The sequence below is a fragment of the Alicycliphilus denitrificans genome (genome assembly GCF_044792555.1).
GTDB lineage: Bacteria > Pseudomonadota > Gammaproteobacteria > Burkholderiales > Burkholderiaceae_C > Alicycliphilus > Alicycliphilus denitrificans_A.
On sequence record NZ_CP126238.1, the window covers coordinates 1011423 to 1123267 of the forward strand.

The following is a 111845-nucleotide window of genomic DNA, read 5'->3' on the forward strand; positions in this document are numbered from 1 at the left end:
ACCTGGTGCGCGCGCATGAGATCGACGTGCTGATCATGGACCTGGCCATGCCCGGGCAGAGTGGCCTGGATGCGCTCGCCATGCTGCGTGCCAAGGCGCCGGACATGGGCATACTGATCCTGAGCGGCTACCCCGAGGAGCACTACGCCATCAACCTGATCCGCCAGGGCGCGAGCGGCTACCTGAACAAGGAATGCGAGCCCAAGGAAATCGTCGAGGCGATTCGCACCATCGCCCTGGGGCGCCGTTACCTGACCCCTGCGGTGGCCGACCTGCTGGCCCAGCAGCTGCACCGCAAGGACGGCGCGCCGCCGCACGAGCAGCTGTCCGAGCGCGAGTTCCAGGTGTTCCTGAAGCTGGCACGGGGGGAGACGGCCGGGGACATCGCCAAGTCGCTTTCTCTCAGCGTCAAGACCGTGAGTACCTACCGCACGCGGCTCATGGAGAAGATGGGCTTGTCTTCCAACAGCGACCTGACCTATTACGCGCTCAAGAACCGGCTCATCGATTGACCGTTCAAAGCGGGCCTGGGCCGATGGCGGCATGGACGGCGGACGCGCGTTGCGCGCCATGGACGATGCAGTAGTCCACCAGCGCGTCGATTTCATTGGACTTGTCGAACACCGCATCCACGCCGAGCTGCGCGCAGCGCATGCGCACGTCGGGCGTGGCGTAGTTGCTCAGCACCACCAGCTTCTGCGCGCTCATGCGCTCGCGGCATGCGGCCAGCACGCCCAGGCCGCTGCCCTCGCGCAGGAACAGATCGACGATGGCCAGATCCCACTGTGCGGGGTGTGCGGTGAGCCAGGCTTTGCCCTCCTCCTCGGTCTCGGCGCTGCCCACGGCCTGCACCTCGGCCAGCTCCTCCAGCGTGCCTATCAGGTTCTCGCGGATGGTGGCGTTGTCTTCGACGATGTAGGTGCGCAGTTTCACGGGTGTTCCAGTTCGGCCCTGCGGCAAAAGAAAGAACCAGGGGGCTACTTTAGAGCCATGGGCGTGGCGACGCTGCCAGCAGCTGCGCGCAGCCACCGTAGGTGTGTTCCTACTCGGGCTGTGCGTGCCGCGCCCCGCACACCGTGCAGGCGGGGTCGCGCTGTATACGCATTTCGGTCCATTGCATGTCGCGGCCGTCGAGCATCAGCAGGCGCCCGGCCAACGAGGTGCCCACCCCGGCGATGAGCTTGAGCGCCTCGGCCGCCTGCATGGTGCCGATGATGCCCACCATGGGGGCGAACACGCCCATGGTGGCGCAGGCCACCTCCTCAAATTGGGCGTCGGGCGGAAACAGGCAGGCATAGCAGGGCGTGTCGCCGCGGCGTGGGTCGTACACCGAGACTTGGCCGTCAAAGCGGATCGCGGCGCCGGCCACCAGCGGCCTGGCGTGGTGCACGCAGGCGGCGTTGATGGCCTGGCGCGTGCGGTAGTTGTCGCTGCAGTCCAGCACCACGTCGGCCTGCGCCACCAGCGCGTCCAGCGCCGCTGCGTCCACGCGCTGGCGCACGGTCTGCACGCTGACCTGCGGGTTGATGGCGCGCACGGCCTGGGCCGCGGAGTCCACCTTCGCAAGCCCCACGCGTCCGCTGGTGTGGGCGATCTGGCGCTGCAGGTTGGTCAGGTCCACCACGTCGTCGTCCACCAGCGTCAGGCAGCCCACGCCGGCCGAGCCCAGGAACAGCGCCACCGGCGAACCCAGGCCGCCGGCGCCCACGATCAGCACCCGCGCCGCCAGGATGCACTCCTGGCCCTCAATGCCGATCTCGTCGAGCAGGATGTGGCGTGAATAGCGCAGAAGTTGATCGTCATTCATGGCGTGAGGGGCGTGAAAAAGGCCGGGCCCCGCGGGAAACCCGGCCTGGTGGCGAGAACGAGTATTTCGTCTCGGTTCAATTGTCCTTCTTCTCTTCCTTGCGCTCGGTCAGCGTCTTGCTGGCGACCACCGTGCGCCCCTTGAGCTGGTTCAGCGCCTGGATGAGCTGGAAGTCCTTGTCCGAGCCGAATTCGGGCAGCTTGCGCTCGGCAATCGGCTTCTTGGCCTCTTCCTCCAGGCGCTTCTTGGCCTCCTCGCGCGCCTTTTCGCGCGCTGCATCCTTGACCTCCTCGCCTTGGCCGCTGGTCAGGTGCTTCTCCAGGTCGGCCTCGCGCATGCGCAGCGAGGCGTAGATGTCGCCCTCGGCCGTCTCGTCGAGCATCACGTCGGGCACGATGCCCTTGGCCTGTATCGACTTGCCGCTGGGCGTGTAGTAGCGCGCCGTGGTCAGCTTGATGCCGGTGTCGGGGCCGAGCGGGCGCACCGTCTGCACCGAGCCCTTGCCGAAGGTCTGGCTGCCCATGACGGTGGCGCGCCTGTGGTCCTGCAGCGCGCCGGCGACGATCTCGCTGGCCGAGGCCGAGCCCTCGTTGACCAGCACCACCAGGGGCACGGTCTTGATGGCGGCGGGCAGGCGCTTGAGCGGGTCGCCGCTGCCGCGGCGCTGGTAGAACTCGGGCGCGGCCTTGAACGTGGCCTTGCTTTCGGCCAGCTGGCCGTTGGTGGAGACCACGGTCACGTTCTCGGGCAGGAAGGCGGCCGACACGGCCACGGCGGCGTCGAGCAGGCCGCCCGGGTCATTGCGCAGGTCCAGCACCAGGCCCTTGAGGCGAGGGTCCTGCTTGTAGATCTCTTCCACCTTGCGCACGAAGTCGTCCACCGTGCGCTCCTGGAATTGCGACAGGCGGATCCAGGCGTAGCCGGGCTCCACGAGCTTGGCCTTGACCGACTGGGTCTTGATCTCCTCGCGCGTGATGGTCACGGGGAAGCTGCGGCTTTCTTCCTTGCGCAGGATGGTCAGCGTGACCTTGGTGTTGGGCTCGCCGCGCATGCGCTTGACGGCCTCGTTGAGCGTCAGGCCCTTGACGGCCGTGTCGTCGATTTTGGTGATCAGGTCGTTGGTCTTCAGGCCCGCGCGGTCGGCGGGCGAGCCCTCGATGGGCGAGACGATCTTGATCAGGCCGTCTTCCTGGGTGATCTCGATGCCCACGCCGACGAAGCGGCCGGTCGTGCCCTCGCGGAATTCCTTGAAGGACTTCTTGTCGAAATACTGCGAATGCGGGTCCAGGCTGGAGACCATGCCGGAGATGGCGTCGGTGATGAGCTTCTTGTCATCGACCGGCTCCACGTAGTCGGTCTTGATCAGGCCGAACACCGCCGACAGCTGCTGGATTTCTTCCAGCGGCAGCGGTGTCATGGCGCCGCGCGCCACCGTCTGCAGCGATACCGTGGTGAGTGCCCCGGCCACTATGCCGACCGATACCCATCCCGCAATTTTCAGTTTGTGGCCCATAGAACACCTCTACCGCATCGGATCAATATACACCTTGGAAGGGCGCGGCCCGGGGCAGTTCCCGCGCCCTTGCCTATTTTTGAGGTTCGGCCTCTCAGGCCTTGCCCTGCGCGGCCACGGCCGCGGCGGCCCGGGCGGCGGCCTCGGCGTCGCCCAGGTAGTAGTGGCGCAGGGGCTTGAGGTCTGCGTCCAGCTCATACACCAGCGGGATACCGTTGGGGATGTTCAGACCCACGATGTCCTGGTCGGAAATGCCGTCCAGGTACTTGACCAGTGCGCGGATGGAGTTGCCATGGGCGGCGATCAGCACGCGTTTGCCCGACCGGATGGTCGGCGCGATGGTGTCGTTCCAGTAGGGCAGCACGCGCTGCACCGTGTCCTTGAGGCACTCGGTCAGCGGCACCTGATCGGGCGCCAGGCCCGCATAGCGCAGGTCGCCGCGCTCGCTGCGCGGGTCGTTGGCCGCGAGGGCCGGCGGCGGCGTGTCGTAGCTGCGGCGCCAGACCAGCACCTGCGCGTCGCCGTACTGCTTGGCCGTCTCGGCCTTGTTCAGGCCCTGCAGCGCGCCATAGTGGCGCTCGTTCAGACGCCAGCTGTGCTCCACCGGCAGCCAGGTGCGGTCCATCTCGTCCAGGCAGTGCCACAGCGTGCGCGTGGCGCGCTTCAAGACGCTGGTGTAGGCCAGGTCAAACTCGTAGCCCTCGGCCTTGAGCAGGCGGCCCGCGTTCTTGGCCTGCTCTATGCCGGTGGCGGTGAGATCCACGTCGGTCCAGCCGGTGAAGCGGTTTTCCAGATTCCACGTGGATTCGCCGTGGCGGATCAGAACGAGTTTGTGCATGGTGTCCCTTGGGCGTTCAGGTCAAAACTCGCCATTTTAGAATCACGTACTTTGCATTCGCCTAAGGACCTCCGTGAACTTCATCGTCGACAACTGGTATTTGATCTTTCTCGCGCTGGCCTCGGGCGTCATGTTGCTGTTGCCCGTCGTCAAGGGCGCGGGCGGCGGACTGAGCGCCGCACAGGCGGTGCAGCTCATCAACCGCGAGAAGGCCCTGGTGATCGATGTGTGCGAGCCTGCGGAATTTGCCGCAGGCCACGTGGGCGGCGCCAAGAACATTCCCCTGGCGCAGCTGCAGGAGCGCCTGCCGCAGGTGGCCAAGAACAAGGCCGTGCCGGTCATCATGGTCTGCGCCAAGGGCGGGCGTGCCGCGCGCGCCGTGGGCATTGCCAAGGGCCTGGGCTATGACAAAGCGCAAACCCTGTCGGGCGGCCTGGCGGCCTGGCGCGAAGCCAATATGCCGATTGAGAAGGCCTGAACGGCCTGCACCTGCGGTTATGTATCGTTAATTTTGCTGAAAGGTTGCAGCCATGCAAGCCGTGAAGATGTACACCACCGCCGTGTGTCCCTACTGCATACGCGCCAAGCAGTTGCTGAAAATGAAGGGCGTGGAGCAAATCGAGGAGATCCGCGTGGACACCGACCCGGCCGCGCGCCAGCACATGATGGAGATCACGGGCCGGCGCACCGTGCCGCAGATCTTCATCGGCGAGACCCATGTGGGCGGGTATGACGACCTCGCGGCGTTGGATGGCCGTGGCGGCCTGATCCCCCTGCTGGGCGCATGATTGTCCCGATCGAGGTTGCATAATGCAGCCCCAAGTGCCCGCTGCGGGAGCGTCTCCCCGGCGGGCTTTGTTTTGACTGACGGACCAAAGCCATGTCTACCGAAGAAACCCCCGTGTTCCAGATTCAGCGCGTGTACCTGAAGGACCTGTCGCTGGAGCAGCCCAATTCTCCCGCCATCCTGCTGGAGCAGGAGCAGCCCAGCGTGGACATCCAGCTTGGCGTGCAGGCCGCGACCGTGGCTGAAGGCATTTTTGAAGTGGCCGTGACGGCCACGGTGCAGACCAAGATCCAGGACAAGACCGTGTTCCTGGTCGAGGCCAAGCAGGCCGGCATCTTCGAGATCCGCAACGTGCCCGAAGAACAGTTGGGCGCCATCATCGGCATCGCCTGCCCGCAGATCGTCTACCCCTACCTGCGCGGCAACGTGGCCGACACCATCACGCGCGCTGGCTTTCCGCCCGTGCACCTGGCGGAAATCAACTTCCAGGCCATGTACGAGCAGCAACAGGCCGCCGCGGCCGAGGCCGGCAACGGCTCGGTGCAGTAAGAGAGTGCATCGGGCGGTTTGAGGTTTTTTTGGCCTCTAAGGCCCGTGTGATAAGCGCTATAAGCTATGAAAATAGTAGTTCTTGGCGCGGGCGCCTGGGGCACAGCCATCGCCATCAGCGGCGCCTCCCATGCGGCAGGCCATGCGGTGACGCTGTGGGCGCGCGACGCGCAGCAGGCCGCAGCCATGCAGGCGGCGCGCCACAACCAGCGCTACCTGCCCGGCCTGGCGTTTCCGCCAGCGCTGCAGGTGCTGGCCGGTGATGCGTGTGCGCTCGCGGCCGATGCTGATCTGGTCATCATCGGCACGCCCATGGCGGCGCTGCGCGGCATGCTGCAGCGGCTCAAGGACTGCGGCGCACCCATCGCCTGGCTGTGCAAGGGCTTCGAGGCCGGCACCGGCCTGATGGCCCACGAGGTCTGCGCCGAGGTCGCGCCGCAGCTGGTCAGCGGCGCCTTCAGCGGCCCGAGCTTTGCCCAGGAGGTGGCGCGCGCCCAGCCCACCGCCCTGGTGGCCGCAAGCCGCCACGCCCGGGTGCGCGAGGCGCTGGTGGCGGGTTTCCATGGCCCGGCGCTGCGCGTCTATGCCAGCGAGGACATCGTGGGCGTGGAGGTGGGCGGCGCCGTGAAGAACGTGCTGGCCATTGCCACCGGCCTGTGCGACGGCCTGCAGCTGGGGCTGAACGCGCGCGCCGCGCTCATCACGCGCGGTCTGGCCGAGATGACGCGCCTGGGCCTGGCCCTGGGCGCACGCACCGACACCTTCATGGGCCTGTCCGGCCTGGGCGACCTGGTGCTGACGGCCACGGGCGAGCTCTCGCGCAACCGCCGTGTCGGGCTGCTGCTGGCTGAGGGCCAGAGCCTGCAGCAGGCGGTCGATTCGCTGGGCCATGTGGCCGAGGGCGTGTACAGCGCGCGCACCGTGGTGCAGCGCGCGCGCGCGGCGGGCGTGGAGATGCCGATCGCCGAATGCGTGCTGGCGCTGCTCGATGGCCGGCTGCGTGCGGCCGAAGCCGTGGTCCGGCTCATGGAGCGCGAGCCTACGGTGGAGTAAGTTACCTTTTCACACCCCCAGCGCGCCCATGGGCCGGGGCGGCGCTTGAATCCGTCCGTTTCCTGGCGTAGCCTGCCTGCCTCGCAATGTCCAAGGAGACGGGCCATGCCGCATCGCATCCTGCCGGTCGTGCTGTCTGCCGCCGCCATGCTGGCGGCCTGTGCGCCCATGTCTGCCCAGGCGCCCGCCGGGTCACAGGCCATGGGTTTTTTTGTCACCAGTGGTAATCCAGGGCGTGGCGCTGATTTGGGTGGGCTCGAGGGGGCCGACCGCTATTGCCAGTCACTGGCCAATGGCGTGGGCGCCGGCGCGCGCACCTGGCGCGCCTACCTGAGCACGGTGGCGACCCCCGCCGGTCCGGCGGTCCATGCGCGCGAGCGCATCGGCAGCGGCCCCTGGTACAACGCCCGGGGCGTGCTGATCGCACGCGATGTGCAGGAGCTGCACGAGGCCAACCACATCGACAAGCAGACCGCACTGACCGAGAAGGGCGAGCTGCTCAGCGGCCGGGGCGATGCGGTCAACATGCACGACATACTGACCGGCTCGCTGCCCGATGGCCGTGCCTCCACGGCAGCCAATGACACCACCTGCGGCAACTGGAGCCATGACGGTGCCGGATCGGCCCTGCTGGGCCACCATGACCGCATGGGGCTGGATGACAGCGCCGCGGCCAAGTCATGGAATTCCTCGCACGGCTCGCGCGGCTGCGGCATGGAGGCCCTCAAGGCCACGGGTGGGGCGGGGCGGTTTTACTGCTTTGCCGCCGATGCGCCGGTATCCGACAGCGGGCGTTCGGGATATTGACGCAACACCTGTCGCTGTCAGCCCGCCGAGGAATCTGCAGGCCGCAGATCAGCTTGCGCTGCATCTGGGCCGATACCCGGCGCCCAAGGCCGCCCAGCAGCACCACGGCGGCCGGGTAGAACATCTGCTGCTGGCGTGCGCGTCCCGGCTCAGGCGCTGGCGGGCAGCCAGCTTGCGCCATCGGCCGGGGTGGCGTCGGCATCCAGCGGGTAGATGGGGCGGCTCAGGTGTTTGAACGGGAACAGGCCATAGTCCGAGCTGCACACGCCCGGCCCGCTGACGAGCACGACATGCCTGGCGAAGGGGCCGAAACCGGCGCGGAAATGCTGGCGCGACTTGAGCAGCACATAGTGGGCCTTTGCCGGGTCCACGTCCGCATGGGTGAACACGCCCGTGTCGTACGGCTCCTGCGGGCGCTCGCAGATGAAGATGCGCACCGTGCCCACGCGCAGCACGGCGGTGCGGCCCAGGCTCTGGCGCACGCCGGTGAACATGGGGCCGGTGACGGTGTATTCGCCATCGGTCAGGCGTTCGACCACGCCCGTCAGGCGCAGCGGCCGGCCCTTCAGCCCCAGGGCCGGCATGTCGGTCTTGCCGCCCACGTCCACCGTCACCTCGGCGCCCATGCCGCGCTCGAACAGTGTGGCCACCGTGGCCGGGTCCCAGAAGGGACCGGCGACCACGTCCTCCAGGCCTTGCTTCAGCACCTCTTCCAGCACCTCCATGACGTCGGTCACGCCGCCGGCGCCGCAGTTGTCGCCATGGTCGATCAGCAGCACCGGGCCTTCCTGGAGGGTCTTGGCATGGGCGATCGATTCCGTGACGGAGCCCGATTCGAAGACAAAGTCCGCGCGGCGCGACCAGGCCAGGCCGCACAGCTCGTCGAGCAGCTTCTGGCCCTCCTGCATGCGCTCGCGCTCGGCGGCGATGACCACCGACAGGCCGGCGCAGGGAATGTCGGACAGCGGAAAGCCGCCGAAGACCGAGGCGTTGCACACCTCGCCAGCCTGCTCGGCCTGCATGGCCCGGTCCATGATGTCCTTCATCGGCTGCTGGGCGGGAGTCTGGCGCAGCATGTGCGTGAGCATGGGCAGGCGGCGCCACAGCAGCACGGGATCGCTGCGCCCCTCCAGCCGTGCGCGGATGCTGTGGGCCACGCGCGCGCCGGTCTCGTAGATGTCCACATGCGGGTAGGTGCAGTAGCCGGCGATCACCGTGGCATGGCGGATCAGTTCGCTGCTGAAGTTGGCGTGGAAGTCCAGCGCCACGCCTATCGGCAGGCCCGCCGGGGTGCTGGCGCGCAGGCGGCGCAGCAGCTCGCCCTCGGCGTCCGGGTAGCCCTCGGCGACCATGGCGCCGTGCAGGTCCAGCAGCACCGCGTCGCAGCCCTGGGAGGCGCTGCGCACCACGGTGTCGCACAGGCTCTCGAAGGCCTCGCGCGCCACCACGCCGCTGGGCACGGCGTTGGCATAGACCGCGAAGTCCACCTCGGCCCCCAGCTCGCGCGCCATGTCCAGGTAGGCGCTGGCGGCATTCTTCGTGCCCTCGCAGGCTTGGCGTGCCGCCTCGCCATAAGCCGGCCCGGCGCCGGTGCCACGGCGGAAGTCGCCGAGCACGGTGGGAATGGGCGAGAAGGTATTCGTCTCGTGGCGGATCAGGGCGATGACAAATTTCATGGCGCTGCTTTCTTATTGCTTTTCCAGGCCCGACTTCTCGAGCAGCACGCCGTAGCGCTGGGTTTCCTGCAGCAGGAAGGTCTTGGCCTTGGCCGGCTCCAGCAGCACGGGGTCCAGGCTCAGCAGGGACAGGGTGTTGGCGAAGTCTTCTTCCTTGACGCCCGCCTGCAGCACGGCATAGATCTTGTCCAGCACCGCCTGCGGCGTGCCGGTGCGCATCACCACCGACAGGTTGGACTGCACGACCAGGGCCTTGGAGTCCTTGGGGTCCTGCGTGACGGCCTTGGGGAACTCCTTGACCGGCGTGCCCTGCAGCACGGCCACGGGCAGCACGCGTCCGCTGCGGGCATGGGCGATGGAGGAGCCCACCACGTCCATATGCGCGTCGGTGTGGCCGCCAATCAGGTCGGTGACGGCCGGGGGCGAGCCGCGATAGGGCACGATCTCGAAGTTCAGGCCGTTCTGCCGGCGCCAGTTGTCCAGCGCCAGATGGGCCGCGCCGCCGATGGTGTTGACGCTGATGGACACCTTGCCCGGATTCGCCCGCATCGCCTTCACCAGGTCGTCCAGGCTCTTGTACGGTCCCTGGGGATTGACGATCAGCCAGTGCGGGTAGGAGTTCAGCACGGTCACCGGCGTGAAGTCCTTGTCGCCGTCGTAGCGCACATCCTTGAGCAGCCAGCGGTTGATGTTCAGCGTGCCGTCGCTGGCCATGAACAGGGTGTGGCCGTCCGCGGGCTCGCGCAGCACGGCCAGCGCGCCCGGCACGGTGGCCCCGCCGGGGACGTTCTCCACCACCACGCTGGCCTTGAGCGCCTTGCCGAGCTTGTTGGCCACCATGCGCCCCATGGCGTCGGCAGAGCCGCCGGCCGGATATGGGACGACGACCTTGATGGTGCGCTTCGGCCAGTCCGTCTGGGCGTGGGCGGTGCTCATGCCCAATACGGGCGCAAGGCAGGACAGCAGGGCCAGGCCCGTGATTTGGCGGCGGATGCGTTGCATTTTGATGTCTCCAATCGATCTGTGACTGACGGCCGATGGCCGGGATGGCCGCAGTGTAGGAAGACATAGAACCAATGTCTAATATATATTTGGTTTATTTTTATATAAAAATTATATGGACGAACACCGCTTGAAATGCTTTGTCGCCGTCTATGAGCAGGGCAGCGTGTCCGCCGCCGCCACGCGCCTGCACATGACCCAGCCGCCGCTGAGCATCCTGCTGCGCAAGCTGGAGGATGAGCTGGGGGTCACGCTGTTTGACCGCAGCGGCCACCGGCTGGCGCCCACGGCCACGGGCGAGCTGTTCTACCTGCGTGCCAAGGCGCTGCTGGCCAACCTGCAGACCATGCGCCGCGAGCTGCGCGAGGCCGAGCAGGGGGCGCGCGGCACGGCGCACATTGGCTGCGCCACGGCGGCCAGCCTGTTCGTCATGCCCTGTGTGCTGGAGGAGCTGGGCGCCAGCGGCCTGGACATCGCGGTCCATGTGCACGAGGGCGAGGCGGGCTACATGCTGCAGCGCCTGCGCGAGCGCGGCCTGGACCTGATCATCTCGCGCAGCGAGTACATGGCCCCCGAGCTGGAGATGCGCATCATCATGGACGAACCCCTGCGGGTGGCGCTGCCGCCGGGCCATTCCCTGGCAGGCAGCGACCGGGTACGGCTGGCGGACCTGCGCCACGACCGCTTTCTGCTGCACCGCTCGCCGCTGGGCACGGGCATCTCGGACATGGTGCTGCGCGCCTGCCAGAAGGCCGGGTTCGTGCCCAACGTGGTGTACTGGGGCGGTGAGACCTTGCCCATGCTGCTGATGGCGCAGCGCGGCCTGGGGGTGGCGTTTGCGCCGCAGAGCTTTGGGCAGCTGGTGGCGCCGGTGCTGCCGCCCCTGCTGCCCCTGGAGGGCGCGGACCTGCGCACCCATTTAAACCTGGTCTGGCCGCGCCAGTTTCCTCTGACGCCGGCGGCGGGGAGGGTGCGGGATTTGATTCTGGAGCGGTTTGGGTAGGGAGGCGCGCTCGTTTAGCGTTGCTGGCCGGGTCTCGCCCCGGCGGGCGAGGCACTTTTCTTGGCTTCGAGACAAGAGAAAGTTACTGCGCCGCCGGGCGCATATCCCGGACAGCCACATCCAAACACAAGACAATGACTCAAAAAAGATAGCTGCTAACGCAATATGAAAGAGCGATAGAGCCACTTTTCACCCTAAAACTCCAGGTTGTCAATCAACCGCGTCCCCCCCAGCCGCGCCGCGCCCAGCGCCACCAGGGTGCCGGGTGCGGCAGGACCCTGCGGCGCCTGCAGATCATCGCGCTGGCGCACGGTGAGGTAGTTCGGCGCCCAGCCCTGCTGCGCCAGCTGCTCCATGGCCTGCTGCTCCAGCGCGGCCAGTGGTGCCGCATCCGGGGCCGACGCCGCCTGGGCCAGGGCGTGCAGCGCCTGGGACAGTTGCACGGCCGCGGCGCGCTGCTCGGGGCTGAGGTAGCCGTTGCGCGAACTCAGCGCCAGGCCGTCGGCAGCACGCTCGGTGTTGCCGGCGACGATGTCCACGGGCAGCGCAAACTGCTGCACCATGCGGCGTATCACCATCAGCTGCTGGTAGTCCTTCTTGCCGAACACGGCCGTGCCGCCGCCGCTGGCGAAGAACACGGCGGAAAACAGCTTCATCACCACGGTGCATACGCCGGTGAAGAAACCCGGGCGGAAGTGACCCTCCAGGATGTCGGCCAGTGCCGGGTCGGGCTGGATCTTGAAGGTCTGCGGCTCGGGGTACAGGTCGCCCTCGCGCGGGGCAAAGACGATGTCGCAGCCAGCGGCCTCAAGCTTGGCGCAATCCGCGTCCCAGGTGCGTGGGTAGCTATCAAAATCTTCGTGTGGCAGAAACTGCAGGCGGTTCACGAAGATGCTGCTGACCAGCACGTCGCCCAGCGGCCTGGCCTGGCGCACCAGGGCGATGTGGCCGTCGTGCAGGTTGCCCATGGTGGGCACGAAGGCGGGGCGGCCGCGGCCGGCGAGGGCGGCGCGCAGCTCGGGGAGGGTGCGAACGATTTGCATGGGAGATAGGTCTATTGAGGTGTCGGTCACCAGGCGTGCAGGGCGTCGTCGGGGAAGCTGCCATTCTTCACGGCGCGCACATAGGCCTGCATGGCGCCCCTGACGCTGCCCGCCTCCTGCATGAAGTCGTGCACAAACTTCGGGTTCTTGCCCAGGTTCACGCCCAGCATGTCGTGCATCACCAGCACCTGGCCGGCCGTGCCCTTGCCCGCGCCGATGCCGATGGTGTGGCAATGGGGCAGCTCCTGCGTCAGGCTGGCGGACAGGGCGGCGGGCACCATCTCCAGCACCAGCATGGCGGCGCCCGCGTCCTGCAGCTCCAGCGCGTGGCGGCGCAGCTCGGCGGCGGCGGCGTCGCCCTTGCCCTGTACGCGGTAGCCGCCCAGGGCGTGCACGGTCTGCGGCGTCAGGCCCAGGTGGGCGCACACGGGAATGCCGCGCTCCACCAGAAACTGCACCGTGGGCGCGGTCCAGCCGCCGCCCTCCAGCTTCACCATGTGCGCGCCGGCCTGCATCAGCCGGCAGGCACTGCGCAGCGCCTGCTCGCGGCTCTCGTGGTAGCTGCCGAAGGGCAGGTCGGCCACCACCCAGGCCGTGCCCTGCACCCGGTGCAGGCCGCGCGTCACGCTTTCGGTGTGGTAGGCCATGGTGTCCAGCGACACGCCCACGGTGCTGGGCAGGCCCTGGCAGACCATGCCCAGCGAGTCTCCGATGAGTATGGCCTCCACGCCCGCCGCGTCGGCCACGGCGGCAAAGGTGGCGTCGTAGGCCGTGAGCATGGTGATCTTTTCGCCGGCCTCGCGCATCTGCGCCAGGCGCGGCAGGCTGATCGGGCGGCGCTGGGGCAGGGGCGATGCGGGCGGAATCGTGCCGTAGGGCGTGCCCGGGGCGGAATTGGCACTGGTCATGAGCAGTCTTTCGTGGGGCGGGATGGGAAATCCCGCGAGTCTAGGCGCATTCGTTTGCCATCGCGGCGGGCGGCCATGCGCGCGGCAGCCGTCATGGCTTCATGGTGCTTTAATTTTGATAGCTGATGGCGCTTTGTGGATGAGTGCTGGTGCCATTTTTCTCTTAAATCAAGGCGTAACCAGGACCGGGCCGGTGCCAGCGGCGTGACCGTGTTTCGGGAGGCCGCTGCGCTTTTGCCCACACGCCAAGGGCTTGCCCTGCCATGCGGCTATCCTTGTGCCCCCCGTAAAAAACGACTGTGACCCCGTGATGACTCCCGACTCCATCGCCGCGCAGGTGCGCGAAGACGTACAACGCGCGCTGCAAGAAGATGTGGGCAGCGGCGACCTGACCGCCGCCCTGGTGCCCGCCGGGCGCCGCGCGCGCGCGCGCATCCTGGCGCGCGAGGCCGCCGTGATCTGCGGCGCCCCCTGGGCCGAGGCCGCGCTGCGTGCGCTGGATCCCGGCGTGCGGCTGACCTGGCATGTGGCCGAGGGCCAGCGCTGCGCCCCCGACCAGGTGGTGCTGGAGGCCGAGGGCGACGCCCGCGCGCTGCTCTCGGCCGAGCGCACGGCCATCAACTTCCTGCAGCTGCTCTCAGGCGTGGCCAGCAAGACCCGCATCTACGTGGATGCCGTGGCCGGCACGCGCGCGCAGATCGTGGACACACGCAAGACCATCCCCGGCCTGCGCCTGGCGCAGAAATACGCGGTGCGCGTGGGCGGCGGGGTGAACCACCGCATCGGCCTGCACGACGCCGTGCTGATCAAGGAGAACCACATTGCCGCCGCCGGCGGCGTGACGGCCGTGCTGCGCGCCACCGAGGCCGTGGCGGCGCGCGCCGCCTTCATCGAGATCGAGGTCGAGACTTTGGCGCAGCTGCACGAGGCGCTGGCCGCCGGCGCGAAGATGGTGCTGCTGGACAACATGCCGCTGCCCATGCTGCGCGAGGCCGTGGCCATCAACGCCGGGCGCGCGATTCTGGAAATCTCGGGCGGCGTGACCCTGGAGGGCGTGCGCACTCTTGCAGAAACCGGGGTGGACCGCATCTCCATTGGTGCGCTGACCAAGGACGTGAAGGCCACGGACTTTTCCATGCGCCTGCAGGAGCTGGCATGAACACCACCATCACTTTGAAGGAAGTCGAATACGAGCAGCCCGAGGAGGGCGCCGTCTGCTCGACCAAGCACGCCTGGGCGCGCGTGCCGCCCGAGCCCACGCCGGCCGAGCGCGTGCAGCTCAAGGACAAGATCCGCCGCCTGCTGAAAGAGAAAAACGCGGTCATGGTCTCGCACTACTACGTGCACCCGGACCTGCAGGACCTGGCCGAGGAGACCGGCGGCATCGTCAGCGACTCGCTGGAAATGGCGCGTTTCGGCCGCGACCATGCGGCGCAGACGCTGGTCGTTTCGGGCGTGAAGTTCATGGGCGAGACGGCCAAGATCCTCTCGCCCGAGAAGACCGTGCTCATGCCCGACCTGGACGCCACCTGCTCGCTGGACCTGGGCTGCCCGATCGACGAATTCAGCGCCTTCTGCGACCAGCACCCGGACCGCACCGTGGTGGTGTATGCCAACACCAGCGCCGCCGTGAAGGCGCGCGCCGACTGGCTGGTCACGTCCAGCTGCGCGCTGGACATCGTGCGCGCCCTGAAGGACGCCGGCCACAAGATCCTGTGGGCGCCCGACCGGCACCTGGGCGACTACATCCGCCGCGAGACCGGCGCCGACATGGTGTTCTGGAATGGCGCCTGCATCGTGCATGACGAATTCAAGGCGTTGGAGCTGGAGCTGCTGAAGAAAGAGCACCCCCAGGCCAAGGTGCTGGTGCACCCCGAGAGCCCGGCCGACGTCATCGCCCTGGCCGACGCCGTGGGCTCGACCAGCGCCATCCTCAAGGCCGCGCGCGAGCTGGACGCCCGCGAGTTCATCGTCGCCACCGACAAGGGCATGATGCACAAGCTGCGCCAGCTCAACCCGGGCAAGACCTTCTACGAGGCGCCCACCGCCGGCAACAGCGCCACCTGCAAGAGCTGCGCGCACTGCCCCTGGATGGCCATGAACGGCCTGGCCGACGTGGCGCGCGTGCTGGAGACCGGCGCCAACGCCATCCACGTGGATCCCGCGCTGATCCCGCGCGCGCGCCAGCCCATAGACCGCATGCTGGCTTTCACCGCCGCGCTCAGGAGCGGCCAGGCGCCGGGCGCGCTGGTGCCGCATCTGGGTGCCGCGTGACGCTTTTATTTTGATAGCTATCAATGCATGATGGCCGTGCGAAAAGGCGTATTAGACGGGTCGGCTGTCGGATCCGGGAGGCATTCTTGATACATGTCATGACCGGTTACGCCAATTGCACCGACGAGCGCATAAAGGGCGCGACGATGCCCTGATACAGGCGCATATTCATCCGTTGGAGATTCCGAGAGAAATTTGTCAATCGGTATTTCCTTTGTCATCCAAGAAGAAAGGATGTGATATGCGCAATCTATCCGCATTGTTGACGGCTACGCTGCTAGGTATGGCCGGCCCGGTGTGGGCCCAGAGTGGCGATGCCACCGCACTCCCTCAGTCGCAGACGGCCAGCACCGGCCTGAGCCGCGCCGAGGTGTTGGCCGACCTTGAATCATGGCACCGCGCCGGCATGACCTATTGGCCACACCCACCGGCCGAGATGGATCTGCAGTTCATGGGCGACTACCAGGCGGCCCTGGCCCGCTATCAGCAGCTGCGCGTCGGCCAGGCCTTCCAGGCGACCACGGCCAAGTACCAGGAGGTGCTCGGCAAATGAACGCGCGCCCCAGTTTCTCCCACAGGCGCCCGCAGATGCGGGCGTTTTTTGGTTTGTGAGGCGGGGGCGTCGGGCGCTGTGGTGTCGTCTAGACTTGGCCGCTTGCCGCAGGCACCTGTGTACTATTAATAAAATAGCTCAATGCGCAGGTTGGACGGGCGATAAACGCTGTTTTCACTTGAATTCCATCATTGATTTCCCCGCCCCCCGCGACCAGGCCGCCGCGCGCCTGCGCCATGCGTTCGGCACTCCGCTGCGCACGCTGGCGGCCCGGAGGCCCGGCGAGGTGCGTGCCGTGCTCGACGCCGTGCAGCAGGCCGCCCAGGCCGGCCTGTGGTGCCTGGGCTGGCTGCGCTACGAGGCCGCGTCGGCCTTCGATGCCGCCTATGCCGACGCTCTGCATGCCCAGCCCGAGGACCGGCCGCTGGCCTGGTTCGCCGTGCACGAGCCGCCCTGCAGTGCCGAGGAAAACCCGGCGGCCGACGCTGGCGGTGGGGCGGCCCGTGCGCCGCAGGTGCTGTGGCAGCCGGGCCTGGAGCGCGCCGCCTTCGATGCCGCCATCGCGCGCATCCATGCGGCGATCGCCGCTGGCGACTGCTACCAGGTCAACTACACGGCGCAGTTCCTGGGGCGCCTGGCCGGCGATGTGCCCGCGCTGTGCGCGGCGCTGCGGCGCGCACAGCCCGGCGGCTATGTGGCCTGCCTGGACAGTGGCGACGAGCAGGTGCTGTCGGTCTCGCCCGAGCTGTTCTTCGACTGGGACGGCGAGCACATCCTCACGCGCCCCATGAAGGGCACGGCCCCGCGCGGCGCCACGCCGGCGCAGGACGCGGCCCATATGCAGGCCATGCGCGCCTCGCCCAAGGAGCGCGCCGAGAACGTGATGATCGTGGACCTGCTGCGCAACGACCTGTCGCGCATCGCGCTGGCGCACAGCGTCAAGGTGCCGCGGCTGTTCCATGCCGAGGCTCTGCCCAGCGTGTGGCAGATGACCTCCGACGTTGAGGCGCGCACGCGGCCCGGCACGGGCCTGGCCGATGTCTTTGCGGCGCTGTTTCCCTGCGGCTCCATCACCGGCGCGCCCAAGCGCCAGGCCATGCGGCTGATCCGCGAGCTCGAGCCCGGGCCGCGCGGCATCTACTGCGGCGCCCTTGGCGTGGTGCGGCCCGGCGGCGCACCCGGGCGCATGCACGCGACCTTCAACGTGCCCATACGCACCGTGGTCGTGCGCGGTGACGAGGTGCGCTGCGGCATAGGCAGCGGCATCACGGCCAGTGCCCAGGCCGAGGCCGAGTGGCAGGAATGGCAGCACAAGCGCGCCTTCCTGCGGCAAATTTGAAGGAGCGGCCATGGACTTCGAAATCCTGGAAACCCTGGCGCTGGAGGAGGGCCGCCCGCGCCACCTCGACCGGCACCTGGCGCGCATGGCGGCCAGTTGCGCGCACTTTGCCTACGCCTGGGACGAGGCCCGCGTGCGCGCCTGCCTGGCCGACGTGGCGGCCGCCCATGGCCGGGGCCTGTGGCGCGTGCGCCTGCTGCTCGATGCCGAAGGAGTGCCGCGCGCCGAGGCCTTTGCCCTGCAGCCCACGGTCACGCCGGTGCGCCTGCGGCTCGCCGACCGGCCTTTGGCACAGGCGCATGGCGAATGGGTGCGGCACAAGACCACGCGGCGTGCGCATTACGCGGCCTTTGCGCCGGCTGCGGGCAGCGGCTGGTTCGACACCGTGCTCTACAACGAGGCCGGCGAGATCACCGAAACCACCTTTGGCAACCTGGCCCTGCGGCTCGATGGGCGCTGGGTCACGCCGGCGCTCTCCTGTGGCCTGCTGCCCGGCGTGGGCCGGGGCGTGGCGCTGGAGCAGGGCCGGCTGATGGAGCAGGTGGTGCGCCTGCAGGATCTGCCGCGCGTGCAGGTCTGGGCCTTCATCAACAGCCTGCGCGGCTGGCTGGAGGCCACGCTGGAGCCCTCCTCGCCGTGATCTGCCGCGGCGCAGCGTGCCCTGCGCCCGCGCGTAGTCGTAAGCACCCAATCCTCACTTGAAATCAGGGGTTACCCTGATTTGTCACATTCCGTGTGTTCAATAGGCCCGGCCCCACAGCAGGGGCTGGCCGAGTTTTGAGGATGCGCGCCGCGCGTACCACGACGACCGGCTGTTCTCTTTCACTCCAACCCATGAACAGCATGAACAAAACATTTCTTGCCCTTGCGGCACTGACGGCGACTGCAGGTGCGGCGGCGCAAAGCTCCAGCGTGAGCCTTTTCGGCGTGATGGATGCGTCCGTCGCCCGTATCACCACGACGGGCAAAAGCGTGACCGGCCTGGCCAGCGGCGGCAACTCCAGCAGCCGCCTGGGCTTTCGCGGGGGGGAAGACCTTGGCGGCGGCCTCAAGGCGGGCTTCTGGCTGGAAGGCGGCGTGAACGTCGACGATGGCACGAGCACCGGCTTCAAATTCGACCGCCGCTCCACGGTGAGCCTGCTGGGCAACTTCGGCGAGGTGCGCCTGGGCCGCGACAAGACGCCCACCTACCTGAACCTGGAAACCTTCCACGCCTTTGGCGACACGGGCATGGGCGGCATCAATGCCCACAACCTGGTCAGCGGCTCCGCCGCCGGCACGGCCGAGGGCAGCGCGCCCAAGCGTTTCTCCAACAGCATCACCTACCTGCTGCCCAAGCTGGGTGGCGTCTATGGCCAGGTGGCGCACAGCTTCGGCGAGGACGCGGCCGACAGCAGCCTCAAGAGCGCCACGGGCCTGCGCCTGGGCTATGCCAACGGCCCCCTGAACCTGGCCGCCGCCTATGGCGTCGCGCGCGGCGGCACGGCGGCCGTGGGCGTGGACTACAAGGCCATGAACCTGGGCGCGTCCTACAAGATCGGTGACTTCACGCCCATGGTGCTGATCGGCTCCGAGCGTGGCGCCGGCAAGCGTGTGGACATCTACAGCGTGGGCGTGAAGATGAAGCTGGGCGCCGGCGAACTGCGAGCGGCCTACACCGACTACAGCGACAAGAAGGGCGCGAACGATTCCCAGCGCCTGGCACTGGGCTATGGCTACCAGCTTTCCAAGCGCACCGAGCTCTACGGCGCCGTGGCGCGTCTGAACAACGATGGCACGGCCACGCGCAAGCTGGCCTCGTCCCTGAGCCCGACGCCTGCCGCCGGCAAGTCTTTGACAGGCTACGAAATCGGCATTCGCCACAATTTCTGAGTGAGGAGCGGAGCGCGCGGGGCCGTGTAGGCAACCCGCCCGCGCCGTGCGCCTTGCCCTGGCCTGATCCACCTGGTGGGGAACGCGAGCAGACCGGGCAGGCAAACGAACCGCTTCGGCCGTTTGGCCGGAGCGGTTTTTTGCGCCCGCACGGGTGCGCTCCTGCAGGTGAAGGCCCTCCCGCAAGTTGATCACAGCCAGCGCAGCTGGAGTGCAACTGCATCAGGCCGGCTGCAGGCGCGGCTGGGGTAGTGGCCGGTGTTTCACGGTGGGGGCTGCCGGGCATGGCACGATAGCGGTTTTGGGGCCGTCACCTGTCAACGCACTCATGGCGCAAGAACACACCACCATCCGCTTTGCCGACCTGATCGCCTCGTCGGCCCATGACATGAAGAATGCGCTCAGCGTGCAGGTTGGTGTGCTGGAGCGGGTGGCCCAGCAGCGCAGGGCCGCGGGTGACCAGGAGAGCTACCAGGTGCTGGGCGGAGCGATCCATGAATCCCAGCGCATGCATGCCTCTCTGGTGCAGCTGCTCGGCCTGTACAAGCTGGGCCAGGCCATTTATCCGCTGGATATTGCGGAATGCGCCATGGCCGAGTTGCTGGGCGACTTGCTGGTGCAGCAGCAATTCATGCTGGAGGTTAGGAACATCGCCGTACAGCTCGACTGCGAGCCCGATTGCCAGTGGTATGTGGACCGGGACCTGGTCAGCGGCGCCTTGCTGAACGCACTCCACAACGCCTGCGCGCACAGTCGCGGCAAGATCCGCATCGCGGCGCGCACAGACCAGGGCCGCCTGGAGCTGCGCGTGGAGGACGACGGCCCCGGCTTTCCCGCGCACCTGCTGCAGGCCGACGCCGTGACTGCCCGCATGGGGGTGGATTTCGCCGGCGGCAGCACCGGTTTGGGCCTGCATTTTGCGTTGCAGGTGGCGCGCGTGCATAAGAATGGCACGCGTGTGGGCGGCATCAGCCTGGAAAACGGTGGCGCCTATGGCGGCGCCTGTTTTGTGCTGTGCCTGCCTTGATGGGATTTGCGAGGAATTTTTTTGCCTATGTTTGTCAAGCTTGCCCAGGCCAAGGTCCTGGTCGTGGACGATTTTCAGGGGATGCGCACCGTGCTGCGCGATCTGGTGCGCACCATGGGTGTGCAGCATGTGGACACGGCGGCCAATGGCAAGGATGCCTTGCAGAAACTCGGCGCCAGCCGCTATGACGTGGTGGTGTGCGACTTCAATCTGGGCCAGGGCCTCAATGGCCAGCAGGTGCTCGACGAAGCGCGTCTGCATGACTACATCGGCCTGTCCACCATCTGGATCATGGTGACGGCGGAAAAGACCGCTGAAATGGTCACCGGCGTGGCCGAGGCCAGGCCCGACGAGTACCTGCTCAAGCCCATCAATCAGGGCATGCTGCAAGGGCGGCTGGAGCGGCTTCTGGCCAAGAAGCAGGTGCTGCACGGAGTGCAGGAGGCCATGCGCGCCAAGGACTACGTCGCTGCCTTGCAGCACTGCGAAGCCTTGCTGGCCGGTGCGGGGCCCAAGCCAGCCGATCTGCTGCGCATCAAGAGCGAGCTGCTGCTCACGCTGGGCCATTACCCCGCGGCCCAGGCCCTGTTTGATTCGGTGCTGGCCGAACGTGAGGTGCCCTGGGCGCGTACGGGCCTGGGCAGGCTGCACTTCTACCAGGGGCAGTACGAGCTGGCGCGCGGCATGTTCGGGCAGGTGCTGAAGGACAATCCCATGTTCATCGAGGCCAGCGACTGGCAGGCCAGGACCTTGCAGGCCCTGGGCGAGCCGCACGAGGCGCAGCAGGTGCTGATGGAGGCCGCGCGGCGCTCACCCAATGTGGTGCGCCGGCAAGTAGAGCTGGGCGAGATCGCCTACCGCAATGGTGCGCTGGAGGTGGCGCGTGCGGCGTTTGAGAAGACCGTGAAGATCAGCGAGTTTTCCACCGACAGGCAGCCCGATGCCTACGTCTCGCTGGCGCGCGTGCTCTCCGACAGCCAGCAGGACGATGCCGCGTTGAAGTGGTTGCAGCACACGCTCAAGGTGTTCAAGGACAACACCGACGTCGCCATCCAGGTGGCGGCGGTGCAGAGCGTGGTGCATCAGCAGGCCGGCCAGCCAGAGGCGGCCGGGCAGGCGCTGGAGCAGGCCCTGGCCCTGCAAGGCCGCAGGCAGGGGCACGCCAGCCCGCGCACCACGCTGGAGCTGGCGCAGGGCCTGCTGGCCATGGGGCGCAGCAGCGAGGCCGTGGACTTGCTGCGCAAGCTGGTGAAGAACCACCACGAGGACAGCCAGCTGGGCCAGCAGGTCCAGCAGCTGTTTGAGCGCGCGGGCATGGGTGAGCAGGGGCAGGTCCTGATGCGCGAGGCGCGCGAGGAGCTGATCAACATCAACAACCAGGGTGTGATGCTGGGCCGCCGGGGGCAGTTTGCCGAAGGCGCGCGCCTGCTGCGCGTGGCCTTGGAGGACTTGCCGGGCAACGAGGTGATGCTGCTGAACCTGTGTGGGCTGCTGCTGGCCCAGATGCGTACCGAGGGCCGCAGCGAAGCCTTGCTGGCTGAAACCCTGGACCTGCTGCGGCGCGTGCACGAGCTCAACCCGGACAGCGCCAAATACAGCGTCTACATGAATGCGCTGAAGGCGGCGCGAGCCGCCTGAAGGTTTAGAGCCGTTCCTTCACATAGGACGGCCGGTCCATATCCACGATCTCCACGCTCAGCTGCACCATGACTCCCGCCGGGCGCGGCGTGAGGCGGCGCAGCACCTCGGCCACGCGGCCGGCCAGGTCCTGCTTGGCCTCGGGGCTGCGGCCCGAGAGCAGGCGCAACTGCGCATGCACGAAGGCGCGGTCCGCCGGGACGGTGCCGACCTGGAAGCTGCCACTGCGCACGAAGCGGCTCTTGACGTCGGCCTCGTCCAGCACTTCGGGGCTGGCGCAGACGGCGGCGTTGAGCTCAGCCAGCGCCTGGGCCTCGGGGTAGGCGGGCAGGTTGCTCGAATATTCGATAGTAAGGTGGGGCATGGCGTGGACTCAGGGGTGATGGGCAAAGAGGATCAGAGGGCCTGCACGGGCACGGCGTGGCGCAGCGCGGTCTGGCGGTTGCGCTCGCCCACGAACACCAACTGCGGCTGGTGCTTGGCAACCTGGTCCTCGTGCACCTGGGCGAAGGCGGCAATGATGAGCAGGTCACCGACGCAGGCGCGCCGGGCCGCAGAGCCGTTCACCGAGATCATGCCGCTGCCGCGCTCGCCCTTGATGGCGTAGGTGGTGAAGCGTTCGCCGTTGTCCACGTTCCAGATATGGATCTGCTCGTTTTCACAGATGTTGGCGGCTTCCAGCAGGTCTTCGTCTATGGCGCAGGAGCCTTCGTAGTGCAGCTCGCAATGGGTGACGGCCGCGCGGTGGATCTTGGACTTGAGCAGGGTGCGGAACATGGGAAGGGGTCTCCTGTAGTGTGAAATAGGGGGCAGGCTCTCAGCGCAGGGGCGGCACCAGGATGGTGGGCGCCGCGGGCGCGGCCATGTCGGGCCAGTCGCGGCTGTAGTGCAGGCCGCGGCTCTCGTGGCGCATCTGGGCGCTTTGCACGATCAGGTCGGCCACCTGTACCAGGTTGCGCAGCTCCAGCAGGTCGCGCGTGACGTGGAAGTGCGCGTAGAACTCCTGGATCTCGCCCTTGAGCAGGTCGATGCGGTGCGCCGCGCGCTCCAGGCGCTTGTCGGTGCGCACAATGCCCACGTAGTCCCACATGAAGCGGCGCAGCTCGTCCCAGTTGTGCGAGATGACGACGGACTCGTCGGCGTCGCCCACGCGGCTGTCGTCCCAGGCCGGCAGTGCGGGTGACTTGGCCGGCGGTGTCTGGGTGATGTGGGCACAGGCGGCGCGCGCGAATACCAGGCATTCGAGCAGCGAGTTGCTGGCCAGGCGATTCGCGCCGTGCAGGCCGGTGTAGGCTACCTCGCCCACGGCCAGCAGGCCCGCCAGGTCGGTGCGCCCCGTCAGGTCGGTGAGCACGCCGCCGCAGGTGAAATGCGCCGTGGGCACGACGGGGATGGGCTCGCGCGTAATGTCTATGCCCAGACCCGCGCAATGCGCCAGGATGTTGGGGAAATGCTCGCGCAGAAACTCCGGGCTCTGGTGCGAGATGTCCAGGTGTACGCAATCGAGGCCGTGCTTCTTCATCTCGAAGTCGATGGCGCGCGCCACCACGTCGCGCGGGGCCAGCTCGGCGCGCGCATCGTGCGCGGGCATGAAGCGCGTGCCGTCGGGCAGCAAGAGCCGCCCGCCTTCGCCGCGCACGGCCTCGCTGATCAAGAAAGACTTCTCGTGCGGGTGGTACAGGCCCGTGGGGTGGAACTGCACGAACTCCATGTTGCCCACGCGGCAGCCCGCGCGCCAGGCGGCGGCAATGCCGTCGCCCGTGGCCGTGTCGGGGTTGGTGGTGTACAGGTAGACCTTGCCCGCGCCGCCCGTGGCCAGGATGGTGTGCGGCGCGCGAAAGGTCACCACGCTGTCGCTGGCCTCATCCAGCGCATACAGGCCCACGCAGCGCGGCTGTCCGGCCAGTCCCAGCTTGCGCGTGGTGATCAGGTCGACCAGCGTGTGCTGCTCGAACACCGTGATGCCGGGGGTGGCGCGCACCACCTCGATCAGCGTCTTTTGCACGGCGGCGCCAGTGGCGTCGGTGGCGTGCACGATGCGCCTGGCGCTGTGCCCGCCCTCGCGCGTGAGGTGCAGGTCCTGGCCCTCCAGCGTGAAGGGCACGCCCAGGGCCTGCAGCCAGCCAATGGCCGCGGGAGCGTTTTCCACCACGAAGCGCGTGGTGGCCAGGTCGCACAGGCCGGCGCCGGCCACCAGGGTGTCCTGGATATGTGCGGCAAAGCTGTCGTCATCGGCCAGCACGGCGGCAATGCCGCCCTGGGCCCAGCCGCTGGAGCCGTCCTGCAGCTGGCGCTTGGTGATCACGGCCACGCGGTGCGTGGGCGCAAGCTGCAGGGCCGCGGACAGGCCGGCGAGGCCGCTGCCTACGATGAGTACGTCGAAATCATGCGATGCCATGGTGATCGGCCACAACCGGGCGGACAAAAGGGAGCGAGCATTGTAGGGAGGCCCGGGAATCCTGCGCCGCGCTTCGCGCATCCATTCCCATTGCGCGGCCAGCGCGCGGGGCTGGCATGAACTAGGCCGGCGTATAGGCCAGGCGCACGTAGATGGGCGCGAAGGCCTCGGCCTGGGTGATCTCGATCAGTGTCTCCTTGGCCAGCTCCAGCAGGGCGATGAAGGTCACCACCAGCACGGTGCCGCCCTTCTCCGGCTGGAACAGGTCTTCGAAGGGGACGAAGCGCCGGCCCTGCAGCGCCTTGAGCACCTGGCTCATGTATTCGCGCACCGAGAGCTCCTCGCGCGTGATGCGGTGGTGCTGCACCAGCCTGGCACGGCGCATGATGTCCGCCCAAGCCTGCTGCAGTTCGGCCAGGTGCATCTCGGGAAAGCGCGGCTGCAGGCTTTGCTCGATGTACACCTGTGCGCGGATGAAGTCGCGCCCGTACTGCGGCACCTGGTTCAGGCGCATCGCGGCCAGCTTGATCCGCTCGTATTCCAGCAGGCGGCGCACCAGCTCGGCGCGCGGGTCCTCGGGCTCGGCGCTGCCCTCCTGCCTGCGCGGCGGCAGCAACATGCGCGACTTGATCTCGATGAGCATGGCCGCCATCAGCAGGTACTCGGCCGCCAGTTCCAGGTTGCGGCTGCGCACCTCGTCCACATAGCCGAGGTACTGGCGCGTGACATCCAGCATGGGGATGTCCAGGATGTTGAAGTTCTGCTTGCGTATCAGGTACAGCAGCAGATCCAGCGGGCCCTCGAAGGCCTCCAGGAAGACCTCCAGCGCGTCGGGCGGTATGTACAGGTCCTGGGGCAAGGCGAACAGCGGTTCGCCGTACAGGCGGGCCAGGGCCACCTGATCCACCACCTCGGGAAGGTCGGCACCGGGCGCCGGCGCTGCCGGTTGCTCGGAGGTGGCGCGATGCATTGATTGGCTATATTATTAATAGCTACTTGCGCTTGATGCGCAAGCGTTGCAAGTCATTTTTATCAAGAATCCGTCGTGCGGAAATTCTGAAAATAGACATAGGGCTTCTGCGCCACGCGCCCGGCCCTGTACTCTGTCCAGAGGTCACGATCGACCTCTTTGTCCCACAGCAGGGCGCGCCCGGCCTGTTGCTGGGCCTCCAGCCCGGGCTTCTGATCCTTGAGCTGGTTGATGAACTGCGTAACTTCGGACTGGTAGTCGGGGCGGCGGAAAATATGCATGGACGGTAAACCTCTCAGAATCGGCAATTTTAGCGACACCTACCCATGAGCCCTTTGACCCGTATCACCAGTGTTCTGGCCGCTGGCGCCTTGAGCCTGCTGTCACTGGCGGGCTGCGACGAGCAGCGCATCCGCGAGCTGGAAGAAGATGTCTCCACGGAGGCCGACGTGCGCACGCGCTTTGGCGAGCCCGAGAGGGTCTGGCCCGAGCAGGACGGCGGCCACACGCTGGAGTACAACCGCCAGCCCGCTGGCCACCAGAACTACATGATCACCATAGGCCCGGGCGGCAAGATGACGGCGCTGCGCCAGGTGCTGGCGCCGCATTACTTCGAGCAGGTGCGGCCCGGCATGGAACAGGAGGCCGTGCGGCGCATGCTTGGCAAGCCTGCCAAGCGGATGACTTACGAGCTCAAGCAGGAGACGGACTGGGACTGGAACTGGATCGATCCGCCCAGCCGCGCCATGATCTTCACCGTGACCTTTGGCGCCGACGGGCGCGTGAAGCGCTCGGGCAGCGTGGAAAAGCTGCACGACGGGCCGTGATCAGTGCGCAATCCTGCGCTTGAGCGCCCGCTCCATGGCCGAGATCGGCCCTGGGCTTTGCCGGCCCCAGCGGGTTCCGGCGCGCTTGCAAGCGCTGGACGCGCACACCGGGGCTTACGGTGTCGTGGTCTGGATGCCGGCAGGCGCTGGCGCCGGGTCGTCGGCCAGCGCATCTGCCGCCTTGCCCACCCCCTTGCCGACGATTTTTGCCGTGCCCACGACCGCGTCGGCGGCCAGGCCCACGGCCGATGCCGTGACGCTGACGGCCGTGGTCGCCACGGCCACCACGGTGCAGCCCGGCAGCAGCGGCGCCAGGCACAAAAAAGCCCCCAGGGCCAGCGGGCGCGGGGACTTGTGGCGCATGGCCGGCATCAGTGGATGCGCATGCCCGGCTGCGCACCGGGGAAGGGTTCGAGCACGTAGATGCCGGGCTGCGCCTTTTCGTCGGCGTGGCTGGCGGCCAGCACCATGCCCTCCGACACACCGAACTTCATCTTGCGCGGCGCGAGGTTGGCCACCATCACGGTGAGCTTGCCTTCGAGCTGCTCGGGGCGATACATGCTGGCGATGCCTGAGAACACATTGCGCGTCTTGCCCTCGCCCAGGTCCAGCGTCAGCTGCAGCAGCTTGGTGGAGCCCTCCACGGCCTTGCACTCCACGATCTTTGCGATGCGCAGATCCACCTTGGCGAAATCGTCGATGGCTATGGTGGGCGCGATCTCCTCGCCGCCGGGCAGGGCTTTCTCCTCCACCGGGGGGGCGGGCAGTTCGAACAGCGCATCGAGCTGCTTTTCCTCCACGCGCTGCATCAGGTGCTGGTACTGGCCGATCTGGTGGCCGGTGCCCAGCGGGCGGTCCACGCCCTCAAACTGCTCGGGCGGCACGATGAGGAAGCTGGCGACATCGGCTGCCAGCTGGGGCAGCATGGGCTTGAGGTAAATGGTTAGGATGCGGAAGGCCTCGATGCAGGTTGTGCACACGTCGTGCAGGCGCGCCTGCAGGCCTTCCTTCTTGGCCAGCTCCCAGGGCTTGTTGGCGTCCACGTATTCGTTCACGCGGTCGCACAGCTGCATCACCTCGCGTGCCACGCGGGCCGTGTCACGCGCCTCATAGGCGGCGACGATGGTGTCCTTGTGCGTGCGCAGTGCCGCCAGCAGGGCCTGGCCGTCCTCGCTCACCTGGCCCAGCTTGCCGTCAAAGCGCTTGAAGATGAAACCGGCCGCGCGTGACGCAATGTTCACGTACTTGCCGATCAGGTCGGCGTTCACGCGCAGCATGAAGTCGCCCGCGTTGAAGTCGATGTCCTCGTTCTTGCCGTTGAGCTTGGCGCCCAGGTAGTAGCGCAGCCATTCGGGGTTCATGCCGAGCGCCAGGTACTTGAGCGGGTCCAGGCCCGTGCCGCGGCTCTTGCTCATCTTCTCGCCGTTGTTCACGGTCATGAAGCCGTGCACGCAGATCTTCGTGGGCGTCTTGCGGCCGCTGAACTTGAGCATGGCCGGCCAGAACAGCGTGTGGAAGGTGATGATGTCCTTGCCGATGAAGTGGTACTGCTCCAGAGCCGGGTCGGCCATGTAGGCCTCGTAATCCTCGCCGCGCCTGTCCAAAAGGTTTTTCAGCGAGGCCAGGTAGCCGATGGGGGCATCCAGCCAGACGTAGAAGTATTTGCCCGGCGCGTCCGGGATGGCGATGCCGAAGTAGGGCGCGTCGCGCGAGATGTCCCAGTCGTCCAGCCCTTCGCTGGTGCTGCCGTCGGGGTTGGTGCGCGTGCCGAACCACTCCTTGATCTTGGCGGCGACCTCGGGCTGCACATGAAAGCCGTCCTGCGTCCACTCCTGCAGGAACTCCACGCAGCGCGGGTCGGAGAGCTTGAAGAAGAAATGCTCCGAGGTCTTCAGCTCGGGCCTGGCGCCGGACAGCGCGGAATAGGGGTTGATGAGTTCGGTGGGCGCATACACCGCGCCGCAGCTCTCGCAGTTGTCGCCGTACTGGTCCTTGGCGTGGCAGCGCGGGCATTCGCCCTTGATGAAGCGGTCGGGCAGGAACATGTTCTTCTCGGGGTCGAAGAACTGCTCGATGCTGCGCGTCTCGATCAGGCCGGCGGCCTTCAGGTCCAGGTAGATCTGCTGGGCGAGCTGGTGGTTCTCGGGGGCGTCGGTGCTGTGCCAGTTGTCAAAGGCGATGTGAAAGCCGTCCAGGTACTGCTTGCGCCCGGCGGCGATGTCGGCCACGAACTGCTGGGGCGTCTTGCCGGCCTTTTCGGCCGCGATCATGATGGGCGCGCCATGGGCGTCGTCCGCGCCCACGAAGTTGACCGCATGCCCCTGCATGCGCTGCGCCCGCACCCAGGTGTCGGCCTGGATGTATTCCATGATGTGGCCGATGTGAAAGTTGCCATTGGCATATGGCAGGGCGGTGGTGACGAAGAGCTTGCGTGGGGACATGGGCTGTGACTCGGGCTGGCCGAAGCAGGGTGTCCTGCTTCGGCGTGGACGAAACCCGCGATTTTAGGTTGCTGGTGCCCAGCACCAGCGGTTGCGGCCTTGGGCCTTGGCCTGGTAGAGGGCGTCGTCGGCACCTTCAAAGAAATCGGGGGTGAGCTCGTTGCCGCCGGGGATGGTGGTGATGCCGCCCAGGCTCAGGGTGATGCAGGGCGCGGAAGGGGAGGTGGGGTGCGCGATGTGGCGCGCCACCACCCGCTGGCGTACATCCTCGGCCAGTTGCCGGGCTTGCTGGGGGCTGGTCTCGGGCAGCAGCAGCACGAATTCTTCGCCGCCGTAACGGGCCACCAGGTCCCCCGGGCGGCGTGCGCTGTGGCGCAACACCGCGGCAACCTCCTGCAGCACGCGGTCGCCTGCAGCATGGCCCTGGGTGTCGTTGTAGCGCTTGAAATGATCCACGTCGGCAATGATGAGCGACAGCGGCTGCCCCGAACGCTGGCAGCGGCTCCATTCCTGCGCCAGGGCCTCGTCGAAGCGGCGGCGGTTGGGGATGCCGGTCAGGCCATCGAGCGCGGCGATCTGTTCCAGCAGGCGGCGCTGGTGCGCGATTTGCAAATGGTTGTGCACGCGCACGCGGACGATCGAGGGGTGGAATGGCTTGGTGATGTAGTCCGCGGCCCCCAGGAGCAGCCCCCATTCTTCCTCTGACGGCGAATTGAGCGCGGTGATGAAGATCACCGGGATCTGGCGCGTGGCGTCGTTGCGCTTGAGTTCGCGCAGCACGGTCATGCCGTCCAGCTCGGGCATGAGCACATCCAGCAGGATCAGGTCGGGCGTATGGGTTTGTGCGCGCTCGAGCGCCTGCATGCCGCTTTTGGCCTGGATGATTTTGTATTCGTCCTGGAACAGCTCGGTTAGCAGCAGACGGTTTTGCTTTTCGTCGTCAACAATGAGCAGGGTGAATTGGCGTTCCGTATCGATCATGCAGGCGCTTGCTCCAGTTGGGCGCGCAAGGAGGCGAGTTGCTCCAAGGCGCTTTCGTATTCGATGTCCTCGACCAGCTCGCGCAGCCTTGGCAGTGCGGCATGCAGGGCCGGATGGACGCTGGTGTGTGCTTGCAGCTCCTGCAGCACGCGCAGGGCAGCGGCGTCGTCGTTCTCCAGCCGGGTTTGCAGGTGCTGGAACAAGGGAGCTAGATCATCGACGCTGGTGCTGCCGTGGGGTGCTGTGGCGGGCGTTGCCGTGATCCATGGGGTGAGCAGGGCGCACACGCGTGCCAGTTCGGCGCGGCTGCTGGCCAGCTGCTCGTCGGTGGCAGCGTGGCGCTGCATGAAACTGTCCTCCAGGCCCTTGGCCTGCTGCGCCAGGGCGGTGGCGCCAATGGTGGCGCTGGCGGACTTGAGCGAGTGCGCCAGGCGCCGCGCCAGAGGCCAGTCGCGCGCGGCCTGGGCGTCGGCCATGGCCTGGATGCTGCCGGCAAATTCCTGCACGAAGTTGGCCAGGAGGCGCTGGTACAGCTCGGGCCGTCCCAGGGCCTGCGCCAGGCCGCGCTCCGTGTCCATGCCGGCAAGCGCTGGAATGCCGAGAGTGGGCGTGGGCGCTGCAGTCGCTGCCATGCGGCCCGCCTGGCGCGGCGCAATCCAGCGCAGCAGTGCCGCGTACAGCGCATCGGGGGCGAGGGGCTTGGTCAGGTGGTCCTGCATGCCCGCCTGCAGGCTGCGCTCGCGGTCGCCCACCATGGCGTGGGCGGTCATGGCAATGATGGGCAGGCCGTGCAGGTGCGGCTGCTTGCGAATTTCGCGCGTGGCCGTCAGGCCGTCCATCTCCGGCATCTGTATGTCCATGAGCACCAGGTCGTAGGGTGCGCCGAGCACCTTGTCCAGCGCCTCGCGGCCATGCACGGCGACATCCACCTGCACCCCGGTGTCGGCCAGGAAGGCCAGGGCCACGGTGCGGTTGAGCTCCACGTCGTCCACCAGCAGCACGCGCGCGTGGGCAATGCCGCTGAAGTCCGGGCGCGGGCCTTGCCGCAGGCGGGAATGGCCGCGCGCGGCCGCGCCATTCTGCCTGTCCGTGCGGGTGGGCTCGGGTTCGGGTTCGGCCAGCGCCAGTGGCAGGGTGAAGTAAAAGCGGCTGCCCGCGCCCACGCGGCTTTGCGCGGCAATCGAGCCGCCCATCAGCTCCACGAGCTGGCGGCAAATGGCCAGGCCCAGGCCCGAGCCGCCAAAGCGGCGCGTGATTGAGCCGTCCACCTGCGTGAAGGGAGTGAACAGCTGCGCCAGGCGTTCCTCGGGAATGCCCATGCCGGTGTCGCGCACGGAGAATTCCAGCTGCACATGCTCGCCGTGGCGCTGCTGCACCCGGGTGTGCACCACGATCTTGCCAAATGCGGTGAATTTGACGGCGTTGTTGCACAGGTTGACCAGGATCTGGGACAGGCGCAGGGGATCGCCGCGCAGCCGCCGGGGCACGTCGGCATTGGTGCGAAACAGCAGCTCCAGCCCCTTTTGCCGGGCGTGCAGCCCGAGTTGGCTGGACACGCCGCGCAGCACCTGCTCCAGGTCGAAGGTGATGGCCTCGATCTGCAGCTTGCCGGCCTCGATGCGCGAATAGTCCAGGATGTCGTTGATCAGGGCCAGCAGCATGTCCGAGGCGGCGATCACCTGCTCCTGATAGTCGCGCTGGTGCGCCGTGAGCTCGGTTCTCAACAGCAGCTGGCCCAGGCCGACGATGGCGTTCATCGGGGTGCGGATCTCGTGGCTCATGCGCGCCAGGAAGTCCGACTTGGCGCGGCTGGCCTGCTGCGCCTGCTCGGTGGCCGCGAGCAGGGCATGGGTGCGCTGCTCCACCAGCTGCTCCAGGTTCTGGCGGTACTGCGCCAGCTCCTGGTCACGCGTCTGCAGCTTGTCGATCATCTGGTTCAGGCTGCGCCCGAGCTGGGCCAGCTCGTCCGCACCGCGGGTGGCGACACGCTCGCTCAGGCCGGGGTTGTCGGCCACGCGTGCCATGAGCTGGTTGAGGCTTTGCAGCGGCACGGCCAGGCGCCGGGCGGCGCGGCTGGAGAGCCACAGGAACGCCAGCAGCAGGGCCGAGAGTCCGGCGCCCGTCTCCAGCGCCGTGCGCCACAGCACATGGCGCATCTCTTGCAGCGTGGCCACCAGTTCGATGTGGGCCTGGCCATCGCTGCCCGGGATCGGGGCCCAGACGACGACCAGGTCGCTGCCGAAATGCGCGTCCTGGCCATCGCGCAGGGGTGCCGGGAGGGAGGCCGGCGCATCATCCGTGCGCGCAAACTCGGCAAAGGGCTGGGTCTTGCCGGCCACCAGCAGGCGCGCGCGCAGCACCGAAGGGGTGGACTGCACGGCCTGCAGCAGCCGCGCCGCCTCCTGGCGATCCCGGAAGTCCAGTGCTGCCTGGCTGTTGGTGGCGATCAGGCGCGCCTGGGCACGCAGGCCGTCGCTCCATTCGCTGCGGATCAGGCGCTGCTGCTGCACCAGCATCAGCACGAAGACCAGGCTCACCGCCAGCACGATGGCCGCGGTGAACCACCAGGCCAGCTTGCCCCGGATGCTGTGCGGGCGCAGGCGCTCGATGATGCGGCTCATGGCTCGACGATCCTGGCCAGGCGCAGCAATTGCGCGTTGAAGTGGATGCGGTGCGCCTGCGCGGCCCTGCGGTTGATGAGGATGTTCAGGGAGTCGCCGCCATCGGGATGCAGGGCCATCTCCACCATGCCGCCGGCGCGGGCGAAGCCGTCGATGTCGGAGATGGTGACCACGGGCGCCTCACCGAGCCTGCCCAGTATGGACTTGAGTTGATCCGCTTCGCTGCGCGCGATGAAGACGAAGTCGCAGTCCAGTGCCTGGGCTGCATCCTCGGGCTGGCGCAGTTGCACGCTGCGCCCGTCGATGGGCGTTTGCGCCAGCTTTGCCAGCGCACCGCCAAAGGGGTTCTTGCCCAGCAGGCACAGGCTGATGCGGGTGCCGCCCTCCAGGCGCGGCAGATAGACGAAGCGCGGCAGCTTGAACAGCAGGGCGGACTTGACGGCGTATTCCGGCGCGGGTGCCGGCTGGGCCCGTGCGCCGCCGGCCGGCAGCACCAGCACCATGGCCGCCAAGGATAGCTGGATAATCACTTTTTGATAGCTTATAGCGCTTAACCAATAAGGGTTTAAAGGCTTTTTTAATAAAAGAAATGGCGTGCTGCACGCTTGCCTTGTCGGGTGCCTGCGGGATCCTGGTGTGCGCATCTGTGCCGCCGCGCTCAGAACCGGTAGTCCAGCGTCACCATCCAGGTGCGCGGCTGCTGGGGCATGTCCAGGAAGGTGCGGCTGCCCGCGCCGCCAGCGGCGTAGTAGCGCCTGTCCAGCAGGTTGTACAGGTCCAGCCACAGCGTGGCGCGGCCGCCCAGCAGCCTGTGCCAGCCCAGGTGCAGGTCCACCAGCGTATAGCCGGGCGTGCTGCAGCGCGCGGGGGCCGTCATTGCTCCTTGGCATGCGCCCTGGGGCAGCAGCGGATCGGCCGGGGCCTGCTTGCGCCCGTTGGTCACGTCGCCGGTCCAGTAGATCCTGGGCGTGATGCTGAACTGGTCGCGCCAGCGCAGTGTGGCTCCGAGCTTGAGCTTGTGGCGGGCCACGTAGGGGATGTCCCAGTCCACGCCGGTGCCCTCGTCGATGCGGCCATGGATCCAGCTGGCACTGCCCCACAGGTCGCCGGCCCAGTCGCCGCTGATGCGAAAGCGCCACTGCGCCGACAGGTCCAGCCCCTGCTGCTGCTGGCGCCCGGCATTGCCCTTGGTCTCGGGCCCGACCAGGATGGCGCCGGGCAGGGCGTTGACATTGTCCGAGCCCTGCGTGACCACCAGGTTGGTGATGCGGCTGAGGTAGACATGGGTGACCAGGTTCAGGCTGGGCCTGGGGCGCCAGTCCCAGGCGGCGCTCACGGTGCGCGCCTTTTCCGGGTTCAGGTTGAAATTCGGTACGCGGAAATTGGTGCCGATGTAGTTGCCCTGGGCGTCCTGGGCCCCGCTGAAGGAGCCAAAGGCGCTCAGGCTTTCCTCGGGCGAGGGGGCGCGGAAGGCCTCGCCGTACAGCAGTTTGAACACATGCCGCTCCTGCGGCTTGTAGACGGCACCCAGGCGCGGATTGACGGCATTGCCGTAGTGGCTGTGGCGGTCCAGGCGCACCCCGGCGCTGGTGCTGAAAGCCTCGCTCCACTGCGACTGCAGCTGCGCATAGGCCGAGAGATTGCGAAACGCGGCGTCGTGGATCTGCACCGGCAGCGTCGTGTTGGGGTAGAGCAGCCCCTGGCCATGCGCGGGTTTGCCGGTGTCATAGGGCGCGGGCAGGCCGGCGGTTTCGACCGCATAGTATTTTTGCCAGCCCAGGCCGGCCTGCAGCTGCTGCTGGCCGTTGATGCGCCACTGGAGGCTTTGCTCTATGCCGCTGCGCTTGCCCAGCACGTAGGAAAAACTGTCCCGGTAGTTGCTGAAGGTGTTGTTGTAGCGCGCCCTCGGATCGACCTGCATGCGCGAATGGTCCACCAGCAGCTGCGCCTGCATCTGCGGCGCCGGCTGGAAGCGCCAGCGGCCATAGAGGGTGTCGGAGCGGGGCTGCCACTCGGAGCTGGTTTGGTAGCGCGCCATGGCCGGCGGATCGCCGGTGCTGGTCAGGCTGGTGAAGCTGTGGCGCAGGAATCCCACGGTGAACTGCTCGGCCCAGTCGGCGCGCGCATACAGGCTGTGGCTGGCGGTACTGCCCACATAGGGCTCGCGCAGGTCCGCGGGGATGAGGGTCTGGCCGTTGCCGACGGCCGGCACCTTGGCGAATTCGCGCGGGTAGTAGCGATCCAGCGGCGCACGGTCGGCGCTCTGCCAATGCCCGCCCAGCGACAGGTGCAGGCCTTGCACGGTGTCCAGCCCGGTGAGAAAGGCCCCCTTCTCGGCGCCAAAGCGCCCGGCCCCGAGCGCGGCCCAGGAGCCCCGCGGCCCCTTGCCGGCCTCGGTGATGATGTTGATCACGCCGGCCACGGCATCGGCGCCATAGAGCGCGGCCGCGGGGCCGTAGAGCACCTCGACCTGCTTGGCCATGTACAGCGCCAGATTGCTCGCCACGGGGAAGTTGCCGCCCGCCGGCTGGCCTATGCGCACCCCGTCCATCAGGATCAAGAGCTTGCTCGGCCCCACATGGCCCTGCACGGCAAACTGGTTGAACTGCGACGACTTGGTGCCGCCTTGCCAGTCCATGCCGGGCAGGTCCTGCATCAGGTCGGCCAGGCTCTGGTAGCGCCGCTCGCGGATCTGCTCGCGCGTGATGACCAGGATCTGGGCCGGCGTCTGGTCGCGCCTTTCCTCCTGGCGCGAGGCCGTGACCACCGGGGTGGCGATCAAATCCTGCAGGGACAGGCTCATCAAGCGCTGGGCATCGGCCTCCAGTGAGCCCCGGGCCCAGAGCGGCTGGGCCGCCATGCCCGCCAGGGCCAGGGCCGCCGCCAGGCAATCCTTCATGTGCATGGGCATGATGCTTTTAGCTACATTTTGATAAACCTGTAATCGTAGCAGCGGGATTTTTGGCCCCGTGCCGTCCGGCCGGCACAGGCGTCACGCGTAGCAGGCCAGGCGCAGCGGATTGCCGGCGTCGCACCAGCCGAAGAAGGCGCAGAGCTCGCCGCGCCGCGCCAGCGCGTCGCTGCGCCCCAGGGCCATGAGCTCGCGCGTGTAGCCGCGCTCGAACAGCAGGTAGCTGACCAGAGCGCCGTTGCCGCCATTGCCTGCGCCGGGCTGGCCGGCCTCCACCCCCAGGGCGCCCAGCAGCGCGCGCATGCTGCGCGGTAGGTCGCACAGGTGGCGCGCAGCGATGTCGTCCAGGCTTTGCGAGGGCACGAACACCAGCAGCTGCAGCGGGCGCAGCGGGCTGCGCGCGCGCTCCTCGGGCGTGAGCAGGGCCAGCAGCTGGTTGATGTGCTGCAGGTGCTCTATGTCGGCCGACAGCGCATCCAGGAAGATGTTGGACAGCGCATGGCCCGCGACCTGGGCCAGGGCCGGGTAGGGCTGCCGCGTGCCCGCCGGGCACGGCGCCGGTGGCTCATGGGCGCGGCTGGTGCCCACCACCAGCAGCCGCTCGGCGCCCAGGTGGATGGCGGGCGCCAGCGGCGCCGTCTGGCGCATGGAGCCGTCGCCAAAGTATTCGGTATGCCCGTCGATGGGCAGCGGTGCGGCCGGGAACACCAGCGGAATGGCGGACGAGGCCAGCAGGTGCTGGTGCGTGATCGGCCCGCGCGCCGACTTGCGCAGCGAGCGCGACCAGGGCGCCTGCGCGTCGCCGGCGTCGATAAAGGCCACATGCTGGCCCGAGTTGTAGCTGGACGCCGTCACCGCCAGCGCGCGCAGATGGCCCGTGCGGATCAGCTGCGGCACGCGCTGCACCGGCACCAGCCGCTGCAGCAGCTGCGCCAGCGGTGCGTTGTTGAGCAGCGAATGCGGGTGCACGTGGCGCCAGCGCGCCAGCGCCCAGCCCAGCGACAGCAGCGTGAGCCAGTGCGCGCCGCGGCGCATCAAATGCAGCGAGTCGGCGTGGTAGACCTGCTGGGCATGGAAATGCGCCCATGCGCGCGCCATGCGCCGCACCGCGTGGTCGAAGTGGTCGGCCCCGCTGGCCAGGGCCGCGGCGTTGATGGCGCCGGCCGAGGTGCCGCTGAAGATGCCAAACGGCGCCGCAGCATGACCATGGCCACAGGCCGCGCGCAGGCCCGCAATGGCCTGCAGTACACCCACCTGATAGGCCGCGCGCGCGCCGCCGCCGGTGAGCACCAGGGCCGTGGTGGCGGTCATGGCAGCGGCGTCCCTTGTGCCTGCGTCGCGTGCCTATGTCTTGGCCGCCGGCGCCTTGAGCAGCAGCGCAGCCAGCGCGCCACCCTCCAGCAGCGCCAGGCCGTTGCCCTGCGCGAAGCTGCGCGCTTGCTCGCTCACCGTGCCCTGCAGCACCACGTAGACGCCGGCGCGTGCGCCCTGGCGCTGCACCTCGGCCTGCAGCTCGCGCAGCGGCTCCACGCCGTGGCTGGCGGCCTTGTAGCGGCGCGCGGCCACCAGCAGGGACTGCTCGCCCTTGGTGATGCGCAGGTCGCTGGCCGTGCCGCCGGTGCGCTGCACCTCATGGCCTTCTGCGCGCCAGGCGCGCTCCAGCAGGTCGGCAAATTCGCGCCAGGGCATGGCGCCCGCGGCCTCCAGCACGGCCTGCACGCGCGCCGCGCTGGGCGCACGCCACTGGCGCCAGGCGGCGATGCAGCCGATGACCGCCACGGGCAAGGCGCCCACGGCGGCAAACGGTGCCAGGTGGGCCGGTAGCAGCGCGCCGCAGAGCAGCACGATGACGGTGGCGATGGCAAAGCTGACCCACCAGGGCGAGCGCAGCAGGATTGCGAAACCCGAGTTCGGGGCCATCTTCAGTTTCACGGGGGGCTTCCTTGTGAGGGGGTTGGTATGGGGCGAGACTAACTGAGGTTTCTGGGGCGGGGTTATTCGTTTTGAGGGGGGCTGGCCGGGACTCGCCCCGGCGGGCGACCTCCTTTCTTGCTCGTGCAAGAAAGGAGGCAAAGAACACGCCCCCAAGTCTGCGACGGGTTTTTGGGGTCAGAGCCCCATTTCACCGAGCCTTCGGCTCGCCCGTAGGGTGCGGTGCTGTGCACCGCAGTGAAATGGGGCTCTGACCCCAATAACCCGCAAACCTGTGTCGGGGCGCTTGCGGGGTGTGCCGCGGAACTCACTACGCGCCTTCGGCGCTGCGTTCAGACAACCGCGGCAAGTCAGATCACGAAGCATGCGCGCTGCGACGCGCATGCCACCCCGCAAGCGCCCCGCCACAGGCGCAGCCCCAGGGGGTGAACAGCCCGGCACGGGCCATCGCTGCGCTCGGCCTGGTCTGGCGCGGCGCGTAGCGCCTGCGCCGTGCGAGGCCGAGCGCAGCGATGGCCCGTCTCGCGGGTGCCCTTCTGGCCGTGCCGAGAAGCGCAGGGCGCGGGGCGGGCGTGTGCCGCAGGACACACGCCTTCGTGGTCTGACTTGCCGCGGTTGTTTGAGCGAAGCGCGAAGCGCGCAGCGAGTTCCGCGGCACGCCCCGCGAACGAGCATCGCAGGTTGCCCCGTAGCGCAGCGAAGGGGTCACGGACAGTAGGGTCGCCTTCTCTTTGGTGACTTTCTCTTGGCGAGACTGCGCCGCCGGGCGCATATCCCGGCCAGCCACCCTTAAAAAGAATAGCTACCAGCGTTTACCCATCAAGCGAAAAAGCCAAAAATCACCCCAGCGCCAAAACCGCCCCCGCCACCCCCACGATGCCATCGGCCGACAGATCCGGCGCGCTCACACACTGGCGCGCATCCCAATGTGCAAAGTTGCGCGCCTGCGAGCGCCCGTAGTGCGGGTCGTAGTGCAGCCGCATCAGCTCATCGAACAGGGGGCCCAGATCGCGCGCGCGCGCCCAGACCTGCCAGCGCTGCACCGTCTCCTTGCCATGCAGTTCGACGAGCGCCCCCAGGCGCTGCGCCAGGGCCTCGGGGTCGTCACCCAGATAGGCGTAGTCGCGCAGCAGGTAGGCCAGGCGCTCTTCGGGCGTGGCCGCTATCTCGATGCAGGCCGCGGCGCGCAGGCGCTGCACCAGCGGCACGGGGAGGGACAGGCGGCCTATGCGTGCGCTCTCGCCCTCCACGTACACGGGGCGCGACAGGTCCATGCCTTCGAGCGCGGTGGCGATCTGCGTCTCGAAATTTTTTTGCGAGGGCTGGGGCACGCCGGGCAGGGCGCCGAGCAGCGAGCCCTTGTGACGCGCGCAATGCTCCAGGTCCAGCACCTGCGCGCCTTGGCTTTCCAAGGCCTGTAGCACACGCGTCTTGGCGCTGCCCGTGGCGCCGACCAGCACGCGCAGCTCGAGCCGCGGCACCAGCGCCGCGATCTGCTCGATCACATGGCGGCGAAAGGCCTTGTAGCCGCCCGCGAGCTGCTGCGCGTCCCAGCCCACCAGGCGCAGCCACTGCACCATGGAGCCGCTCCTCATGCCGCCGCGCCAGCAGTACACCAGCGGGCGCCAGCCCTGGGGCTTGTCGGCGAACTGCTCGCGCAGGTGGCGCGCCAGGTTCGCGGCAACAAAAGCGCCGCCCACACGCCGCGCCTCGAACGCGCCCTGCTGCACGTAAAGGGTGCCGACGATGGCGCGCTCCTCGTCGTCGAGCGCCGGGCAGTTGATGGCGCCGGGGATATGGTCCTCGGCGAACTCGGCGGGCGAGCGCGCGTCGATGAGGGCGTCGAAGGCGTGGCGGTCTGCCGGGCGTATGGGGCGGTGGTGGGACACGGGCGGTGAATCTGGGATGATGCGACGATTTTTCCCCGATTGTCCGCCACCGCCATGAACGTCAGCCCCGTCCCCGCCTCGCCCCGTCTCACCTCTCTATCCCATGGCGGCGGCTGCGGCTGCAAGATCGCGCCGGGCGTGCTGTCGCAGATCCTGCAGCAGAGCGGCGCGGGGGCGGTCATTCCGCCGGAGCTGCTGGTGGGCATAGAGACGGCGGACGACGCCGCCGTGTATCGCCTGAACGAGAGCCAAGCGCTGGTGGCGACCACCGACTTCTTCATGCCCATCGTGGACGATCCGTACGAGTTCGGCCGCATCGCCGCCACCAATGCGCTCTCCGACGTGTACGCCATGGGCGGGCGGCCCATCATGGCGCTGGCGCTGGTGGCCATGCCGGTGAACCAGCTGCCGCTGGAGGTGATCGGCGCCATCATCCGCGGCGGGCAGGACGTATGCCGCGCGGCCGGCATACCGATCGCGGGCGGCCACACCATCGACTCGGTCGAGCCCATCTACGGCCTGGTGGCCATGGGCCTGGTGCATCCGGACCGCGTGCGCCGCAACGCCGACGCGCGGCCGGGCGATGTGCTGGTGCTGGGCAAACCGCTGGGCGTGGGCGTGTATTCGGCGGCGCTGAAGAAAGAGCAACTGGCCGATGGGCATTACCGCGAGATGCTCGCCAGCACCACGCGCCTGAACACGCCCGGCCCGCTGCTGGCCGAGCTGTCCGGCGTGCACGCCATCACCGATGTGACGGGCTTCGGCCTGGCCGGCCACGCGCTGGAGATGGCGCGCGGCGCCGGCCTCGCGGTGCAGATCGACTGGGCGCGCGTGCCGCTGCTGCCCGGCGTGGCCGAGCTGGCCGCCGCCGGCTTCGTGACCGGCGCCAGCGGCCGCAACTGGGCCGGCTACGGGGCCGATGTGCTGCTGGCCGATGGCCTGCCCACCACCGCCCAGGCGCTGGCGACCGATCCGCAGACCTCGGGCGGCCTGCTCGTGGCCTGCGCGCCGGACAGCGTGCAGGCGGTGCTGGAGGTGTTTGCACGCGAAGGTTTTGCGCAGGCCGCGGTCATTGGCGGCGTGCAGGCCGGACCGGTGCGGCTTGAAATACGCCCATGATGCTTCGTTATTTATAGCTTTCGGCGTTTGTCCATAAAGCGCCGAACCCTATTTTTTCTTGTAATACCCCAACCCCGCGAGTGGCACCTGGCGTTGGCTAGACTCACCAGCTTCCATACGCAAACAACACAGCCATGGCACTAACAGAGCAAGATCTGCTGGCGGCAATCGCCGGCGTCCAGGATCCGCACACGGGCAAGGATTTCGTGAGCACGCGCGCCGTGCGCAACGTGCAGATCAACGGCGGCGACGTCGCCTTCGACGTGGAGCTGGGTTACCCCGCCAAGAGCCTGGTGCCGGCGCTGCGCCAGCAGTTCATCGCCGCGGCCAAGGGCGTGGCGGGCGTGGCCAACGTCTCTGTGAACATCGTCACCAAGGTCACGGCCCATGCCGTGCAGCGCGGCGTACAACTGCTGCCGGGCGTGAAGAACATCATCGCCGTGGCCTCGGGCAAGGGTGGCGTGGGCAAGAGCACCACGGCCGCCAACCTGGCCCTGGCCCTGGCCGCCGAGGGCGCGCGCGTGGGCGTGCTGGATGCCGACATCTACGGCCCCAGCCAGCCCATGATGCTGGGCATCCAGCGCCGCCCCGATAGCCTGGACGGCAAGAACATGGAGCCGCTGGAAAACTACGGCGTGCAGGTTATGTCCATAGGCTTTCTGGTAGACCAGGACCAGGCCATGATCTGGCGCGGCCCCATGGCCACCCAGGCGCTGGAGCAGCTCTTGCGCCAGACCAACTGGAAGGACCTGGACTACCTTCTCGTGGACCTGCCGCCGGGCACGGGCGACATCCAGCTGACCCTCTCCCAGCGCGTGCCCATGACCGGCGCGGTGATCGTCACCACGCCCCAGGACATCGCGCTGCTGGACGCCAGGAAGGGCATCAAGATGTTCGAGAAGGTGGGTGTGCCCATCCTCGGCATCGTGGAGAACATGGCCGTGCATGTGTGCAGCAACTGCGGCCATGTGGAGCACATCTTCGGCGCCGACGGCGGCAAGAAGATGGCCCAGGAATACGGCATGGACTATCTTGGAGCGCTGCCGCTGCACATCGACATCCGCCTGCAGGCCGACTCTGGCCGCCCCACCGTGGTGGCCGACCCGGACGGCGAGGTGGCGCAGATCTACAAGCAGATGGCGCGTGACGTGGCCGTGAAGGTCGCCCAGCAGGCCAAGGACTTCTCGGCCAAGTTCCCGACCATCTCCATCAGCAAGCGAACCTAGGCCCTGATGCCGGCCATGTCCACTTCTGCACGCGCTGCCGGCGGTGCCGGCAATCCCTCTTTCCTGCACCTGGGCTGGCGCACGCTGTGGCGCGACCTGCGCGCGGGCGAGCTGCGGCTGCTCATGGTCGCCGTCACGCTGGCCGTGGCCGCGCTCACCTCGGTGGGCTTTTTTGCCGACCGGCTGCACGGGGGGCTGGCGCGCGACGCGCTGCAGCTGCTCGGCGGCGACGCCGTCGTGGCCAGCGACAACCCCACGCCGGCGGCGGTGCAGGAGCGCGCGCGCGCGCTGGGCCTGGCCAGCGTGACCACCCTGGGCTTTCCCACCATGGGGCGCGCCAGCGACGCACAGGGCGGCGCCAGCCGGCTGGTGGCGCTCAAGAGCGTGGAGCCGGGCTACCCGCTGCGCGGCCGCCTGCAGGTCAGCGACGATGCCGAGCGCGCAGGCAGCCCCACGCAGGACATCCCCGCGCCGGGCCAGGTCTGGGTGGACGCGCCGCTGCTCAATACCCTGTCCCTCAAGCTCGGCGATCCGCTGCTGCTGGGCGACACGGCGCTGCGCATCACGCGCATCATCACGCTGGAGCCCGACCGCGGCGCCGGCTTCATGAGCTTTGCGCCGCGCGTGATGATCAACGCGCTGGACCTGCCCGCCACGGGCCTGGTGCAGCCCGCCAGCCGCATCACCTACCGCTTTGCCGTGGCCGGCCCGCCCGATGCCGTCGGGCGCTTCACCGCCTGGGCCGAAGAGGCCGTGACCGAGCCCGGCATGCGCGGCGTGCGCGTGGAGTCGCTGGACAGCGGCCGCCCCGAGATGCGCCAGACGCTGGACCGGGCGCAGAAATTCCTCAACCTCGTGGCGCTGCTGGCCGCGCTGCTGTCGGCCGTGGCCGTGGCCCTGGCCGCGCGCGGCTTTGCCAACGACCACCTGGACGCCGCCGCGCTCTTGCGCGTGCTGGGCCAGAGCCAGCGCACCATCGCCGGCGCCTATGTGCTGGAGTTCCTGCTCGTGGGCCTGTGCGCCAGCGCCGTGGGCGTGCTGCTGGGCTTTGCCGTGCACCATGTGTTCGTGCTGCTGCTGGCCGGGCTGGTGGAGTCGGCCCTGCCCGCGGCCAGCCTCTGGCCCGTGCTGCTCGGCGTGGGCGTGGGCCTGACGCTGATGTGCGCCTTCGGCCTGCCGCCCGTGCTGCAGCTGGCGCAGGTGCCGCCGCTGCGCGTCATGCGCCGTGACCTGGGTGCCGTGCGCCCCACGTCCATGGCCGTGCTCGGACTGGGGCTGGCCGGCTTTGCGGCGCTGCTGCTGGTGATCAGCCGCGACTGGAAGCTGGGCTCCATCGCCGTGGGCGGCTTTGCCGCCGCCGTGCTGCTGTTTGCCGCCCTGGCCTGGGTGGCGGTGTGGCTGCTGCGCAAGGCCGTCAGCGAGAGCACCGCGCCGCGCTGGATGGTGCTGGCCACGCGCCAGATCGCGGCGCGTCCGGCCTATGCCGTGGTGCAGGTGGCCAGCCTGGCCGTGGGCCTGCTGGCCCTGGTGCTGCTGGTGCTGCTGCGCACCGACCTCATCTCCAGCTGGCAGAACGCCACGCCGGCCCATGCGCCCAACCGTTTCGTGATCAACATCATGCCGGACCAGGCCGATGACTTTCGCGCGCGGCTGCAGCAGGCCGGCGTGGCGCAGTACGACTGGTACCCCATGTTCCGCGGCCGCCTGGTGGCCATCAACGACCGCGCGGTGAGCCTTCAAGATTACGCCGACGACCGCGCCAAGGGCCTGGTGGACCGCGAGTTCAACCTCTCCAACGCAGCCCAGGCGCCCGCGCACAACAGCATCTCCGCTGGCCGCTGGACGGCCGAGGAGGCGGGCGCCGTCAGCGTGGAAGAGGGCATCGCCAAGACCCTGGGCCTCAAGCTCGGCGACCGCCTGCGCTTTGACATTGGCGGCGTGCCCAGCGAGGTGCGCATCACCAGCCTGCGCCATGTGGACTGGAGCTCGATGCGCGCCAACTTCTTCGTGATGTACCCGGTGGCGCATATGGCCGACGTGCCCATGACCTACCTGGCCGCCTACCGCGCGCCAGAAGCCCGCCCGGGTGGGCCGGACTTCGACAACGCCCTGGTGCACGCCTTCCCCAACGTCACCAACGTGGACATGAGCGCCACCCTGGCCCAGGTGCAGGGCGTGCTGGCCCAGGTGATACGCGCCGTGGAATTCCTCTTCGCCTTCACGCTGGCCGCGGGCCTGGTGGTGCTGTTTGCCGCCGTCACCGCCACGCGCGAGGAGCGCGCGCGCGAGTTCGCCATCATGCGCGCCGTGGGCGCGCGCGCCAGCCTGCTGCGCCAGGTGCAGCGCGCCGAGCTGGCCGGCGTGGGCCTGCTGGCGGGCCTGTTGGCCAGCTGCGTGGCCGTGGCCGTGGGCTGGGCCCTGGCGCGCTATGTGTTCGACTTCAGCTGGACGGTCAGGCCTTGGGTGCCGCTGGCGGGCAGCCTGGTGGGCGCGCTGCTGGCGCTGGCCGCCGGCTGGTGGGGGCTGCGCGAGGTGCTGCAGCGCCCCGTGGTGGACACCCTGCGCCGCGCGGCAGAGTAGCGCGGGACGGGAAATGTGAGCCGATCAGCGGCGACCGCCCCGGCCATGGAAGCCCCCTCCACGCCCTCCACCATGCCAGCCGCTCCGGCCACCACCGCCGCGCCAATAGCCGAAGCCAAGGCTCAGGCCTATCGGCGGCCCCACGTATGTCGGGCCGTAGTAATACGGCGCGGCATACACCGGCGCGGCGGGATAGACGACGGGCGGCGCCGCATAGACGGTCTGGCCATCGACGTCGGTGCCGTAGTAGGTGTAGGGGCCGGGAGCCGGCCCGTAGACCGCGCACCCGCCCAGGGTGGACAGCGCCAGCAGCGAAAACATCAGCCGTGCCGCCGCAGCCTTGAAGCTCTTGGTCATGATGGAACCCTTCGGTCGTGAACCATGGTGGCTGTTAGAACGCAAGTGCTCCTCGGTGGTTCAGTGGAGTTGGGCGCGATGGGCCGGCGCGGTGTGTAAAGTTTTCGTCAACGGCCACCCTGCACCGGGTGGCGCAGCAATGAGAGGAGTCAGGCCAAGTGAATGAAGCCGCAGACTGGGCGCCCGACTGGGCGCAGGCCCCCGCGGGCTGGGACTGGCTGGCGCAGGACGAGGACGGGCGCTGGTTCTGGTACCGCACCGAGCCCATCGCCGGCTTTGGCGGCGGCGTGTGGCGCTCCAACTCGCGCAACCAGCAGTACGCCGGCCAGGGGCAGTCCAACCCGGCCTGGGCCGAGTCGCTGTGCCGCCGGGATCAATGAAAATTGATAGCTGCTATCGCTTATGGGTAGTGCGCTGGAGCCATATTTTCCTATGAATCAAGACGACGGCGCCGAACTGGCCAAGGCCCTGTGCCAGGCCTTGGGTGCGGCCGAGGGCGGGCCGGTGCAGCACCTGCAGACGCATTTGTCGCACCTGCTGCTCACGCCCACCCATGCCTACAAGCTCAAAAAACCGCTGCGCCTGCCGTTCGCCGACTTCTCCACGCTGGCCGCGCGCCAGTATTTCTGCGCCGAGGAGCTGCGCCTGAACCAGCGCCTGGCGCCCTCGCTGTACCTGGACATGCTGCCCGTGCTGGGCAGCGTGCAGCAGCCGCGCATTGGCATGGCAGACCAGGCGGACGCCGCCATCGACTGGGTGCTGCGCATGCGCCGCTTTCCCGCCGGCAGCGAGCTGGATGGGCTGGTGCGCGCCGGCACGTTCATGGCCGAGGAAGTGGACGCCTTCGCCGAACGCATGGCGCGCTTTCATGCCGATGCGCCCGTGGCGCCAGCGGGCAGCGACTGGGGCGGTGCCGCGCAGGTGGGCCGGGCGATTGGCGCGGTGCTCGATCAGCTGGCCGCGCTGCTTGAGGGCCCCGAGGCCGCCCGCCTGGCCCTGCTGCGCGCCTGGTTCGACGCGCGCCAGCCGGCTCTGGCCGGCCACTGGGCCGCACGCCGCGCCGCGGGCCAGGTGCGCGAATGCCATGGCGACCTGCACCTGGGCAATGTGGTGCGCCTCGATGGCGTGGTCACGGCCTTCGACTGCCTGGAGTTCAGCCCCGCGCTGCGCTGGATCGACACGCTGGCCGACGCCGGCTTCTTCACCATGGACCTGCACGCCCATGGCCGCAGCGACCTGGCCTGGCGCTTTCTCGACGGCTACCTGGCCGCATCCGGCGACTACGCCGGCCTGGCCGTGCTGCGGCCCTACGAGGTCTACCGCGCCCTGGTGCGCGCCATGGCTGCGCGGCTGCGTGCCGCGCAAGGCGTGGCGCCCGCGCCCGGGCCGGACTACCTGGCCTGCGCCGAGCGGCTTGCCATACCCATGGGTGCGCGCCTGCTCATCACCTATGGCCTGTCGGGCGCGGGCAAGTCCACCGTCGCCGCGCAGCTGCTGCTGCAGGGGGCGGTGCGCCTGCGCTCGGACGTGGAGCGCAAGCGCCTGCATGGCCTGGCGCCGCTGGCCGATTCCGCCGCGCAGGGCCTGGACATCTACACCGCCGAGGCCTCGCGGCGCACCTTTGCCCACCTTGCGCAGCAGGCGCGCGCCTTGCTGCTGGCCGGCTACCCGGTGATCGTGGACGCGGCCTTCCTGCGCCGCGGCGAGCGTGACGCCTTCCATGCGCTGGCACGCGCGCTGGGCCTGCCGTTCACCATCCTGCACTGCCATGCCGCGCCGGACAGCCTGCGCGAGCGCGTGCAGCGGCGCCAGGCGACGGGCGCCGACCCCTCCGAGGCCGACCTGGCCGTGCTCGCGCGCCAGCAGCAGCATGCCGAGCCACTGGCGCCCGAGGAGCTGGCGCATACGCTGGACCTGGCCACCGACCAGGCCTGGGATGCGCCCGGGCTCTACCAGCGCTGGCTGGCAACCACGGTGGCACAGGGGGCTTGATAAGCATCAACACAGCCAGCGCCGCCAGTGGCATGCTGGCCGCATGAACACCACCACCCTGACCGACTCCCAACGCCAGCAGCTGCGCGCCCAGTTGGAGCAGCGCAAGGAGCAGCTGTTGCAAGAACTCGATGCCATCCAGCGCGACACGCTGGGCGTGGCCGAGGCCGCCGGCCGGGGCGACGCCGAGCCGGCCGGCAGCTCGCGCGACCAGGCCAATAGCATGGCCGCCGGCATGGTGCGCGACGCCGAGGCCGCGCGCGACCATGCCGAGCTGGTGGCCGTGCGCGCGGCGCTCGAGCGCATCGCCGCGGGCAGCTACGGCGAATGCACGGACTGCGGCCAGAGCGTGGGCGTGCCCCGCCTGCTGGCCCAGCCCGCGGCCGCGCGCTGCATCGCCTGCCAGTCCAAGGCCGAGGCGCAGGGGCACCGCTGAGACTTTGGTGCAGGGCGGGCCCGAGGACCTGCGCACCCGGCTCAAGCAGAGCTGCATGAACCAGGCGGACTGGACGCACAACCGTGCGGGTTGAGCAATTCACTATTAATTAAATAGCTGTAAGCGCTTTGCAGGAAAGCGCTGTAGGCCAATTTGTCTATGCGCCCCGTTGGCTGGGCGCCAGCAGCACCACCAGCGCGCCCGCACCGCCGTCGGCAGGCCGCGCCTGCACGAAGGCCAGCACCTCCTTCTTCTGCACCAGCCAGCCCTGTACGCGGCCCTTGAGCACGGGCGTCTTGCCCGGCGAGCCCAGGCCCTTGCCATGCACGATGCGTACGCAGCGCAGGCCCGTGCGGTGCGCCAGGCGGATGAATTCGCCCAGGGCCTCGCGGGCCTCGTCGGTGCGCAGGCCGTGCAGGTCCAGCTGGCGCTGCAGGCTCCAGTGCCCGGCGCGCAGCCTGCGCGTCACGTCCTGGCCGATGCCGGGACGGCGAAAGCTCAGCTGGTCGTCCACGTCCAGCAGCGTGCTCACGTCGAACTCGTCGCTCAGCGATTCGCGCAGCACGCGCGCCTCGTCCAGCGTGCGCTGCACGGGCTGGGGCTCGGGCGGCACGGGCGCGGGCCAGTGGCGCTCGGGCCGGGCCCTGAGCGGCTGCACGGCGCCCACCGCGTCCTGGAACAGATGGCGCTCGGCGCGGGCGCGGCGCTCGGCCTCGCGCCGCTGCCGCTCGCGCTCGGCCTGCTGCGCGGCGGCCTCCTGCAGGGCGCGGCGCAAGGGCTTCAAGTCGGCGAAGGAGCGGGCCTTGAGTACGGTGTTCATGGGGCAGCGCCGGTTGTAGCGCATCGCTCATGTCCGCCGCGCAGCGGCAGGTATTCGGCGGCGATGAACTGCGTGACCTGGGCGGGGTTGAAGTTGTCGTCGCTCACGAAGACCAGTACGCAGCCGCTGCCCCGGGCCCCGTCCTGCAGCGGTGGGCCCCAGGTCATGCCCTCGATGTTGTCCACCGCCGTGCCCAGCGCCGCCAGGTCGGCCACCAGGGTCTTGGGAGACGGCCGGTGGTTCGCGGGCCTGAGAGCATTGAGGGCCAGCGTGTCGCTGCCCTGGCGCGTGTCGATGCGGTACAGGCGCGCGCCAAAGCCGGCGCCGGCGCTGTAGGCGCGCTCGAGCACCAGCAGGTGGTGCGGCCCGTCGGCCAGGATCTCGCTGACGCCGTTGATCTGCGGGCCGGGCAGGGCGCGCGTGCGCGGCACGGCGTCGGGTTGGTAGGCAATCTGGCGCAGCGGGCGGCCGCTGGCGATGTCGATTTGCGTGATGCGCACCGGGGCGCCGCCGCTCGTGGGCGTGGCCTGCTTGCCGTCCTGGCGCCAGGGCAGCTCCATGGCCAGCCAGGCGCTGTGGCCGTCGGGCGACAGTGTCAGGCCCTCCAGCGTGCCATTGGGGCGTGGGCCGCGCCTTGGCCGGGGCGTGAAGCCGGCCGGCAGGGGGATGTCGCGCACATGCGTGCCATCCAGGCGGCTCTCGCGCAGCTGCGGGCCGAAGCCGCGCGAGAAGTCGCCCTCGCTGGTCCACAGAAAGCCGGCCGTGCCGGGCAGCCAGCGCAGGGCCTCGGCATCGGGACGGTCCATGCCGGGCTGCAGGCGCCACCAGGGCGCAAAGGGCTGGCCGCTGGCGTGCCGCAGTGCATGCACGCTGCTGAACTGCGGTGCCGAGAGCCCGTGCGCGTCATAGCGCAGGCGGGCGGTGTAGACATGCGTCTGCCGCGTGTCGCTGATGAGTAGGTAGGCGTCCTGCTGCGCGTCGTAGTCGATGCCTGAGAACCCGCCTATGGTCGTGCCGCCGTACTCGCTGCCGGAGGAAAGCTCGGCCACGCCGATCAGGCGCAGGTGCGGCGCCAGCAGCGGCTCGGGTGCCGGCGGCGCGAGCGGCAGGGCGCAGCCGGCCAGGGCCAGCAGGGCGATGCAGGCCCAGCGCACAGACCGGGTGCCTGTGCTCACACCAGCCCCTGCTCGGCCATCGACAGGGCGGCGCCCGGCGCCACGATCACATGGTCCAGCACGCGCACGTCCACCAGGGCCAGCGCGGCCTTCAGGGTCTGGGTCAGGGCCTCGTCGGCGCGGCTCGGCTGCACGCTGCCGCTGGGGTGGTTGTGCGCCAGCACCATGGCCGCGGCCTGGTGGTGCAGGGCGCGCAGCACCACCTCGCGCGGGTAGACGCTGGTCTGCGTGAGCGTGCCGCGAAACAGCTCCTCCATCGCGATCAGGCGGTTCTGGCTGTCCAGGAACAGCACGGCAAACACCTCGTGCGCGCGCGCCGCCAGGTGCAGCTGCAGGTATTGCTTGACGGCGCCGGGGCTGCCGAACACCTCGCGCTCGCGCAGCTGCTGGGCCAGGGCGCGGCGCGCCAACTCCAGCACGGCCACCAGCTCGGCGCGCTTGGCCGGCCCCAGGCCCTTGATGCGCGCCAGGTCGGCCGCGCCCGCGTGCAGCAGGCCGGCCATGCCGCCAAAGCCGCCGCCCGTGATGCGGCCGGTGCTGTCGCGCACGGGGTCATCGAGCAGCTCCTGCGCCAGCTGCAGCACGCCCTTGCCGGCCAGGCCGGTGCGCAGCAAGATGGCCAGCAGCTCGGCGTCGGACAGGGCGGCGGGGCCGCGTGCGAGCAGCTTCTCGCGCGGCTGGGCGTCGGCAGGCAGGTCTTTGAGGGGCATGGCGGGAGGCGGTGCGGGGCCGTGGGGGTATACCCGGTTTTCTACAATGGCGGCAGTTTATCGAGAGCCTTCATGACCACAGACACCACCACCGCCACCACCGGCCTGCCTACCGTGCAGCAAGGATCGTTTCTCACGCTGCACTATCGCCTGGCCGGTCCGGCGGGCAATGTGATCAACACCTTCGACGACAAGCCGGCCACGCTGTCGGTGGGCACGGGCGAGCTGTCGCCCGCGCTGGAGCAGCGCCTGATCGGCCTGGCCGAGGGAGCACGCGTGAGCTTCGCGCTGGCCGCCGGCGAGGCCTTTGGCGAGCGCAACCCCGAGATGCAGCAGTGGGTGTCCAGAAAGCTGCTGAGCGAGATGGGCGACCCCGCCGAGGAATACACCGTGGGCGAGGTGGTGGAGTTCCCCACGCCCGACGGCATGGGCCAGTACGCCGGCGTGGTGCTGGAGGTGCGCGAAGACGGCGCCGTGCGCTTTGACTTCAACCACCCGCTGGCGGGCGTGCCCGTGACCTTCGAGGTGCAGCTGATCGGCGTGCTCTGACGATGAACAAGCCCCAGGAAATCGTTCTGGCCGAGCCACGCGGCTTCTGCGCCGGCGTGGACCGCGCCATCGAGATCGTCGAGCGCGCGCTGGCCAAGTTCGGCGCGCCGATCTACGTGCGCCACGAGATCGTGCACAACACCTATGTGGTGAACGACCTCAAGGCCAAGGGCGCGATCTTCATCGAGGATCTGGCCGAGGTGCCGCCCGGCGCCACGCTGATCTTCTCCGCCCATGGCGTGAGCCGTGCCGTGCAGGACGAGGCGCGCGCGCGCGGCTTCACCATTTTCGACGCCACCTGCCCGCTGGTGACCAAGGTGCATGTCGAGGTCGCCAAGCTCGCCAAGGAGGGCTACGAGTTCATCATGATCGGCCACAAGGGCCACCCCGAGGTCGAGGGCACGATGGGCCAGCTGAACGAAGGCATCCACCTGGTCGAAGGCGTGGCCGACGTGGCGCGCGTGCAGCCGTCGCAGACCGAAAAACTCGCCGTGGTCACGCAGACCACGCTCAGCGTGGACGATGCGGCCGAGATCACCGCCGCCGTGCGCGCGCGCTTTCCCACGATCCGCGAGCCCAAGCAGCAGGACATCTGCTACGCCACGCAGAACCGCCAGGACGCAGTGAAGCTGCTCAGCCCCCAGGTGGACCTGGTGATCGTGGTCGGCAGCCCCACCAGCTCCAACAGCAACCGCCTGCGCGAGCTGGCCGAGCGCCTGGGCACCAAGGCCTACATGGTGGACAGTGCCGACGAGCTGCGCCATGAGTGGTTCGACGGCATCGCCCGTGTCGGCCTGACGGCCGGCGCCTCGGCGCCCGAGGTGCTGGTGCAGGCCGTCATCACGCGCATCAAGGAGCTGGGCGCGGTCTCGGTGCGCAAGCTGGCCGGCATCGAGGAAACGCTCAAGTTTCCCCTGCCCAAGGGCCTGAAGCTGGATGCCGCCACGCATCTTGCGCGCGAATGATGAGTGCTGCCGAGGCACGCCCACCCCATTGATGTGCTTCATTATTGATAGCTGTTTGCGCTTGCTGTGTGGGTGATGAGGGCGGTTTTTGTTTATTGATGCAATGCCGGCACCCGGCTGGGGCATGTGACCGGCGGCGGCCAAAGTCCCGCACAATGCAAGACTTCTTACAATTTCCGCCTCTTCACACCCTGGGAGCGCCTCGGGCTCCCTGCATATGGAAATAGCAATACTGTTCGCCCTCATCCTGCTCAATGGCGTGTTCGCCATGTCCGAGCTGGCCCTGGTCTCCGCGCGCAAGACGCGCCTGCAGAAGCTGATCGATGAGGGCGATAGCGGTGCCATTGCGGCCGCCAAGCTGGGCGAAGACCCGACGCGCTTCCTTTCCACCATCCAGATCGGCATCACCTCGATCGGCGTGCTCAACGGCATCGTGGGCGAGGCGGCGCTGGCCAAGCCCCTGGGCGAATGGCTGGTCGGGCTGGGCCTGCAGGCGCAATACGCCAGCTACATCGCCACCGGCCTGGTGGTGCTGTTGATCACCTACTTCTCCATCGTCGTGGGCGAGCTCGTGCCCAAGCGCCTGGGCCAGAGCCACCCCGAGGCCCTGGCGCGCATCGTGGCGCGGCCCATCAACTGGCTGGCGCTGGCCACCAAGCCCTTCGTGCGCCTGCTGTCGATCTCCACCGAGGCCCTGCTGCGCGCGCTGGGCGTGAAGCAGGGCCAGGGCAACGCCGTGACCGAGGACGAGATCCACGCCGTGCTGGCCGAGGGCACGAGCGCCGGCGTGATCGAATCGCACGAGCACCAGATGGTGCGCAACGTGTTCCGCCTGGACGACCGGCAGATCGGCTCGCTCATGGTGCCGCGCGCCGACGTGGTGTTCCTGGACGAGCAGGAGCCGTTCGAGGAAAACCTGCGGCGCATCGAGGAGTCCGACCATGCGCGCTTCCCGGTGGTGCGCGGCGGCATGGAGAACATCCTGGGCGTGCTCAGCGCGCGCCAGTGGATGTCACGCGCCGTGCGCGACGCGGCCGCACGCGACCTGGCCGCGCAGCCGCTGCAGGCGGCGCTGTACGTGCCCGAGACCATCAATGCCCGGGAGCTGCTGGACAACTTCCGCCAGTCCGACATGCACATGGCCTTCGTCATCGACGAATACGGCGAGGTGCAGGGCATCGTCACCCTGCAGGACCTGATTGAGGCCATCACCGGCGAGTTCCAGTCGCTCGACCCGGACGATTCCTGGGCCGTGCAGCGCGAGGACGGCAGCTGGCTGCTCGATGGCCATATCCCCGTGCCCGAGCTCAAGGACCGCCTGCAGCTGACCACCGTGCCGCAGGAAGATCGCGGGCGCTACCAGACGCTCAGCGGCATGATGATGCTGCTCACCGGCAAGCTGCCCGGCGTCACGGATGCCGTGCAGTGGGAGAGCTGGCGCTTCGAGGTGGTGGACATGGACGGCAAGACCATCGACAAGGTGCTGGCCACTCGCCTGCCCGAGGCGCAGCCGCACATGGGCGACCAGGGCCTGAGCGGGGATTGATCCCTCCCTTTAACTCCAGAGGTCCAGCGGCGGATCGGCCACCACGGCGCGCAGCATGTCGGTGCGCGAAACAAAACCCACCAGCAGGCCGAGCTCGTCGGTCACGGGCAGGCCCGGCAGACCCGTGTCCAGCAGCACCGGGGCCACGCGGCGCAGCTCGGTATCGGCGGCCACCGTGGGCACGGGGCTGAGCATGACCTCGGACACTGCGCGGCGCGCCCGCGCAATCGCCAGCGGCACCGCGGCGGGCAGGGGCAGCAGATCCAGCGGCGCCATGTCGGCGCGTAGCAGCAGGCCCACCACCTGCCCCTGGGCGTTCACCACGGGCGCCTGGGCCACGCGCTGCTGCGCCAGCGTCTGCCAGGCCTCGTGCGCCGGCATGTCGGGCGGCACGCTCACGGCGCCCACGGTCATGATGTCGGCCACGCGCAGCACCGGCCGTGGCGGCCCCGGGCCCTGCTCGGTTTGCACATAGGCCGCCGCGGCCTCCTGCAGGCGCTGCTGCTGTGCCGTCTGGCTGGGCTTGGCAATGGGCGGGGCGGCGGCCGCGTCCGGCTCCATGGCGCGCGTGCCCAGCGCCTGGGGGCGTTGCACGCGCTGCACGGGCGCCAGCTGCGCCAGCTTGGTAGGACCGCCGCGGTAAATCTGCCCCGATGGGCCAAACACGAAGAACATCGCCTTGCCTCCTCATCCCATGTTATCGGCGCCCGGCCACTAAAATCGAGGACTATGCTAGACATCCTCCTCCTTCGCAAAGACCTCGCATCGGCCGTCGCCCGGCTGGAAACCCGCAAAAATCCCCAGGCCTTCCTGAACGTGGAGGCGTTCCAGGCGCTGGAAGCCGAGCGCAAGAGGCTGCAGACGCGCACCGAGGAGCTGCAGTCGCAGCGCAACCAGCTGTCCAAGCAAATTGGTGTTTTGATGGGTCAAATTCCTCGTCTCAATGCGACGGAGGAATTCGATCAAGCCGACTTCAACAAGCAGCAAGCAGATGCTTTCAAGCTGAAAGTAGCCCAAATAAATCAAGAGCGCGAGACTTTTGACGCACGTCTGGAGCAAATCCAGGCCGAACTGCACGCCATGCTGGCGGCCGTGCCCAACCTGCCGCACGAGAGCGTGCCCGTGGGCGCCGACGAAGCCGCGAATGTGGAGCTGCGCCGCTGGGGCAGTCCGAAGGCGTTTGACTTCGAGGTCAAGGACCATGTGGATCTGGGCGCGCCGCTGGGGCTGGATTTCGACCTGGGCGCCAAGCTTTCGGGCTCGCGTTTCACCGTGATGCAGGGCCCCATGGCGCGGCTGCACCGGGCGCTGGCGCAGTTCATGCTGGATGTGCAGACCGGCGAGCATGGCTACACCGAATGCTATGTGCCCTACATCGTGAATGCCGACTCGCTCAAGGGCACGGGCCAGCTGCCGAAGTTCGAGGGCGACCTGTTTGCCGCGAAAAAGGGCGGCCAGGAGGGCGAGCCCGCCCCCGACAACGCGCAGCTATACCTCATCCCCACCAGCGAGGTCCCGCTCACCAACATCGTGCGCGACGAGGTGCTGGCCGAGGGTGAGCTGCCCATCAGGCTCACGGCCCACTCGCCATGCTTTCGCTCCGAGGCCGGCAGCTACGGCCGGGACACGCGCGGCATGATCCGCCAGCACCAGTTCGACAAGGTCGAGATGGTGCAGATCGTGCACCCCGACAAGAGCTACGAGGCGCTGGAAGAAATGACGCGCCACGCCGAGGCCATCCTGCAAAAGCTGGGCCTGCCCTACCGGGTGGTCTGCCTGTGCACGGGCGACATGGGCTTCGGCAGCGCCAAGACCTACGATCTGGAGGTCTGGCTGCCCGCGCAGGGCACTTACCGCGAGATCAGCTCGGTGAGCAACTGCGAGGCCTTCCAGGCGCGCCGCATGCAGGCCCGCTTCAAGAACGCCCAGGGCAAGAACGAGCTGGTGCACACCCTGAACGGCTCGGGCCTGGCCGTGGGCCGCGCATTGGTGGCGGTTCTGGAGAACTACCAGAACGCCGACGGCAGCATCACCATCCCCGAGGCGTTGCGGCCGTATATGGGTGGGCAGGCGCAGCTGCAGGCTTGAAAACCCGCCGTGCCCTGAGCCGCTGGCCGCCAGAGCGACGCCCCGCGCACTGCCGGCTGCGCAGGCGATGCCGGGCAGAAGGGCGCTTCAGGCGGCGGCTAACGCGGGCGCTATCGAGAAATCCACCCGTGCCTGCGCCAGTTGCAGCATCGCGGGAATCAATGCCCGAGAGTCACCGCGCCGCCATTGCAGCGCGTAATGCAGCGGCATGAGCGGCGTTCGGCTGCCGATGCTGCGCAGGCCCAGCGTGCCTGGCCAGCCTGTAGGCAGAAATCCCACGCCGACGCCGGTGCGCAGCATGCCAGCCACTGCTCCCCAGCTGTTGCACAGAATGCGCTCGTGCACGGTGGCGCGCTGCGCGAGCAGCCAATCGTCGAGCAGCCGTGTGGTGCCAGCATTGGGCGGCAGCGTGACCAGTGGGTGGCGCTGCAGCAGCGCCGCGGCGCCGAGATGGCTGGCGCCCGTCAGCGCGGGGGCCGCGGCCCAGGTGAAACGGGCCGCCCCCACGGGTTGGGAGAGCAGGGTGCTGCGTGATGAGCGGCCCGCGATGACCGCGAAATCGAGCTCGCCATCATCCAGGCGGCGCTCCAGTACGCCGCCCACGTCCACATACGGCTCCAGGACCAGTTGTGGATATGCCTGCCGCACCGCTGCCACGAAGCCGGGCAGCCAGGTGAGCGCCGAGAGATCGCCCACGCCAAAGCGGCAGTAGCCCGTGAGCGCCTGGTGCGCGTCTACTGCCTGCCCCAGCGCCGCGATGGCGTTGAGCACGTTGAGCGCTGCCGGCAGCAGGCGTTCGCCAGCATCGGTGAGCACGGCACGGTGGCCGCTGCGGTCGAACAATGACTGGCCCAGCACCGATTCCAGCTCGGTGATGCGCTTGGACAGCGACGACACCGACAGGTGCACGCGCTGCGCGGCCGTGGCGAAGTTGCTGCAGGTTGCCGCCCACCAGAAGGCCTCGAGCTGCTTGATGGATGGCGTGGCCATAGAGTTTGTTCTATTTGAGCGAATGAATCTATTCTAAATATTTCGCTTTTATTCCATTCCGTGCTTGCCTACAGTGACATCTGTTTTGAAGTCCGTCGAAGTCCGCACATGGCCACCATCCTCTCCTCGCTACCAGATGCCCAGTCCCCAGCCGCCTTGGCGGCGCTCGCGCCGCGACCGCCTGCCGTGCTGCGCCGCATGCTGTCGCTGGGCGATTTCGAGGAGGCCGCACGCCGGCGTCTGCCGCGCCCCATCTTTGGCTACATCGCCGGCGCGGCAGAGGACAACGTCTCGCTGCGCGACAACCGCAAGGTGTTCGATGAATATGGTTTCACCACGCGCGTGCTGTGCGATGTATCGCAGCGCTCGCAGGCCGTGGAGCTGTTTGGCGAGCGCTACAGCAGCCCTTTCGGCATAGCGCCCATGGGCATCAACGCCCTGTCCACCTACCGGGGCGACCTGGTGCTGGCGCGCGCGGCGCAGCGTGCGGGCATTGCTTCGGTCTTGAGCGCAACCTCGCTGATCCCGCTGGAGGAGGTGGCACGCGAAAGCCCCGGCACCTGGTTCCAGGCCTACCTGCCGGGAGACCAGGCGCGTATCGACGCGCTGATCGACCGCGTGGCGCACGCGGGGTTTCGCACGCTCGTGGTCACGGTGGACATTCCCATCTCGGCCAACCGCGAGAACAACATCCGTACGGGCTTCTCGACGCCGCTCAAGCCCAGCCTGCGCCTTGCCTGGGATGGCATGGTGCGGCCGCGCTGGGTGGCAGGTACTTTGCTGCGCACGCTGCTGCACCATGGCATGCCGCACTTCGAGAACTCGTTTGCCACGCGTGGCGCGCCCATCGTGTCGTCCAGCGTGTTGCGCGACTTCTCGGCGCGCGACCACCTGAGCTGGCGCCATATCGAGGCCATCCGCCGGCGCTGGAAGGGGCCGCTGGTCGTCAAAGGCATCCTCAGCGTGGAGGATGCGCTGAAGGCGCGGCATGCGGGCGCCGATGGCGTCGTGCTGTCCAACCACGGCGGCCGCCAGCTCGACGGCGCCGTGTCGGCCATGCGCATCCTTGAGGCCGTGGTGGCCGCCCTGGGACCCTGCTACCCCGTGCTCATCGATGGGGGATTCCGGCGTGGCTCCGATGTGCTCAAAGCGCTCGCACTGGGCGCGCGCATGGTGCTCGTGGGGCGGCCTTTCAACTATGCCGCCGCCGTGGCTGGGGAGGCCGGGGTGCTGCATGCCATCGCGCTGCTGCGTGATGAGATCGACCGCAATCTGGCCATGCTGGGCGCCAAGAGGTGCCAGGAGATCGGCCCGCAGCACATCGTGCGCCGCTGAGCCCGATGCGGCGACGGCGTTCGTTCTTTGCAACCCAGGTCACTATTTCTGTTGGAATCGCGAGTCTGGCTCCAGGTTCATACCTCGTTGGACAAGACGCAGATTGGAAAAATAAGAGAAAAGTCCTGCTAGAATCGTCGGCTTCGACACACAGGAGAGGTGGCAGAGTGGTCGAATGTACCTGACTCGAAATCAGGCGTACGTGCAAGCGTACCGTGGGTTCGAATCCCACCCTCTCCGCCAAATAAAAAGCCTAAGTGATTGATTCACTTGGGCTTTTTTCTTGTGCGTGTGAATAGCGTTGACACCAAGGACTTGCAAAAAGGGCAAGCAAGATGTCATCAAGGATCAAACGCACGCAACGCGACTACCCGCTGGTTTTTAAACTGGCTGTAGTCGCTCAGGTAGAAAAAGGCGAGCTGACGTACAGGCAGGCCCAGGAGCGCTACGGCATCCAGGGCCGCTCGACGGTGCTGGTGTGGCTGCGCAAGCACGGGCGGCTGGGCTGGAGCACTGCGGCATCATCGGCCGCCATGCCCCTTGATAAAACACCTGCCGAGCTCACCCCGGAGCAGCGCATAAAGCAGCTGGAAGTCCAGCTCAAGGACGTCCAGCAAAAGGCACAGTTGTTCGAGGCCATGATCGACGTGCTGCGCAAGGACTACGGGGTGGCTGACAAGCCCCTGCGGAACTTCAAGGCCCGAGTCCGGCAACTCACGCGCCGCTCAGGCGGGCGCAGCCTGGAGCAGGCGGTGGAGAAACTTAGGCCCTACTTGCTGGGCTGGAAGGGCTACTTCGGGATGGCGCAAACGCCCAGGGTCTGGCGAGTGCTGGACGAGTGGCTGCGCCACCGACTGCGGGCAGTCCAGCTCAAACACTGGAAGCGATCCAGGACGATCTACCGGGAACTCAAGGCATTGGATGCATCCGATGAGGTAGCCAAGCAGGTGGCGGGCAACTGCCACCGCTGGTGGCGCAACAGTGGCATGCTACTCAACAAGGTGCTGACCCTTGCGTACTTCGACCGGTTGGGAGTGCCCAGGCTGTCCTGACCTCAAACCTTCGAACCGCCCGGTGCGGATCTGCATGCCGGGTGGTGTGGCAGGGGCGCCTCCGACAATGGAGGCCCCCTATGCCGATTTGTGGCTGTATTGGTATGCCATAGCATGCTGGCTTTGTTCGGATGAACTTGGCGCCCCCCGTCAAGCGGATGCCCGCCGGAGCAGGCATTGCGCAGTGTGCAAGCCGAGAGTGCGGACGGCGTGGCCGATAGAATGGCTCTCCTTAACTTTCAGCCTATTTTCTGGCGTTCCCACATATGGACTGGCATACCTGGATGGCTTTTTTTGCGGCTTCATGGGTGATTGCCATCTCGCCAGGCTCGGGGGCCGTGCTGTCCATGAGCCATGGCCTGTCCTACGGCGTGCGCAAGACGGGAGCCACTATCCTGGGGCTGGAGCTGGGCCTGCTGTTCATCCTCATCGTCGCGGGTGCGGGCGTGGGCTCGCTGCTCATCGCATCGGAGCTGGCCTTCACCGTGGTCAAGGTGTTGGGCGCCTGTTATCTGATCTACCTGGGCTTCAGCCAGTGGCGCGCGGGCTCTGCCGGCACTCTGGGCGGTGATCTGCTGGCCGCGCCTGCAAGCTGGCGCCGGCGCGTGCTCACCGGCGTGCTGACCAACGCCACCAATCCCAAGGGCATCCTGTTCATGGTGGCCGTGCTTCCGCAGTTCATGTCCGAATCGCGCCCGCTGTGGAGTCAGCTGCTGGTCATGGCTGTGACCCTGGTGTCGGTGGACCTGATCGTCATGAACGGCTATGCCGCCAGTGCCAGTGTGTTGCGCCGCTGGATGCGGAACGCCAGCGCCATGCGCGCGCAAAACCGCATCTTCGGTGGCCTGTTGATGCTGGTGGGCGCGGGTCTGTTCTTCGTCAAGCGCGGCACACAGCACCAATGATGCATTTGAATTGATAGCTGTTTGCGCTTTGTGGGTGGGCGTTTAAGGTCAATTTCATCCAAATCATAGAGGGAGCTCACATGCCGGTCATCGCAGTTGCCAGCCCCAAGGGCGGGGTGGGCAAGTCCACGCTGTCCACCAACATCGCCGGCTACTTCGCCAGCCACGGTCACCAGGTCGCGCTGGGCGATGCCGACCGCCAGCAGTCCGCGCGGCTGTGGCTCAAGCAGCGCCCCGCCACGGCGCGCTCCATAGGTGTCTGGGAGGTGGACGCCGACTGGATCAGCGCTCCGCCATCGCAGGTCACGCACGCCGTGCTGGACACGCCCGCGGGCTTGGGCGGCTGGCGCCTGAAGGATGCGCTGAACCTGGCCGACCGCATCATCGTGCCGCTGCAGCCCAGCCTGTTCGACATCTTTGCCACCGGCCAGTATCTGGACGAGCTGGCGGCGCAGCGCAAAGGGGGGCTGGCGCAGGTGGCCATCGTCGGCATGCGTGTCGATCCGCGCACCATCGTCGCCGAGAAGCTGCGCAACTTCGTGGACAGCCTGGGCCTGCCGGTGCTGGGCTATCTGCGCAACACGCAAAACTATGTCCAACTGGCGGCCCAGGGTCAGTCGGTGTTTGACGTGACGCCCTCGCGCGTGGCGCGCGACCTGGAGCAGTGGCAGGGCATCTGCAGCTGGCTGGACGCGGCCTGAGGCATGAAAAGGCCGCTGCGCCCCGGCAGGGGCGAGCGGCCCGAGGAGCCTTGTGGGGAGGGATCGATGAATGGCTTTTCGCCCCTCCCGCCGCCAGGTGCGCGTTAGCGTACTCGTCGTGGTAACGAACAGGTGTTACCACTCGCCATAGCTGGGCAGGGTGCCGTTGGTACGTGCGGCCATGAATTCGGCAATCACCGCTTCGCGGGTGAGCGAGCTGGGCTGCGATTGCATGCTGTCTGCCGGGTAGTTGCCCTCATATTGGATGGCCGCGTCGGCATGCGCGGCGGTGATGGCGCCCAGCGTGATTACGGCGGCGATCAGGGCGCGTGCATTCTTGCGCATGGTTGTAGTCCTTTCATTGCTGGGTTGTCGACTTCTTGGTCTAGGGCCGCAGCGGGTGGGCCAGGGGCCAAGGGCGGTTGTTGCCAGAGGAGTAATGGCGTCCACGGCGCACACTTTATTAAGTATTAACCCGTGGAAAAAGCCGTTTCCCTGCAATGATTGCGTCGTGAAATTGAAATAATCCCACCCAATGCAAGCGTGGGGGCTGGGTATGGACAGATTGATGACGATGCGCGTATTCCAGACCGTGGCCGATCAGGGCGGCTTCGCGGCCGCGGCGCGCGTTCTGGACATGTCGCCCGCGACGGTGACGCGGTTTGTGGCCGACCTGGAGCGCGATGTAGGCGCGCGCCTGCTGCAGCGCACCACGCGCCGGGTGTCGCTGACCGAGGCCGGCCTGGTCTATCTGGCGCGCGTGCGCGCGATCCTGGCCGATGTGGAGGAGGCGCGGGCCATGGCGCAGGAAGACACCGTGGGCATGGGCGGCGTGCTGCGTGTGTGTGCCGGCCCGGTGCTGGCCACGCATATCTTGGCGCCACTAGTGGCCGAGTTTCGAGCCCGAAATCCGGCCGTGTTGCTCGATATCCATGTGCGGCTTGGAGGCGCCGCCCTGATCGCCGACCATGACATCACGCTGCTCAGTGCGCCCTCGGACTTCGACGCGGATGTGATCGCGCGGCCCTTTGCGTCCACGGTAGGCGTGCTGTGTGCTGCGCCCGCCTATCTGCAGCGTCGCCCCGCGCCGCGCACGCCGCAGGACTTGCCAGCACATGATTGCCTGCTGGCCCACAACATGGATATCCGCGGCGGCGTAATGCGGCTCAGCCATCCAGAGCACGCGGATCGTGTGGCCGAGGTGGCATTGCGGCCGGTGTGCGTGGTCAATCATGCCGATACGCTGATGGCGGCCACGCTCGGCGGCGCCGGTATTGCCGTCCTGTCAGTGGACCTGATCGCAGAGCATTTGCGCGCGGGCCGGCTGGTGCGCGTGCTCGCGCCATGGATCTGCGGCAACTACACGCTGTATGCCGCCTTGCCCAGCCGCAAGTTCATGCCGGCGCGCACCCGGGCCTTTCTGGATTTCCTGACCGAGCGCACGCGCAGTCGCATCCGTGATGCGCTGAGCGAATAGGCCTTCAGGAAGGTGCCGTGGTGGGTGCGAGAAAGCTGTTTTGCCGCCAGGCCTCGAACACCGTTACGGCCACCGCGTTCGACAGGTTCAGGCTGCGCTGGCCGGCCCGCATGGGCAGGCGCAGGCGCTGTGCGGGGGCAAAGGTCGCGCGCAGCTCGGGGGGCAGGCCGCGTGATTCGGGACCGAACACCAGCCAGTCGCCGGGCAGAAAGCCCGTGTCGTATACCGAGCGCGTGCCATGCGTGGTGAGGGCGAACATGCGCGCCGGGTCGGGCTGCATCTCACGCAAGAGGGCCGTCCAGTCGCCGTGGCGATGCACCTCGGCGTACTCGTGATAGTCCAGGCCCGCGCGGCGCATGAGCCGGTCTTCCATCGAGAACCCCAGTGGTTCCACCAGGTGCAGTGTGCAGCCGGTGTTGGCCGCCAGCCGGATCACGTTGCCGGTATTGGGGGGGATTTCGGGCTCTACCAGGACGATGTGAAACATGGCGCTATTGTCAACCGGGACGGCGCTGTGCTCTGGCTCCCATCGCGGCGCTTCGTCACGATGTGCGCGCCAGCACCATGGCCGTGATGTGCTTTGCGCCCGCCTCGCGCAAGGGGGCGGCGGCGGCGTGCAGCGTGGCGCCGGTGGTCATTACGTCATCCACCAGCAGCACGCGCCGGCCCATCACCTGCGCCGCCTGAAGCGGATCAAGCGCAAAGGCGCCGCGCAGGTTGTGCAGGCGCTCGGCGCGCGTGAGGTGGCTCTGTGCCTCGGAGTCGCGCGTGCGCAGCAGCAGTTGCGCCTGCACGCGCGTGCTACCCAGCTGGCGCGCGAGCAACAGGGCCTGGTTGTAGCCGCGCTGCCGTAGCCGTGCGGGCGCCAGCGGCACGGGCAGCACCAGGTCGGCCTGGGCCAGCGCAGTCGGCGCGCCCGGCATCTGGTGCATGAGCGCTGCGAGCGCGGCTGCCCAGCCTGGATCGCCCTGGAACTTGAATTGCGCCAGCAGATGCGCCCAGGGATAGGCGTAGTTCACCGCGGCCAGGCAGGCGTCCAGCGGTGGCGGGTGCCGCAGGCATTGACCGCATTGCGCCACCCCGTCCGGCACGGTGCAGGCGCATGTCGCGCAGCGTGCAAGTTGCGGCGCAAACCGCGCGCGGCACGCGTTGCACACGCGCCGCGTGGGCCAAGAGTGGCAGACGGCGCACTGGCTGGGCAGCCGGTTTGCCAAGGCGCTCAAGGCCCGCAGGCCCTGGCGCCATATCCCTGCAGGGTGCGCGTCAAGCATGGGCTCAATATACTCGCCGCCTTCTATTGCCGCCATTCTTCGCCGCCATTTGCGGCTCGCCATGTCCGCACAACTGCCTCCCACCATTGACCCGGTTGCCGCCGCACGCTGGCATGCGCGGCTGAGCGATGACTCGCCCTGGCTGCACGAGGAGGTGGCGCGGCGCATGCAGGAACGCTTGCAGTGGATCGTCAACGCGCCCGCGTCCTGGTGCGACTGGGATCCGCTGCGCGGTGGTGTGCAGGGCCATGCACTGGTGAGGGAGCGCTTTGCGCAGGCCGTGTGTCAGGTTGCGGAAACTTCTTCACCCCTTGGGGAAGTGGCTGCGCGTGCGCGTTTTGCCCAGCCCTGGTGGAGCCCGGCGCGCTGGTCCGCGGCCGCGCCGCGCTTTGGCCTGCCGCAGGCGGGCAGCCAGCAGATGCTGTGGGCCAACATGGCGCTGCACATGGCGGCCGACCCGCAGGCGCTGATTGCCCAGTGGCACCGGGCGCTGGCGGTGGACGGCTACCTGATGTTCTCCTGTCTGGGGCCGGACACGCTGCGCGAGCTGCGTGACCTGTATGCCGAGTTGGGCTGGCCCGCGCCCGGCCACGCCCTGACCGACATGCACGACTGGGGCGACATGCTGGTGCAGGCAGGTTTTGCCGAGCCCATCATGGACATGGAGCGCATCACACTGACCTTTGCCACGCCCCAGCGCCTGCTGCAGGAGCTCCGCGGCCTGGGGCGCAATCTGCACCCGCAGCGTTTTGCTGCGTTGCGCGGACGCAACTGGCGCGCGCGGCTGGAGCAAATGCTGGCCCAGCGCCTGGCCGATCCGCGCCACGAAGGCCAGCTGGTCCTGACCTTCGAAATCGTCTACGGCCATGCCTTCAAACCCGCGCCGCGCGTACGCGTCGAGGGCAGCAGCGCCGTGTCGCTGCAGGACATGCGCGCCATGCTGCATGCGGGCCGTACAACAGGACGTTGAGCGAGTAATAGCGTGGTTTACGCTGTCAATGATTCTCGTCAAGGCACGCTAGAATAATTTTCGATCACGTAATCGGAACTCTCTTGGCGTGGTGAAACCTGGCAACTGCCAGGCCTTGCTTGTCGCATCCTCCGGGGTCCTGGGGCGCCATGGCGGCCTTAGTTCTCCTTATGTGCGGTACTTCCTGATGTTCTTTTCCTGGGACTAACGCGTATTGCCGTCGGTTTCAGGGCTGGGCATGCTGAAAGCGATCGAGAGAGCCTGTGCGGGGCGCGCACCGGGCCGGGTCACGGAGACAACAGGCTGCCAGGAGAGCGGTCTGGACTGATTCAAGAAGCGACAGCCATGCTGCCGCAAGACTTTGCGCACCGCCGGTTAGCGGGTGGGGCCGCAAGGGATTGGTCAACTGGAGCTGAGACACAAGAGAGAACCATGACAAGCATTTCCAACAAGCTGGCTTCCCTGTTGCTGGTATCGCTCGCATCCCTGGGTACGGCCGCACATGCGGTACAGGATCTGCCCGGTGGGCCGGCGGTCAGGCAGCTCAACCTGCACCCGCCCGTCACCCGGATCGCCGCGGCGCAGCATGACCTGCACTGGATGCTGCTGATCATCTGCACAGTCATCTTCGTTGGTGTGTTCGGCGTCATGTTCTATTCCATCTGGCATCACCGCAAGTCGCGTGGTGCCAAGGCGGCGCATTTTCATGAATCAACGGCCATCGAAGTCACCTGGACGGTGATCCCATTCCTGATCGTGATCGCCATGGCCGCGCCTGCCACCAAGGTCATCGTCGCGCAAAAGGACACGAGCAACGCCGAACTCACCATCAAGGTCACGGGTTACCAATGGAAGTGGGGCTACGACTACCTCACCGGAGAAGGGGAGGGCATAGGCTTTCTCTCCACGCTTGACTCATCGCAGCGCGCGCTCTCCAGCGCCGGCACGCCACAGGGCGACGACTATCTGCTGAAAGTGGACAACCCGCTGGTCGTTCCGGTGAACAAGAAGGTGCGCATCATCACCACCGCCAATGATGTGATCCATTCATGGATGGTGCCGTCTTTCGGCGTCAAGCAGGACGCCATACCGGGCTTTGTGCGCGACACCTGGTTTCGCGCCGAGAAGCCGGGCGACTACTACGGGCAGTGCGTGGAGCTGTGCGGTAAGGAGCATGCCTACATGCCCATCCACGTGAGGGTGCTGCCCCAGGCCGAGTACGCGGCCTGGGTCGATGCCGAGCAGAAGAAGGCTGCCGCCAAGCGTGACGACCCGAACAAGGTCTGGACCCTGGAGGCGCTGCTGCCACGCGGTGATAAGGTCTATGCAGCCCATTGCGCGGCCTGCCACCAGGCCAATGGCAAGGGGGCGGGGCCGATCAAGCCGCTCGATGGCTCGGCCATCGTCAAGGACGCTGATCATGCACGGCAGATCCAGGTGGTTCTCAAGGGCGCGGCCAATGGCGCCATGCCCTCCTGGGCAGCCCTGAGCGATACCGATCTGGCGGCCGTGGTTACCTATACCAAGAATGCCTGGTCGAACAAGACCGGTCAGCTGGTGCAGCCGGCGGAAATCGTGGCCCAGCGCGGCAAGTGAAACCCCAAGGCCCAACGCAACGTATTGAGGATTCGACCATGAGCGCAGTTCTGGACAACCATGGGCATGCCGCCGGCCACGATGCTCACCACCAGCCCACGGGCTGGAGGCGTTGGGTGTTCGCCACCAACCACAAGGACATCGGCACCCTGTACCTGCTGTTTTCCTTCACCATGCTGATGGTGGGCGGCCTGCTGGCGATGCTGATCCGTGCCGAGCTGTTCCAGCCCGGCCTGCAGATCGTGAACCCGGAGATGTTCAACCAGTTCACCACCATGCACGGCCTGATCATGGTGTTCGGCGCCATCATGCCGGCCTTTGTGGGCTTTGCGAACTGGATGATTCCGCTGCAGATCGGCGCCTCCGATATGGCGTTTGCGCGCATGAACAACCTGAGCTTCTGGCTCCTGGTGCCGGCGGGCATCATGTTGTCGGCATCGTTCTTCATGGCCGGCGGGGCGCCCGCCGGTGGCTGGACGCTGTATGCGCCGTTGTCGGCGCAGATGCCCAAGTCGCTGGACTTCGCCATCTTCTCTCTGCACATCATGGGTGCCTCGTCCATCATGGGCGCCATCAACATCATCGTCACCATCCTGAACATGCGCGCGCCGGGCATGACGCTGATGAAAATGCCAATCTTTTGCTGGGCCTGGCTGATCACCGCCTATCTGCTGATCGCCGTGATGCCGGTGTTTGCCGGTGCCATCACCATGACGCTGACCGACCGCCACTTCGGCACCAGCTTCTTCAACCCGGCCGGTGGTGGCGACCCCGTCATGTACCAGCACATCTTCTGGTTCTTCGGCCACCCCGAGGTCTACATCATGATCCTGCCGGCCTTCGGCATGATCAGTCAGATCGTGCCCACCTTTGCGCGCAAGAAGCTGTTTGGCTATACCTCCATGGTGTATGCGATTGCCGCCATCGCAACGCTGTCGATGATTGTCTGGGCGCACCACATGTTCACCACCGGCATGCCGGTCACGGGCCAGCTGTTCTTTATGTACGGCACCATGCTGATTGCCATTCCGACGGGTGTGAAGGTGTTCAACTGGGTTGCCACCATGTGGCGCGGTTCCATGTCCTTTGAAACCCCGATGTTGTGGGCCGTGGGCTTCATCTTCGTCTTCACCATTGGTGGCTTCACGGGCGTGATCCCGGCCGTGGTGCCGGTGGACACCCAGATCCAGGACACCTACTACATCATTGCCCATTTCCACTACGTGCTCGTGGCCGGCTCATTGTTTGCGATCTATGGCGCGTTCTACTACTGGTCGCCCAAGTGGAGTGGCGTCATGTACAACGAGACGCGCGGCAAGATTCATTTTTGGTGGTCGATGATTTCCTTCAACGTCACCTTTTTTCCCATGCACTTTTTGGGGCTGGCCGGCATGCCGCGGCGCTATGCCGACTACCCGATGCAGTTTGCCGACTTCAACATGATTGCATCGATCGGCGGCTTCTTCTTTGGCGCAGCCCAGGTGTATTTCTTCTTCGCCGTGGTGTTGCCGATGCTGCGGGGCAAGGGTGAAAAGGCGCCCCAACGGCCCTGGGAAGCCGCCGATGGCCTGGAATGGGAGGTCCCGTCGCCAGCGCCGTTCCACACGTTTGAGACTCCACCCAAGCTTGACGCCACGGCGACGCGGGTGGTGGGCTGAGCGTGGACTTTTGACAGGAGTGACTGCAGCATCATGACGACTAAAGAGCAACGCCGACGCAATGTTCGCCTGGGATTGAGGCTGGCATCCGTGGTGCTGGCCTTGTTTGTCGGTTTCATTGTTCAGCGGTATTTCCTGCTGACGCACTGAGAGGCTGAGAAAAAATTCCCCATGCCCGCTTTGCACGCCAAAACACCCTCACTCATCGTTGCAAATACTCGCCATAGCCCGAGCTATGGCTGCGTTTTGCGCCTCGATTGGGTGCGTTTTGACGCGCCTCTCGGGTGCGGCCAATTTATTCTCAACCTCTGAGAGGAGATGGGCATGGCACGGCGCGGAGACAACCTCAGGATGCTTGGCAAACTGGTGGTCGTGACTGTCGGCATGTTCTCCTTCGGCTATCTGCTGATTCCCGTTTACAAGGCGATTTGTGACGCCACGGGCGTCAACATCCTGTCGCTCACCGAGCGCCAGGTACCCGGTAACGGAGTGGCCGCAGACGACGCTCGGGCGCTGGCGAAGAACACGCAGGTTGACACCAGCCGCACCATCATCGTCGAGTTTGATGCCAATGCCCGTGGTCCCTGGCAATTCAAGCCGGCGCGACGCAGCATGCAGGTGCATCCTGGTGAGATGGCAACGGTGCTGTACGAGTTTGAGAACGTACAGGACCGGCGCATGTCCGCCCAGGCCATCCCCAGCTATGCACCACGCCAGGCGGCGCCGCATTTCAACAAGCTCGAATGCTTTTGCTTCAGCCAGTACACCCTTGACCCCGGGGAAAAGAAGGAATGGCCCGTGGTGTTCGTGATTGATCCGCGCCTGCCCAAGGATGTGACGACGATCACGCTGTCCTATACCTTCTTTGAAGTGGGAGGCAAGATTCCTGCGGCGCCGCAATCGACGGCGGGGGGTATGCAGGCGCAGAGGGCGGATTCGTCATGACCGACCAGCCTGCACGCGCCAAGGCATCGCTATGGCGTACCGTGCGGGCCGTTGCCTGGGCCATGCTGGGTGTGCGCAATGGTGACGAATACCGCAAGGATCAGGAATCGCTGCGGCCACTGCAGGTCGTGGGCATAGGGCTGGTGGCGCTTTTTCTTATCGTGCTGCTGCTCATGGGCGTGGTGAGCTGGGTGGTTTGAATCACCTGACTCAACCAAAGATGCATCAACAGGAGACCGAGGAGTTGACATGAGTACACCGACCCCAGGCGCAACACAGCCGTACTACTATGTCCCCGCACCTTCGCGCCACCCCGTGATGGTGGCGGCAGGGCTGTTTTTCGTGATCCTTGGCGCCAGTCAATGGATCAACGGCCAGCATTGGGGCCAGTATGCCTTCTGGTTTGGCATTGTCTGGTGGCTGATCGTGCTGTTCCAGTGGTTCCGCGACGCCGCCCAGGAGAGCGAATCGGGCCTGTATGGACGCAAGGTCGATATCTCCTACCGCTGGAGCATGAGCTGGTTCATCTTTTCGGAAGTGATGTTCTTCGGCGCCTTTTTCACGGCGCTGTGGTGGGCGCGCGCGCATTCCGTACCGGCCTTGGGTAGCTTGGACAACGCCTTGCTGTGGCCCGACTTCAAGGCCGCCTGGCCCAGCGTGGTAGCAGGTGCCACGGGCTCTCCGGCCAATGTGGTCGAGCCCTTCCAGACGGTGGGGCCGTTCTGGCTGCCCACCATCAATACGGCCCTGCTGCTCAGCTCGGGCGTGACGCTGACCATCGCCCACCACGCGTTGCGCGCGGATCAGCGCGGCAAGGCCATTGGCTTCATGTGGATCACCGTGCTGCTGGGGCTTAGCTTTTTGTGCGTCCAGGGCTATGAATACTTTCACCTCTATACCGACCTGAACCTCAAGCTCAACTCGGGTGTGTACGGTTCGACCTTCTTCATGCTCACTGGTTTTCACGGCTTTCACGTGTTTTTGGGCATGCTGATGCTGTTGTTCATCACCTTGCGCCTGCAAAACGGGCACTTCACGGCCGAGCGGCATTTCGGCTTTGAGGGTGCGAGTTGGTACTGGCATTTCGTGGATGTGGTTTGGCTCGGCCTGTATGTTCTGGTGTACTGGATGTGATGTGAAGAGCTGCAAACGACTTTCGGGGCAGTCGGGGGATTGCATATGCATCCAGGATCCCCTGACTGCGTATATGCCGCAGGCGCTCCTCGCCTGCTGCCCCGCACCAAAGGCATGAGGCAGGGCAGTTGGAGTGCCAGGCAAATGGCGCCTGCCGTACCGTTGGGCGTGCGGGTAAACACCGTGCACCACTGGGCCTGATCGTGGGAGCCTCCCATCATGGCCGGACTGGTGATAAACACCCTTGAAATTCCGCGCATCTCTATTATGCTGTGATTGTTGTTCGCTGTATTATTTTGTATACAAGAGATTGGTGGGAAATGATGCGGCGGCCGTGAGGAATGCAGGCTGGATCCATGTGGAAATGGATTTTGATATTTCCCGTGGCTTATTTTGATTTTTCTGAGTTGTAGAAAGTGTTTTGTACTGGTTTTGTGGTTTTCATATTTTGCTGTTGATGATTGGTTTTTGAGGGGGGGTTAATGATTAAGATATTTAATCACTATTTCCGTCAACGAACTATTTTGCAGGCCATGGTTTACATGGTCTTGATCGTGGGCACGCTGGTTGCGTCAATGGCTTGGCAGATGGGGGGGGGTATTTTCAATGGCGCAACTATATCTTCCGGCGTCGTTCGTGGAGGGCTGATAGCCATCGGAATATTGGGTGTTAACTTCGCTCTTGGAATTTATGAATGGCCAAATCACCTGACGATGGGGCAGGTGCGTGTACGTATCATATTGTCTTTTTTTTTGGCTGTGGTTATCGTTGGAGGTATATTTCTTCTCTTGCCGCTTGATCCGCCTTATGATAACGATCAGATTCTGCTGGTTTTGCTGCTGATGGTGAGTGCAATGTTGATCATGCGCTTGCTGGGTAATGAGATATTGCCTGCCTCTTATAGACGCCAGCGGGTGTTGATATATGGTACTGGGTCTCGTGCATATATTGCGGGTCAATCATTGCTCGAAAATGACCCCGGCATCGAGTTGGTGGGGTATTTTCGTGGGCCGCAAGAAAAAGAGCCGCCGGCGGTCGGGTTGGACATCGTGTCTGCCAAGGGTACTCTAACGGAGGTCGTGGAGCATTATGGCGTGAATGAAATTGTGGTGGCGGTGAATGAACGCCGGGGCGGAAGCATGCCGCTGCGAGAGTTACTGGACTGCAAGCTTCATGGCGTGCAGGTGATCGATTTGGCAACTCATTTCGAGCAACTACTTGGGCAAATCCACCTGGAGGCAGTATCGGCAGGATGGTTGATTTTTGGAGACGGTTTCAAGCAGGGTTTTGTTCGGTCCGTGGTCAAGCGTTTGTTTGATATTTTTGGCTCTGCAGTTCTGTTGCTGTTGGCATCTCCTGTAATGTTTGTCACTGCATTGATGATAATAATTGAAGGTGGTTTGCCTATTTTTTATCGTCAAGAGCGGGTTGGTCTTAATGGGCGGAATTTTAATGTCATAAAATTCCGCAGCATGCGGAAGGATGCTGAAAAAGATGGCACGCCGCGCTGGGCCGGAGCAGGGGATGCACGGGTCACGCGCGTGGGGAAAATTATTCGAAAAATGCGTATAGATGAGCTTCCGCAGCTGTTTTGCGTGCTTAAGGGGGATATGAGTCTGGTGGGGCCAAGGCCGGAGCGCCCATATTTTGTTGAGCGTCTTACGAAAGATATACCTTATTATGCATTGCGGCATGGCATAAAGCCAGGATTGACTGGCTGGGCGCAGGTGCGATATCATTATGGCGCATCTATTAAAGATGCTGAGCAAAAATTGCAATATGATTTATACTACGTTAAAAACCATTCGTGGCTTCTGGATTTGATAATTTTGTTTGAAACGGTGGGCGTGGTATTGACGGGTAAGGGAGCGCAGTAGCGCAGGTATGTTGATGGCTTTGTTTTTCTGTCTTGCCGAGTTTGAAGATTTCAAGTTGAAGTTAATTTGAGTCCAATCTGCCCGTGGGGTGAGGGCAATTAAATAGCGTGTTGGATCACTAATCTGGACTTGTGTGTAACGAGATGCCCGCAAGAGGCATGGTTGCAGACATGGGGCCGCCATCAGATGCGACTCGGTGTCACTAGAAACGCATGCAGTCCATATACGCCTGCTGCAGTTCGCGCACGCCCGCTTCAATCGACGCGCTGGGGATGGCCGAATAACCCATGCGAAAGCAGCGGCTCCGCGCGGCGGTGGGGTGTGCGAAAAACACGCTGCCCGGCTCGATCAGCACGCCGCGCGCCTGAGCCGCCTCTGCCAGCACTGTGGCGTCCAGCCCGATGGGGCCTTGCACCCAGGCGCCCGAGCCACCGTGGGCCTGGCTCACGGTGCAGTCGGGCAGCCAGCGCGACAGCGCTTCCAGTAGTATTCGGCGGCGTTCGCGGTAGGTGACGTTGAGCTTGCGAATGAAGGCGTCGTGGTGGCCCTGGGCGATGAACAGGCTGGTGATGTGGGCGTTGTTCGACGGCACGTGCCGCATCAACAGGCGCCGTAGCGCCCGCAGTTCGCGGATCAGCTCGGGCGCAGCCACGATATAGCCCAGGCGCAGACCATGGGCCAAGGTCTTGGACAGACTGCCGAGGTAGATCACACGCCCGTCCGAATCCAGGCTCTTGAGTGCGGGCAGGGGTCTTCCCGAAAAATTGAGCTCACTCTCGTGGTCGTCTTCAAACAGCACCACGTTCTTCTTGCGCGCCATGTCCAGCAAGGCCTGGCGCCTCGTCAGTGGCATGGTGACGCTGGTGGGGCACTGGTGGCTGGGCGTGACGTAGGCGTAGTCGCACTGCCCCAGTTTGCGCGAGGGCAGCAGCCCCTGCTCATCCACCGCCAACAACAGCATGCGGCTGCTGCGCAGCGCGAAGTTGTTGCGGGCATCGGGATAGCCGGGATCCTCCATTCCCACCACCGTCTCTGGGCCCATCAGCACCTGGGCGAGCAGATAGCACGCCATCTGCGCACCGGCCGTGACCAGGATCTGATCGCGCTGCGCCACGATACCGCGCGCGGGCAGCAGTCGGTGCTGGATCTGGCTGACCAGGCCCGGGTGGTCGCGGTCCACATGGTCCTGTGACCATTGGCGCACCGCAGGGGCCAGCAACGACTGCTGCGAACACGCGCGCCAGTCGGCCAGAGGCATGAGCGTTGCGTCGAACTGGCCGTACACAAAGGGGTAGGCGAAGTCTTGCCATTGGGCAGGCTTGGCGATGTTGCGCTGCTGGCTGACGGCGGTCTTCAAACGCGCGCGCCAACCCAGGTCGTCACCCGAATTTTCATCGGGCTCTTTGCGACCGGCCTGACCCAGCACGATGTCGGGGTTCACGAACAGGCCGCTGCGCTCGCGCGAGACCAGAAACCCCTTGTCCACCAGCCGTTGCAGCGCGAGCGAGACGGTGTTGCGCGAGACACCCAGGGCCTGCGCCAGGCTGCGGCTGGGTGGCATGGCGGCATCGCTGGGCACCAAGCCATCCAGAATGCTGCGCACCATCATTTCCTTGATGCGGCCTTGCAAGGTGGCGCTGCTGCCCTCGAAGCGGGGCAGCAGCTTGACCCAGATGTCGGTAACGGATTGGGCGGGACGCATGGGGCGGCTGGCGATGGAATTCTGGCACCAAAGAAAACCCATTATGGATCTAACACGGCATCGCGCACAGGCCTAGCATTCCAACACCTCTTCACCGCCACCCCCACCCAACGCACCCACAGGCACACCATGACCACCGAATACCTGAAAAAAGCCACACCACCCCAGGCCACCATCGACGCGGCCACGGGTGAGACCGTGCAGCGCATGCTGGCCACCATCAAGAGCGAAGGTCGCGAAGCGGTGGAGCGTTACGCCAGCGATCTGGACGGCTATCGCGGCAAGATCGTGCTCGATGAGGCCGACATCGCCGCGGCGGTCAAGGCCGTGCCGCTGATGGTGCGCGAAGACATCGCATTCGCCCACCAGCGGGTGCGCGACTTCGCCCAGCGCCAGCGCGACTCGCTGGCCGAATTTGAAGTCGAGCTGATGAGCGGACTGGTGGCCGGCCAGAAGCTGATTCCAGTCAACACGGCAGGTTGCTATGTGCCGGGCGGGCGCTACGCCCACGCGGCGTCTGCCATCATGAGCGTGTGCACCGCGCGCGTCGCCGGTGTGCCCAACATCGTCGCCACCTCCCCCGCGCACAAAGAGGCGGGCGTCAACCCGGCCATCCTCTATGCCATGCAACTGTGCGGTGCCCACACTGTGCTAGCGCTCGGCGGCGTGCAGGCCATCGCGGCCCTGGCGTACGGCTTGTATGCCAAGGCTCCGGCTGACATCATCGTCGGCCCCGGCAACCGTTTCGTGGCCGAAGCCAAGCGCACGCTGTTCGGCAGCATCGGCATCGACGTAGTCGCCGGGCCCACAGAGTCGGCCATCATTGCCGACGAGAGCGCCGACGCAGAAATCGTGGCCGCCGATCTGGCCGGCCAGGCGGAGCACGGGCCGGACTCGCCGGTGTGGCTGTACACCACCTCGCGCGCGCTCGGCGAGCAGGTGATCGCCATCATGCCGCGCGTGATCGCTGCGCTGCCGGAACCGGCCCGCTCCTCGGCCACCGCTGCCTGGCGCGATTACGGCGAGGTGGTGTTCGCACCCACCCGCGAAGAGATTTGCGAAATCAGCGACCGCTATGCGCCGGAACACCTGCAGGTGATGGCATCCGACCTGGACTGGTGGCTGCAGCGGCTGACCAACTACGGCTCGCTGTTCCTGGGCGAAGAAACCACCGTGGCCTACGGCGACAAATGCGCCGGCCCCAACCACATCCTTCCGACCCGGGGCGCGGCGCGGTATTCGGGCGGACTGAGCGTGGGCAAGTTCATCAAGACCGTGACCTACCAGCGACTGAACCGCGCAGCCAGCCGCGAGGTTGGCCAGGTGGCGGCACGCATTTCCCGGCTGGAAGGCATGGAAGGCCACGCCCGCACCGGCGACATCCGCCTGCAAAAGTACTTTCCGCAAGAGCAGTTCGAACTCGGTACCCTGCAAGGCCACCAGCACTGACATGGACACCACCAACGCCCCCGCCCGCGCCGCCGACGGTTTGTGGTTCGGCAAGGATCTGAGCGCGTCCGAGCCCATTCCGGAAACCGCCATCGCGCAAGCCTTGGCGCTGATGCGCAGCGGCCGCCTGCACCGCTACGGCGAACAGGGCGCCGGCACGCCCGAGCCCTCTTTGCTGGAACAGGAATATGCGGCTTATGTAGGCACCAAATACTGCGTGGCCGTCAACTCCTGCGGCGCGGCCATGTTCCTGGCGCTCAAGGCCCTGGGCGTGCAGCCCGGTGACAAGGTGCTCACCAGCAGCTTCACGCTCGCGCCGGTGCCCGGCGCGATTGCGCACGCCGGTGCTTCGGCGGTGCTGGTCGAGACGCAAGACGACTACACCACCGTCCTGGCCGATCTGGAGCACAAGGCGGCCAGCAGCGGAGCGCGCGTGTTTTTGCTATCGCACATGCGTGGCCACATCACTGACCTGCGCGCCGTGCAGGCTATCTGCGAACGCCACCACATCGCCCTGGTCGAAGACTGCGCCCACACCATGGGCGCGCGCTGGGACGGCCAGCACACCGGTACGTTTGGTCGCATCGGCTGCTACAGCAGCCAGACCTACAAACACATCAACTCCGGCGAAGGCGGCTTGCTGGTCACCGACGACGATGACATCGCTGCGCAGGTCATTCTGATGTCGGGCTGCTACATGATGTACGACCAGCATATGCTGCGCCCACCGGCCGAGGTGTTCGAGCGCTGGCGCTACGTCACGCCCAACTTCAGCATGCGCATGTCCAATCTGGCTGCGGCCCTGCTGCGTCCGCAAATCGCGCTGCTGCCCGAGCGGCGTCAGCGCTGGCGGCGCATCTACGACGACCTGGCCCAGGCGTTTACCAGCGTGCCCCAGATCTCGCTGCCGGTGCGCGATGCACGCGAAGATTTCGTGCCCAGTTCGATCCAGTTCTCGCTCGATTTGTCGCCCGCCCAGATCGAACATTTCCTGAACGAATGCGCGGCGCGCGGTCTGTACATCAAGTGGTTTGGCCTGCGCGTGCCCACGGCATTCACCAGCCACTTCGGTCACTGGCACTACTTGCCGGAACAAGCGCCGCTCAAGCAGTCACAGCGCGTTCTGCGCCAGTTGCTCGATCTGCGTACTCCGCTCTCGCTCACGTCCGATGACTGCCGCCTGATCGGCCAAATCGTGCAAGTGGCCGCCGCCGCTGCTGCCGCCCACCCGCCTGGCGGGTGAACACTAGAAAGACCTGCCATGAAACCTTACCCAAACCCGACCTTTGCGCCCGAGCAGACGCTGGATCCCGCCGACTGGAACGCCTTTCGCGCCCAGGCCCACCGCCTGCTGGACGCTGCGGTGGACCGCATGGAGCGCTACCGAGAAGGCCCGGTCTGGACCGCGCTGCCACAGGCGCTGCAAGCGGACTACCAGGCGCCTTTGCCCAGCATGGGCATCGGGCCAGAAGCCACCCAGGCCCACATGGAGGCCTTGCTGCCCTACGGCGTAGGCAACACCCACCCCCGCTTTTTTGGCTGGGTGCATGGCTCGGGAACGCCGTGCAACCTCATGGCAGACATCACTGCCGCAGCCATCAATGCCAACCTCGGCGGGCGCGACCACGGCGCGATGTATGTGGAAAAGCAGGTGGTGAACTGGTGCCGCGAGCTGTTTCAGTTTCCAGCGACGTCCAGCGGCCTGATCGTGAGCGGCACATCGATCGCCACCGTCATTGCCCTGAAAGCGGCGCGCGACCGCTGCTTTGACTTCGGCAGCCGCAAAGCCGGGCTGCAAAATACCGCGCGAGGCCGGCTGGTAGGTTACACCTCGGAGCAAACCCACTCCTGCGTGGCCCGGGCCTTCGACATCCTGGGCCTGGGCACCGAAGCATTGCGCAAGATCGCTGTCAACGGGCGCTTCGAGATCGACACCGAGGCACTTAAGGCGGCCATCGCGCAAGACCGGGCGGCCAACCTCACGCCCTTTCTCATCGTCGGCACAGCAGGCGCTGTGAACGTCGGTGCCATCGACGATCTGGAGACCTTGGCCGATATCGCGCAGGCAGAACAGCTCTGGCTGCACATCGATGGCGCGTTCGGAGCCCTGGGTGTTCTGAGCGAGCGCCTGCGCCCACGCCTGACCGGATTGCAGCGCGCCGACTCGATAGCGTTTGATTTCCACAAGTGGCTGCACGTGAACTACGACGCTGGCTTCATCCTGATGCGCTCCGAAGAATCGCACCGCCGCGCTTTCTCAGAGCGCCCGGAATACCTCAAAGGCGCATCGCGCGGGCTGGCTGCCGGCAACCCCTGGCCGGTGGAATACGGACCGGAACTCTCGCGCGGCTTCCGCGCGCTCAAGGTCTGGGCCCAACTGGCCGAGCACGGCACCGCCAAGCTCGGGGCGCTGATCACACAGAACTGCGAGCAGGCGGCCTACCTCGCCGAGTTGGTGAATGCATGCCCGCAGATGACGCTGGTGGCACCGGTGGCCATGAACATTTGCTGCTTCCGCTACCAGATCGAGGGCCAAGACGCAAAAACCACCGACGTGCTGAACGACGAGATCGTGGTGCAACTGCAGACCCAGGGCATCGCCGCGCCGTCCACCACGCTGGTCAATGGGCGCAACGCCATCCGCGTGAACATCACCAACCACCGCACCACGCGCGCCGATCTGGAGCTGCTGGTGCGCGAGGTGCACCGCATCGGACAGGAGCTGCTGAACACTGGTCTTGCACCGGAAAAATGGAATTTCTAAGCCCAGGCCTGTTCAGAAACACTGCTGTCCGCTTCCGCCCCCACGTCGGATCGCTTACCCGGCGGTGGCGATCAAGCTCACGCCGGCCATGAGCAACAGACCGGCAGCCACGCGCGACACCGCCACCGGAGAGAGCTTCAGCGGATAGTGCCGGTTGCCCCAGGTGACTCCGAACAGCAACGGCACGGCCAGCACCGCGTAAAGGGCTGAGGCCGGCGTAAACTGCCCGGTGATCAACACCGTCGCCAGCCGCACCAGCTGGCTCAGGCCAAACATCACCAACAGCGCTTGGCGAATCACCGCCAGACTGAGAGGCTGGCGATAGAGCTTGTAGACCAGCGGAGGCCCAGCGGTGGAAAACATACCACCCATCAAGCCTGCTAGCACACCGGTCCACGCAAACGAGGCCGCTGTATCCATCTCGGTTTTGGGCTGAAACCGCATCACGAGCAAGGCAGCGGAACCCACCACCGACACCCCCAACGCGATCTTGAGCAGGAAAAGAGCGCTGTCACCGAGCCAATACAGCAAAGCCAGTCCTCCAATCACACCGATCAAGCTAGGCCAGATCGCCGGCTGGATGACCCGCCACTCGGGTGTGATCGGAAATTCGCGGAAATGGATCAGGGTCTGGCTCAACGTGATCAGCGTCACGGCATTGGCCGCGGTCGCGATCGGGATCAAGTCGAACATGCCCACCAGCGCCAAAAAAATGAGGCCAAAGGCAAAACCCGTCAGACCTTGCACATAGGCTGCCAAAGCAACACAGAGCAATATCCAGAGCGTATTGAGAGTCAGCAAAGCATCCAGCGACATGGCGAAGAGATTTTTTCAGAGAACGCAATCGACCGCAGAACGCCAGCCGCCGATGGGCCGATGCAAAACGCACCGCAAAGCCACGGCCGGGCTGCGCCACCATCAGGTGGCGCGGCACTCACTGTTTCAAAAGTAACCTTGCTGGCGCGCGATGATGGCGGCCAACACCAAGACAGCCATCCAGACCGTCTCCACCAGCAACAGGGAAAACGGCCGCCAGCCTGCTTTGGCCAGTTGCTGGAACGAGGTCTTGATGCCCAGTGCGGCAATCGCCACCACCAAACACAGGCGCGAGATATCACTCAATCCCTTGCCGACTTCGGCCGGCACAAATCCCAGTGAGTTGATCGCTACCAGGATCACAAACACCCAGAGAAACCAGGGCACCAGGGGTTGCTTCTTGGCTGCGGCGTGGCCGCCATTGGCCGCAATTTCGTGCTCTGCGCGCTCGCGCTCGGTCTTGAACATGGCCGAAACCACCACCACCACCACCGCGAGCATGGAGACGCGGAATAGTTTGACGATGGTGGCGTAGTCACCGGTTGGATGGTCAATCATGTACCCTGCGCCGACCACCTGGGCTACGTCGTGGATGGTGCCACCCAGGAACAGGCCAGCCAGTTCGGGGGGTAGGTTGAGCGCACGCGCGATCAGCGGGTATACCACCATGGCCACGGTGGACAACACAGTCACAGTGACCACCACCATCAGCGTGAAACGCTCGCTTTCCTTAGTGCGCGGCAGCACCGACGAGATCGCCAGCGCGGCTGAGGCGCCGCAGATCGCCACAGAACCACCGGAGAGCACACCCTGGGCGCGATCCAGCCCCAGACGCTTGCCCAGCAGATAGCCGACCAGCAAGGTGGTGACCACCGCAACGATCACGATTGCAGCGGTCGACCAGCCCAGACCGGCGATCTGCGCGGCGGTGATGCGTGCACCCAGCAAGCCCACGCCCAGGCGCAGCACATTGCGCGAACAGAACTCGATGCCGGGCTTGGCCTTGGGGTCCGAGCTGAGGTAGTGGAACGCGACGCCGAAAAACAGTGCATAAAGCAGCTGCGGACCACCGTGGAGGGTGGAGACCAGGGTTGCGGCCATAGCCACCACAGCGGCCAGCAGTGTGCCGGGCAGCACATGCAGCACGAACTTCACTGGCTGCAGCCCGCTGGAGACGGCCGCGCTCATGCTCGAGCTCCAACGCCCGATGCACGGGTAGCTACCAGCACCGCAAGCGCACACGAGGTGATGCGTGCGGTGATCGAGTCGGAGCGGCTGGTCAGGATGATCGGTACCTTCATGCCCAGTACCAGACCCGCGCACTCGGCACCGGCCATGTAGACCAGTTGCTTGTAGATCATGTTGCCAGCCTCAAGGTCGGGCAGCAACAAAATGTCGGGGCGACCTGCGACCTCGGAAACAATGCCTTTATTGATCGCTGAAGCACTGGAGACGGCGTTGTCGTAGGCCAGCGGACCGTCGAGCACTGCGCCGGTGATCTGGCCGCGGTCGGCCATTTTGCACAGGATCGCAGCGTCCAGCGTGCTGGCGATCGCGGGGTTGATGCTCTCCACGGCGGAGAGGATGGCAACGCGCGGACGCTCGATGCCGATGGCCTGGGCGAAGTGGATGGCGTTCTGCACGATGTCGCGCTTTTCCATCAGGCCTGGCTCGATGTTGACCACGCAGTCGGTCAACACCAGCGGACGCTCCAAGCCGGGGACATCCATTACAAAGGCATGGCTGGCGCGCGAGCTGCCACGCAGGCCGGCCTCGCGCGATACGGCTGCGCCCAGCAGTTCGTCGGTGTGCAGGCTGCCCTTCATCAGGGCCGCGGCCGCGCCTTCGCGGCACAAGCTGGCCGCTTGGGCGGCGGCGGCGCGCGGGTTGTCGGCGGTGTCCACGATTTCCAGACCTGCGAGGTCCAGGCCGCCCTGGCTGGCCGCGGCCTGCATGCGCGTGCTTGGGCCGACCAGCAGTGGCGTGATCAGCCCTGCGCGGGCCGCTTCGATGGCCGCGCCGAGCGAGGCCGCGTCACAGGGGTAGGCGATGGCCACCCGCAGCGGGCCACAAGCCTTGGCGGCGTCGACCAGCGACTTCAAATGGGGGTGGGCAGGCGCTTGTGCGGCCTGCGCCGGTGCCGTGGCGGCCACCGGTGAGACGAGGGAATCAGCCATGTGGCCTCCAGGGTCGGTGCTCTGCTCACGCGATGGTCAAACCGTTGTCGCGGTGGGCAGATGTCATCAAGAAGGCGCTGCGCGGGGAAAACCAGCGCAGCGCCACGGAGTTCAAAGACGCTGCGTGATCACACGTAGTCTTTGTACTTCTCCAGGAAGCGCACCGGCTTGGACAGCGCATCGCGGCGGAACGGATCGCCGAGTTCGCGGGTGCACATGATTTCGATGACGCAGGTCTTGCGTTCGTTCATCTGCATGTCCACTGCCTTCTTGAGCGCCGGGCCCACATCTTCGAGCTTGTCAACCACGATGGCTTCGGCGCCCATGGCCTTGGCCATGCCAGACCAGCTTTCGTTTTCCAGCTCGGCGGCCACAAAGCGGCGGTTATAGAAGTCAACCTGGTTCTTCTTCTCGGCACCCCACTGGCGGTTATGGAAGACGACGGCGGTGACCGGGATGTCGTGGCGCACGGCGGTCAGGATCTCGACCATGCTCATGGCCCAGGCGCCGTCACCGGCGTAGGCGATCGCAGGGCGGTCCATGGCGGCCAGCTTGGCGCCGATGATGGTCGGCAGCGCGTAGCCGCAATTGCCGAAGCTCATCGGGGCGAAGAAGCTGCGCGGCTCTTCGAAGCGCAAGTAGCTGTTGGCCACCGAGTTGATGTTGCCGATGTCGGTGGAGACCATGACGCGCTCGGGCATGGCTTTTTCCAGCTCGCGCAGGACCTGGCGTGGGTGCAGATAGTCGCCGCCGTTGAAGGTCTTTTCCTTCTTGTTCTGCTCGATCATGTCGAGGCTGAAGGCATCCTTCTCATGCGTCCACTCGTCGAGCTCCTTTTCCCATGCGGCCTTCTCGCTGGCAATGGTCTTGGCACGCTCGGCCTTGGTGGCGTCGCAGGCCAGGGTCTTGCCGCTCAGGCGCTTGGTCAACTCGGCGGCGGTGGCTTTTGCATCGCCACAGATGCCGACGGAGATCTTCTTCACCAAACCGAGGTTGGTGTGATCGGCCTCGACCTGGATGATCTTGGCGTTCTTGGGCCAGTAGTCCATGCCGTGCTGCGGCAAGGTGCCGAATGGGCCCATGCGCGAACCCAGCGCAATCACCACGTCTGCTTGCGCGATCAGCTTCATGCCGGCCTTGGAGCCCTGGTAGCCCAATGGGCCTGCCCACAGCGGATGGCTGGCGGGGAAGGCGTCGTTGCGCAGGTAGCCGGTGACAACGGGCGCGCCCAGGCGCTCAGCCAAGGCCTTGCACTCTTCCACGGCGTTGCCCATCACCACGCCACCGCCGGCCAGAATGACCGGGAACTTGGCCGTGGCCAGCAGCTCGGCGGCGGCCTGCAGCGAAGCTTCACCACCGGGACCCCGATCGACACGCTGGGGCTTGGGAATCTCGCACTCGATCTCGCCGTAGAAATAGTCGCGCGGGATGTTGAGCTGGGTCGGGCCGTTGTCGCTCATGGCGCGGTCGAAGCAGCGGGCCGTGTACTCGGCCATGCGTTTGGGGTGGGTGACGTGGCCCTGGTACTTGGTGAATTCTTGGAACATGGGCAGCTGGTTGGCTTCCTGGAAGCCGCCCAGGCCGATGCCGGTGGTGCCGGTTTCGGGCGTGATGATCACCACCGGGCTGTGGGCCCAGTAAGCGGCAGCGATGGCTGTCACGCAGTTGCTGATGCCAGGGCCGTTCTGGCCAATGGTCACGCCATGGCGACCGGACACGCGGGCATAGCCGTCGGCCATGTGGGCGGCCCCCTGCTCATGCACCACCGGGATCAGGCGGATGCCGGCGGGAGCGAAGATGTCCATCGCGTCCATGAAGGCCGAACCCATGATGCCGAACATGTCGGTGACGCCGTTGGCGACCAGGGTTTCGACAAATGCCTCGGAAGGCGTCATCTTTTGCACGCCGCTGACGACGGTGCGGGTATCAGAGGGGGTCTTGCTCATGAGTGTCTCCTGGGCCTGGGCCTATCGACTGGGGTGAAATATGGAACATGACATTCCGTTTTTTGGAATGTGTGCGAACTTTAGGGCACTTCTGTTTCTTGGTCAATATGAATTTCATTTTTCGGAATATTTTTTGTGTTTTTTCGGAATATTGATATCATGCGTCCATGAAAAGCGTGCTCACCCCCGTCCCAACGTCCACCACCACCCCGGTCGAGATCAATGGCGACACGCCCACGATGCGCTTGTTCGCGTTGCTGGAGGTGATTGCGTCCAAAGACCAGTTTTTCTCTCTGCAAGGCCTGGCCGAGGAGACCGGCACGCCCAAGCCCACCCTGCACCGTATGCTTCAGCAACTGGAGAATGCGGGCTTACTGGAGCGTGGTGCGGACAGTCGGCAATACGGCACCGGCGTGCGCCTGCGCAAGTTGGCCGAGAACCTGCTGCTCAACGACACCTTTCATGGCGCGCGCCACGGCGTGCTGCGCGCCCTGGTCAACGAGGTTGGCGAGAGCTGCAATCTGACCGCGCTCAGCGGCAGCGAGGTGATTTACCTCGACCGTGTGGAAACTCCCGCGCCGCTGCGCTTTTATTTGCATTCGGGCTCCCGGGTGCCCGTGCACTGCTCGGCGAGCGGCAAGATATTTCTTGCGGGCATGACGCCTGCGCAACGCCAGCGGCTGTTGGCCCATTCGCCACTCGAAGCCTTCACGCCCAAGACGCTGACCGACAAGGATGCGCTGGAGGAAGAGATCAAACAGGTCAAGCGCCAGGGCTTTGCATTTGACAACGAGGAATTTCTGCCCGGCCTGCTGTGCGTGGCGGTGCTGGTTCCCAGCGACAGCGGCCGCTCCAATCTGTGTGTGGCGGTGCAAGCGCCGATCATGCGGCTTGGTCCTGACAAGGCCTTGAAACTATTGCCCGCCCTTCAACGTGCGGCCCAGGCGATCAGCCGTATCGAACGCGACGCAACTGCCCCCGTCGGCGGCAGCAGTGCAAGCGCTTGACGGGGCGTAAGCACCCCAGCCCTTTCAGGAGCCTGTCGGATTTGGAGCGTCGAAAGCCAAAGCAACTCCAGCAAGACTGGTTTTGCCGGATTTACAGCCGATGAATTGCAAGTCAGACAGGCTCCCTAGAGGGTAGCCCATCCAAATAGGAGACACACCATGACCGAACTGACCAACCTGCGACCCACCGAGATGGTGTCGGTTCGCGAAGTGTTTGGCATCGACACTGAACTCAAGGTGCCGGCCTTTGCCGAGCGCGACGAGCACGTGCCCGATGTCGATGCCAACTACCGCTTCAACCCTGCAGTCACGTTGGCCCTGCTCGCCGGATTCAGTCGCGACCGCCGTGTGATGGTGCAAGGCCTGCACGGCACCGGTAAATCGACCCATATCGAGCAGGTGGCCGCGCGGCTGAACTGGCCCTGTGTGCGCGTGAACCTCGACGGCCACGTGAGCCGGCTTGACCTTGTGGGCAAGGACGCTGTGGTATTGCGCGATGGCCAGCAGGTGACCGAGTTTCAGGAAGGGATCGTGCCCTGGTCACTGCAGCGCCCAATGGCGCTGATTTTTGATGAGTACGATGCCGGTCGTCCAGACGTGATGTTTGTGATCCAGCGTATCCTGGAGCGCGACGGCCAGCTCACGCTCCTGGACCAGAACCGCGTGCTGCGCCCAAATCCCTATTTCCGTCTGTTCGCCACCGCCAACACCGTGGGCCAGGGTAACCTCAGCGGTCTCTACCACGGCGCGCAGCGCCTAAACCACGCGCAAATCGATCGTTGGAACATTGTGGTGGCGCTCAATTATCTAGCGCGCGAAGAAGAGGTGGCTATCGTGACCGCCCGCGTGCCCGCTTACGCCGACACAGCAGGCCAGGAAATGATCAACTCCATGGTGGCGGTGGCCGAGCTCACCCGCCAGGGTTTCCGTGTCGGCGATCTGTCCACGCTGATGTCGCCGCGCACCGTGATCACCTGGGCCGAGAACGTGGAGATCTTCCACGACCCCGGGCTAGCGTTCAAACTGTCATTTGTGAACAAGTGCGACGAGTCCGAGCGCCCCATCGTGGCTGAGTATTTCCAACGTTGCTTCCATCGCGAGCTCGACGAATCGCACGCTCTGGTGGCCTGAGGCACATGCGATGACCCAGCCCCCGGCCGGCGCGGCCAGCGCTACCCGCCAGCAGCAGCGCATAGACGACCTGTGCGCGGCCTCCATCCGCGCGCTCAGCGGCGACGCCGGCCTGCACTTTCGAGGCCGCCGGCTGTACCGGGGTGACAAGGCGCTGCCTCCGTTTGCGCCCCACCTGAACCCAGCGCCGGTCACCGACGATTTCGGCTCGTTCCGTGGCGCGGCCGACGCGATGGCGCTGCGGGTGCGCCTGAGTGACGCCGAGCTGCACAAGCGCCTGCGCCCCAGCGAGCCGCTGCCGCGCATGCTGTTCGAGATGCTGGAGCAGTTCCGCGTTGAAGCGCTGGCGCCGGCCGACATGCCGGGCATGGTGCACAACCTGCGACACCGCTTCGAGGCCTGGTCGCTCGCGTTCTTCAACAGCGGCCTGACCGAAACCTCGCGCGGCATGCTGCTCTACACCGTGGCGCAAATTACCCGCTCGCGGGTCACGGCTCAGCCGGTGGTGGAGGCCAGCGAAGATGCCATCGAGGCGACCCGTATGTCGGTGGTACCCACGCTGGGCACCGCCCTGGCCGGCCTACGCCGCACGCGGCACGACCAGGCTGCCTATGCGGTGCACGCGCTGTTCATCGCGCGGACTGTCGACGACATGCTGAACGCCGGCGAGGAGGGGGATGAAGCCGACGATGCGGCCAACGAGGCCGAGGCCGACGACAAATCCGCGCTGTTCAACCTCTGGATGGACTTCGAGAGCGACGGGGAAGAGGGGTTTGTGGCCGCCAGCAGCGGCCAGAGCCGCCTGCTGAGCGAGGCGGGCGATGCCTACCGCGTGTTCACCGACGAGTTCGACACCGAGGTCGAGGCCGAAAGCCTGGTGCGTACCGCCCTGCTCGACGAATACCGCGAGCGCATGGACCAGCGCATCGCACAGCAGGCGATCCAGCAGGCGCGTCTGGCGCGCGAGCTTCAGGCCGTGCTCGCCGCGCCGCAGCGCGACGGCTGGCTGGGGGGCCAGGAAGAGGGTTACATCGACGGCCGCCAACTCAGTCGCCTGATCACTTCCCCCTCGGAGCGCCGGTTGTTCCAGCAGGAGCAGCTCACTCCGCAGTCCGACGCCGCAGTGAGTTTTCTGATCGACTGCTCTGGTTCCATGCGCCAGCACATCGAGGCAGTGGCCACGCTGGTCGATGTGATGGTGCGTGCGCTCGATCAGATCGGTGTGACCAGCGAGGTACTCGGTTTCACCACCGGCAGCTGGAGCGGCGGCCGCGTCCAGAAGGCCTGGCTGCGCGCCGGGCGCCCCGCGCACCCGGGCCGCCTGAACGAAACCTGCCATATCGTGTTCAAGGACAGCAATACCCCGTGGCGGCGTGCACGGCGCTCGATCGCCGCATTGCTCAAGGCCGATCTGTTCCGCGAAGGGGTGGACGGCGAGGCGGTGTTGTGGGCCGCGCGGCGGCTGGTAGAGCGCTGCGACGGCCGGCGCCTGCTGCTGGTGTTTTCCGACGGAAGCCCCACCGATGGCGCCACTGCGCTGGCCAACGACGCCCACTATCTCGACCACCACCTGAGCCATGTGGTGGCCCAGCTGTCGGCACAGGGCGAGGTGGAGATTTATGGCGTGGGCGTGGGCCTGGACCTGAGCCCCTACTACCGGCAGAACCGCGCCTTCGACCTGTCGAACTCGGTGAGCAACCAGGTGCTGCGCGAGATCGTGGCGATGCTCGCCGCCGGGCCGCGCCGGCGCTTCGGATAGCGCGTGCGCTGATCTGTGTTCAAAGCCGCCGCATCAGGCGGTCGGCTGCCTGTGGCATCAATGTGAACCGCTCCAACGCGAGCATCAGTGGCATTCGAGCCGCAAGCGCGTGTTCCGCCAGTGCCGCGCGGACCTCGAGCACCGGCAACCGCCGCCATCGTCACCGGACCCAGCACAGCCGGCGAAGCGGCGCAGGGCTGCCGCACCACGCGACAGGGCCTCTCAGGCTTGGCGCACAATTCTGCGCATTCACCCTGATTCACTACTTTTTTCAAAATTTACCGCCATGCTCCAGCCCCTACAAGGCGCAATGTGGAAACAGCTGCTGCAACGCAGCGCGCGCGAGAATCTGACGCTGCAAGGCCAGATACGCGAGATGCTGGTCTCGGCGATCCTGGACGGGCAACTCAAGCCGGGGGCACCTGTGCCCTCCAGCCGCGAACTGGCCACCGAGCTGGGCGTGGGCCGCATCACCGTGGTGCTGGCCTACCAGCAACTGGCCGATGAGGGCTACCTGATTTCGAGGGAACGCAAGGGCCACTTCGTGAGTTCGACCTTGCTAGGCCAGCGCATGCAAAACCGTGCTCCGGCCGACCAAGGCCACCAGGCTCCATCCATCGCCTGGGCACAGCGCCTCTACCAACAGCCCAGCGCACAGCGCAGCATCGTCAAGCCCGCCAACTGGCAAAAAAGCCCCTTCCCGTTTCTCTATGGCCAGTTTGACGAATCGCTGTTTCCTACTGCGGCCTGGCGCGAGTGCTGCCTCAAGGCGCTGAGCGTGCTCGACATTCGCGACTGGGCGCCAGATCAGATCACTCGCGACGACGAATCGCTAGTGGATCAGATCTGCACCCGCGTGCTGCCCCGGCGCGGTGTCTGGGCCACGGCGGACCAACTCATCATCACCGTGGGCGCGCAACACGCTCTCTATATGGTGGCCGACCTGCTGATGCGCGAGCAAACCCGGGTGGCAATCGAAGATCCGTGCTATCCCGATGCGCGCAACATCTTTGCCAGCCGCACCTCGCAGATCACGCCCTTGCCGGTGGACGACAACGGCCTGATCGTGGACGACCGCCTGCGCCATTTCGATTACCTCTACACCACGCCCAGTCACCAGTGCCCGACCGGCGTGACCATGCCCTTGCATCGGCGCGAAGAGCTGCTGCGCCTGGCAGATGCCGCCGATCTCGTGATCATAGAGGACGACTTCGAGAGCGAAAACAACTTCGCGGGCAACCCGATCCCGGCGCTCAAGAGCCTGGACCGCAGCGAGCGCGTGATCTACATCGGCAGCCTTTCCAAGAGCATGGCGCCGGGCCTGCGCATTGGCTACATCGTGGCTGCTCCCGCGCTGATCACCGAGTTGCGTGCGCTGCGCCGCCTCATGATCCGCCATCCCTCATCGTTCATCCAGCGCAGCCTCTCGTTGTTCATTTCTCTGGGCTACAACGATGCGCACCTCAAACGATTGGCCCAGGCGCAAAAAGAGCGCGGGACGCTGATGCTCGACGCACTGGCGCGCCATGCCCCGCAGTGCACCGTGACGCCCATGAGTGGCGGCGGTTCGTGCTGGGTGCAACTGCCCGACAACGTCCCGGCCACCGAACTGGCCGAACGCGCCGCCGAGCGTGGCGTGTTGATTGAGCCGGGCGATGTGTTCTTTCAGGCCGAACAGCCCACCGGTCACTTCGTCCGCCTGGGTTTTCAGTCGATCCGCGCGCGCGTGATCGACGAAGGCATTGCCACTTTGGCTGGGGTGATCGCCGAGATGCAAAAACGCCGTCCGCCGATGCTGATCGGCTGACGGCGCTGTGCATCGATGACCTGGGTTCAGTAGCCCATCAGCGAGGGTAGCCAGAGAGAGATCTGCGGCACAAAGGCGATCAGGAAAACCGCGATCGTGGACACCAGCACGAAGGGCAGCACTCTCACGACGATCTTTTCCACCGATTCCCCACCGATGCCCGAGGCCACGAAAAGGTTCTCTCCCAGCGGGGGCGTCATGAAACCGATCGACAGGGTACAGATCACCACGATGCCCACATGGGTTGGATCAGCGCCGGCCAGGTACATCACCGGCAGCAACACCGGCACCAGGATCAGGATGGCTGCAAGGGTTTCCATGAACATGCCGACAAACAGCAGAAACATGATTACCAGCGTCCAGATGATGTAGGGGTTGGTCGTCATGCCGAGCATGGCCTCGGCGATGTTGCTGGGAATGCGCTGTTCCACCAGCAGGCGGCCGAATGCGGTGGCCGTGAAAAGGATGAGCAGCACGCGCCCGGTGATCCAGGTGGTGGTGCGCAGCGATACCTTGATCGCGAGCCAGCTCAGTTCGCGATGGACAAACCAGCCGACGAACAAGGTATAGAAGATCGCCACGATGGCCGATTCAGTGGGGGTGAAGATGCCGGCGTAGATACCGCCGAGGATGATCACCGGCGCCAGGATGGACCAGACGCCGCGTTTCAGCGCCGCACGCAGATCGCTGCCCGACCAATTTTCAGACAGGCCCCGGTAGTTGCGCTTCTTGGAGATGAAGTAGTTCATCACCAGCAGGGCGCCAGCCATCACCAAACCAGGCATCACGCCGGCAACAAACAGCTTGGGAATGGACAGCGAAGCAAAAGTGCCAAATTTCTCCACCGCCTCGGGTGGCGGCTCCATGCCCAGTGCCGCGATGCCGAAGATCACCATCGGAATCGAGGGTGGAATGATGATGCCCAGCCCGCCAGAGGCTGCGGTCACCGCCGAGGCGTAGGCGCGATCGTATTTGCGCTTGGTCATGGCGGGGATCATCAGCATGCCCACCGCCGCGGTGGTCGCCGGCCCCGAGCCAGAGATCGCACCGAAGAACAGACAGGCCAGCACCGTCGCCACACCCAGGCCACCGGTGATGGGGCCGGCCATGGCTTCGGCGATGTCAACCAGGCGCCGGGAAATGCCAGCGGCCTCCATCAGGGCACCGGCCAGCACGAAGGCGGGCAGGGCCATCAGCGGAAAACTGCCGACCGAGTTGAACGCAATCTGCACGAGCGCGATGGGATCTTTGTCGAGCACCACATAGGCGCCCATGGCCGCGCCGCCCAGCGCCACCGTGATTGGCGCGCCCAGCAGCAGCAGCAGCAGGAATCCGCCAAACAGAATTTCGGATAAATACATGTCCATGATCTTGTCTCCGGTACGCGCTCAGTTCCGAGCCTGCGCGTCGTTGTTTTTCAGCATTTTCTTGATCTCTGCAGTTTCGGGGTCCAGCAACTCCTCGCCTCTGAACACGCTGAGGTAGATGTTCCACAGCACGCGGAGAGACATCAGGGTGAAGGCCACCGGCAGGATCATGTAGATATATTTCATAGGCACACCCAGCGTCTGCGCTTTCCAAAACAGGTTCATGCGGTTGAACACGAAGTCGTAGCTGAGCCAGACGAAATACAGGTTGAACGCCACCCAGAGCAGATCGGCCAAGGTCATCATCGTCTTGGCCAGCCAATTCGGCAGGTACTGCATGTGCACGGTGACGCGGTTGTGTGCCGACATCTTGGCTGCCACCACCGCGCCGAGGTAGGCAAACCAGACAAACATGTAGGTGGAGAGCTCTTCCGACCAGGCGATCGAGTAGCCGAAGAGCTGACGCGAGACGACCTGCGCAAACAGCAAGATCACAAATAGCGCGAGCAACCACTCGCACACCAGTGTCTCGATGTCGTTCAACCAGGCCAGTGATTTGCGCAAAGGCGTCATGGCGATTACCTCAAAAAAGGGCGCGCGCGGCACGCCGGACAGGCGCTTTCAAAAGCGCAGTACAACACAAAAATCCACAAAAAAAGGCGGCCACCGAGCGGTGGCCGCCGCCATCAGGCGATCAACGGCCCAGGGTCTTCAGGACTTTGTCGAGCTTGTCCTTGCCGCCGATGCTGGCGTAGAACTTGGGCCACACCGTTGTAGTGGCCTTGGCGATCCACTCTTTTTCGCCATCGGCCGGGTCGGTGATCTGCATGCCCTTGGCGGTCAGCTCTTTCTTGATCTTTCCTTCTGTGTCAGCCAACCACTTGTAGCTGTGCTCGGTGGCTTCAGTGCCTGCTTCCAGGATCGCTTTTTGCACATCGGCCGGCTGCTTCTTGAAGGTGGCCTCGCCCACGATGATGGGTTCGAGCGAGAACACGTAGCGGATGTTGGTGATGTACTTCTGCACTTCGCTGAACTTCATTGAGTGCACTGTGAGGTAAGGGTTGTCCTGGCCATCCACCACGCCTTGTTGCAACGCGGTGAAGGTCTCGGACCAGGCCATGGGCGTGGGGTTGATGCCCCAGGCCTGATAAGAAGCAATCATGATTTCGTTCTTGGGAACGCGGATCTTCAGGCCCTTGAGGTCGGCGATGGTCTTGATCGGTTTCTTGGAGTTGGTCAGCACACGGAAACCGGTGAAGGTCCAGCCAACGATGCGCACGCCAGCGTCGCGCACGGTGTTGGCGGTGAGCTCCTTGCCAATTTCGCCAGTCACCAGCTGTTTGGCTTCTTCGGCGCTCTGGATCACGTAGGGCAGCGTAAGCACGCCCACAGTGGGCGAGAACGGGGTGATGTTGTTGATGGCCAGGACGGAAAAGTCCAGGGTGCCGATCGAGGCGCTGTTGACCGTGGTCTCTTCGCTGCCGAGCTGGCCGTTGGGGAATAGGTCTACCTTGTGTTTGCCGCCGGTTTTGGCCTCAAAGGCTGTCTTGAACTTGCTGGCCATTTCCCACTGGGCGCTGCCCTGGGCGTCGCCCACGGCGACCTTGAAGGTGGTGGCCAGCGCACTGCCGCCAATGAAGAAAGAAGAGGCTGCCAGCAGCGATACCAGGGTGGTGGTCTTGAATACCATGATTGTCTCCATGGGTGGTTTAAATACTAAACAAACGGGTCGACTTTGGCGTCGATCTTGGTTACGGACTGTGATCAGCTTGGGCCGGCTCGGGCCTTCATGCCCGCAGCCGGCACAACAAGGGAAAAAATGCCTGAGGGCCGGGTGGGCTCAGGTCGTCAGTGCAGGACGGTCTTTGCGGAAGGCGTTCTTCACCAAAATCTTGCCGTCCTTGAAGGTGAACACATCGACCATGCGGGCTTCGATGCGCGAACCGTCGGCCTTGGTGCCCTTGAAGGTGCACTCGGACACGCCACGATCGCCCACCACAAAGTGATTGCCATCGAGCCAAGCGGCGTCGGGGAAGTTGGTCCAGGCGGCCTTGAAGCCTTCGCGGACCTCGTCGCGGCCACTGAAGGTGCGGCCCAGCAGATCTGGACCGGCCACAGCGTGGAACAGACAGTCGTCGTGCATGAAGCTCATCAGGGCCTCGATATCGTGACGGTTCCAGGCGTCGGCAAATTCGGCCAGGGTTTCTGCGGTGATGGTGTTGTGTGGCTCTGTCATCTTGTCTCCTGCTATCAGTGTCAAACTTTTCGCATGGGGCCGGGGGAACGGTGCTTGCCGCCCGTGCGACCGATTTGCGAACGGACTCTATTGTTGGACCCTGGCGGCCCGCCACTGTAGAACCAGTTCCGGCGATTCGTTAGGTCCAATGATGCGGGTTAATACTGAGGATATTTTTTTGAGGTAAACGCGAGGCGGCTGCTGGCCCCATGGATTGGTCGGAACTGGTTCTAGCCAGTGCCTGCTGCTCCTGCCTATCCTTCGTTTGAGCGTGATCCCAGGGGCATGGCTCCCAGGATCCGCGCGCTTACACCACTTGCACTGCTCGACAGCAAGGCGCACCTGCTACAAACCCTGGAGACACTTGATGACCTCGACTACCCTTGGCGGCCACGTGATGCGGCCCTACGAACCCACCTATGACCCGCTGGTGAACCCCACGCCGGGCCAGGGCACCGGTTATGCCCCCACCTACTGGGTGGCCTCGGCGGGCAACCCGCCGCCAGATGATGGCCCGATCCGTGGTGACATCAATGCCGACGTGGTTGTGATCGGTTCGGGCTCTACCGGCATGTCCACCGCGCTCTACCTGGCGCGCGAACACGGCATTGTGGCCACGGTGCTCGAAGCGGCCCAGACCTCCTGGGGCTGCTCCAGCCGCAGCGGTGGCCAGGGGCAAAACGCCAACGGCCGCCTCACCCGCTCACAGTGGATCGAGCGCTGGGGCCTGGACGTGGCCAAGAAGCTTGATGCCGAGGTCCGCATGGGTTTCGAGAACTTCCGTCAGCTCACCAAGGAGATTGAGTGCGAGGCCTACGACGGTGGTCACCTCTACATGGCACACCGCCCCAAGAAGCTCGACTACCTGCGCGAGATGACCCGCGTGCGCAATGAGGTGTTCGGCTATCGCACGCGCATGCTCACCGCGGAAGAAGTCCGCGAACAATTCTGCGACGAGCGCGAGCACGTGGGCGCGATGTTCGAAGAGGAGGGCGTGGGCATCCATCCGTTGAAATTCACCTTCGGCCTGATTCGCAAGGCACGCGAGTTGGGCGTGAAAGTGCATCCGGCCAGCCCGGTGCAAGGGTGGAAAACGGTCAACGGCGTGCACCACCTGCAGACCCCCGGCGGCGTCGTGCGCGCCAAGCGCGTGGTGGTCTGCACCGGCGGCTACACCGGTCAGAAGCTCACCCCCATACTCAAGAACAAAATCCTGCCCATCCTGTCCAACTCGGTGGTCACCCGCCCGCTGACGGACGCCGAAATGCAGGCCTGCAACTTCAAGTCCAAAACCTTCATGACGGACACGCGCACGCTGCGCTTCTACTACCGCCTGCTTGAAGGTAACCGCCTGCAACTGGGCAGCCGCAGCTCGATCACGGGTGCCGATGCCGAAGACCCGGTACACCTGAAACTTCTCACCGACGCCATCGCACGCAAGTTCCCGCCGCTGGCAGGCATTCAGATCGACCATTCCTGGTGGGGTTGGGTCGATGTGAGCCATGACATGATGCCGCGCATCACCCGCCCAGACCCGAAAGAGACCGTGTGGCACGCCCTGGGCTATGGCGGCAACGGTGTCTCCTCCTCCACCTGGGCGGGCAAGCGCATCGCCGAACGCGTGGCAGGCAAGGATGCTGGGAAAGAAGTGTTTCAGCTGCCAATCTACAACTCACCGCTGGAGTACCCCAATATCTGGAACATGGTGCGTTCGGAGGCATTTGCGCCGTTTCGCCGTTTTGGCCAATTCTTCTTGTACAAGTGGTACTGGCTGCGCGACGAGAAGATCTAAACGCACAATGCAAAAGGTGAAGACATGAGCAAGGCACTTCAGGCCATCGATTTCCAGCGGGACAGCGGCGAACACGAGGCGCGGCGTCTGCGCGATCTACCCGGTCGCGTGATCGAGGGTGATCCGCAACACGAAAGCACCGTGTTTTTCAAGGGGGCAGAGGGTGATCTCATTGCCGGGACCTGGACCAGCACACCCGGACAGTGGCATGCCTTCACCGATCGTGACGAGTTCTGCTATATCGTCTCGGGCCATGTCCGCCTGATCGGCAATGACGGCACGATTCAATCGTTCAAGACTGGGGATGCCTTTCTGATCCCCAACGGATTCAGTGGGCGCTGGGAAGTGGTCGAGACCACTACCAAGCACTTCGTCATCCGTCAATACGAAGCCGATTGACGCAAGTTGCCGGGCTGGGCCCGGGCCTGGCCCGCGCCGTTTCCACTCACTTACTCGAACAGTACATCCGCCATGGCAATGAAGCGCGTCGTCACGCAATTCGGTATGGGAACCTCGATTCGCAGCCGCAACTACACCGAGGCTGCCGCGCGGGCCATCCGCGACGCGTTGTGGCACAACTCGTTGAATGTGGCCGATGCCTTCGGGTTCCCCCGTGAGGCCATGGTCATCCAGGTCGAGATCGGCGTTCAGCGACCCGAGGAGGTGGATTGTCAAGCCTTGCTGGGAATCTTTCCCTACGGACAGCCGTCTGTGACGGTGGTCAAGGGCGGGCTCGACATTCCCCGCCGAGAAAAAGAGGGCTGGAGCGTTGTCGCCAATGCTGCGGTCATGGTCTCCTTCGACATGGAGCCCGCTCATGGCTGAAAGACGCATCATTCTCGAAATGGGGTCGGGCAACGATCTGTATGGCGGCGACTACACCAAGGCAGCCTGCCGAGCAGTGCAGGATGCCTTGCACCACTCGTCCATCGTGTTGTTCAAGTCGCTCGGTTATGACCACCGTGACATGCGCGTGCAGGTCACCATCGGCGTGCAGGAACCAGACAAGGTTGACACGGCCCGCGTCTGCGCGGAACTGCCGCGAGGCCGTGCAGAGGTCACTGCCGTCCATGGTGGACTCAATGTGCACGATGCCGAGCAAGGAACCACGCACGTCATCGCCACTGCCGCGATCGAGGCGTTTTTGCCGATAGAGCCAGGCCAGTGGCGACTCAGCCAATAAGCGGCAGCTGACTGCTTGCCATTTTCACGGGAGCCGCATGGATGTTGGCCTTTGCAGCTTCGCCCACGCGCACGGGTTTCGACGATGTTGCTTTCGATCGGGCGGTTGGTGCCTCCCCGCCATGACCACTATTTCGAGGATCTGGATGTCGGGCAGCCGTCAGTCCACGACCAGCAGATGGAAGGGTTCACAGCGCAAATTTTCGCTATAGAAATAGTATTGCTGTGTCCTGCTCAGGCGTTGGATGCGGTAGCCAGGGCCTGTAGGGCCGCAGTCACTTCGATGGTGTCCACGCCCGCCACGGGTGCCAGCTGCCCAGCCAGGGCCTGCAGGGCGCCGGCTTCTTTTTGCAGGCGGGCAATGGCCTGGCCGGCCTCGCGTGGCATGTCAAAGCCAGTGCTTTGCAGCAGCAGCCTGCCATCGGCAGCCACCAGCTTGAAGTAGAACTTGCCGTCCGCCTCGCGGTATTGCTTGAAGGTGGGCAGCGCAGCCTTGCTGGCCTTGTGTGTGTCCTGGGGCTGGGTTTGCATGGCGCTGAGCGGCCGCAGGCCCACGGCGGCGCGCAGCTGCTTCAGGAAGGGGGTCGCCAGAGCGCGCGCGCGCTGGGCGCCGATCTGCAGCGCGGCTTCCACCTGCCCGGGGTGGGCCATGAACTCGTCGTAGCGCGCACGCATGGGGGTGATCTCGCGGTCTATGCGCTCAAACAGGATCTGCTTGGCCTCGCCCCAGGCGATGCCGTCGGCATAGGCGCGGCGCATGGCTGCGGTTTCCTCGGGTGTGGCGAAGGCCTGGTAGAGCTGGAACAGGGTCGAGCCCTCGACCTCCTTGGGTTCGCCGGGGGCGCGGGAATCGGTGACGACGGCGCCAATGAGTTTTTTCAACTGTTCGCGTGGGCAAAACAACGGGATCGTGTTGTCGTAGCTCTTGCTCATCTTGCGCCCGTCCAGGCCCAGGAGGGTGGCCACGCTGTCCTCGATGGCGGCTTCGGGCAGAGTGAAATGCTCGCCGTAGAGGTGGTTGAAGCTGGCGGCGATGTCGCGTGCCATCTCGATGTGCTGGATCTGGTCGCGGCCCACGGGCACTTGATGTGCGTTGAATATCAGGATGTCTGCCGCCATCAGCACCGGGTACATGAACAGGCCGGCGCTCACGCCGTCGTCGCTCTCGCGCCCGGTCTCAAGGTTCTTGTCCTGCGCGGCCTTGTAGGCATGGGCGCGGTTGAGCAGGCCCTTGCCGGTGACGCAGGTCAACAGCCAGGTCAGCTCGGGGATTTCGGGGATGTCGGACTGGCGGTAAAAGGTCACCTGCTCGGGGTCCAGCCCCGCGGCCAGCCAACTGGCGGCGATCTCCAGCGTGGAGCGGTGCACACGCTCGGGCTCCTGGCACTTGATGAGGGCGTGGTAGTCGGCCAGGAAGTAGAAATTCTCGACCCCGGGCCTGCGGGTGGCGGCAATGGCCGGGCGCATCATGCCCGCGTAGTTGCCCAGGTGCGGCGTGCCGGAGGGCGTAATGCCAGTAAGAAAGCGCGTAGTAGTCATGGAATTAGCGAAGCAAGGCGGTGAGCGGCGAGATCAGCAGGCTGATGGCGGCGTAGCCCAGCGACATCAGCGGGCGCAGCCACAGTTGGCCCACGACGCCGCCCACGACCAGGGCCAGCACGATGAAAAAACCGTAGGGCTCGATGCGAGCGATGAGCTGCGCCTGTTTCCAGGGCAGCAGGCCGACGAGGATGCGGCCGCCATCGAGCGGCGGCAGCGGAAACAGATTGAAGGCCCACATCACCAGGTTCACGGCGATGCCGGCACGCGCCATCTCCACGAAGAAGCGCTCCTGCGTGCCCGTGGCCGCCAGTGCCAGCAGCACCAGCGCCCAGACGATGGCCTGTGCGAAGTTGGACGCCGGGCCCGCCAGCGCCACCCAGACCATGTCGCGCTTGGGGTTGCGCAGGTGATGGAAGTTGACCGGCACCGGCTTGGCATAGCCGAACAGAAACGCCCCCGAGGTGGCGAAGTACAGCAGCAGCGGCATCAGCACCGTGCCTATGGGGTCGATGTGCCTGATGGGGTTGAGCGTGACGCGTCCCAGCATGGCGGCGGTGTGGTCGCCGAAATGGCGTGCCGTATAGCCATGGGCGGCCTCGTGCACCGTGATCGCGAACAGCACGGGCAGGGCGTAGATGAGTACGGTTTGGATGAGGTTGGTGATATCCACGGCACGGATTGTGTCAGACGCAGTGCGCTCGGTCAGACGCAGGTGGTGCGATGAGGGACTTCACGTACGACAAGACAAGTCAACTCTTGTTAGTATGAATTAGTGTTGCAAAAAGAAACACAAATATAAGGAGACAAGCAGTGCCTGGTTTCGTCCGATTGACAATTGGGGTACGCCTGACGCTGGCGTTTGGTTCTATGGTGCTCTGCGTGAGCGCACTTATGACCGTGGCCCTGTGGGGGCTGGCGCAGCCGGGTGGCGGGGGGGCCGCGCCCTGGGTATGGGCGCTGGGGGGGCTGGCGATCCTGCTGGCGGCATTTTCATGGCTCTCCTTGCGCAGCGGCATCGTGCGTCCGCTGGCCCAGGCCATTCTGATTGCCGAGACCGTGGCCGCGGGCGACTTGAGCCAGGAATTCAGTTCCGACCTCCAGGGCGACTTCGGCCGCTTGTTGAGCGCGTTGGGCACCATGGAGGATACGCTGACCGAGCTGGTCGGGCGCATCAAGCAGTCGGCCGACGCGATTGGTGTGTCCGCTGGTGAGATCGACGCCGGCAATGGCGATCTGTCGCGCCGCACTGAGGAGCAGGTGAGCGCGCTCACGCAGACCGCGGCCAGCATGGAGCAGCTCACCGTCACCGTGCGCCAGAACGCCGAGCGTGCGCGCTCGGCCAGCGGCCTGGCGGTGGATGCATCGCATACGGCGGGTCGTGGCGGCGAAGTGGTGGGTGAGGTGGTGCAAACCATGGACGCCATCAGCTCCAGCTCGCGCAAGATCGTGGACATCATCCAGGTCATCGAGGGCATTGCCTTCCAGACCAACATCCTGGCGCTGAATGCGGCCGTCGAGGCCGCACGCGCCGGCGAGCAGGGCCGCGGCTTCGCCGTGGTGGCCAGCGAGGTGCGCAGCCTGGCCCAGCGCAGTGCCGTTGCCGCGCGCGAGATCAAGACATTGATCCAGGAGTCGGTGCAGCAGGTGCAGGCCGGCGCCGGCCTGGTGGGCCAGGCCGGCCAGACCATGCAGGAGATCGTGCATTCCGTCGGCCAGGTCAGCGGCCTGCTGGGCGAAATCTCCCACGCGCTGGGCGAGCAAAGCGAGGGTATCGGCCATGTGAACCAGGCCGTGGGCCATATGGACGCAGCCACGCAGCACAACGCCGCCCTGGTGCAGCAGGCCACGCAGGCCGCCGCCGCCTTGACCGAGCGCGCCGTGGACCTGCAGCAGGCCGTGGGTGCCTTCAAGCTGGATGAAGAGAGCGCGGGCGACATGGTCGCCAATGAATCACTGCGCCTGGTGGCCTAAGGCGAGTTAAAAAATATAGCTTCACGCGCTTGATGGGCGGGCGCTAATGCCCTGTTTGACTGTGAATTCTGCATGCGACCTTCAGAGACCCAGCGCCTGCAGGCTGCCGCGCCCTTCTCGCACCACCAAGACCTCGCCGCCGGTGCTCATGGGCGTCAGATCCAGCACCGTGGTCGGCGCCAGCGGGCAGGCGCCGGCGTCGATGATGGCGTCGAGCTGCTTTTCGTAGCGCTCGCGGATGTCCTGTGGATCGTTCAGCGGCTCGGTCTCGCCGGCAGGGATCAGCGTGGTCGCCAGCAATGGCGCGCCGTGCAGCTCCAGCAGCAGTTGCATGACCTTGTGGTCGGGTAGGCGCAGTCCGATGGTCTTGCGCTGCGGATGGCTCACGCGCCGCGGCACCTCCTTGGTGGCGTCCAGGATGAAGGTATAGGGCCCGGGCGTGGCCAGCTTGAGCAAGCGGTACTGGCGGTTGTCCACATGGGCGTAGCTGGCCAGCTCCGACAGGTCGCGGCACAGCAGCGTCAGGTGGTGCTTGTCGTTGATCTGGCGCACGCGGCGCATGCGGTCCACGGCGTCCCTGTCATCCAGTCGGCACACCAGGGCGTAGCTGGAGTCCGTGGGCACGGCCAGGATGCCGCCGCTGGCCAGCAGCGTGGCCGCCTGCTTGAGCAGGCGCGGCTGCGGGTTGTCGGCGTGGATTTCGAAGTATTGGGCCATGACAGGGCGGGTAGCGGGATTTGATTTATCAGTGGGCGCGCAGAATGCGCTCGGCCAGCGGTTGCCACACGGGCGTCAGCTGCGCCGGCAGGTTGGGCAGGGCGCCCAGGTCGGTGTGCGATTCCCCGGGGCTGTGGAAGTCGCTGCCGCGCGAGGCGGCCAGGCCGAACTCTTGCGCCATGGCGGCATAGACGGCGTATTCGGCGCAGGAGTGGCTGCCGGTCACCACCTCCACGCCCTGGCCGCCATGCTGCTTGAATTCGGAAAACAGCGCATATTCCTCATTCGCCGTCAGGCGGTAGCGCGCCGGGTGGGCGATCACGGCCATGCCGCCGGCCTCGCATATCCAGCGCACGGCATGGCCCAGCCGGGCCCAGCGGTGCGGCACAAATCCGGGCTTGCCCTCGGTCAGGTATTTGCGAAACACCTCCGTGGTATCGCGGCAGTAGCCGGCGTCCACCAGATAGCGTGCAAAGTGGGTGCGCGAGATCAGCTCGGGGTTGTCCACGTAGCACAGCGCGCCCTCGTAGGCGTCCCTGATGCCCACGCGCGCCAGCTGCGCGCCGATTTCACGGGCGCGATCGCCGCGCCCGTCGCGTGTGGCGGCCAGGCCCCGGGTCAGCTGTGCGTCATCGGCGTCAAACCCCAAGCCCACAATGTGCACCGTGGTGTCGGCAAAGGTGACGGAAATCTCCACGCCCGTCAGGTAGTCCATGCCCAGTGCGCGCGCCGCCGCGGCCGCGCGGTGTTGGCCGCGGATCTCGTCGTGGTCGGTCAGCGCCCACAACTGCACGCCGTTGGCATGCGCACGCGCCGCCAGGGCTTCGGGGCTGAGGGTGCCGTCAGACACCACGGAATGGCAGTGCAGGTCGGCGTTGAGCAGGGTGGACACGCAGGCAATTCTAAGGCGCGCCCTCAGACTGCGCGGCCATGATGGTTTGGGCGAAAACGAGGAAAACGAGGGGCGTTTGTTACCTTTAAATGTGTAATCAAACGTGTAGTGCGTGAGACACTACGCCCCCGGCCGGATCGCCGTTGAGCCCGGCCAATCACTTTTTTTCTGTTGTATATACGGCGCCGTCATGTGCCCTAGAGAAAAGACATGAATTTCAATCATTTGCCTGTTGCGCGCAAACTGTGGGCCCTGGTGCTGGGGCTGATGAGCTGCATGCTGGTGCTGTTGGCCGGCATGGTGACCCATCTGGGGAATGTGGATGCCGAGGTGGCGCGTGTCGTTCAGTTCAACGAAAACCGCATCAGCCTGGCCCTGCGCTGGAAGGGCTTGAGCGCGCTGGCGGTGGATCGGGTGGTCAATGCACTGGCCTCGGGGGATGAAGCCCTGTCGGAACGTTTGATCCAGCAATCCAAAGAGGGGATACAGGCGATTGACGCCGTGCAGCAGCAGATCGAGGCGGCGCTTTTCTCGCCCGCGGACAAGGAGCAGTTCCAGCGCATCATGACGATGCGCAAGCAGGTGCTGGAGTTCAACGCTGAGGCCGGCAAGCTGCGCGCCAACCTTGACTTCACCGGCGCCATGGGTGTGTTGAACAGCAAGATGCTGCCGGCCGTGGCGCGCTATGTGGCAGAGCAAGACGCCTTCTTGCAACTGCAGGAGCGCCAGCGCGATGCCGCCAGGCTCAAGGCTGAGCAGCAGCGTCAGACGGCCATATGGGTGGGTGGGGCCATTGCCCTGACGATGGTGCTGGTGGGCGTGGCACTGGCGGCCATGCTGGTGCGCTCCATCACCCAGCCGCTGGACCGCGCCGTGGGCCTGGCGGACGCGATTGCCGCCGGCGACCTGACGCAGGACGTGCATGACGAGCGGCGCGACGAGCTGGGCCGCCTGCTGCGTTCGCTGTCGGCCATGGGCGCGCGCCTGCGCGGCGTGGTGGGCGAGGTGCGTTCGGGCGTGGAATCGGTCTCGGCTGCCTCCAGCCAGATTGCCACCGGCAACCACGACCTGTCCTCGCGCACCGAGCAGACGGCCGCCAACCTGGAGGAAACCGCGGCCAGCATGGAAGAGCTCACCGCCACGGTGACGCAATCGGCCGACACCGCACGCCAGGCCAACCAGCTGGCGGCCAACGCCGCCCGGGCGGCCGAGCAGGGCGGCCAGGTCATGGACCAGGTGGTGGCCAGCATGCAGCAGATCACTGAATCGAGCCGCAGGATCTCCGACATCATCGGGGTCATCGACGGCATCGCCTTCCAGACCAACATCCTGGCGCTGAACGCCGCCGTCGAGGCGGCGCGCGCCGGCGAGCAGGGGCGCGGTTTTGCCGTCGTGGCCGGCGAGGTGCGCAGCCTGGCCGGCCGCTCGGCCGAGGCCGCCAAGGAAATCAAGCAACTCATAGGCGCCAGCGTGGACAGCGTGGAGTCGGGCTCGGCCCAGGTCGAGCAGGCCGGCCGGAGCATGCAGGAGATCGTGCAAGGCGTGCGCCGCGTGAGCGACCTGATCGGGGAGATCACGGCGTCCAGCACCGAGCAGCGCGACGGCATCGGCCAGGTGAACCAGGCCGTGGCCAACCTGGACCAGATGACGCAGCAGAACGCGGCCCTGGTGGAAGAGTCCACCGCGGCAGCAGCCGCCATGCACGAGCAGGCGCAGCGCCTGGCGCAGGTGGTGGCGGTGTTCAACGTGGGCGGCCATGCCGTGGCCGCGCCGCGTGCTGCCGCGCGTCCGCTCGCGACACCCGCAGCCGCCCAGCCCAAGGCCCAGGCCAGCGTGGCGCCAGCGGTGCGCACGCAGGTGGCCAAACCCGCGCCCAAGCCGGCTGCGGTGCCGGCGCGCATTGCCAGCACCAAGGCGCCCGCGGCCGCCGGCGCGGATGACGACTGGGAAAGCTTCTAAACATTAAAAACCATAGCCTGCGGCGCTGGCGGGGCGGGCGTTAAAGGCCTTTTCGGCATTCAATCACGGCAGGGGGCGGCGGTTTTTATAATCGCCGCCCCTTTTTTGCATTTTTTATGCGTTCAACTCACAGCTCCAGCGCGGCCCTGCGCCCCTTGCCGTCCATGATTTTTGCCAGCCGTTGGCTGCAGTTGCCCCTGTACCTGGGGTTGATTGCGGCGCAGGCGGTATATGTGTTCCATTTCTGGGTGGAGCTGATCCACCTGCTCGAAGCCGCCCTGGGAGATGAGCAGGCGCTGCAGGCCCTGGTCACCAGCATTGGCTATAAGACCGATGCTCCGCTGACCAGCTTGAACGAGACGGTCATCATGCTGGTGGTGCTGGCGCTGATCGACGTGGTGATGATCTCCAACCTGCTCATCATGGTCATCGTCGGCGGCTACGAGACCTTCGTCAGCCGCCTGCACCTGGAGGGCCACCCGGACCAGCCGGAGTGGCTCAGCCATGTGAACGCCTCGGTGCTCAAGGTCAAGCTCTCGACGGCCATCATCGGCATCAGCTCCATCCACCTGCTGAAAACCTTCATCAATGCCGCCAACTATGACGAAAAGGTGTTGATGTGGCAGTCCATCATCCACATCGCCTTCCTGCTCAGCGCCCTGGCGATTGCCCTGACCGATCGCCTGCTGAGCCACAGCCACGGCGGCCACGATTGAGCCAGTGGTTCTGCTGCGGGCGATGGGCATGATGAGGCACGAGGCAGTGCGGCTTGCCGATGGAGGCAAGCGCCTCATCTGATTTCCAGTTCCACCCCCTCCACCAGGAACTGCACGCGCCGCTCGCCGCGCCACTCGTTCACGTCGAGGCGAAAGGCCAGCAGCGCGCGCTCGGGCAGCGGCTCGGTGTGGCCGAACCAGATCGCATCCATGGGCCGGCCCTGGTGCAGCAGCTTGATCTGCAGGTGGTTTTTCGCCTCGCCCACCAGGCGCTGGCTCAGCACCTGCACCTCTTCGCTGAAGGTGGGCGGGGCGAAGCCCTGGCCCCAGACCTCGCGCTGCAGCTGGTCCACCAGCTCGGCGCGGCAGTATTCGGGCGCGAGCGGTCCGTCGGTCTCCAGCCGGCGCGTGAGGGTGGCGGCGTCCAGCCATTCCTGGGCCACCTGGGCGAAGGCCTGTTCGAAGGTCTCGAAATGCTCTTCGGCCACGGTGCAGCCGGCGGCCATGGCATGGCCGCCGAACTTCAGGATCACGCCGGGGTGGCGCTTGGCCACCAGGTCCAGCGCGTCACGCAGGTGAAAGCCCGGGATGGAGCGGCCCGAGCCCTTGAGCTCATGCTCCTTGCCCGGCGCGCTGCTGGCGGCGAAGACGAAGCTGGGGCGGTGCAGCCGGTCCTTGATGCGCGAGGCCACGATGCCCACCACGCCCTCGTGGAATTCGGGGTCGAAGACGCTGATGGCCGGCGGCGGCTCCTCGTCCTCGTCGAACAGGCCCTCGGCCAGCAGCATGGCCTGCTCGCGCATGCCGCCCTCGATCTCGCGGCGCTCGCGGTTGATGGCGTCGAGCTGGCGTGCAAGGTCGGCGGCGCGGCCCGGGTCGTCGGTCAGCAGGCACTCTATGCCCAGCGTCATGTCCGCCAGGCGGCCCGCGGCGTTGATGCGCGGGCCCAGCGCGAAGCCGAAGTCGAAGGTGGTGGCCGCCTCGGCCTTGCGTCCGGCCGCGTCGAACAGCGCCTGTATGCCGGGCGGCATCTGGCCGGCGCGTATGCGCTTCAATCCCTGGGCTACCAGGCGGCGGTTGTTGCTGTCCAGGCGCACCACGTCGGCCACGGTGCCCAGCGCCACCAGCGGCAGCAGCGGCTCCAGCCGGGGCTGGCCGGCCTGGTCGAAGCGGCCGCGTGTGCGCAGCTCGGCGCGCAGCGCCATGAGCACGTAGAACATCACGCCCACGCCGGCGATCGACTTGCTCTCGAAACCGCAGCCCGGCTGGTTCGGGTTGACGATGGCGTCGGCCGCCGGCAGCTCGGGGCCGGGCAGGTGGTGGTCGGTGACCAGCACGGCCAGGCCCAGGGCCTTGGCCTCGGCCACGCCCTCGATGCTGGCAATGCCGTTGTCCACGGTGATGAGCAGATCCGCGCCCTTGTCGAACACGCGCCGGGCGATCGGCGCGGTGAGGCCGTAGCCGTCCACCACGCGGTCGGGCACCAGGTAGTCGACATGGCGCGCGCCCAGCAACTTCAGGCCGCGCACGCCCACGGCGCAGGCGGTGGCGCCGTCGCAGTCGTAGTCGGCGACGATGACCAGGCGCCTGTCCTGGGCGATGGCGTCGGCCAGCAGCGTGGCCGCCTGCCGCATGCCCTTGAGCGCATCCGGCGGCAGCAGGCGCGCCAGGGCATCGTCCAGCTCTTCCTTGGCGCGTATGCCGCGCGCCGCATACAGGCGCGCCAGCAGCGGGTGCACGCCGGCCTGCTCCAGCGCCCAGACGGCGCGTGGGGGGATGTCTCTAGGTATTATTTTCATAGCTGTTCACGCACGCTGGCAAAGCGTTGTGGCCTGAAAAGACCTTGAATGCGCTGGCCCAGGCTGCGCCGTGCCGTGTACCAGGTCATGGCGCTGCGCTCGCCGCACAGGGTCAGGCGCGCCGATCCGCCGTCTGCCACATGCCCGGCCAGGCGGGCCACGGGGCCGGCGTCCAGCGCCTTCCAGGCGGCAACCCAGGCCGCCCAGTCCTCGCGCAGGGCGGCATCCAGCAACGTGGTTGGCATTTCGGGCGCCTGCATGTACTCGGGCAGGCGGGGCAGGGCGCCCGCGCCGTGCGCCCAGAAGGCATTCACGGGCGGCAGGCCCTGGGCGGCGCGCGCGTCGTTGAAGGGGTGGGTGTAGAGCAGCATCTGCATCTCGCTGTGCAGGCGGTGCAGCGCGCGGGCCTGCAGCTTGTCGGGCAGCCAGGCGCTCACGTCGCGCTGCAGCACGCGGGCCAAAGAGGCCGTGGCCAGGCCGTCGAACACGGCGCCGCGCGCGAGCCAGCGCGTGGGCTGGTCGTAGATCAAGGTGATGCCGTCCTCGGCAAACCAGGGCGCGAGTATCTCCAGCAGGGCGCGCGAGTCGGCCTCGGTGAGTCGCAGCAGCGCCGGGTCGGCCAGCAGCACATGGTTGGCGCCGGCCTGCCACTGGCAGGGGGTGATGAAGGCCCAGGCCGCGTCCTGCGCAGCCTGCGGCTGCATCTGTTGGCGGTGCCAGGCGGCCCAGGGGATGCGGCCCTCCTGGCCGGCGGGCAGACCCAGGTGGCGCGCCAGGGCGCGTTCATGGGGCGGGCTGAAGTCGGTCTCGCTGCCGGCATCCAGGCCTGCGGGTGTCAGGCGCGCCAGCAGCCGGTCGATTTGGGGCAGGGCCAGGTCCTGCAGGGCCTGCCGGCATCCCTCGGCGGTGCTGGCGGCCAGGGGGATGAGCAAATGGGGGGTGGGGGACATGGGCGGGTATTGTCCGGGATGCCACAATCGCGGGCTCTGAGCGGCCGGTGTTTCCCCGCGCTGCGCAAGCCTTCCACACCATGCAAATCCCCTACGAACTGGCCCTGGGCTGGCGCTACACCCGGGCGGGCCGCGCCACGCGGCGCAATGGCTTTATCTCCTTCATCTCGGGCGTGTCCATGCTGGGCATTGCGCTCGGGGTGGCGGCGCTGATCATCGTGCTCAGCGTGATGAACGGCTTTCAGAAGGAGGTGCGCGACCGCATGCTCAGCGTGGTCTCGCACATCGAGATCTTTGCGCCCGGCGGCGCCGCGCTGCCCGACATGCAGCGCACGCTGGCCGAGGTGCGCGCCAACCCCAACGTGGTCGGCGCCGCGCCCTTCGTTGCCGCGCAGGCGCTGCTGGCGCGCGGCGAGGACATGAAGGGTGCGCTGGTGCGCGGCATTGACCCGGCACTCGAGCCCGAGGTGACCGATCTGGCCGCCGAGAACCTGCAGGGCCTCAAGGCCCTGGTGCCGGGCGAGTTCCGCGTCATCCTGGGCAGCGAGCTGGCGCGCCAGCTCGGCGTGCGTGCGGGCGACGCGGTGACGCTGATCGCGCCCTCGGGCCAGGTCACGCCGGCGGGCGTGCTGCCGCGCCTGAAACAGATGACGGTGGCGGGCACCTTCAACTCGGGCCACTACGAGTACGACTCGGCCCTGGTGCTGCTGCACCACGAGGACGCCGAGCGCATCTTCCGCCTGGAGGGGCCGACCGGCCTGCGCCTGAAACTGAAGGACCTGCACGCGGCGCCCGAGGTCGCCCAGCAACTGGCGCGCAGCCTGTCGGGCCACCTGCTGATCCGCGACTGGACGCAGCAGAACAAGACCTGGTTTGCCGCCGTGCAGCTGGAAAAACGCATGATGTTTATCATCCTCACGCTGATCGTCGCCGTGGCGGCGTTCAACCTGGTGTCCACACTGGTCATGACCGTCACCGACAAGCGCGCCGACATCGCCATCCTGCGCACGCTGGGCGCCAGCCCCCAAAGCATCATGGGCATCTTCGTGGTGCAGGGCGCCATGGTGGGCGTGATCGGCACGCTGGCCGGGCTGCTGCTGGGCCTGGGCATCGCCTTCAACATCGACGTCATCGTGCCGGCCATAGAACGCGCCCTGCACACCAGCTTCCTGCCGCAGGACATCTACCTGATCAGCCGCATGCCCAGCGACCCGCAAAGCAGCGACATCGTGCCGATTGCCGTCATCTCGCTGATCCTGGCCTTTTTCGCCACCCTGTACCCGAGCTGGCGCGCCAGCCGCGTGAACCCGGCGGAGGCGCTGCGCTATGAATGATGTCGTGCTCCAGGCCCGGGGCCTGACCAAGCGCTTTACCGAGGGGCGGCTGGATGTGAGTGTGCTCAAGGGCGTGGATTTGGCCGTGCGCGCGGGCGAGACCCTGGCCATCGTCGGCGCCTCGGGCTCGGGCAAGAGCACGCTCTTGCACCTGCTGGGCGGGCTGGACGCGCCCACCGCGGGCACGGTGACGCTCAAGGGCCAGGCGCTGGGCGCGCTGCCGCCCGCCGCACAGGGGCGGCTGCGCAACGCGCACCTGGGCTTCATCTACCAGTTCCACCACCTGCTGCCCGAGTTCAGCGCCCAGGACAATGTGGCCATGCCGCTGCGCATCCGCCGCGCGCCCTATGCGCAGTGCATCGCCCAGGCGGTGCAGATGCTGGCGGCCGTGGGCCTGGGCGAGCGCGTGCACCACCGCCCGGCCGAGCTGTCGGGCGGGGAGCGCCAGCGCGTGGCCATCGCGCGCGCCCTGGTCACGCGCCCGGCCTGCGTGCTGGCCGACGAGCCCACGGGCAACCTGGACCGCGCCACGGCCGATGCGGTGTTCCAGCTCATGCTGCGGCTGGCGCGCGAGCAGGGCACGGCGTTCGTGCTGGTGACGCATGACGAGACGCTGGCGGGGCGCTGTGACCGGGTGCTGCGGTTGGTGTCTGGGGTTTTGGGATAGTTTTTGCTGTTTCGCATGCTGTTTCTGCGTGGATAGCTATTTTTTTTTGAATGTCGCTGGCCGGGACTCGCCCCGGCGGGCGACCTCCTTTCTTGCTCGTGCTGTTCAGACCGGGCGCATATCCCGGCCAGTCACCATCAAAAAGAATAGCTTAAAGCGCGCATCCAGCAGGCAATAGAGCCAATAAACTCACAACATCCTGCCGAACCACCACACCGACAACCCGGCCGCCAGCAACACCAGCGCGGCCCCCAAGAGAGCCAGCAGCGCCGACACTTCGGTCTCCTTCGTCTCCACCGTGATCCGCGAGCTCAGCGTCTCGTAGACCTTGCGCAGTTCCTGTGCCGAGGCGGCGTGGAAGTATTCGGCATTGGTGCGCAGGGCCACGGCCTTGAGGGTGTCCTCATCCAGGCGCACGCGCATGGACCAGCCCTCGAAGCCTATGACCTCACCCTGCACCGTGCCCACGCCCACGGTGTACACGCGCACCCCCCGGTCGGCGGCCCATTGCGCGGCCTCCAGCGGGTCCACGCCCGTGGTGCGCTGGCCGTCGGTGAGCATGATGATGGCGGCCGAGCGGTAGGAGCCCGGCGCCACGGGGGTGAAGGGCTTTTTCTCCGGCTCGGGGCGGCGGGCCTCGTCGATGGGCTGCACGCGCATGGACTGGCGCCCGCCCAGGGCGGCGACGTCGATGCCCGCATCGGGGAACAGCGTGGCCAGCGCCACCATGATGCCGTTGCCCGTGGCCGTGCCGCGTTGCAGCTGGAAGCTGTCGATGGCCTTGAGCAGGTCCTCGTGGTTTTGCGTGGGCAGTTGCGCCAGCTGGGCGGTGCCGGCGAAGGCCACCACGCCCACGCGCACATGGCGTGGCAGGTCGTTGATGAAGGCCTTGGCGGCGTTCTGCGCGGCCGTCAGGCGGTCGGGCTGCACGTCGGTGGCGCGCATGCTGCCCGAGACATCCATGGCCAGGATGATGGTCTGCTGCTCGGACGGCAGCTTCAGCACGGCCAGCGGCCGCGCCGCCGCCAGCAGCAGCGCCGCCAGGCCCAGCAGGAACAGCAGCGGCGGCAGATGGCGGCGCCAGCCCTGGCCGCTGCCCAGCGCCTGGCGCACCAGGGCCAGTCCCGGGTAGGGCAGGGCCTGTGCCTTGCGCCGGTGCAGCAGCCACAGGTAGAGCAGCACCAGCAGGGGCAGGGCCAGCAGCAGCCATAGCAGGGAGGGCCAGAGAAACACCATGGTCGGCTCCTTATGTGGCTGCCATCCGTACCGCCAGGGCCGGGCTGCCGGCGGCCAGGCGCGGGCGACGGCCGCGCAGCTGCATGAAGCGCAGCAGCGCGGCCAGCAGGTCTTCGTCGGTGGACAGTTCCAGCGTGTCCACGCCGGCGCGCGCCAGGCCCGCGCGCAGCTCGGCTTCGCGCTGTGCGGCCAGGCGCGCGAAGCGGTGGCGAAAGCCGCGTACGTGCGTGTCCACCTGCAGCTGCTCGCCGGTTTCGGGGTCGCGCAGCAGCAGCAGGCCCAGGTCGGGTAGTTCCAGCTCCAGCGGGTCGAGCAGGCGTACGGCCACCACGTCGTGGCGCTGTGCCAGGCGCGCCAGGGGCTTGTCCCAGCCGGGGGCGCACAGGAAGTCGGACAGCACGAATATCGCCGAGCGCCGGCGCAGCAGGCCCTGGGCCTGATTCAGCAAGCGCTGCAGGTCGGTGATGCCGGGGGGGGCGGCAAAGCTGGGCATGGGAGGGGCGCCGGCCAGCATGTGCAGCAGCTGCAGCACCTGGCGCCGCCCGCCGCGCGCCGGCAGCACCCGGCCCATGCCCGCATGGCCCGCGTGCAGCACCGCGCCCACGCGGTTGCCGTGGCGCTGCAGCAGGCGCGCGAGCACGCCCACGAAGCCCGCCAGCATGTCGCGCTTGGCCTGGCCCGGTGGGCCGAAGTCCACCGAGGGGCTGAGGTCAAGCAGGAACCAGGCCGTCATGTCGCGGTCCTCGTTGTACACGCGCACATGGGGCGTGGCCAGGCGCGCCGTGACGTTCCAGTCGATATGGCGCACGTCGTCGTGCGGCTGGTATTCGCGCAGGTCGGCCAGGTCGATGCCGGCCCCGCGCAAGAGCGTGCGCCAGTCACCCTGCAGCAGGCCATCGAGGCGCCGGATCACGGTCCACTCCAGGCGCTGCAGCAGGCGCTCGGCCGCGGCGGGCCGGGCTGCGCTGGCGGGCTGGGCGGCCTCAGGCACGGCGGGCCTCCGCGCCGGCGGCCTCCTCGGCCGAATGGTGCAGCGGGCGTGCCGGCGCAGGCAACTGGTTCATGATGCGCTGGATCAGCGCGTCGGCGTCCAGGCCCTCGGCCAGCGCCTCGTAGGAGAGCGTGATGCGGTGACGCAGCACGTCGTGCGCCAGGTCCAGCAGGTCCTCGGGCAGGGCGTAGCCGCGCCCGCGCAGCATGGCCAGGGCCTGTGCGCCCTCGGCCAGGGCGATGGTGGCGCGCGGGCTGGCGCCGCAGGCGATATGGCCGGCCAGATCCTGCAGGCCATGCTGCTGCGGCGCGCGCGTGGCGGCCACCAGGCGCACGGCGTACTGGATCAGCGAGGGATCGACGTACACCGTGCGGCACTCCATCTGCAGCGCTGCCAGCTGCTCGGTCGTGGCCACGGGCGCCACCTGCACGGCGGGCGCGAGCGCGCGCTGGGCGATGACGTATTCCTCTTCCTCGCTGGGGTAGGCGATGAGCACCTTCAGCATGAAGCGGTCCACCTGGGCCTCGGGCAACTGGTAGGTGCCCTCGGTCTCGATCGGGTTCTGCGTGGCCATGACCACGAAGGGCTCGGGCACGGGGTGGGTCTGGCCGGCAATCGTGACCTGGCGCTCCTGCATCACCTCCAGCAGCGCGCTCTGCACCTTGGCGGGCGCGCGGTTGATCTCGTCGGCCAGCAGCAGGTGGGTGAACACCGGGCCCAGCGTGGTGCTGAACTCGCCCGTGCGCTGGTTGTACATGCGCGTGCCTATCAGGTCGGCGGGCACCAGGTCGGGCGTGAACTGGATGCGCTTGAAGCGCCCCTGGATGCAGCTGGCCAGCGTCTTCACCGTGAGCGTCTTGGCCAGGCCCGGCACGCCCTCCACCAGCAGATGGCCCTGGGCCAGCATGGCCACCATCACGCGCTCCAGGAAACGGTCCTGGCCGACGACGACACGCTTGACCTGGTAGAGGATCTGCTCCATCAGCGTGGCCGTGGGGCTGGAGGCGGCGGGCTGGGTCTGCATGGTGGCTCTCCTTGAAAAGGGGTGGACGGTCAGAACGGCGGCATGCCGGCGGCCTGGGCGGCGTTCTCTATGGGCACGGCAAAGCCTATGCCGATGAAGGTGCGCGCCGGCGTGGGGTTGAGGATGGCGGTGACGATGCCCACCACCTCGCCGTCCAGCGTGACCAGCGGCCCGCCGGAATTGCCCGGGTTGGCCGCGGCGTCGAACTGGATCAGGTTGCGCAGCTCCTGCCCGCTCTCGGGTGATTCGAACTCGCGCTCCAGGCCCGAAACCACGCCGGCGGACGCCGAAGGCCCGATACCGAACGGAAAGCCGATCACCACCACGCCGTCGCCCGCGCGCAGGCGCTGCGTGGAGCGTAGCGGTGCCGCCTGCAGGTCGTCGGGCAGCTTGTGCGCCCGCAGCACCGCCAGGTCGTTCTCGGGCTGGGCGCCGGTGATGCTGGCGTCCGACTCGGTGCCGTCGGCAAACGTCACGCTCAAGCGTTCGGCGCCGCGCACCACATGCAGGTTGGTGAGGATGATGCCCGTGTCCACGATGACCACGCCCGTGCCCACGCTGCGCTCCACCTCCTTGCCCTGCTTGTTGCTGGCAAAGCCCATCACGCGCACCACCGACGGTGCCACGGCCTCTGCCGCGCGTGCGGCGGCCGAGGGCAGGTTGTGGTGCTCCAGAGTGTGCAGCACGGCCGCATCGATGGCCTTTTGCGTGATGCGCGGTGCGGGAGCGGGTTGCAGCCACCACAGGGCGGCCAGCAGCAGGGCCAGCAGCGCCATGGCCGCCCAGTGCAGTTGCTGTGTCGAGGGTGGGCGCAGGCGCCGCCGTGGGGCGTCAGGGGTGGGAGGGGTGGGTGCGGCGCCGGGCGCAGTGGGCTGCCCGGGCGGGCGTGCCCGGTCGCTGCGGGAAGGGCTGTAGCGGACGGGCCGGGGCATGCGAGCACCTCCGTGAAACAGGGAGCGGCAAGGCACTCACGGTAGCACGGAACGGGCGGGCGCGCATGGGCTTATCAGCAGAGTTCAGGCGACCGGCACTTGTTCGGGCGCCACCTGGTCGAACGCGGCCACGGCATTGGCGGCATACATCAGCGCCGGCCCGCCGCCCATGTAGACGGCAATGGCCAGCGTCTCGTGCACCTCGGCGCGCGTGGCGCCCAGGCGCGCCAGGGCCTGGGTGTGAAAGCCGATGCAGCCGTCGCAGCGTGCGGCCACGCCAATGCCCAGGGCGATCAGCTCCTTGGTCTTGGCGTCGATGGCGCCGGGCGCCAGCGCCGCCTTGCCCATGGCGTTAAAGCCCTGCATGACCTCGGGTTGGCTGGTGCGCAGCTGGCTCACGTTACCCGAGATTTCGCGCGTGAGGGCCTTGTAGTCGGTGGAGGAGGGCATAAGGGAGTTCCTGAGGTTGAGGGATGCGGTGAAGCAGCCAGCAAAGCGGTTGATATGTTGTTTAGAATTATCTAAATTAGAATGGATTAAATTTCCACTTTTGTCAAAAAGGAGTACTCAGTGACCAGCGCCAGCGACCGGGAGTTTATGCAGCAAGGTGCGGCCCGCGCCGCAGCCCTGTTGCGTACCGTGGGCAATGAACAGCGGCTGCTGGTGCTGTGCCTGCTCATCGAGCAGGGCGAGGCTTCGGTCGGGGCACTGCTCGACCAGATGCACCTGAGCCAGTCGGCGCTGTCACAGCACCTGGCGCGCATGCGCGATGAGGGGCTGGTGACCTACCGGCGCGATGCGCAAACCCTGTACTACCGCATCGCCGATCCCACAGTGGCAAAGCTGGTGGCGGCGCTGAAGAATATTTTTTGCGGCTGAGTGCTGCGGCAGGCGGTGCACAGCATGGTTTTTTCATCAACCAGGAGAGAAGTCATGAAAAACGTCGGAGGTCTGGATCGTGGTCTGCGCATCGTCATCGGGCTGGTGCTGATTGCGCTGGCGGCCACGGGCACGGTGGGCTGGTGGGGCTGGATCGGCGTGGTGCCGCTGCTCACGGGGCTGGTGGGAGCCTGCCCGGCGTACTCGCTGCTGGGCATGAACACCTGCCCCATGCGCAAGAACGACTGAGTACATGCCGGTGGCATGATCCAGCGTATGCAGCGCTGGATCGACACCCATTGCCACCTCGACGAGTTCGCGCTCCATGGGGGCATGGACCATGCCGACGCCGAGCGCGCCCGGGCCGCGCGCGCCGGCGTGGCGCATTGCGTGCTGCCGGCCGTCGAGTTGGCCAACCTGCAGGCCGTGCGCGCCATGGCCCAGCGCCATGGCGACAGCTATGCGCTGGGCATACACCCGCTCTATACCCCGCAGGCCGGCGAGGGCGACCTGCAAGCCCTGGCCGCAGCGCTGGAGCAATGCCGGCATGACCCGCGCCTGGTGGCGGTAGGCGAGATCGGGCTGGATTTCTTCGTGCCTGCTCTGGATCCCGTGCGCCAGCAATTTTTTTACCGTGCCCAGCTGCAGTTGGCGCGCCGCTTCGAGTTGCCGGTGATCCTGCATGTGCGGCGCTCGGCCGACCAACTGCTCAAGGCCCTGCGCGAGCTGCCAGTGCGTGGCGGCATCGCCCATGCCTTCAACGGCAGCCTGCAGCAGGCGCAGGCCTTCATCGCCATGGGCTTCAAGCTCGGCTTTGGCGGCGCCGTCACCTATGAGCGCGCGCTGCAGCTGCGGCGCCTGGCGGCCGAACTGCCGCTCGATGCCCTGGTGCTGGAGACCGACGCCCCCGACATTCCCCCGCACTGGCTCTACGTAACCGCCGCCGAACGCGCCGCGGGCCGCCCGCC

At 66.4% G+C, this 111845-nt stretch carries 108 protein-coding genes, 1 tRNA gene and 2 pseudogenes (2 of these 111 cut by a window edge); 60 read left to right on the forward strand and 51 right to left on the reverse strand.

Features of this window, described 5'->3' with window-relative positions; translation table 11 throughout:
* On the forward strand, window positions 1-512 hold the 3' portion of the coding sequence (locus P7644_RS04725; RefSeq protein ID WP_404301906.1) for a response regulator. 121 nt of this gene lie to the left of the window's left edge; only the last 512 of its 633 coding nucleotides appear in the window; the start codon falls outside the window, past its left edge; the stop codon is at window positions 510-512.
* Window positions 513-516: 4 nt separating this feature from the next.
* On the opposite strand, the gene P7644_RS04730 is transcribed toward P7644_RS04725, so the two are convergent.
* The 4 genes from P7644_RS04730 to gpmA all read right to left on the reverse strand — a co-directional run bounded on the left by P7644_RS04730 (window position 517) and on the right by gpmA (window position 4158).
* A complete protein-coding gene (locus P7644_RS04730) occupies window positions 517-933 on the reverse strand; it encodes a response regulator (RefSeq protein ID WP_404301908.1) in 417 nt (138 codons plus the stop codon).
* 109 nt (window positions 934-1042) lie between these two features.
* On the reverse strand, window positions 1043-1807 hold the full coding sequence (locus P7644_RS04735) for a HesA/MoeB/ThiF family protein (RefSeq protein WP_404301910.1): 765 nt from the start codon (window positions 1805-1807) through the stop codon (window positions 1043-1045).
* 76 nt (window positions 1808-1883) lie between these two features.
* Window positions 1884-3320, reverse strand: a complete 1437-nt coding sequence (locus P7644_RS04740; RefSeq protein WP_404301912.1) for a S41 family peptidase — start codon at window positions 3318-3320, stop codon at window positions 1884-1886.
* A 94-nt stretch (window positions 3321-3414) separates the two neighbouring features.
* Window positions 3415-4158 carry a 2,3-diphosphoglycerate-dependent phosphoglycerate mutase gene (gpmA, locus tag P7644_RS04745; RefSeq protein ID WP_404301913.1) on the reverse strand — a complete coding sequence of 248 codons (744 nt, stop codon included), beginning with the start codon at window positions 4156-4158 and terminating at the stop codon, window positions 3415-3417.
* Between the two features lie 73 nt (window positions 4159-4231).
* On the opposite strand from gpmA, the gene P7644_RS04750 reads away from it, so the two are divergent.
* From P7644_RS04750 to P7644_RS04770, 5 genes are all read left to right on the forward strand, one after another.
* Window positions 4232-4636 (forward strand): rhodanese-like domain-containing protein, encoded by a 405-nt coding sequence (locus tag P7644_RS04750; RefSeq protein ID WP_404301914.1) that lies wholly within the window; start codon window positions 4232-4234, stop codon window positions 4634-4636.
* 52 nt (window positions 4637-4688) lie between these two features.
* Entirely contained in the window at window positions 4689-4946 is a 258-nt protein-coding gene (gene grxC / locus P7644_RS04755) for a glutaredoxin 3 (protein WP_404301915.1), read from the forward strand.
* Window positions 4947-5038: 92 nt separating this feature from the next.
* Entirely contained in the window at window positions 5039-5494 is a 456-nt protein-coding gene (gene secB / locus P7644_RS04760; protein ID WP_404301916.1) for a protein-export chaperone SecB, read from the forward strand.
* A gap of 66 nt (window positions 5495-5560) precedes the next feature.
* On the forward strand, window positions 5561-6547 hold the full coding sequence (locus P7644_RS04765) for an NAD(P)H-dependent glycerol-3-phosphate dehydrogenase (protein WP_404301917.1): 987 nt from the start codon (window positions 5561-5563) through the stop codon (window positions 6545-6547).
* Window positions 6548-6652: 105 nt separating this feature from the next.
* Window positions 6653-7354, forward strand: a complete 702-nt coding sequence (locus P7644_RS04770) for a hypothetical protein (RefSeq protein WP_404301918.1) — start codon at window positions 6653-6655, stop codon at window positions 7352-7354.
* A 149-nt stretch (window positions 7355-7503) separates the two neighbouring features.
* Here P7644_RS04770 and P7644_RS04775 read toward each other — a convergent pair whose 3' ends face one another.
* Both P7644_RS04775 and P7644_RS04780 read right to left on the reverse strand, forming a co-directional pair.
* A complete protein-coding gene (locus P7644_RS04775; RefSeq protein WP_404301919.1) occupies window positions 7504-9030 on the reverse strand; it encodes a M81 family metallopeptidase in 1527 nt (508 codons plus the stop codon).
* A 12-nt stretch (window positions 9031-9042) separates the two neighbouring features.
* On the reverse strand, window positions 9043-10038 hold the full coding sequence (locus P7644_RS04780; RefSeq protein ID WP_404303118.1) for a Bug family tripartite tricarboxylate transporter substrate binding protein: 996 nt from the start codon (window positions 10036-10038) through the stop codon (window positions 9043-9045).
* 109 nt (window positions 10039-10147) lie between these two features.
* Between P7644_RS04780 and P7644_RS04785 the strand changes: the two genes are divergently transcribed.
* The gene (locus P7644_RS04785; RefSeq protein WP_404301920.1) at window positions 10148-11035 is read left to right on the forward strand and encodes a LysR family transcriptional regulator; all 888 of its coding nucleotides are present in this window, start codon (window positions 10148-10150) and stop codon (window positions 11033-11035) included.
* A gap of 194 nt (window positions 11036-11229) precedes the next feature.
* Here the strand turns inward: P7644_RS04785 and panC are convergent, their stop codons facing one another.
* Window positions 11230-12078: a pantoate--beta-alanine ligase gene (gene panC, locus P7644_RS04790; protein ID WP_404301922.1), complete on the reverse strand. Its 849-nt coding sequence runs from the start codon at window positions 12076-12078 to the stop codon at window positions 11230-11232.
* A gap of 26 nt (window positions 12079-12104) precedes the next feature.
* Window positions 12105-12986: a 3-methyl-2-oxobutanoate hydroxymethyltransferase gene (gene panB, locus P7644_RS04795; protein WP_404301923.1), complete on the reverse strand. Its 882-nt coding sequence runs from the start codon at window positions 12984-12986 to the stop codon at window positions 12105-12107.
* Window positions 12987-13296: 310 nt separating this feature from the next.
* Between panB and nadC the strand changes: the two genes are divergently transcribed.
* The 8 genes from nadC to P7644_RS04835 all read left to right on the forward strand — a co-directional run bounded on the left by nadC (window position 13297) and on the right by P7644_RS04835 (window position 21689).
* Entirely contained in the window at window positions 13297-14145 is an 849-nt protein-coding gene (gene nadC, locus P7644_RS04800; RefSeq protein WP_404303120.1) for a carboxylating nicotinate-nucleotide diphosphorylase, read from the forward strand.
* Window positions 14142-15260: a quinolinate synthase NadA gene (gene nadA / locus P7644_RS04805; protein WP_404301924.1), complete on the forward strand. Its 1119-nt coding sequence runs from the start codon at window positions 14142-14144 to the stop codon at window positions 15258-15260. The genes nadC and nadA overlap by 4 nt, the downstream gene beginning before the upstream one ends.
* A 241-nt stretch (window positions 15261-15501) precedes the next feature.
* Complete coding sequence (locus tag P7644_RS04810; RefSeq protein WP_404301925.1) at window positions 15502-15813, forward strand: DUF4148 domain-containing protein; 312 nt, start codon at window positions 15502-15504, stop codon at window positions 15811-15813.
* A 178-nt stretch (window positions 15814-15991) separates the two neighbouring features.
* Window positions 15992-17152 (forward strand): aminodeoxychorismate synthase component I, encoded by a 1161-nt coding sequence (gene pabB / locus P7644_RS04815; RefSeq protein WP_404301926.1) that lies wholly within the window; start codon window positions 15992-15994, stop codon window positions 17150-17152.
* Between the two features lie 10 nt (window positions 17153-17162).
* Entirely contained in the window at window positions 17163-17792 is a 630-nt protein-coding gene (locus P7644_RS04820; protein ID WP_404301927.1) for an aminotransferase class IV, read from the forward strand.
* A gap of 203 nt (window positions 17793-17995) precedes the next feature.
* Window positions 17996-19024 carry a porin gene (locus tag P7644_RS04825; protein ID WP_404301929.1) on the forward strand — a complete coding sequence of 343 codons (1029 nt, stop codon included), beginning with the start codon at window positions 17996-17998 and terminating at the stop codon, window positions 19022-19024.
* A gap of 328 nt (window positions 19025-19352) precedes the next feature.
* Entirely contained in the window at window positions 19353-20051 is a 699-nt protein-coding gene (locus P7644_RS04830; protein WP_404301930.1) for a sensor histidine kinase, read from the forward strand.
* Window positions 20052-20078: 27 nt separating this feature from the next.
* Complete coding sequence (locus P7644_RS04835; RefSeq protein ID WP_404301931.1) at window positions 20079-21689, forward strand: response regulator; 1611 nt, start codon at window positions 20079-20081, stop codon at window positions 21687-21689.
* Between the two features lie 4 nt (window positions 21690-21693).
* Here P7644_RS04835 and P7644_RS04840 read toward each other — a convergent pair whose 3' ends face one another.
* The 5 genes from P7644_RS04840 to P7644_RS04860 form a co-directional block, all read right to left on the reverse strand.
* On the reverse strand, window positions 21694-22053 hold the full coding sequence (locus P7644_RS04840) for a 5-carboxymethyl-2-hydroxymuconate Delta-isomerase (protein WP_404301932.1): 360 nt from the start codon (window positions 22051-22053) through the stop codon (window positions 21694-21696).
* 32 nt (window positions 22054-22085) lie between these two features.
* Window positions 22086-22466: an aspartate 1-decarboxylase gene (panD, locus tag P7644_RS04845; protein WP_404301933.1), complete on the reverse strand. Its 381-nt coding sequence runs from the start codon at window positions 22464-22466 to the stop codon at window positions 22086-22088.
* Between the two features lie 40 nt (window positions 22467-22506).
* Window positions 22507-24087 (reverse strand): L-aspartate oxidase, encoded by a 1581-nt coding sequence (nadB, locus tag P7644_RS04850; RefSeq protein WP_404301935.1) that lies wholly within the window; start codon window positions 24085-24087, stop codon window positions 22507-22509.
* A 121-nt stretch (window positions 24088-24208) separates the two neighbouring features.
* Window positions 24209-25057 carry a segregation and condensation protein A gene (locus tag P7644_RS04855; protein ID WP_404301936.1) on the reverse strand — a complete coding sequence of 283 codons (849 nt, stop codon included), beginning with the start codon at window positions 25055-25057 and terminating at the stop codon, window positions 24209-24211.
* A 62-nt stretch (window positions 25058-25119) separates the two neighbouring features.
* Complete coding sequence (locus P7644_RS04860) at window positions 25120-25338, reverse strand: DUF3460 family protein (RefSeq protein ID WP_404301937.1); 219 nt, start codon at window positions 25336-25338, stop codon at window positions 25120-25122.
* 45 nt (window positions 25339-25383) lie between these two features.
* On the opposite strand from P7644_RS04860, the gene P7644_RS04865 reads away from it, so the two are divergent.
* Window positions 25384-25884 carry an outer membrane protein assembly factor BamE gene (locus P7644_RS04865; RefSeq protein WP_404301938.1) on the forward strand — a complete coding sequence of 167 codons (501 nt, stop codon included), beginning with the start codon at window positions 25384-25386 and terminating at the stop codon, window positions 25882-25884.
* A gap of 114 nt (window positions 25885-25998) precedes the next feature.
* On the opposite strand, the gene P7644_RS04870 is transcribed toward P7644_RS04865, so the two are convergent.
* The 9 genes from P7644_RS04870 to mnmH form a co-directional block, all read right to left on the reverse strand.
* Window positions 25999-26256, reverse strand: a complete 258-nt coding sequence (locus tag P7644_RS04870; protein ID WP_404301939.1) for a hypothetical protein — start codon at window positions 26254-26256, stop codon at window positions 25999-26001.
* Complete coding sequence (metG, locus tag P7644_RS04875) at window positions 26256-28325, reverse strand: methionine--tRNA ligase (RefSeq protein WP_404301940.1); 2070 nt, start codon at window positions 28323-28325, stop codon at window positions 26256-26258. The genes P7644_RS04870 and metG overlap by 1 nt, the downstream gene beginning before the upstream one ends.
* Window positions 28326-28388: 63 nt before the next feature.
* Window positions 28389-29306 (reverse strand): diguanylate cyclase domain-containing protein, encoded by a 918-nt coding sequence (locus P7644_RS04880; RefSeq protein ID WP_404301941.1) that lies wholly within the window; start codon window positions 29304-29306, stop codon window positions 28389-28391.
* The gene (locus tag P7644_RS04885; protein ID WP_404301942.1) at window positions 29303-31927 is read right to left on the reverse strand and encodes an ATP-binding protein; all 2625 of its coding nucleotides are present in this window, start codon (window positions 31925-31927) and stop codon (window positions 29303-29305) included. Before P7644_RS04885 ends, P7644_RS04880 begins: the two co-directional genes overlap by 4 nt.
* Window positions 31924-32457, reverse strand: coding sequence for a YfiR family protein (locus P7644_RS04890; protein ID WP_404301943.1), 534 nt, complete (start codon window positions 32455-32457; stop codon window positions 31924-31926). Before P7644_RS04890 ends, P7644_RS04885 begins: the two co-directional genes overlap by 4 nt.
* A gap of 128 nt (window positions 32458-32585) precedes the next feature.
* Window positions 32586-34832, reverse strand: coding sequence for a TonB-dependent receptor plug domain-containing protein (locus P7644_RS04895; RefSeq protein WP_404301944.1), 2247 nt, complete (start codon window positions 34830-34832; stop codon window positions 32586-32588).
* 87 nt (window positions 34833-34919) lie between these two features.
* Window positions 34920-36149 carry a patatin-like phospholipase family protein gene (locus P7644_RS04900; protein ID WP_404301945.1) on the reverse strand — a complete coding sequence of 410 codons (1230 nt, stop codon included), beginning with the start codon at window positions 36147-36149 and terminating at the stop codon, window positions 34920-34922.
* 33 nt (window positions 36150-36182) lie between these two features.
* Window positions 36183-36758, reverse strand: coding sequence for a restriction endonuclease (locus tag P7644_RS04905; RefSeq protein ID WP_404303122.1), 576 nt, complete (start codon window positions 36756-36758; stop codon window positions 36183-36185).
* 851 nt (window positions 36759-37609) lie between these two features.
* Window positions 37610-38659, reverse strand: a complete 1050-nt coding sequence (mnmH, locus tag P7644_RS04910) for a tRNA 2-selenouridine(34) synthase MnmH (protein ID WP_404301946.1) — start codon at window positions 38657-38659, stop codon at window positions 37610-37612.
* A gap of 54 nt (window positions 38660-38713) precedes the next feature.
* Here mnmH and selD point away from each other — a divergent pair, with 54 nt between their 5' ends.
* The 3 genes from selD to P7644_RS04925 all read left to right on the forward strand — a co-directional run bounded on the left by selD (window position 38714) and on the right by P7644_RS04925 (window position 43584).
* The gene (gene selD, locus P7644_RS04915) at window positions 38714-39778 is read left to right on the forward strand and encodes a selenide, water dikinase SelD (protein WP_404301948.1); all 1065 of its coding nucleotides are present in this window, start codon (window positions 38714-38716) and stop codon (window positions 39776-39778) included.
* 134 nt (window positions 39779-39912) lie between these two features.
* Window positions 39913-41004 carry an iron-sulfur cluster carrier protein ApbC gene (apbC, locus tag P7644_RS04920; RefSeq protein WP_404301949.1) on the forward strand — a complete coding sequence of 364 codons (1092 nt, stop codon included), beginning with the start codon at window positions 39913-39915 and terminating at the stop codon, window positions 41002-41004.
* 15 nt (window positions 41005-41019) lie between these two features.
* A complete protein-coding gene (locus P7644_RS04925; protein ID WP_404301951.1) occupies window positions 41020-43584 on the forward strand; it encodes an ABC transporter permease in 2565 nt (854 codons plus the stop codon).
* 24 nt (window positions 43585-43608) lie between these two features.
* Here the strand turns inward: P7644_RS04925 and P7644_RS04930 are convergent, their stop codons facing one another.
* A complete protein-coding gene (locus P7644_RS04930) occupies window positions 43609-43941 on the reverse strand; it encodes a hypothetical protein (protein ID WP_404301952.1) in 333 nt (110 codons plus the stop codon).
* Between the two features lie 158 nt (window positions 43942-44099).
* On the opposite strand from P7644_RS04930, the gene P7644_RS04935 reads away from it, so the two are divergent.
* Genes P7644_RS04935 through P7644_RS04945 form a run of 3 tightly spaced genes read left to right on the forward strand, consistent with a single transcriptional unit; the run spans window position 44100 to window position 46369 of the window.
* Window positions 44100-44321, forward strand: coding sequence for a hypothetical protein (locus tag P7644_RS04935; RefSeq protein WP_404301953.1), 222 nt, complete (start codon window positions 44100-44102; stop codon window positions 44319-44321).
* Between the two features lie 52 nt (window positions 44322-44373).
* Window positions 44374-45933 (forward strand): AAA family ATPase, encoded by a 1560-nt coding sequence (locus P7644_RS04940; RefSeq protein WP_404301954.1) that lies wholly within the window; start codon window positions 44374-44376, stop codon window positions 45931-45933.
* 43 nt (window positions 45934-45976) lie between these two features.
* Window positions 45977-46369: a TraR/DksA family transcriptional regulator gene (locus tag P7644_RS04945; RefSeq protein ID WP_404301955.1), complete on the forward strand. Its 393-nt coding sequence runs from the start codon at window positions 45977-45979 to the stop codon at window positions 46367-46369.
* 157 nt (window positions 46370-46526) lie between these two features.
* Here the strand turns inward: P7644_RS04945 and P7644_RS04950 are convergent, their stop codons facing one another.
* From P7644_RS04950 to radC, 3 genes are read right to left on the reverse strand one after another with little or no spacing between them, the layout of a single operon-like run.
* Complete coding sequence (locus P7644_RS04950) at window positions 46527-47189, reverse strand: Smr/MutS family protein (protein ID WP_404301956.1); 663 nt, start codon at window positions 47187-47189, stop codon at window positions 46527-46529.
* Window positions 47186-48364 carry an esterase-like activity of phytase family protein gene (locus tag P7644_RS04955; RefSeq protein WP_404301957.1) on the reverse strand — a complete coding sequence of 393 codons (1179 nt, stop codon included), beginning with the start codon at window positions 48362-48364 and terminating at the stop codon, window positions 47186-47188. The genes P7644_RS04950 and P7644_RS04955 overlap by 4 nt, the downstream gene beginning before the upstream one ends.
* Window positions 48361-49074 (reverse strand): DNA repair protein RadC, encoded by a 714-nt coding sequence (gene radC / locus P7644_RS04960; protein WP_404301960.1) that lies wholly within the window; start codon window positions 49072-49074, stop codon window positions 48361-48363. The genes P7644_RS04955 and radC overlap by 4 nt, the downstream gene beginning before the upstream one ends.
* 72 nt (window positions 49075-49146) lie before the next feature.
* On the opposite strand from radC, the gene P7644_RS04965 reads away from it, so the two are divergent.
* From P7644_RS04965 to P7644_RS04975, 3 genes are all read left to right on the forward strand, one after another.
* Window positions 49147-49623, forward strand: a complete 477-nt coding sequence (locus tag P7644_RS04965; protein ID WP_404301962.1) for a peptidylprolyl isomerase — start codon at window positions 49147-49149, stop codon at window positions 49621-49623.
* 2 nt (window positions 49624-49625) lie between these two features.
* Complete coding sequence (ispH, locus tag P7644_RS04970; protein WP_404301963.1) at window positions 49626-50588, forward strand: 4-hydroxy-3-methylbut-2-enyl diphosphate reductase; 963 nt, start codon at window positions 49626-49628, stop codon at window positions 50586-50588.
* Window positions 50589-50805: 217 nt separating this feature from the next.
* Window positions 50806-52134: a hemolysin family protein gene (locus tag P7644_RS04975; protein ID WP_404301965.1), complete on the forward strand. Its 1329-nt coding sequence runs from the start codon at window positions 50806-50808 to the stop codon at window positions 52132-52134.
* Between the two features lie 9 nt (window positions 52135-52143).
* On the opposite strand, the gene P7644_RS04980 is transcribed toward P7644_RS04975, so the two are convergent.
* Window positions 52144-52809, reverse strand: coding sequence for an HPP family protein (locus tag P7644_RS04980; RefSeq protein ID WP_404301966.1), 666 nt, complete (start codon window positions 52807-52809; stop codon window positions 52144-52146).
* A gap of 54 nt (window positions 52810-52863) precedes the next feature.
* On the opposite strand from P7644_RS04980, the gene serS reads away from it, so the two are divergent.
* Window positions 52864-54222 carry a serine--tRNA ligase gene (gene serS / locus P7644_RS04985; protein WP_404301968.1) on the forward strand — a complete coding sequence of 453 codons (1359 nt, stop codon included), beginning with the start codon at window positions 52864-52866 and terminating at the stop codon, window positions 54220-54222.
* A gap of 87 nt (window positions 54223-54309) precedes the next feature.
* Here the strand turns inward: serS and P7644_RS04990 are convergent, their stop codons facing one another.
* Window positions 54310-55212, reverse strand: coding sequence for a LysR family transcriptional regulator (locus P7644_RS04990; RefSeq protein WP_404301969.1), 903 nt, complete (start codon window positions 55210-55212; stop codon window positions 54310-54312).
* A gap of 108 nt (window positions 55213-55320) precedes the next feature.
* Here P7644_RS04990 and P7644_RS04995 point away from each other — a divergent pair, with 108 nt between their 5' ends.
* The 6 genes and pseudogenes from P7644_RS04995 to P7644_RS05020 all read left to right on the forward strand — a co-directional run bounded on the left by P7644_RS04995 (window position 55321) and on the right by P7644_RS05020 (window position 59205).
* Complete coding sequence (locus P7644_RS04995; RefSeq protein WP_404301970.1) at window positions 55321-56547, forward strand: alpha-hydroxy acid oxidase; 1227 nt, start codon at window positions 55321-55323, stop codon at window positions 56545-56547.
* A gap of 153 nt (window positions 56548-56700) precedes the next feature.
* Window positions 56701-56790, forward strand: a tRNA-Ser gene (locus P7644_RS05000).
* A 92-nt stretch (window positions 56791-56882) separates the two neighbouring features.
* A pseudogene (locus P7644_RS05005) lies at window positions 56883-57221 on the forward strand (IS3 family transposase); the annotation flags it as partial.
* Window positions 57216-57599 (forward strand): annotated as a pseudogene (locus tag P7644_RS05010) (group II intron maturase-specific domain-containing protein); the annotation flags it as partial. The pseudogenes P7644_RS05005 and P7644_RS05010, both read left to right, overlap by 6 nt.
* A gap of 266 nt (window positions 57600-57865) precedes the next feature.
* Window positions 57866-58504: a LysE family transporter gene (locus P7644_RS05015; protein ID WP_404301971.1), complete on the forward strand. Its 639-nt coding sequence runs from the start codon at window positions 57866-57868 to the stop codon at window positions 58502-58504.
* 80 nt (window positions 58505-58584) lie between these two features.
* Complete coding sequence (locus P7644_RS05020) at window positions 58585-59205, forward strand: AAA family ATPase (RefSeq protein WP_404301972.1); 621 nt, start codon at window positions 58585-58587, stop codon at window positions 59203-59205.
* A gap of 135 nt (window positions 59206-59340) precedes the next feature.
* Here the strand turns inward: P7644_RS05020 and P7644_RS05025 are convergent, their stop codons facing one another.
* Window positions 59341-59550, reverse strand: coding sequence for a DUF4148 domain-containing protein (locus P7644_RS05025; protein WP_404301973.1), 210 nt, complete (start codon window positions 59548-59550; stop codon window positions 59341-59343).
* 223 nt (window positions 59551-59773) lie between these two features.
* On the opposite strand from P7644_RS05025, the gene P7644_RS05030 reads away from it, so the two are divergent.
* A complete protein-coding gene (locus tag P7644_RS05030) occupies window positions 59774-60682 on the forward strand; it encodes a LysR substrate-binding domain-containing protein (protein ID WP_404301974.1) in 909 nt (302 codons plus the stop codon).
* Between the two features lie 4 nt (window positions 60683-60686).
* Here P7644_RS05030 and P7644_RS05035 read toward each other — a convergent pair whose 3' ends face one another.
* The gene (locus P7644_RS05035; RefSeq protein ID WP_404301975.1) at window positions 60687-61169 is read right to left on the reverse strand and encodes a tRNA (cytidine(34)-2'-O)-methyltransferase; all 483 of its coding nucleotides are present in this window, start codon (window positions 61167-61169) and stop codon (window positions 60687-60689) included.
* A 55-nt stretch (window positions 61170-61224) separates the two neighbouring features.
* Window positions 61225-61953, reverse strand: a complete 729-nt coding sequence (locus P7644_RS05040) for a ComF family protein (protein WP_404301976.1) — start codon at window positions 61951-61953, stop codon at window positions 61225-61227.
* A 61-nt stretch (window positions 61954-62014) separates the two neighbouring features.
* Here P7644_RS05040 and P7644_RS05045 point away from each other — a divergent pair, with 61 nt between their 5' ends.
* From P7644_RS05045 to P7644_RS05080, 8 genes are all read left to right on the forward strand, one after another.
* Window positions 62015-62923: a biotin synthase gene (locus tag P7644_RS05045; RefSeq protein ID WP_404301977.1), complete on the forward strand. Its 909-nt coding sequence runs from the start codon at window positions 62015-62017 to the stop codon at window positions 62921-62923.
* Window positions 62924-63355: 432 nt separating this feature from the next.
* Window positions 63356-64519: a cytochrome c oxidase subunit II gene (gene coxB, locus P7644_RS05050; protein WP_404301978.1), complete on the forward strand. Its 1164-nt coding sequence runs from the start codon at window positions 63356-63358 to the stop codon at window positions 64517-64519.
* Between the two features lie 38 nt (window positions 64520-64557).
* The gene (gene ctaD, locus P7644_RS05055; RefSeq protein ID WP_404301979.1) at window positions 64558-66177 is read left to right on the forward strand and encodes a cytochrome c oxidase subunit I; all 1620 of its coding nucleotides are present in this window, start codon (window positions 64558-64560) and stop codon (window positions 66175-66177) included.
* Window positions 66178-66210: 33 nt separating this feature from the next.
* On the forward strand, window positions 66211-66327 hold the full coding sequence (locus tag P7644_RS05060; RefSeq protein ID WP_404301980.1) for a cytochrome oxidase small assembly protein: 117 nt from the start codon (window positions 66211-66213) through the stop codon (window positions 66325-66327).
* A 174-nt stretch (window positions 66328-66501) separates the two neighbouring features.
* Complete coding sequence (locus tag P7644_RS05065; protein WP_404301981.1) at window positions 66502-67122, forward strand: cytochrome c oxidase assembly protein; 621 nt, start codon at window positions 66502-66504, stop codon at window positions 67120-67122.
* Window positions 67119-67322, forward strand: a complete 204-nt coding sequence (locus P7644_RS05070; RefSeq protein ID WP_404301982.1) for a DUF2970 domain-containing protein — start codon at window positions 67119-67121, stop codon at window positions 67320-67322. The genes P7644_RS05065 and P7644_RS05070 overlap by 4 nt, the downstream gene beginning before the upstream one ends.
* A gap of 49 nt (window positions 67323-67371) precedes the next feature.
* Window positions 67372-68256 (forward strand): cytochrome c oxidase subunit 3, encoded by an 885-nt coding sequence (locus tag P7644_RS05075; protein WP_404301983.1) that lies wholly within the window; start codon window positions 67372-67374, stop codon window positions 68254-68256.
* A gap of 482 nt (window positions 68257-68738) precedes the next feature.
* On the forward strand, window positions 68739-70133 hold the full coding sequence (locus P7644_RS05080; protein WP_404301985.1) for a TIGR03013 family XrtA/PEP-CTERM system glycosyltransferase: 1395 nt from the start codon (window positions 68739-68741) through the stop codon (window positions 70131-70133).
* Window positions 70134-70335: 202 nt separating this feature from the next.
* Here the strand turns inward: P7644_RS05080 and P7644_RS05085 are convergent, their stop codons facing one another.
* Window positions 70336-71835, reverse strand: a complete 1500-nt coding sequence (locus tag P7644_RS05085; RefSeq protein ID WP_404301986.1) for a PLP-dependent aminotransferase family protein — start codon at window positions 71833-71835, stop codon at window positions 70336-70338.
* 129 nt (window positions 71836-71964) lie between these two features.
* Here P7644_RS05085 and hisD point away from each other — a divergent pair, with 129 nt between their 5' ends.
* The 3 genes from hisD to P7644_RS05100 are packed head-to-tail and all read left to right on the forward strand — an operon-like array spanning window position 71965 to window position 76048.
* Window positions 71965-73284 carry a histidinol dehydrogenase gene (gene hisD / locus P7644_RS05090; RefSeq protein WP_404301988.1) on the forward strand — a complete coding sequence of 440 codons (1320 nt, stop codon included), beginning with the start codon at window positions 71965-71967 and terminating at the stop codon, window positions 73282-73284.
* 1 nt (window position 73285) lies between these two features.
* Window positions 73286-74527, forward strand: coding sequence for a DegT/DnrJ/EryC1/StrS family aminotransferase (locus P7644_RS05095; RefSeq protein ID WP_404301989.1), 1242 nt, complete (start codon window positions 73286-73288; stop codon window positions 74525-74527).
* Between the two features lie 18 nt (window positions 74528-74545).
* Window positions 74546-76048, forward strand: a complete 1503-nt coding sequence (locus tag P7644_RS05100) for a pyridoxal phosphate-dependent decarboxylase family protein (protein ID WP_404301990.1) — start codon at window positions 74546-74548, stop codon at window positions 76046-76048.
* A 54-nt stretch (window positions 76049-76102) separates the two neighbouring features.
* Here the strand turns inward: P7644_RS05100 and P7644_RS05105 are convergent, their stop codons facing one another.
* The 4 genes from P7644_RS05105 to xsc form a co-directional block, all read right to left on the reverse strand.
* Window positions 76103-76864 carry a TSUP family transporter gene (locus P7644_RS05105; RefSeq protein ID WP_404301991.1) on the reverse strand — a complete coding sequence of 254 codons (762 nt, stop codon included), beginning with the start codon at window positions 76862-76864 and terminating at the stop codon, window positions 76103-76105.
* 126 nt (window positions 76865-76990) lie between these two features.
* A complete protein-coding gene (locus P7644_RS05110; RefSeq protein WP_404301992.1) occupies window positions 76991-78052 on the reverse strand; it encodes a YeiH family protein in 1062 nt (353 codons plus the stop codon).
* Window positions 78049-79041 (reverse strand): bifunctional enoyl-CoA hydratase/phosphate acetyltransferase, encoded by a 993-nt coding sequence (locus P7644_RS05115; RefSeq protein WP_404301993.1) that lies wholly within the window; start codon window positions 79039-79041, stop codon window positions 78049-78051. Before P7644_RS05115 ends, P7644_RS05110 begins: the two co-directional genes overlap by 4 nt.
* Window positions 79042-79169: 128 nt before the next feature.
* A complete protein-coding gene (gene xsc / locus P7644_RS05120; protein WP_404301995.1) occupies window positions 79170-80987 on the reverse strand; it encodes a sulfoacetaldehyde acetyltransferase in 1818 nt (605 codons plus the stop codon).
* 167 nt (window positions 80988-81154) lie between these two features.
* Between xsc and P7644_RS05125 the strand changes: the two genes are divergently transcribed.
* The 4 genes from P7644_RS05125 to P7644_RS05140 all read left to right on the forward strand — a co-directional run bounded on the left by P7644_RS05125 (window position 81155) and on the right by P7644_RS05140 (window position 86691).
* Entirely contained in the window at window positions 81155-81994 is an 840-nt protein-coding gene (locus P7644_RS05125) for an IclR family transcriptional regulator (protein WP_404301996.1), read from the forward strand.
* Window positions 81995-82153: 159 nt separating this feature from the next.
* Complete coding sequence (locus tag P7644_RS05130) at window positions 82154-83125, forward strand: AAA family ATPase (protein ID WP_404301998.1); 972 nt, start codon at window positions 82154-82156, stop codon at window positions 83123-83125.
* A gap of 10 nt (window positions 83126-83135) precedes the next feature.
* Entirely contained in the window at window positions 83136-84884 is a 1749-nt protein-coding gene (locus tag P7644_RS05135; protein ID WP_404301999.1) for a cobalt chelatase, read from the forward strand.
* 286 nt (window positions 84885-85170) lie between these two features.
* The gene (locus P7644_RS05140) at window positions 85171-86691 is read left to right on the forward strand and encodes a PLP-dependent aminotransferase family protein (protein WP_404302000.1); all 1521 of its coding nucleotides are present in this window, start codon (window positions 85171-85173) and stop codon (window positions 86689-86691) included.
* A 26-nt stretch (window positions 86692-86717) separates the two neighbouring features.
* Here the strand turns inward: P7644_RS05140 and P7644_RS05145 are convergent, their stop codons facing one another.
* The 4 genes from P7644_RS05145 to P7644_RS05160 all read right to left on the reverse strand — a co-directional run bounded on the left by P7644_RS05145 (window position 86718) and on the right by P7644_RS05160 (window position 90294).
* Window positions 86718-88058, reverse strand: a complete 1341-nt coding sequence (locus P7644_RS05145; protein WP_404302002.1) for a TRAP transporter large permease — start codon at window positions 88056-88058, stop codon at window positions 86718-86720.
* Window positions 88059-88079: 21 nt separating this feature from the next.
* Window positions 88080-88631, reverse strand: coding sequence for a TRAP transporter small permease (locus P7644_RS05150; protein ID WP_404302004.1), 552 nt, complete (start codon window positions 88629-88631; stop codon window positions 88080-88082).
* A gap of 121 nt (window positions 88632-88752) precedes the next feature.
* Window positions 88753-89748, reverse strand: coding sequence for a TRAP transporter substrate-binding protein (locus P7644_RS05155; protein ID WP_404302006.1), 996 nt, complete (start codon window positions 89746-89748; stop codon window positions 88753-88755).
* Between the two features lie 150 nt (window positions 89749-89898).
* A complete protein-coding gene (locus P7644_RS05160; protein WP_404302008.1) occupies window positions 89899-90294 on the reverse strand; it encodes a nuclear transport factor 2 family protein in 396 nt (131 codons plus the stop codon).
* 367 nt (window positions 90295-90661) lie between these two features.
* Between P7644_RS05160 and P7644_RS05165 the strand changes: the two genes are divergently transcribed.
* From P7644_RS05165 to P7644_RS05180, 4 genes are all read left to right on the forward strand, one after another.
* Window positions 90662-92086 carry an NAD(P)/FAD-dependent oxidoreductase gene (locus tag P7644_RS05165; RefSeq protein ID WP_404302009.1) on the forward strand — a complete coding sequence of 475 codons (1425 nt, stop codon included), beginning with the start codon at window positions 90662-90664 and terminating at the stop codon, window positions 92084-92086.
* A gap of 24 nt (window positions 92087-92110) precedes the next feature.
* Complete coding sequence (locus P7644_RS05170; protein ID WP_404302010.1) at window positions 92111-92485, forward strand: cupin domain-containing protein; 375 nt, start codon at window positions 92111-92113, stop codon at window positions 92483-92485.
* A 72-nt stretch (window positions 92486-92557) separates the two neighbouring features.
* Complete coding sequence (locus P7644_RS05175) at window positions 92558-92911, forward strand: Lin0512 family protein (protein ID WP_404302011.1); 354 nt, start codon at window positions 92558-92560, stop codon at window positions 92909-92911.
* Window positions 92904-93269: a Lin0512 family protein gene (locus P7644_RS05180; protein WP_404302012.1), complete on the forward strand. Its 366-nt coding sequence runs from the start codon at window positions 92904-92906 to the stop codon at window positions 93267-93269. The genes P7644_RS05175 and P7644_RS05180 overlap by 8 nt, the downstream gene beginning before the upstream one ends.
* A gap of 233 nt (window positions 93270-93502) precedes the next feature.
* On the opposite strand, the gene P7644_RS05185 is transcribed toward P7644_RS05180, so the two are convergent.
* Entirely contained in the window at window positions 93503-94807 is a 1305-nt protein-coding gene (locus tag P7644_RS05185) for a tryptophan--tRNA ligase (protein ID WP_404302013.1), read from the reverse strand.
* Between the two features lie 4 nt (window positions 94808-94811).
* On the reverse strand, window positions 94812-95480 hold the full coding sequence (locus P7644_RS05190; protein ID WP_404302015.1) for a site-2 protease family protein: 669 nt from the start codon (window positions 95478-95480) through the stop codon (window positions 94812-94814).
* A gap of 197 nt (window positions 95481-95677) precedes the next feature.
* Between P7644_RS05190 and P7644_RS05195 the strand changes: the two genes are divergently transcribed.
* The gene (locus P7644_RS05195) at window positions 95678-96781 is read left to right on the forward strand and encodes a methyl-accepting chemotaxis protein (RefSeq protein WP_404303124.1); all 1104 of its coding nucleotides are present in this window, start codon (window positions 95678-95680) and stop codon (window positions 96779-96781) included.
* A gap of 81 nt (window positions 96782-96862) precedes the next feature.
* Here P7644_RS05195 and P7644_RS05200 read toward each other — a convergent pair whose 3' ends face one another.
* Window positions 96863-97498, reverse strand: a complete 636-nt coding sequence (locus P7644_RS05200) for an L-threonylcarbamoyladenylate synthase (protein ID WP_404302017.1) — start codon at window positions 97496-97498, stop codon at window positions 96863-96865.
* Between the two features lie 28 nt (window positions 97499-97526).
* The gene (locus tag P7644_RS05205) at window positions 97527-98390 is read right to left on the reverse strand and encodes a 3',5'-nucleoside bisphosphate phosphatase (protein WP_404302019.1); all 864 of its coding nucleotides are present in this window, start codon (window positions 98388-98390) and stop codon (window positions 97527-97529) included.
* 210 nt (window positions 98391-98600) lie between these two features.
* Here P7644_RS05205 and P7644_RS05210 point away from each other — a divergent pair, with 210 nt between their 5' ends.
* Together P7644_RS05210 and P7644_RS05215 are read left to right on the forward strand one after the other, a co-directional pair.
* Window positions 98601-100349: a methyl-accepting chemotaxis protein gene (locus tag P7644_RS05210; RefSeq protein ID WP_404302020.1), complete on the forward strand. Its 1749-nt coding sequence runs from the start codon at window positions 98601-98603 to the stop codon at window positions 100347-100349.
* 116 nt (window positions 100350-100465) lie between these two features.
* Window positions 100466-101065 carry a TIGR00645 family protein gene (locus P7644_RS05215; RefSeq protein WP_404302021.1) on the forward strand — a complete coding sequence of 200 codons (600 nt, stop codon included), beginning with the start codon at window positions 100466-100468 and terminating at the stop codon, window positions 101063-101065.
* A 74-nt stretch (window positions 101066-101139) separates the two neighbouring features.
* Here P7644_RS05215 and recJ read toward each other — a convergent pair whose 3' ends face one another.
* Together recJ and P7644_RS05225 are read right to left on the reverse strand one after the other, a co-directional pair.
* Complete coding sequence (gene recJ, locus P7644_RS05220; RefSeq protein ID WP_404302022.1) at window positions 101140-102864, reverse strand: single-stranded-DNA-specific exonuclease RecJ; 1725 nt, start codon at window positions 102862-102864, stop codon at window positions 101140-101142.
* Entirely contained in the window at window positions 102861-103814 is a 954-nt protein-coding gene (locus P7644_RS05225) for a phosphoglycerate mutase (RefSeq protein ID WP_404302024.1), read from the reverse strand. The genes recJ and P7644_RS05225 overlap by 4 nt, the downstream gene beginning before the upstream one ends.
* Before the next feature lie 80 nt (window positions 103815-103894).
* Between P7644_RS05225 and P7644_RS05230 the strand changes: the two genes are divergently transcribed.
* Together P7644_RS05230 and lolD are read left to right on the forward strand one after the other, a co-directional pair.
* Complete coding sequence (locus P7644_RS05230; protein WP_404302025.1) at window positions 103895-105148, forward strand: lipoprotein-releasing ABC transporter permease subunit; 1254 nt, start codon at window positions 103895-103897, stop codon at window positions 105146-105148.
* Window positions 105141-105815 (forward strand): lipoprotein-releasing ABC transporter ATP-binding protein LolD, encoded by a 675-nt coding sequence (gene lolD / locus P7644_RS05235; RefSeq protein WP_404302027.1) that lies wholly within the window; start codon window positions 105141-105143, stop codon window positions 105813-105815. Before P7644_RS05230 ends, lolD begins: the two co-directional genes overlap by 8 nt.
* 189 nt (window positions 105816-106004) lie before the next feature.
* Here the strand turns inward: lolD and P7644_RS05240 are convergent, their stop codons facing one another.
* The 5 genes from P7644_RS05240 to P7644_RS05260 all read right to left on the reverse strand — a co-directional run bounded on the left by P7644_RS05240 (window position 106005) and on the right by P7644_RS05260 (window position 110448).
* Window positions 106005-107051: a VWA domain-containing protein gene (locus tag P7644_RS05240; RefSeq protein WP_404302029.1), complete on the reverse strand. Its 1047-nt coding sequence runs from the start codon at window positions 107049-107051 to the stop codon at window positions 106005-106007.
* 10 nt (window positions 107052-107061) lie between these two features.
* The gene (locus P7644_RS05245; RefSeq protein ID WP_404302031.1) at window positions 107062-108042 is read right to left on the reverse strand and encodes a DUF58 domain-containing protein; all 981 of its coding nucleotides are present in this window, start codon (window positions 108040-108042) and stop codon (window positions 107062-107064) included.
* Window positions 108035-109066 carry an AAA family ATPase gene (locus P7644_RS05250; protein WP_404302032.1) on the reverse strand — a complete coding sequence of 344 codons (1032 nt, stop codon included), beginning with the start codon at window positions 109064-109066 and terminating at the stop codon, window positions 108035-108037. Before P7644_RS05250 ends, P7644_RS05245 begins: the two co-directional genes overlap by 8 nt.
* Window positions 109067-109095: 29 nt before the next feature.
* Window positions 109096-109998 carry a S1C family serine protease gene (locus P7644_RS05255; protein WP_404302033.1) on the reverse strand — a complete coding sequence of 301 codons (903 nt, stop codon included), beginning with the start codon at window positions 109996-109998 and terminating at the stop codon, window positions 109096-109098.
* 84 nt (window positions 109999-110082) lie between these two features.
* On the reverse strand, window positions 110083-110448 hold the full coding sequence (locus tag P7644_RS05260; protein ID WP_404302035.1) for a carboxymuconolactone decarboxylase family protein: 366 nt from the start codon (window positions 110446-110448) through the stop codon (window positions 110083-110085).
* A 147-nt stretch (window positions 110449-110595) separates the two neighbouring features.
* Here P7644_RS05260 and P7644_RS05265 point away from each other — a divergent pair, with 147 nt between their 5' ends.
* The 3 genes in view from P7644_RS05265 to P7644_RS05275 are tightly spaced (at most 54 nt apart) and all read left to right on the forward strand, a layout consistent with a single transcriptional unit that may run on beyond the window.
* Window positions 110596-110877 carry an ArsR/SmtB family transcription factor gene (locus tag P7644_RS05265; RefSeq protein ID WP_404303126.1) on the forward strand — a complete coding sequence of 94 codons (282 nt, stop codon included), beginning with the start codon at window positions 110596-110598 and terminating at the stop codon, window positions 110875-110877.
* A gap of 54 nt (window positions 110878-110931) precedes the next feature.
* Window positions 110932-111126, forward strand: a complete 195-nt coding sequence (locus P7644_RS05270; RefSeq protein WP_404302036.1) for a DUF2892 domain-containing protein — start codon at window positions 110932-110934, stop codon at window positions 111124-111126.
* A gap of 27 nt (window positions 111127-111153) precedes the next feature.
* Window positions 111154-111845, forward strand: partial view of a TatD family hydrolase gene (locus P7644_RS05275; RefSeq protein ID WP_404303128.1) — the 5' portion only. 142 nt of this gene lie beyond the right edge of the window; only the first 692 of its 834 coding nucleotides appear in the window; its start codon is at window positions 111154-111156; the stop codon falls past the right edge of the window.

Bases quoted from the DNA above. Each gene is read 5' to 3' on its own strand.
- grxC (WP_404301915.1), top strand. From the start codon at position 4,689: ATGCAAGCCGTGAAGATGTACACCACCGCCGTGTGTCCCTACTGCATA.
- P7644_RS04785 (WP_404301920.1), top strand. From the start codon at position 10,148: ATGGACGAACACCGCTTGAAATGCTTTGTCGCCGTCTATGAGCAGGGC.
- serS (WP_404301968.1), top strand. From the start codon at position 52,864: ATGCTAGACATCCTCCTCCTTCGCAAAGACCTCGCATCGGCCGTCGCC.
- P7644_RS05250 (WP_404302032.1), bottom strand. From the start codon at position 109,066: ATGCAGACCCAGCCCGCCGCCTCCAGCCCCACGGCCACGCTGATGGAG.
- P7644_RS04930 (WP_404301952.1), bottom strand. From the start codon at position 43,941: ATGACCAAGAGCTTCAAGGCTGCGGCGGCACGGCTGATGTTTTCGCTG.
- xsc (WP_404301995.1), bottom strand. From the start codon at position 80,987: ATGAGCAAGACCCCCTCTGATACCCGCACCGTCGTCAGCGGCGTGCAA.
- P7644_RS05210 (WP_404302020.1), top strand. From the start codon at position 98,601: ATGAATTTCAATCATTTGCCTGTTGCGCGCAAACTGTGGGCCCTGGTG.
- P7644_RS05145 (WP_404302002.1), bottom strand. From the start codon at position 88,058: ATGGACATGTATTTATCCGAAATTCTGTTTGGCGGATTCCTGCTGCTG.
- nadB (WP_404301935.1), bottom strand. From the start codon at position 24,087: ATGGCATCGCATGATTTCGACGTACTCATCGTAGGCAGCGGCCTCGCC.
- P7644_RS04950 (WP_404301956.1), bottom strand. From the start codon at position 47,189: ATGAACACCGTACTCAAGGCCCGCTCCTTCGCCGACTTGAAGCCCTTG.
- P7644_RS04995 (WP_404301970.1), top strand. From the start codon at position 55,321: ATGGCCACCATCCTCTCCTCGCTACCAGATGCCCAGTCCCCAGCCGCC.
- P7644_RS04925 (WP_404301951.1), top strand. From the start codon at position 41,020: ATGTCCACTTCTGCACGCGCTGCCGGCGGTGCCGGCAATCCCTCTTTC.
- P7644_RS05255 (WP_404302033.1), bottom strand. From the start codon at position 109,998: ATGCCCCGGCCCGTCCGCTACAGCCCTTCCCGCAGCGACCGGGCACGC.
- P7644_RS05240 (WP_404302029.1), bottom strand. From the start codon at position 107,051: ATGGTGTTTCTCTGGCCCTCCCTGCTATGGCTGCTGCTGGCCCTGCCC.
- P7644_RS04975 (WP_404301965.1), top strand. From the start codon at position 50,806: ATGGAAATAGCAATACTGTTCGCCCTCATCCTGCTCAATGGCGTGTTC.
- P7644_RS05160 (WP_404302008.1), bottom strand. From the start codon at position 90,294: ATGACAGAGCCACACAACACCATCACCGCAGAAACCCTGGCCGAATTT.
- P7644_RS04830 (WP_404301930.1), top strand. From the start codon at position 19,353: ATGGCGCAAGAACACACCACCATCCGCTTTGCCGACCTGATCGCCTCG.
- P7644_RS05100 (WP_404301990.1), top strand. From the start codon at position 74,546: ATGAAACCTTACCCAAACCCGACCTTTGCGCCCGAGCAGACGCTGGAT.
- P7644_RS05225 (WP_404302024.1), bottom strand. From the start codon at position 103,814: ATGTCCCCCACCCCCCATTTGCTCATCCCCCTGGCCGCCAGCACCGCC.
- nadC (WP_404303120.1), top strand. From the start codon at position 13,297: ATGACTCCCGACTCCATCGCCGCGCAGGTGCGCGAAGACGTACAACGC.
- panD (WP_404301933.1), bottom strand. From the start codon at position 22,466: ATGTTCCGCACCCTGCTCAAGTCCAAGATCCACCGCGCGGCCGTCACC.
- P7644_RS05165 (WP_404302009.1), top strand. From the start codon at position 90,662: ATGACCTCGACTACCCTTGGCGGCCACGTGATGCGGCCCTACGAACCC.
- panB (WP_404301923.1), bottom strand. From the start codon at position 12,986: ATGACCAGTGCCAATTCCGCCCCGGGCACGCCCTACGGCACGATTCCG.
- P7644_RS04765 (WP_404301917.1), top strand. From the start codon at position 5,561: ATGAAAATAGTAGTTCTTGGCGCGGGCGCCTGGGGCACAGCCATCGCC.
- P7644_RS05110 (WP_404301992.1), bottom strand. From the start codon at position 78,052: ATGAGCGCGGCCGTCTCCAGCGGGCTGCAGCCAGTGAAGTTCGTGCTG.
- ctaD (WP_404301979.1), top strand. From the start codon at position 64,558: ATGAGCGCAGTTCTGGACAACCATGGGCATGCCGCCGGCCACGATGCT.
- P7644_RS05175 (WP_404302011.1), top strand. From the start codon at position 92,558: ATGGCAATGAAGCGCGTCGTCACGCAATTCGGTATGGGAACCTCGATT.
- panC (WP_404301922.1), bottom strand. From the start codon at position 12,078: ATGCAAATCGTTCGCACCCTCCCCGAGCTGCGCGCCGCCCTCGCCGGC.
- P7644_RS04740 (WP_404301912.1), bottom strand. From the start codon at position 3,320: ATGGGCCACAAACTGAAAATTGCGGGATGGGTATCGGTCGGCATAGTG.
- P7644_RS04880 (WP_404301941.1), bottom strand. From the start codon at position 29,306: ATGATCGATACGGAACGCCAATTCACCCTGCTCATTGTTGACGACGAA.
- hisD (WP_404301988.1), top strand. From the start codon at position 71,965: ATGACCACCGAATACCTGAAAAAAGCCACACCACCCCAGGCCACCATC.
- metG (WP_404301940.1), bottom strand. From the start codon at position 28,325: ATGTCCCCACGCAAGCTCTTCGTCACCACCGCCCTGCCATATGCCAAT.
- P7644_RS04905 (WP_404303122.1), bottom strand. From the start codon at position 36,758: ATGGCCCCGAACTCGGGTTTCGCAATCCTGCTGCGCTCGCCCTGGTGG.
- P7644_RS05150 (WP_404302004.1), bottom strand. From the start codon at position 88,631: ATGACGCCTTTGCGCAAATCACTGGCCTGGTTGAACGACATCGAGACA.
- P7644_RS05070 (WP_404301982.1), top strand. From the start codon at position 67,119: ATGACCGACCAGCCTGCACGCGCCAAGGCATCGCTATGGCGTACCGTG.
- P7644_RS05125 (WP_404301996.1), top strand. From the start codon at position 81,155: ATGAAAAGCGTGCTCACCCCCGTCCCAACGTCCACCACCACCCCGGTC.
- P7644_RS05140 (WP_404302000.1), top strand. From the start codon at position 85,171: ATGCTCCAGCCCCTACAAGGCGCAATGTGGAAACAGCTGCTGCAACGC.
- P7644_RS04900 (WP_404301945.1), bottom strand. From the start codon at position 36,149: ATGACCGCCACCACGGCCCTGGTGCTCACCGGCGGCGGCGCGCGCGCG.
- P7644_RS05200 (WP_404302017.1), bottom strand. From the start codon at position 97,498: ATGGCCCAATACTTCGAAATCCACGCCGACAACCCGCAGCCGCGCCTG.
- P7644_RS04770 (WP_404301918.1), top strand. From the start codon at position 6,653: ATGCCGCATCGCATCCTGCCGGTCGTGCTGTCTGCCGCCGCCATGCTG.
- recJ (WP_404302022.1), bottom strand. From the start codon at position 102,864: ATGAAAATAATACCTAGAGACATCCCCCCACGCGCCGTCTGGGCGCTG.
- P7644_RS04990 (WP_404301969.1), bottom strand. From the start codon at position 55,212: ATGGCCACGCCATCCATCAAGCAGCTCGAGGCCTTCTGGTGGGCGGCA.
- P7644_RS04835 (WP_404301931.1), top strand. From the start codon at position 20,079: ATGTTTGTCAAGCTTGCCCAGGCCAAGGTCCTGGTCGTGGACGATTTT.
- gpmA (WP_404301913.1), bottom strand. From the start codon at position 4,158: ATGCACAAACTCGTTCTGATCCGCCACGGCGAATCCACGTGGAATCTG.
- P7644_RS05030 (WP_404301974.1), top strand. From the start codon at position 59,774: ATGACGATGCGCGTATTCCAGACCGTGGCCGATCAGGGCGGCTTCGCG.
- secB (WP_404301916.1), top strand. From the start codon at position 5,039: ATGTCTACCGAAGAAACCCCCGTGTTCCAGATTCAGCGCGTGTACCTG.
- selD (WP_404301948.1), top strand. From the start codon at position 38,714: ATGAACGTCAGCCCCGTCCCCGCCTCGCCCCGTCTCACCTCTCTATCC.
- P7644_RS05060 (WP_404301980.1), top strand. From the start codon at position 66,211: ATGACGACTAAAGAGCAACGCCGACGCAATGTTCGCCTGGGATTGAGG.
- P7644_RS05075 (WP_404301983.1), top strand. From the start codon at position 67,372: ATGAGTACACCGACCCCAGGCGCAACACAGCCGTACTACTATGTCCCC.
- P7644_RS04735 (WP_404301910.1), bottom strand. From the start codon at position 1,807: ATGAATGACGATCAACTTCTGCGCTATTCACGCCACATCCTGCTCGAC.
- P7644_RS04965 (WP_404301962.1), top strand. From the start codon at position 49,147: ATGACCACAGACACCACCACCGCCACCACCGGCCTGCCTACCGTGCAG.
- P7644_RS05180 (WP_404302012.1), top strand. From the start codon at position 92,904: ATGGCTGAAAGACGCATCATTCTCGAAATGGGGTCGGGCAACGATCTG.
- P7644_RS04840 (WP_404301932.1), bottom strand. From the start codon at position 22,053: ATGCCCCACCTTACTATCGAATATTCGAGCAACCTGCCCGCCTACCCC.
- P7644_RS05045 (WP_404301977.1), top strand. From the start codon at position 62,015: ATGTCCGCACAACTGCCTCCCACCATTGACCCGGTTGCCGCCGCACGC.
- P7644_RS05080 (WP_404301985.1), top strand. From the start codon at position 68,739: ATGATTAAGATATTTAATCACTATTTCCGTCAACGAACTATTTTGCAG.
- P7644_RS05035 (WP_404301975.1), bottom strand. From the start codon at position 61,169: ATGTTTCACATCGTCCTGGTAGAGCCCGAAATCCCCCCCAATACCGGC.
- P7644_RS04825 (WP_404301929.1), top strand. From the start codon at position 17,996: ATGAACAAAACATTTCTTGCCCTTGCGGCACTGACGGCGACTGCAGGT.
- P7644_RS05040 (WP_404301976.1), bottom strand. From the start codon at position 61,953: ATGCTTGACGCGCACCCTGCAGGGATATGGCGCCAGGGCCTGCGGGCC.
- P7644_RS05270 (WP_404302036.1), top strand. From the start codon at position 110,932: ATGAAAAACGTCGGAGGTCTGGATCGTGGTCTGCGCATCGTCATCGGG.
- lolD (WP_404302027.1), top strand. From the start codon at position 105,141: ATGAATGATGTCGTGCTCCAGGCCCGGGGCCTGACCAAGCGCTTTACC.
- P7644_RS04945 (WP_404301955.1), top strand. From the start codon at position 45,977: ATGAACACCACCACCCTGACCGACTCCCAACGCCAGCAGCTGCGCGCC.
- P7644_RS05025 (WP_404301973.1), bottom strand. From the start codon at position 59,550: ATGCGCAAGAATGCACGCGCCCTGATCGCCGCCGTAATCACGCTGGGC.
- radC (WP_404301960.1), bottom strand. From the start codon at position 49,074: ATGCCCCTCAAAGACCTGCCTGCCGACGCCCAGCCGCGCGAGAAGCTG.
- P7644_RS04865 (WP_404301938.1), top strand. From the start codon at position 25,384: ATGAGCCCTTTGACCCGTATCACCAGTGTTCTGGCCGCTGGCGCCTTG.
- P7644_RS05230 (WP_404302025.1), top strand. From the start codon at position 103,895: ATGCAAATCCCCTACGAACTGGCCCTGGGCTGGCGCTACACCCGGGCG.
- P7644_RS04895 (WP_404301944.1), bottom strand. From the start codon at position 34,832: ATGCACATGAAGGATTGCCTGGCGGCGGCCCTGGCCCTGGCGGGCATG.
- P7644_RS05155 (WP_404302006.1), bottom strand. From the start codon at position 89,748: ATGGTATTCAAGACCACCACCCTGGTATCGCTGCTGGCAGCCTCTTCT.
- P7644_RS05215 (WP_404302021.1), top strand. From the start codon at position 100,466: ATGCGTTCAACTCACAGCTCCAGCGCGGCCCTGCGCCCCTTGCCGTCC.
- P7644_RS04980 (WP_404301966.1), bottom strand. From the start codon at position 52,809: ATGTTCTTCGTGTTTGGCCCATCGGGGCAGATTTACCGCGGCGGTCCT.
- P7644_RS05105 (WP_404301991.1), bottom strand. From the start codon at position 76,864: ATGTCGCTGGATGCTTTGCTGACTCTCAATACGCTCTGGATATTGCTC.
- P7644_RS05065 (WP_404301981.1), top strand. From the start codon at position 66,502: ATGGCACGGCGCGGAGACAACCTCAGGATGCTTGGCAAACTGGTGGTC.
- P7644_RS05020 (WP_404301972.1), top strand. From the start codon at position 58,585: ATGCCGGTCATCGCAGTTGCCAGCCCCAAGGGCGGGGTGGGCAAGTCC.
- P7644_RS04810 (WP_404301925.1), top strand. From the start codon at position 15,502: ATGCGCAATCTATCCGCATTGTTGACGGCTACGCTGCTAGGTATGGCC.
- P7644_RS04940 (WP_404301954.1), top strand. From the start codon at position 44,374: ATGAATCAAGACGACGGCGCCGAACTGGCCAAGGCCCTGTGCCAGGCC.
- ispH (WP_404301963.1), top strand. From the start codon at position 49,626: ATGAACAAGCCCCAGGAAATCGTTCTGGCCGAGCCACGCGGCTTCTGC.
- P7644_RS05115 (WP_404301993.1), bottom strand. From the start codon at position 79,041: ATGGCTGATTCCCTCGTCTCACCGGTGGCCGCCACGGCACCGGCGCAG.
- nadA (WP_404301924.1), top strand. From the start codon at position 14,142: ATGAACACCACCATCACTTTGAAGGAAGTCGAATACGAGCAGCCCGAG.
- P7644_RS05265 (WP_404303126.1), top strand. From the start codon at position 110,596: ATGCAGCAAGGTGCGGCCCGCGCCGCAGCCCTGTTGCGTACCGTGGGC.
- P7644_RS04870 (WP_404301939.1), bottom strand. From the start codon at position 26,256: ATGCCGGCCATGCGCCACAAGTCCCCGCGCCCGCTGGCCCTGGGGGCT.
- P7644_RS05095 (WP_404301989.1), top strand. From the start codon at position 73,286: ATGGACACCACCAACGCCCCCGCCCGCGCCGCCGACGGTTTGTGGTTC.
- P7644_RS04860 (WP_404301937.1), bottom strand. From the start codon at position 25,338: ATGCATATTTTCCGCCGCCCCGACTACCAGTCCGAAGTTACGCAGTTC.
- P7644_RS05195 (WP_404303124.1), top strand. From the start codon at position 95,678: ATGGTGCTCTGCGTGAGCGCACTTATGACCGTGGCCCTGTGGGGGCTG.
- P7644_RS05130 (WP_404301998.1), top strand. From the start codon at position 82,154: ATGACCGAACTGACCAACCTGCGACCCACCGAGATGGTGTCGGTTCGC.
- P7644_RS05170 (WP_404302010.1), top strand. From the start codon at position 92,111: ATGAGCAAGGCACTTCAGGCCATCGATTTCCAGCGGGACAGCGGCGAA.
- P7644_RS05185 (WP_404302013.1), bottom strand. From the start codon at position 94,807: ATGACTACTACGCGCTTTCTTACTGGCATTACGCCCTCCGGCACGCCG.
- coxB (WP_404301978.1), top strand. From the start codon at position 63,356: ATGACAAGCATTTCCAACAAGCTGGCTTCCCTGTTGCTGGTATCGCTC.
- P7644_RS05260 (WP_404302035.1), bottom strand. From the start codon at position 110,448: ATGCCCTCCTCCACCGACTACAAGGCCCTCACGCGCGAAATCTCGGGT.
- P7644_RS04885 (WP_404301942.1), bottom strand. From the start codon at position 31,927: ATGAGCCGCATCATCGAGCGCCTGCGCCCGCACAGCATCCGGGGCAAG.
- P7644_RS05015 (WP_404301971.1), top strand. From the start codon at position 57,866: ATGGACTGGCATACCTGGATGGCTTTTTTTGCGGCTTCATGGGTGATT.
- apbC (WP_404301949.1), top strand. From the start codon at position 39,913: ATGGCACTAACAGAGCAAGATCTGCTGGCGGCAATCGCCGGCGTCCAG.
- P7644_RS05085 (WP_404301986.1), bottom strand. From the start codon at position 71,835: ATGCGTCCCGCCCAATCCGTTACCGACATCTGGGTCAAGCTGCTGCCC.
- P7644_RS04855 (WP_404301936.1), bottom strand. From the start codon at position 25,057: ATGCATCGCGCCACCTCCGAGCAACCGGCAGCGCCGGCGCCCGGTGCC.
- P7644_RS05135 (WP_404301999.1), top strand. From the start codon at position 83,136: ATGACCCAGCCCCCGGCCGGCGCGGCCAGCGCTACCCGCCAGCAGCAG.
- P7644_RS04775 (WP_404301919.1), bottom strand. From the start codon at position 9,030: ATGAAATTTGTCATCGCCCTGATCCGCCACGAGACGAATACCTTCTCG.
- P7644_RS04820 (WP_404301927.1), top strand. From the start codon at position 17,163: ATGGACTTCGAAATCCTGGAAACCCTGGCGCTGGAGGAGGGCCGCCCG.